The 111098-nt window shown below is 62.5% G+C and carries 115 protein-coding genes, 1 tRNA gene and 5 pseudogenes; 58 read left to right on the top strand and 63 right to left on the bottom strand.

The window, feature by feature from the left end; genetic code table 11:
• Nucleotides 1–263 precede the first annotated feature (263 nt).
• The 3 genes from AC0L16_RS06410 (at nt 264) to AC0L16_RS06400 (ending at nt 1548) form a co-directional block, all read left to right on the top strand.
• Nucleotides 264–515, top strand: a complete 252-nt coding sequence (locus tag AC0L16_RS06410) for a type II toxin-antitoxin system Phd/YefM family antitoxin (protein WP_473585124.1) — start codon at nt 264–266, stop codon at nt 513–515.
• Nucleotides 512–943, top strand: a complete 432-nt coding sequence (locus AC0L16_RS06405) for a PIN domain-containing protein (protein ID WP_473619669.1) — start codon at nt 512–514, stop codon at nt 941–943. The genes AC0L16_RS06410 and AC0L16_RS06405 overlap by 4 nt, the downstream gene beginning before the upstream one ends.
• A 302-nt stretch (nt 944–1245) precedes the next feature.
• Nucleotides 1246–1548: a DUF982 domain-containing protein gene (locus AC0L16_RS06400; protein WP_473619668.1), complete on the top strand. Its 303-nt coding sequence runs from the start codon at nt 1246–1248 to the stop codon at nt 1546–1548.
• Between the two features lie 79 nt (nt 1549–1627).
• Here AC0L16_RS06400 and AC0L16_RS06395 read toward each other — a convergent pair whose 3' ends face one another.
• Nucleotides 1628–2410 (bottom strand): response regulator, encoded by a 783-nt coding sequence (locus tag AC0L16_RS06395; RefSeq protein WP_473619667.1) that lies wholly within the window; start codon nt 2408–2410, stop codon nt 1628–1630.
• 123 nt (nt 2411–2533) lie between these two features.
• On the opposite strand from AC0L16_RS06395, the gene AC0L16_RS06390 reads away from it, so the two are divergent.
• From AC0L16_RS06390 to AC0L16_RS06360, 7 genes and pseudogenes are all read left to right on the top strand, one after another.
• Nucleotides 2534–3556: a cytochrome-c peroxidase gene (locus AC0L16_RS06390; RefSeq protein WP_473619666.1), complete on the top strand. Its 1023-nt coding sequence runs from the start codon at nt 2534–2536 to the stop codon at nt 3554–3556.
• Nucleotides 3553–4116, top strand: a pseudogene (locus tag AC0L16_RS06385) (DAHL domain-containing protein); the annotation flags it as partial. The gene AC0L16_RS06390 and the pseudogene AC0L16_RS06385, both read left to right, overlap by 4 nt.
• Complete coding sequence (locus AC0L16_RS06380) at nt 4101–4616, top strand: DAHL domain-containing protein (RefSeq protein WP_473619754.1); 516 nt, start codon at nt 4101–4103, stop codon at nt 4614–4616. The pseudogene AC0L16_RS06385 and the gene AC0L16_RS06380, both read left to right, overlap by 16 nt.
• A pseudogene (locus tag AC0L16_RS06375) lies at nt 4499–5555 on the top strand (ATP-binding protein); the annotation flags it as partial. The gene AC0L16_RS06380 and the pseudogene AC0L16_RS06375, both read left to right, overlap by 118 nt.
• A 9-nt stretch (nt 5556–5564) precedes the next feature.
• Nucleotides 5565–6056, top strand: coding sequence for a response regulator (locus AC0L16_RS06370; RefSeq protein WP_473619752.1), 492 nt, complete (start codon nt 5565–5567; stop codon nt 6054–6056).
• Between the two features lie 170 nt (nt 6057–6226).
• Nucleotides 6227–6733 (top strand): c-type cytochrome, encoded by a 507-nt coding sequence (locus tag AC0L16_RS06365; RefSeq protein WP_473619665.1) that lies wholly within the window; start codon nt 6227–6229, stop codon nt 6731–6733.
• A gap of 232 nt (nt 6734–6965) precedes the next feature.
• Nucleotides 6966–7838 carry a class I SAM-dependent methyltransferase gene (locus tag AC0L16_RS06360; protein ID WP_473619664.1) on the top strand — a complete coding sequence of 291 codons (873 nt, stop codon included), beginning with the start codon at nt 6966–6968 and terminating at the stop codon, nt 7836–7838.
• 32 nt (nt 7839–7870) lie between these two features.
• Here the strand turns inward: AC0L16_RS06360 and AC0L16_RS06355 are convergent, their stop codons facing one another.
• Complete coding sequence (locus AC0L16_RS06355) at nt 7871–8554, bottom strand: TetR/AcrR family transcriptional regulator (protein ID WP_473619751.1); 684 nt, start codon at nt 8552–8554, stop codon at nt 7871–7873.
• A gap of 130 nt (nt 8555–8684) precedes the next feature.
• Here AC0L16_RS06355 and AC0L16_RS06350 point away from each other — a divergent pair, with 130 nt between their 5' ends.
• From AC0L16_RS06350 to AC0L16_RS06340, 3 genes are read left to right on the top strand one after another with little or no spacing between them, the layout of a single operon-like run.
• Nucleotides 8685–9707, top strand: a complete 1023-nt coding sequence (locus AC0L16_RS06350) for an efflux RND transporter periplasmic adaptor subunit (RefSeq protein ID WP_473619663.1) — start codon at nt 8685–8687, stop codon at nt 9705–9707.
• Nucleotides 9708–9717: 10 nt separating this feature from the next.
• Nucleotides 9718–10959, top strand: a complete 1242-nt coding sequence (locus AC0L16_RS06345) for an ABC transporter permease (protein WP_473619662.1) — start codon at nt 9718–9720, stop codon at nt 10957–10959.
• Nucleotides 10956–11627 (top strand): ABC transporter ATP-binding protein, encoded by a 672-nt coding sequence (locus tag AC0L16_RS06340; RefSeq protein WP_473536601.1) that lies wholly within the window; start codon nt 10956–10958, stop codon nt 11625–11627. The genes AC0L16_RS06345 and AC0L16_RS06340 overlap by 4 nt, the downstream gene beginning before the upstream one ends.
• Before the next feature lie 69 nt (nt 11628–11696).
• Here the strand turns inward: AC0L16_RS06340 and otsB are convergent, their stop codons facing one another.
• The 4 genes from otsB to AC0L16_RS06320 all read right to left on the bottom strand — a co-directional run bounded on the left by otsB (nt 11697) and on the right by AC0L16_RS06320 (nt 17637).
• Entirely contained in the window at nt 11697–12458 is a 762-nt protein-coding gene (otsB, locus tag AC0L16_RS06335) for a trehalose-phosphatase (protein ID WP_473619661.1), read from the bottom strand.
• Nucleotides 12455–14215: an alpha,alpha-trehalose-phosphate synthase (UDP-forming) gene (locus tag AC0L16_RS06330; protein ID WP_473619660.1), complete on the bottom strand. Its 1761-nt coding sequence runs from the start codon at nt 14213–14215 to the stop codon at nt 12455–12457. The genes otsB and AC0L16_RS06330 overlap by 4 nt, the downstream gene beginning before the upstream one ends.
• 153 nt (nt 14216–14368) lie before the next feature.
• On the bottom strand, nt 14369–16531 hold the full coding sequence (locus tag AC0L16_RS06325; protein WP_473619658.1) for an amylo-alpha-1,6-glucosidase: 2163 nt from the start codon (nt 16529–16531) through the stop codon (nt 14369–14371).
• A gap of 44 nt (nt 16532–16575) precedes the next feature.
• Entirely contained in the window at nt 16576–17637 is a 1062-nt protein-coding gene (locus AC0L16_RS06320) for a glycosyltransferase family 4 protein (protein WP_473619657.1), read from the bottom strand.
• A 229-nt stretch (nt 17638–17866) separates the two neighbouring features.
• Between AC0L16_RS06320 and AC0L16_RS06315 the strand changes: the two genes are divergently transcribed.
• Entirely contained in the window at nt 17867–18169 is a 303-nt protein-coding gene (locus AC0L16_RS06315; RefSeq protein WP_473619656.1) for a DUF982 domain-containing protein, read from the top strand.
• A gap of 154 nt (nt 18170–18323) precedes the next feature.
• Here AC0L16_RS06315 and AC0L16_RS06310 read toward each other — a convergent pair whose 3' ends face one another.
• Complete coding sequence (locus tag AC0L16_RS06310; RefSeq protein WP_473619654.1) at nt 18324–19046, bottom strand: helix-turn-helix transcriptional regulator; 723 nt, start codon at nt 19044–19046, stop codon at nt 18324–18326.
• A 246-nt stretch (nt 19047–19292) separates the two neighbouring features.
• Here AC0L16_RS06310 and AC0L16_RS06305 point away from each other — a divergent pair, with 246 nt between their 5' ends.
• On the top strand, nt 19293–21041 hold the full coding sequence (locus AC0L16_RS06305; RefSeq protein ID WP_473619653.1) for a PAS domain S-box protein: 1749 nt from the start codon (nt 19293–19295) through the stop codon (nt 21039–21041).
• Nucleotides 21042–21103: 62 nt separating this feature from the next.
• On the opposite strand, the gene AC0L16_RS06300 is transcribed toward AC0L16_RS06305, so the two are convergent.
• Nucleotides 21104–21778 (bottom strand): LuxR C-terminal-related transcriptional regulator, encoded by a 675-nt coding sequence (locus AC0L16_RS06300; RefSeq protein WP_473619652.1) that lies wholly within the window; start codon nt 21776–21778, stop codon nt 21104–21106.
• 348 nt (nt 21779–22126) lie between these two features.
• Here AC0L16_RS06300 and AC0L16_RS06295 point away from each other — a divergent pair, with 348 nt between their 5' ends.
• Nucleotides 22127–22813, top strand: a complete 687-nt coding sequence (locus AC0L16_RS06295) for a N5-glutamine methyltransferase family protein (protein WP_473619650.1) — start codon at nt 22127–22129, stop codon at nt 22811–22813.
• A gap of 84 nt (nt 22814–22897) precedes the next feature.
• Here the strand turns inward: AC0L16_RS06295 and AC0L16_RS06290 are convergent, their stop codons facing one another.
• Both AC0L16_RS06290 and AC0L16_RS06285 read right to left on the bottom strand, forming a co-directional pair.
• Nucleotides 22898–23173 carry a hypothetical protein gene (locus AC0L16_RS06290; protein WP_473619649.1) on the bottom strand — a complete coding sequence of 92 codons (276 nt, stop codon included), beginning with the start codon at nt 23171–23173 and terminating at the stop codon, nt 22898–22900.
• A gap of 266 nt (nt 23174–23439) precedes the next feature.
• Entirely contained in the window at nt 23440–24297 is an 858-nt protein-coding gene (locus AC0L16_RS06285; protein WP_473619648.1) for a beta-keto acid cleavage family enzyme, read from the bottom strand.
• Between the two features lie 94 nt (nt 24298–24391).
• Here AC0L16_RS06285 and AC0L16_RS06280 point away from each other — a divergent pair, with 94 nt between their 5' ends.
• The gene (locus AC0L16_RS06280; RefSeq protein ID WP_473619647.1) at nt 24392–25714 is read left to right on the top strand and encodes an aspartate aminotransferase family protein; all 1323 of its coding nucleotides are present in this window, start codon (nt 24392–24394) and stop codon (nt 25712–25714) included.
• 10 nt (nt 25715–25724) lie between these two features.
• On the opposite strand, the gene AC0L16_RS06275 is transcribed toward AC0L16_RS06280, so the two are convergent.
• Complete coding sequence (locus AC0L16_RS06275) at nt 25725–26597, bottom strand: MurR/RpiR family transcriptional regulator (protein ID WP_473619646.1); 873 nt, start codon at nt 26595–26597, stop codon at nt 25725–25727.
• A 117-nt stretch (nt 26598–26714) separates the two neighbouring features.
• Here AC0L16_RS06275 and AC0L16_RS06270 point away from each other — a divergent pair, with 117 nt between their 5' ends.
• Together AC0L16_RS06270 and AC0L16_RS06265 are read left to right on the top strand one after the other, a co-directional pair.
• Nucleotides 26715–27698, top strand: a complete 984-nt coding sequence (locus tag AC0L16_RS06270; RefSeq protein WP_473619645.1) for a TAXI family TRAP transporter solute-binding subunit — start codon at nt 26715–26717, stop codon at nt 27696–27698.
• Nucleotides 27699–27769: 71 nt separating this feature from the next.
• Nucleotides 27770–30373 (top strand): TRAP transporter permease, encoded by a 2604-nt coding sequence (locus AC0L16_RS06265; protein WP_473619643.1) that lies wholly within the window; start codon nt 27770–27772, stop codon nt 30371–30373.
• Nucleotides 30374–30418: 45 nt separating this feature from the next.
• On the opposite strand, the gene AC0L16_RS06260 is transcribed toward AC0L16_RS06265, so the two are convergent.
• The 6 genes from AC0L16_RS06260 to AC0L16_RS06235 all read right to left on the bottom strand — a co-directional run bounded on the left by AC0L16_RS06260 (nt 30419) and on the right by AC0L16_RS06235 (nt 36132).
• Nucleotides 30419–31468, bottom strand: coding sequence for an L-idonate 5-dehydrogenase (locus tag AC0L16_RS06260; protein ID WP_473619642.1), 1050 nt, complete (start codon nt 31466–31468; stop codon nt 30419–30421).
• Nucleotides 31465–32871 carry a TRAP transporter large permease gene (locus tag AC0L16_RS06255; RefSeq protein ID WP_473619641.1) on the bottom strand — a complete coding sequence of 469 codons (1407 nt, stop codon included), beginning with the start codon at nt 32869–32871 and terminating at the stop codon, nt 31465–31467. The genes AC0L16_RS06260 and AC0L16_RS06255 overlap by 4 nt, the downstream gene beginning before the upstream one ends.
• A 3-nt stretch (nt 32872–32874) precedes the next feature.
• A complete protein-coding gene (locus AC0L16_RS06250; protein WP_091593869.1) occupies nt 32875–33447 on the bottom strand; it encodes a TRAP transporter small permease in 573 nt (190 codons plus the stop codon).
• Nucleotides 33448–33526: 79 nt separating this feature from the next.
• On the bottom strand, nt 33527–34501 hold the full coding sequence (locus AC0L16_RS06245; protein WP_287173702.1) for a sialic acid TRAP transporter substrate-binding protein SiaP: 975 nt from the start codon (nt 34499–34501) through the stop codon (nt 33527–33529).
• Between the two features lie 90 nt (nt 34502–34591).
• The gene (locus AC0L16_RS06240; RefSeq protein WP_473619750.1) at nt 34592–35311 is read right to left on the bottom strand and encodes a FadR/GntR family transcriptional regulator; all 720 of its coding nucleotides are present in this window, start codon (nt 35309–35311) and stop codon (nt 34592–34594) included.
• Nucleotides 35312–35583: 272 nt separating this feature from the next.
• On the bottom strand, nt 35584–36132 hold the full coding sequence (locus AC0L16_RS06235; protein WP_473619639.1) for a hypothetical protein: 549 nt from the start codon (nt 36130–36132) through the stop codon (nt 35584–35586).
• 56 nt (nt 36133–36188) lie between these two features.
• On the opposite strand from AC0L16_RS06235, the gene AC0L16_RS06230 reads away from it, so the two are divergent.
• From AC0L16_RS06230 to AC0L16_RS06195, 8 genes and pseudogenes are all read left to right on the top strand, one after another.
• The gene (locus AC0L16_RS06230) at nt 36189–36389 is read left to right on the top strand and encodes a hypothetical protein (protein WP_473619757.1); all 201 of its coding nucleotides are present in this window, start codon (nt 36189–36191) and stop codon (nt 36387–36389) included.
• The gene (locus tag AC0L16_RS06225) at nt 36390–36827 is read left to right on the top strand and encodes a YqaA family protein (RefSeq protein WP_473619637.1); all 438 of its coding nucleotides are present in this window, start codon (nt 36390–36392) and stop codon (nt 36825–36827) included.
• Between the two features lie 232 nt (nt 36828–37059).
• On the top strand, nt 37060–37221 hold the full coding sequence (locus tag AC0L16_RS06220; protein ID WP_473619636.1) for a hypothetical protein: 162 nt from the start codon (nt 37060–37062) through the stop codon (nt 37219–37221).
• 228 nt (nt 37222–37449) lie between these two features.
• Nucleotides 37450–39963, top strand: coding sequence for a heavy metal translocating P-type ATPase (locus AC0L16_RS06215; protein ID WP_473619635.1), 2514 nt, complete (start codon nt 37450–37452; stop codon nt 39961–39963).
• Between the two features lie 10 nt (nt 39964–39973).
• Nucleotides 39974–40372 carry a Cu(I)-responsive transcriptional regulator gene (gene cueR / locus AC0L16_RS06210; protein ID WP_473619634.1) on the top strand — a complete coding sequence of 133 codons (399 nt, stop codon included), beginning with the start codon at nt 39974–39976 and terminating at the stop codon, nt 40370–40372.
• Nucleotides 40369–40929, top strand: a complete 561-nt coding sequence (locus AC0L16_RS06205) for a cytochrome c (RefSeq protein ID WP_473619633.1) — start codon at nt 40369–40371, stop codon at nt 40927–40929. The genes cueR and AC0L16_RS06205 overlap by 4 nt, the downstream gene beginning before the upstream one ends.
• A 66-nt stretch (nt 40930–40995) precedes the next feature.
• The gene (locus AC0L16_RS06200; protein ID WP_473619632.1) at nt 40996–42996 is read left to right on the top strand and encodes a multicopper oxidase domain-containing protein; all 2001 of its coding nucleotides are present in this window, start codon (nt 40996–40998) and stop codon (nt 42994–42996) included.
• 26 nt (nt 42997–43022) lie between these two features.
• Nucleotides 43023–43460, top strand: a pseudogene (locus AC0L16_RS06195) (YqaA family protein).
• 330 nt (nt 43461–43790) lie between these two features.
• Here AC0L16_RS06195 and AC0L16_RS06190 read toward each other — a convergent pair.
• Nucleotides 43791–43958, bottom strand: a complete 168-nt coding sequence (locus tag AC0L16_RS06190) for a hypothetical protein (RefSeq protein ID WP_473619631.1) — start codon at nt 43956–43958, stop codon at nt 43791–43793.
• 110 nt (nt 43959–44068) lie between these two features.
• Here AC0L16_RS06190 and AC0L16_RS06185 point away from each other — a divergent pair, with 110 nt between their 5' ends.
• From AC0L16_RS06185 to AC0L16_RS06160, 6 genes are all read left to right on the top strand, one after another.
• A complete protein-coding gene (locus AC0L16_RS06185) occupies nt 44069–44302 on the top strand; it encodes a hypothetical protein (RefSeq protein WP_473619630.1) in 234 nt (77 codons plus the stop codon).
• On the top strand, nt 44299–45756 hold the full coding sequence (locus tag AC0L16_RS06180; RefSeq protein ID WP_473619629.1) for a TolC family protein: 1458 nt from the start codon (nt 44299–44301) through the stop codon (nt 45754–45756). The genes AC0L16_RS06185 and AC0L16_RS06180 overlap by 4 nt, the downstream gene beginning before the upstream one ends.
• A gap of 17 nt (nt 45757–45773) precedes the next feature.
• Nucleotides 45774–47132, top strand: coding sequence for a multicopper oxidase family protein (locus tag AC0L16_RS06175; RefSeq protein WP_473619628.1), 1359 nt, complete (start codon nt 45774–45776; stop codon nt 47130–47132).
• Nucleotides 47133–47175: 43 nt separating this feature from the next.
• On the top strand, nt 47176–47664 hold the full coding sequence (locus tag AC0L16_RS06170) for a cupredoxin domain-containing protein (protein WP_473619627.1): 489 nt from the start codon (nt 47176–47178) through the stop codon (nt 47662–47664).
• 26 nt (nt 47665–47690) lie between these two features.
• Complete coding sequence (locus tag AC0L16_RS06165) at nt 47691–47975, top strand: copper-binding protein (protein ID WP_473619625.1); 285 nt, start codon at nt 47691–47693, stop codon at nt 47973–47975.
• A 74-nt stretch (nt 47976–48049) separates the two neighbouring features.
• Nucleotides 48050–48403, top strand: a complete 354-nt coding sequence (locus AC0L16_RS06160; protein WP_473619624.1) for a hypothetical protein — start codon at nt 48050–48052, stop codon at nt 48401–48403.
• A 65-nt stretch (nt 48404–48468) separates the two neighbouring features.
• On the opposite strand, the gene AC0L16_RS06155 is transcribed toward AC0L16_RS06160, so the two are convergent.
• Nucleotides 48469–48831 (bottom strand): hypothetical protein, encoded by a 363-nt coding sequence (locus AC0L16_RS06155; RefSeq protein WP_473619622.1) that lies wholly within the window; start codon nt 48829–48831, stop codon nt 48469–48471.
• 13 nt (nt 48832–48844) lie between these two features.
• On the opposite strand from AC0L16_RS06155, the gene AC0L16_RS06150 reads away from it, so the two are divergent.
• Entirely contained in the window at nt 48845–49357 is a 513-nt protein-coding gene (locus AC0L16_RS06150) for an adenylate/guanylate cyclase domain-containing protein (RefSeq protein ID WP_473619621.1), read from the top strand.
• Between the two features lie 53 nt (nt 49358–49410).
• Here the strand turns inward: AC0L16_RS06150 and AC0L16_RS06145 are convergent, their stop codons facing one another.
• The 3 genes from AC0L16_RS06145 to AC0L16_RS06135 form a co-directional block, all read right to left on the bottom strand.
• Entirely contained in the window at nt 49411–49806 is a 396-nt protein-coding gene (locus AC0L16_RS06145) for a hypothetical protein (protein ID WP_473619620.1), read from the bottom strand.
• A 201-nt stretch (nt 49807–50007) separates the two neighbouring features.
• The gene (gene gntF, locus AC0L16_RS06140) at nt 50008–51405 is read right to left on the bottom strand and encodes a guanitoxin biosynthesis pre-guanitoxin forming N-methyltransferase GntF (RefSeq protein ID WP_473619619.1); all 1398 of its coding nucleotides are present in this window, start codon (nt 51403–51405) and stop codon (nt 50008–50010) included.
• The gene (locus tag AC0L16_RS06135) at nt 51398–51520 is read right to left on the bottom strand and encodes a hypothetical protein (protein ID WP_473619618.1); all 123 of its coding nucleotides are present in this window, start codon (nt 51518–51520) and stop codon (nt 51398–51400) included. The genes gntF and AC0L16_RS06135 overlap by 8 nt, the downstream gene beginning before the upstream one ends.
• A 165-nt stretch (nt 51521–51685) precedes the next feature.
• On the opposite strand from AC0L16_RS06135, the gene AC0L16_RS06130 reads away from it, so the two are divergent.
• The 3 genes and pseudogenes from AC0L16_RS06130 to AC0L16_RS06120 all read left to right on the top strand — a co-directional run.
• Nucleotides 51686–52420, top strand: coding sequence for a hypothetical protein (locus tag AC0L16_RS06130; RefSeq protein WP_473619617.1), 735 nt, complete (start codon nt 51686–51688; stop codon nt 52418–52420).
• A gap of 201 nt (nt 52421–52621) precedes the next feature.
• Nucleotides 52622–53059 (top strand): YqaA family protein, encoded by a 438-nt coding sequence (locus AC0L16_RS06125; protein WP_473619616.1) that lies wholly within the window; start codon nt 52622–52624, stop codon nt 53057–53059.
• A 223-nt stretch (nt 53060–53282) separates the two neighbouring features.
• Nucleotides 53283–53486: pseudogene (locus AC0L16_RS06120) on the top strand (BrnA antitoxin family protein); the annotation flags it as partial.
• Nucleotides 53487–53598: 112 nt separating this feature from the next.
• On the opposite strand, the gene AC0L16_RS06115 reads toward AC0L16_RS06120, so the two are convergent.
• Both AC0L16_RS06115 and AC0L16_RS06110 read right to left on the bottom strand, forming a co-directional pair.
• Nucleotides 53599–55080: an ATP-binding protein gene (locus AC0L16_RS06115; protein ID WP_473619615.1), complete on the bottom strand. Its 1482-nt coding sequence runs from the start codon at nt 55078–55080 to the stop codon at nt 53599–53601.
• Complete coding sequence (locus tag AC0L16_RS06110) at nt 55077–55796, bottom strand: response regulator (RefSeq protein WP_473619614.1); 720 nt, start codon at nt 55794–55796, stop codon at nt 55077–55079. Before AC0L16_RS06110 ends, AC0L16_RS06115 begins: the two co-directional genes overlap by 4 nt.
• Nucleotides 55797–56115: 319 nt before the next feature.
• Here AC0L16_RS06110 and AC0L16_RS06105 point away from each other — a divergent pair, with 319 nt between their 5' ends.
• The 4 genes from AC0L16_RS06105 to AC0L16_RS06090 all read left to right on the top strand — a co-directional run bounded on the left by AC0L16_RS06105 (nt 56116) and on the right by AC0L16_RS06090 (nt 61472).
• Complete coding sequence (locus tag AC0L16_RS06105; RefSeq protein ID WP_254026014.1) at nt 56116–56586, top strand: (2Fe-2S)-binding protein; 471 nt, start codon at nt 56116–56118, stop codon at nt 56584–56586.
• Between the two features lie 11 nt (nt 56587–56597).
• On the top strand, nt 56598–58772 hold the full coding sequence (locus AC0L16_RS06100) for a xanthine dehydrogenase family protein molybdopterin-binding subunit (protein WP_473619613.1): 2175 nt from the start codon (nt 56598–56600) through the stop codon (nt 58770–58772).
• 337 nt (nt 58773–59109) lie between these two features.
• A tRNA-Arg gene (locus AC0L16_RS06095) sits at nt 59110–59182 on the top strand.
• Between the two features lie 376 nt (nt 59183–59558).
• Nucleotides 59559–61472 carry a tetratricopeptide repeat protein gene (locus AC0L16_RS06090; protein ID WP_473619749.1) on the top strand — a complete coding sequence of 638 codons (1914 nt, stop codon included), beginning with the start codon at nt 59559–59561 and terminating at the stop codon, nt 61470–61472.
• Here AC0L16_RS06090 and AC0L16_RS06085 read toward each other — a convergent pair.
• Nucleotides 61469–61927, bottom strand: coding sequence for a YHS domain-containing (seleno)protein (locus tag AC0L16_RS06085; protein ID WP_473619612.1), 459 nt, complete (start codon nt 61925–61927; stop codon nt 61469–61471). The two genes, AC0L16_RS06090 and AC0L16_RS06085, sit on opposite strands and share 4 nt — an antisense overlap.
• 410 nt (nt 61928–62337) lie before the next feature.
• Here AC0L16_RS06085 and AC0L16_RS06080 point away from each other — a divergent pair, with 410 nt between their 5' ends.
• Nucleotides 62338–62805: a flavodoxin gene (locus tag AC0L16_RS06080; protein WP_473619611.1), complete on the top strand. Its 468-nt coding sequence runs from the start codon at nt 62338–62340 to the stop codon at nt 62803–62805.
• Here AC0L16_RS06080 and AC0L16_RS06075 read toward each other — a convergent pair.
• The gene (locus tag AC0L16_RS06075; RefSeq protein ID WP_473619610.1) at nt 62802–63473 is read right to left on the bottom strand and encodes a cupin domain-containing protein; all 672 of its coding nucleotides are present in this window, start codon (nt 63471–63473) and stop codon (nt 62802–62804) included. The genes AC0L16_RS06080 and AC0L16_RS06075 overlap by 4 nt on opposite strands.
• A gap of 147 nt (nt 63474–63620) precedes the next feature.
• Entirely contained in the window at nt 63621–63947 is a 327-nt protein-coding gene (locus tag AC0L16_RS06070) for a hypothetical protein (protein ID WP_473619608.1), read from the bottom strand.
• Nucleotides 63948–64419: 472 nt separating this feature from the next.
• On the opposite strand from AC0L16_RS06070, the pseudogene AC0L16_RS06065 reads away from it, so the two are divergent.
• Nucleotides 64420–64553, top strand: a pseudogene (locus tag AC0L16_RS06065) (sulfur oxidation c-type cytochrome SoxA); the annotation flags it as partial.
• Nucleotides 64554–64627: 74 nt separating this feature from the next.
• Here the strand turns inward: AC0L16_RS06065 and AC0L16_RS06060 are convergent.
• The 11 genes from AC0L16_RS06060 to AC0L16_RS06010 all read right to left on the bottom strand — a co-directional run bounded on the left by AC0L16_RS06060 (nt 64628) and on the right by AC0L16_RS06010 (nt 72757).
• Nucleotides 64628–64759 carry a hypothetical protein gene (locus AC0L16_RS06060; protein WP_023798499.1) on the bottom strand — a complete coding sequence of 44 codons (132 nt, stop codon included), beginning with the start codon at nt 64757–64759 and terminating at the stop codon, nt 64628–64630.
• 18 nt (nt 64760–64777) lie between these two features.
• Nucleotides 64778–64966: a cbb3-type cytochrome oxidase assembly protein CcoS gene (gene ccoS, locus AC0L16_RS06055; RefSeq protein ID WP_473619607.1), complete on the bottom strand. Its 189-nt coding sequence runs from the start codon at nt 64964–64966 to the stop codon at nt 64778–64780.
• Nucleotides 64963–67221, bottom strand: coding sequence for a heavy metal translocating P-type ATPase (locus tag AC0L16_RS06050; RefSeq protein WP_473619605.1), 2259 nt, complete (start codon nt 67219–67221; stop codon nt 64963–64965). Before AC0L16_RS06050 ends, ccoS begins: the two co-directional genes overlap by 4 nt.
• A gap of 3 nt (nt 67222–67224) precedes the next feature.
• Nucleotides 67225–68043, bottom strand: coding sequence for a DUF2189 domain-containing protein (locus AC0L16_RS06045; protein ID WP_473619604.1), 819 nt, complete (start codon nt 68041–68043; stop codon nt 67225–67227).
• Nucleotides 68044–68054: 11 nt separating this feature from the next.
• Nucleotides 68055–68249: a hypothetical protein gene (locus tag AC0L16_RS06040; RefSeq protein WP_473619603.1), complete on the bottom strand. Its 195-nt coding sequence runs from the start codon at nt 68247–68249 to the stop codon at nt 68055–68057.
• Nucleotides 68246–69127 (bottom strand): cytochrome-c oxidase, cbb3-type subunit III, encoded by an 882-nt coding sequence (gene ccoP / locus AC0L16_RS06035; RefSeq protein ID WP_473619601.1) that lies wholly within the window; start codon nt 69125–69127, stop codon nt 68246–68248. Before ccoP ends, AC0L16_RS06040 begins: the two co-directional genes overlap by 4 nt.
• Nucleotides 69118–69288 (bottom strand): cbb3-type cytochrome c oxidase subunit 3, encoded by a 171-nt coding sequence (locus AC0L16_RS06030; RefSeq protein ID WP_473619748.1) that lies wholly within the window; start codon nt 69286–69288, stop codon nt 69118–69120. Before AC0L16_RS06030 ends, ccoP begins: the two co-directional genes overlap by 10 nt.
• Nucleotides 69289–69302: 14 nt before the next feature.
• Complete coding sequence (gene ccoO, locus AC0L16_RS06025) at nt 69303–70055, bottom strand: cytochrome-c oxidase, cbb3-type subunit II (protein ID WP_473619600.1); 753 nt, start codon at nt 70053–70055, stop codon at nt 69303–69305.
• 3 nt (nt 70056–70058) lie between these two features.
• On the bottom strand, nt 70059–71621 hold the full coding sequence (gene ccoN / locus AC0L16_RS06020; protein ID WP_473619747.1) for a cytochrome-c oxidase, cbb3-type subunit I: 1563 nt from the start codon (nt 71619–71621) through the stop codon (nt 70059–70061).
• A 104-nt stretch (nt 71622–71725) separates the two neighbouring features.
• Nucleotides 71726–72181: an Rrf2 family transcriptional regulator gene (locus AC0L16_RS06015; protein WP_473619599.1), complete on the bottom strand. Its 456-nt coding sequence runs from the start codon at nt 72179–72181 to the stop codon at nt 71726–71728.
• A gap of 246 nt (nt 72182–72427) precedes the next feature.
• Entirely contained in the window at nt 72428–72757 is a 330-nt protein-coding gene (locus tag AC0L16_RS06010; protein ID WP_473619597.1) for a group III truncated hemoglobin, read from the bottom strand.
• Nucleotides 72758–72921: 164 nt separating this feature from the next.
• Between AC0L16_RS06010 and AC0L16_RS06005 the strand changes: the two genes are divergently transcribed.
• Nucleotides 72922–73185, top strand: a complete 264-nt coding sequence (locus AC0L16_RS06005) for a DUF1858 domain-containing protein (protein ID WP_473619596.1) — start codon at nt 72922–72924, stop codon at nt 73183–73185.
• A gap of 254 nt (nt 73186–73439) precedes the next feature.
• On the opposite strand, the gene AC0L16_RS06000 is transcribed toward AC0L16_RS06005, so the two are convergent.
• On the bottom strand, nt 73440–74147 hold the full coding sequence (locus AC0L16_RS06000; RefSeq protein WP_473619595.1) for a Crp/Fnr family transcriptional regulator: 708 nt from the start codon (nt 74145–74147) through the stop codon (nt 73440–73442).
• A gap of 155 nt (nt 74148–74302) precedes the next feature.
• On the opposite strand from AC0L16_RS06000, the gene AC0L16_RS05995 reads away from it, so the two are divergent.
• Nucleotides 74303–74746: a pseudoazurin gene (locus AC0L16_RS05995; protein ID WP_473619593.1), complete on the top strand. Its 444-nt coding sequence runs from the start codon at nt 74303–74305 to the stop codon at nt 74744–74746.
• 479 nt (nt 74747–75225) lie between these two features.
• Here AC0L16_RS05995 and AC0L16_RS05990 read toward each other — a convergent pair whose 3' ends face one another.
• Nucleotides 75226–75675, bottom strand: a complete 450-nt coding sequence (locus AC0L16_RS05990; protein WP_473619745.1) for a pyridoxamine 5'-phosphate oxidase family protein — start codon at nt 75673–75675, stop codon at nt 75226–75228.
• Between the two features lie 258 nt (nt 75676–75933).
• Between AC0L16_RS05990 and AC0L16_RS05985 the strand changes: the two genes are divergently transcribed.
• Nucleotides 75934–76560: a class I SAM-dependent methyltransferase gene (locus AC0L16_RS05985; RefSeq protein ID WP_473619592.1), complete on the top strand. Its 627-nt coding sequence runs from the start codon at nt 75934–75936 to the stop codon at nt 76558–76560.
• Nucleotides 76561–76784: 224 nt separating this feature from the next.
• Here AC0L16_RS05985 and AC0L16_RS05980 read toward each other — a convergent pair whose 3' ends face one another.
• From AC0L16_RS05980 to nirK, 10 genes are all read right to left on the bottom strand, one after another.
• Nucleotides 76785–77510 (bottom strand): NapC/NirT family cytochrome c, encoded by a 726-nt coding sequence (locus AC0L16_RS05980; protein WP_473619591.1) that lies wholly within the window; start codon nt 77508–77510, stop codon nt 76785–76787.
• Nucleotide 77511: 1 nt separating this feature from the next.
• Entirely contained in the window at nt 77512–78009 is a 498-nt protein-coding gene (locus AC0L16_RS05975; protein ID WP_473619589.1) for a nitrate reductase cytochrome c-type subunit, read from the bottom strand.
• Complete coding sequence (gene napA, locus AC0L16_RS05970; RefSeq protein WP_473619588.1) at nt 77982–80483, bottom strand: periplasmic nitrate reductase subunit alpha; 2502 nt, start codon at nt 80481–80483, stop codon at nt 77982–77984. The genes AC0L16_RS05975 and napA overlap by 28 nt, the downstream gene beginning before the upstream one ends.
• Complete coding sequence (locus AC0L16_RS05965) at nt 80480–80785, bottom strand: chaperone NapD (RefSeq protein WP_473619587.1); 306 nt, start codon at nt 80783–80785, stop codon at nt 80480–80482. Before AC0L16_RS05965 ends, napA begins: the two co-directional genes overlap by 4 nt.
• Nucleotides 80786–80789: 4 nt before the next feature.
• On the bottom strand, nt 80790–80987 hold the full coding sequence (napE, locus tag AC0L16_RS05960; RefSeq protein WP_023798480.1) for a periplasmic nitrate reductase, NapE protein: 198 nt from the start codon (nt 80985–80987) through the stop codon (nt 80790–80792).
• A 151-nt stretch (nt 80988–81138) separates the two neighbouring features.
• Nucleotides 81139–82380, bottom strand: a complete 1242-nt coding sequence (locus AC0L16_RS05955) for an NnrS family protein (RefSeq protein WP_473619585.1) — start codon at nt 82378–82380, stop codon at nt 81139–81141.
• Nucleotides 82380–82730 carry a hypothetical protein gene (locus tag AC0L16_RS05950; protein ID WP_473619584.1) on the bottom strand — a complete coding sequence of 117 codons (351 nt, stop codon included), beginning with the start codon at nt 82728–82730 and terminating at the stop codon, nt 82380–82382. The genes AC0L16_RS05955 and AC0L16_RS05950 overlap by 1 nt, the downstream gene beginning before the upstream one ends.
• A 136-nt stretch (nt 82731–82866) precedes the next feature.
• On the bottom strand, nt 82867–83211 hold the full coding sequence (locus AC0L16_RS05945) for a hypothetical protein (RefSeq protein WP_473619583.1): 345 nt from the start codon (nt 83209–83211) through the stop codon (nt 82867–82869).
• Between the two features lie 47 nt (nt 83212–83258).
• On the bottom strand, nt 83259–84146 hold the full coding sequence (locus AC0L16_RS05940) for an SUMF1/EgtB/PvdO family nonheme iron enzyme (RefSeq protein WP_473619581.1): 888 nt from the start codon (nt 84144–84146) through the stop codon (nt 83259–83261).
• A 63-nt stretch (nt 84147–84209) separates the two neighbouring features.
• On the bottom strand, nt 84210–85313 hold the full coding sequence (gene nirK, locus AC0L16_RS05935; protein WP_473619580.1) for a copper-containing nitrite reductase: 1104 nt from the start codon (nt 85311–85313) through the stop codon (nt 84210–84212).
• Between the two features lie 266 nt (nt 85314–85579).
• Here nirK and AC0L16_RS05930 point away from each other — a divergent pair, with 266 nt between their 5' ends.
• Together AC0L16_RS05930 and AC0L16_RS05925 are read left to right on the top strand one after the other, a co-directional pair.
• Nucleotides 85580–85858 carry a DUF1775 domain-containing protein gene (locus AC0L16_RS05930; RefSeq protein WP_473619579.1) on the top strand — a complete coding sequence of 93 codons (279 nt, stop codon included), beginning with the start codon at nt 85580–85582 and terminating at the stop codon, nt 85856–85858.
• 34 nt (nt 85859–85892) lie between these two features.
• Nucleotides 85893–86105, top strand: a complete 213-nt coding sequence (locus tag AC0L16_RS05925; protein ID WP_473619577.1) for a DUF1775 domain-containing protein — start codon at nt 85893–85895, stop codon at nt 86103–86105.
• A 51-nt stretch (nt 86106–86156) separates the two neighbouring features.
• Here the strand turns inward: AC0L16_RS05925 and AC0L16_RS05920 are convergent, their stop codons facing one another.
• The 8 genes from AC0L16_RS05920 to AC0L16_RS05885 all read right to left on the bottom strand — a co-directional run bounded on the left by AC0L16_RS05920 (nt 86157) and on the right by AC0L16_RS05885 (nt 93279).
• On the bottom strand, nt 86157–87941 hold the full coding sequence (locus AC0L16_RS05920) for a heavy metal translocating P-type ATPase (RefSeq protein WP_473619576.1): 1785 nt from the start codon (nt 87939–87941) through the stop codon (nt 86157–86159).
• A gap of 78 nt (nt 87942–88019) precedes the next feature.
• A complete protein-coding gene (locus tag AC0L16_RS05915; protein ID WP_473619574.1) occupies nt 88020–88196 on the bottom strand; it encodes a universal stress protein in 177 nt (58 codons plus the stop codon).
• 17 nt (nt 88197–88213) lie between these two features.
• Nucleotides 88214–88777, bottom strand: coding sequence for a hypothetical protein (locus AC0L16_RS05910; protein ID WP_473619573.1), 564 nt, complete (start codon nt 88775–88777; stop codon nt 88214–88216).
• Between the two features lie 118 nt (nt 88778–88895).
• Nucleotides 88896–89345, bottom strand: a complete 450-nt coding sequence (locus tag AC0L16_RS05905; RefSeq protein WP_473619572.1) for a universal stress protein — start codon at nt 89343–89345, stop codon at nt 88896–88898.
• 335 nt (nt 89346–89680) lie between these two features.
• Complete coding sequence (locus AC0L16_RS05900; protein WP_473619570.1) at nt 89681–90019, bottom strand: DUF779 domain-containing protein; 339 nt, start codon at nt 90017–90019, stop codon at nt 89681–89683.
• Nucleotides 90020–90077: 58 nt separating this feature from the next.
• Nucleotides 90078–91595, bottom strand: a complete 1518-nt coding sequence (gene adh, locus AC0L16_RS05895) for an aldehyde dehydrogenase (protein ID WP_473619569.1) — start codon at nt 91593–91595, stop codon at nt 90078–90080.
• Nucleotides 91596–91742: 147 nt separating this feature from the next.
• Nucleotides 91743–92711, bottom strand: coding sequence for a GAF domain-containing protein (locus AC0L16_RS05890; protein WP_473619568.1), 969 nt, complete (start codon nt 92709–92711; stop codon nt 91743–91745).
• Between the two features lie 142 nt (nt 92712–92853).
• Complete coding sequence (locus AC0L16_RS05885; RefSeq protein WP_473619567.1) at nt 92854–93279, bottom strand: hypothetical protein; 426 nt, start codon at nt 93277–93279, stop codon at nt 92854–92856.
• Between the two features lie 169 nt (nt 93280–93448).
• Here AC0L16_RS05885 and AC0L16_RS05880 point away from each other — a divergent pair, with 169 nt between their 5' ends.
• Nucleotides 93449–94177 carry a Crp/Fnr family transcriptional regulator gene (locus tag AC0L16_RS05880; RefSeq protein ID WP_473619744.1) on the top strand — a complete coding sequence of 243 codons (729 nt, stop codon included), beginning with the start codon at nt 93449–93451 and terminating at the stop codon, nt 94175–94177.
• A 103-nt stretch (nt 94178–94280) separates the two neighbouring features.
• Here the strand turns inward: AC0L16_RS05880 and AC0L16_RS05875 are convergent, their stop codons facing one another.
• The gene (locus tag AC0L16_RS05875) at nt 94281–95159 is read right to left on the bottom strand and encodes a GNAT family N-acetyltransferase (RefSeq protein ID WP_473619566.1); all 879 of its coding nucleotides are present in this window, start codon (nt 95157–95159) and stop codon (nt 94281–94283) included.
• A 265-nt stretch (nt 95160–95424) separates the two neighbouring features.
• On the opposite strand from AC0L16_RS05875, the gene argE reads away from it, so the two are divergent.
• The 5 genes from argE (at nt 95425) to AC0L16_RS05850 (ending at nt 100570) form a co-directional block, all read left to right on the top strand.
• A complete protein-coding gene (argE, locus tag AC0L16_RS05870; protein WP_473619564.1) occupies nt 95425–96549 on the top strand; it encodes an acetylornithine deacetylase in 1125 nt (374 codons plus the stop codon).
• 16 nt (nt 96550–96565) lie between these two features.
• Complete coding sequence (locus AC0L16_RS05865) at nt 96566–97489, top strand: 2-hydroxyacid dehydrogenase (RefSeq protein WP_473619563.1); 924 nt, start codon at nt 96566–96568, stop codon at nt 97487–97489.
• 15 nt (nt 97490–97504) lie between these two features.
• Nucleotides 97505–97861, top strand: coding sequence for a cupin domain-containing protein (locus tag AC0L16_RS05860; RefSeq protein ID WP_473619562.1), 357 nt, complete (start codon nt 97505–97507; stop codon nt 97859–97861).
• Nucleotides 97862–98028: 167 nt separating this feature from the next.
• Nucleotides 98029–99072 carry a tartrate dehydrogenase gene (locus tag AC0L16_RS05855; protein WP_473619560.1) on the top strand — a complete coding sequence of 348 codons (1044 nt, stop codon included), beginning with the start codon at nt 98029–98031 and terminating at the stop codon, nt 99070–99072.
• Nucleotides 99073–99091: 19 nt separating this feature from the next.
• Nucleotides 99092–100570 carry an NAD-dependent succinate-semialdehyde dehydrogenase gene (locus tag AC0L16_RS05850; RefSeq protein ID WP_473619558.1) on the top strand — a complete coding sequence of 493 codons (1479 nt, stop codon included), beginning with the start codon at nt 99092–99094 and terminating at the stop codon, nt 100568–100570.
• Between the two features lie 108 nt (nt 100571–100678).
• Here AC0L16_RS05850 and AC0L16_RS05845 read toward each other — a convergent pair whose 3' ends face one another.
• Nucleotides 100679–101368, bottom strand: a complete 690-nt coding sequence (locus tag AC0L16_RS05845; RefSeq protein WP_473619557.1) for a haloacid dehalogenase type II — start codon at nt 101366–101368, stop codon at nt 100679–100681.
• A gap of 320 nt (nt 101369–101688) precedes the next feature.
• Here AC0L16_RS05845 and AC0L16_RS05840 point away from each other — a divergent pair, with 320 nt between their 5' ends.
• A complete protein-coding gene (locus AC0L16_RS05840) occupies nt 101689–102531 on the top strand; it encodes a GNAT family N-acetyltransferase (protein WP_473619556.1) in 843 nt (280 codons plus the stop codon).
• Nucleotides 102532–102561: 30 nt separating this feature from the next.
• Nucleotides 102562–103938, top strand: a complete 1377-nt coding sequence (locus AC0L16_RS05835; RefSeq protein ID WP_473619555.1) for an aminotransferase class III-fold pyridoxal phosphate-dependent enzyme — start codon at nt 102562–102564, stop codon at nt 103936–103938.
• Nucleotides 103939–103978: 40 nt separating this feature from the next.
• Here the strand turns inward: AC0L16_RS05835 and AC0L16_RS05830 are convergent, their stop codons facing one another.
• The 3 genes from AC0L16_RS05830 to AC0L16_RS05820 form a co-directional block, all read right to left on the bottom strand.
• Nucleotides 103979–104455: an Lrp/AsnC family transcriptional regulator gene (locus AC0L16_RS05830; protein WP_473619554.1), complete on the bottom strand. Its 477-nt coding sequence runs from the start codon at nt 104453–104455 to the stop codon at nt 103979–103981.
• Between the two features lie 11 nt (nt 104456–104466).
• The gene (locus AC0L16_RS05825; RefSeq protein WP_473619552.1) at nt 104467–105540 is read right to left on the bottom strand and encodes a tartrate dehydrogenase; all 1074 of its coding nucleotides are present in this window, start codon (nt 105538–105540) and stop codon (nt 104467–104469) included.
• 83 nt (nt 105541–105623) lie between these two features.
• A complete protein-coding gene (locus AC0L16_RS05820) occupies nt 105624–106949 on the bottom strand; it encodes an NAD(P)/FAD-dependent oxidoreductase (RefSeq protein ID WP_473619551.1) in 1326 nt (441 codons plus the stop codon).
• A gap of 640 nt (nt 106950–107589) precedes the next feature.
• Between AC0L16_RS05820 and AC0L16_RS05815 the strand changes: the two genes are divergently transcribed.
• Together AC0L16_RS05815 and AC0L16_RS05810 are read left to right on the top strand one after the other, a co-directional pair.
• Nucleotides 107590–109254 (top strand): ABC transporter ATP-binding protein, encoded by a 1665-nt coding sequence (locus AC0L16_RS05815; RefSeq protein WP_473619550.1) that lies wholly within the window; start codon nt 107590–107592, stop codon nt 109252–109254.
• 38 nt (nt 109255–109292) lie between these two features.
• On the top strand, nt 109293–110963 hold the full coding sequence (locus AC0L16_RS05810; RefSeq protein WP_473619548.1) for a peptide ABC transporter substrate-binding protein: 1671 nt from the start codon (nt 109293–109295) through the stop codon (nt 110961–110963).
• The last annotated feature ends 135 nt before the right edge of the window (nt 110964–111098 follow it).

Below are 111098 nucleotides of genomic sequence, written 5' to 3'. Positions count from 1 at the left end.
GCGACTTCCTTCGAGACGTGATCGAAGTTTCATAATGTCTTTGGCTTGAATCCTTCCGGGAGCGTGGTTGCCTTTGCTGAATCCAATCTCCTGTGGGCACCTGTAGCAGCCCAATGAAGACCATGTTCCTTCAGATCCAGGCGCATGGCCTGTCCATCGAGATCGATCCGCAACACCCTGTGCTGGGCCTGTTCTCCGGGAAGTGTCCACTTGCAATCGACCGCTAGGTGTAGTTGCGTGCAACCACAATGGAGGCAACAGCAGTGAAACACATCAACATTCGCGAAGCCAAGGCCACTTTGACGGCACTCGTCGATGCGGCCGAGGCCGGCGAACCGATCACGATCACGAGGCACGGCAAACCAGTGGCAGCTATCGTTCCGATCGACGAAGCGAGGAAGATTTACCCCGAGAAGCCCAGCCTTGCGGAATACCTGCTGTCGTTCCCCGGTTGGCCCGAGGGCTTCGAACCGGAGCGCGACCGCACCCAGCAAAGCCGCGAGGTTAACCTTTGACCTCATACCTTTTCGATACCTCTGTGCTGTCGGCGACCGCGCCGGGAAAGCCTCCGCTGCCCCCGAATGCGGCAGCTTGGCTATTGCAGCAGACGGGCAACTTGTTTGTGCCTGCCTTTGCCCTCCACGAACTTCGGAGAGGCATCGCCAAGCTCGACTGCTCGGGAGCCACGGCGAAGGCTCAGACGCTAATGGCGTGGCTGCAGGGCATCATGACGGACTACGGCGCGGAAATCTTACCGATCGATGCGGCGGTGGCGTTGGAGGCAGGCCTCATGGAAGACGCCGCCACAGCCGCAGGGAGTCCAGGGCTGGCTGACATTCTCATCGCTGCGACCGCTAAAGCGAACTCCTTGACGCTCCTGACTGGGAACCTGAGACACTTCCAGCCCTTAGGAGTTCCCTGCCTCGATCCACTGACGCTTTGACGGAGAAGAGATCCCAAAGGGGTCTGCTGCGGCTAGCCAAATCCGGCTTCGCTACCGCCGATCTACACTACGCGGTGGGACACGACCCTCCGGCTCGGGATAATTGAAGTCCAGTGCGGCGGCGGGCAACGGTTCGTCGCACGCTTGTCACGTTTGGTGATTCGATTTCGGTCGAGTGATGTGACAGACTTCGTTTTTGGCCCGAGTTTTTTCATCATCGGGTTCTGTTTGCCGGAAACACATGGTCAGCAGTAAGTTCAAAAGGTTCGATCAGGCACATAACGATCGACCGGGAGGAAACAATGGATCGCCTGCAATTCTTTACGGCTGTGCGTATTTCGCGCGGGCAGGAAGGCCCTGCCGAAGAAGTTGATAGCGTAGCCGAAGCGATGGAGTTCTTGCGCAGATGGCCAGCCGGCCGGCGTGGGCCAGTCTACCAATGCGCAGTGAATTGCTGCTCCGCGGCTCTGGCGGGCCGGATGTCGGCAGAGGAAGCAAGGAAGGCTTTTACCGGCTTCGCCCGAATCACACGCTTGCTCGACGACGACATGGCGCTGCCGATAGGCGGCGGCAATGTTGATAGCGTGCATGCGCTGAGGCGATGAACGTTCCTGTTTGACCCCTGCCAGTAACTTTGACCCTGCCAAGAACGGGGCGTCGGCAAAGTCACAGCACCTCGAAAGGTCATAGCACCTCGACTGGGGCAGCGAAGACGTAACCAGCGCCCCGCTCGGTGACAATGAGTTTCGGCTCGCTCGGGCTGGCCTCGAGCTTGCGGCGCAGTCGCAATATCTGCACATCGATACTGCGGTCAAACACCTCTTCGTCGTGAATCCTGCTGGCAGCGAGAAGCTGCTCGCGGCTGAGGATCTGTTGCGGCGATTGCAGGAAGGCTGCCAGCAGGTTGAACTCGCCGGCGGTCAGCGGCGTCGCTTCGCCGGCGGGCGAGCTTAGGCGCCGCATCCGCATGTCGAGTTCCCAGCCGGCAAAGCGGTAGCGCTTGGGCTTCTTGCCAGGCGACTGCTGGCGCGTTGACCCCGATCGCCGCAGCACGGCGCGAACGCGCGCAAGCAGTTCCCTGAGGCTGAAGGGCTTGGTGATGTAGTCGTCAGCCCCGAGTTCCAGGCCGATGACGCGATCCACCTCGTCGCGCCTGTGGCCGGTGATGATGATGATGGGCGGCGCTTCCGGCGGACTGCCGAGTTGCCGCATGATTTCAAACCCGTCCTCATCGGCAAGCCGCATGTCGAGGAGCACCAGGTCTACCGGTCTTTCATTGAAGACGCGCGACATGGCCCGGCTGTCGGCAACAGCGCTGACCCTAAAATTCTCGCTCTCCAGGTAATTGGTGAGCATCTCGCGAATTTCGGGGTCGTCATCGACGACAAGAATATGCTTCGCCGCCGCTGCCTGCTCGATTGTGCCTTTCGACTGCTCTTCGTAGCGAGTGTTCTGTTCGGCTGACATCTCAGACCGTCCGCAGGTGGAACCCATGACCGAGCCGTTGCTTTATTAGACTTAGCGCTGATTATCGGCGATTTGTTGGTAAACACCGATAATCTTCGTGATCGGATACCACAGGCTCACTCGATGGCGTATGAGCAGATTGGTAAGGTTCGGGCGGGGCTTTTGGTTCCGCTTTGCCTGGCAGCGGCGGCACCGTTTGCGTTGGCCCTGGTCAATCAGCCGGCCCCTCCGATCGGCGAGCCGATTGCTCCGATGACGGGCACCGGTCCTTCCGACCAGGCGAAGATCGCGCTTGGCGAGAGCCTGTTCAACGATGTCCGGCTGTCGCATGACGATGTCATCGCCTGCAGCGGTTGCCACAGGCTCGGTCTCAGCGGCGACGACGGCAGGGCGCGTTCCACGGCGGCGGATGGCAGGCAGCTCGATTTCAACGCGCCGACCGTCTTCGGCGCGACACTCAATTTCCGGCTGAACTGGCGCGGCAATTTCCGCACTGTCGAGGAGCAGAACGAGGCAGTCCTGCTCGATGACAGGCTGATGAACACGAGTTGGGAAGAATTGCTGCCGAAACTGCGCTCCGACCCGGACTATTCGCGGCGATTCGTGACGCTCTACGGCGCGGCTCCCGGCCGGACGGATGTGCTCGACGCCCTGGCCATCTTTCAACGCTCGCTGATCACGCCCAACGCTCGTTTCGACCGCTATCTCAAGGGCGAGCGCGACGCCATCACGGCGGACGACGAGCATGGCTATCAATTGTTCAAGGCGTATGGCTGCATCGCTTGTCATCAGGGCGCCAATGTCGGCGGCAATCTGTTTCAGAAGTTCGGCATCTTTCGCAATCCCTTCGCCGGTCAGAAAATCGTGACCCAGGCCGATCTCGGCCGCTTCGCCATCACCGGCGTCGAGAGCGACCGCCATGTGTTCCGCGTTCCCAGCCTGCGCAATGTCGCGTTGACGGCGCCGTATTTCCACGACGGCCGTACCGCTTCGCTCGCAGACGCAGTGAAGATCATGGCGCGAAGCCAGCTCGGCCGGGAGCTCGACCAGCGCGATACCGATCTCATCGTCAAGTTCCTTGCGACGCTGACGGGCGAATATCGCGGCCGGCCGTTGACCAGCACAGCCGATCGTCTGCAGCAGTGAAGTCGCTACCCATCCTGGCGCCGGTCGTCGCCTGCCTGCTCATCGTCCTGACCTTCCTTCTGCTGCAGGGCGCGGCTCCTGATGCCGCGCGCCACGAACGCACGCTCGACGCTCTCAGGACTGTCATCCTCTATAACGCTGCCCTGCAGCGCGACGTGTTGCGGGCACGGGCAGGGCTGTTGCGCAGCTACGATCCGCTGGTGCGGTCGATCGAGAACCTGAATGAGGCGACGCGGACGCTGCCGGCTGCCAGCGATGTCGCAGGCGGCGAAGCACGGGCGGACATCGAGAGGCGGATTGCCGAGGTCATCGCCGCGGTTCGCGACGAGGAAACGCTCGTCGAGGCGTTCAAGTCGGACAACGCGCTGCTGCAGAATTCTTTGAACTATTTCAACTATATGAGCGGTCGGCTCACGAGCGAGGGCGACGGCCTTCGAGCGGTCGAGATCGGAGCTCTGATGATCGCCATGTCGCGGTTCATCAGCGATCCCCGGCCGGAGGCGGCAAGGGCAGTGACCGCCTCGCTTGACCGGCTGGCCAGGCCATCCGTCGATGCCGTGGCTCAAGCGATGTCGCCTCTCTTGTCTCCCACGGCCGACTTATCGTCACCAGGCTTCCGGCGGTCGACGATCTCGTCTCCCGCCTGCAGACTGCGCCAACGAGCGAACGGGCCCGCGCTCTGCAGGACCTGTATCTCGATGTGCATGGGCGCGCCGCGGCACGAGCTGCGCGGTTCCAGACGCTGCTCTACGTCGCGGCGCTGGTCCTCGTGGGCTATGTGGCCTACCTGTTCGCTCGCCTGCGCCAAAATGCGCGGATCCTGCGCGAGCGGCTGGAATTCGAGGGCTTGATCGCTTCGATCTCGACACAGTTCATCAATCTGCCGCGTGTGACCGCATCCGGGCCGGCATCAGCAAGGGCCTCGCGCGCTTGGTGGAACATGCCGGGCTCGACGGCGCCCAGATTTTCGTCAGCCGCACATATGATGCCGATCTTTCCGGCGGCTATTTCTATCGCCGTCCGAGCGGAAGCGCGACGGCCCGCCTGCCGAACGATTTGATCGAGCTGGCTTCACGCTGGACGCCCGCGGACCATGAACGGCAAGGCTGCATCGACGTCCCCCGCGTCGGCGAGCTTCCGGAGGGGCGGGAGAAGGCATGCCTGCAGGCGCATCAAATCCGATCGTGGCTCTGCATACCGATGTGCCATGCCGGCGAGCGGCTGGGTTTTCTGGCTCTAGATGGCGTAACGCACGAAAAGCATTGGACCGACGACAACATCGCGCTGCTGCGGACCGCCGCCGAGATCTTCGCCAATGCCATCGCGCGGCAACACAACGATCGGGAACGCGAGGCACTGCAGGCGCGGCTCAACCAATCGCAGCGGCTGGAAGCGATCGGAACGCTAGCCGGCGGCATAGCGCACGAGTTCAACAACATTCTCAGCGCCGTCCTCGGCTATGGCGAGATGGCGCTGGTGGTGCTGCTAAAGGAGTCCCGTGCGCGGCGCTACGTCCAGCAGATCATGAAGGCCGCCAGGCGGGCGCAGGACGTCACGGAGCAGATCCTTGCCTTCAGCCGTCGCCGCGAGCGGCAGCATCACGCGCTGCGGGTGCAGTCCGTGATTGCGGAGGCGGTCGATCTGCTGCGCGCCTCGCTCCCCGCCACGCTTTCAGTGGAGACGCATCTTGCAGCCGCGGATGCAGTGATGACGGGCGATCCGACCGAGCTTCAGCAGGTGGTGATGAATCTCGGCACCAACGCGGCGCAGGCGATGAACAGCCGCGGCGTATTGGAGATCGCTCTCGACATGACGGAGATCGTCGAGGCGCAGGCGCTGTCGCACGGCAACCTGCCTGCCGGCCGCTATATCCGCCTTGCCGTCAGGGACACCGGCAGCGGCATGGATCAGGCGACTCTTGAGCGCATCTTCGAGCCGTTCTTCACGAACCGGCCTCGGCCTGTCGACGGTGCACGGCATTGTCGCGGCACATCGGGGTGCGGTGGACGTGAAGAGCCAACTGGGCCAAGGCACGACCTTCGAGATCTATTTTCCTGAGATTGAACCCGCTTCAGCCCACGCGGATGAGAGCGAAGGCGAGGCCACCGAGGTTCCGGTCGAGTATGGCAATGGCGAGACGATCCTGGTTGTCGATGACGATACGCCGCTGATGCAACTTGCCGAGGAGATGCTCGCCGCGCTTGGTTACGAGCCGGTCGGGTTCGACCGCAGCCCTGCGGCTCTCAATGCCTTCCGTGCCGATCCGGGGCGCTTCAACCTGGTGCTGACGGACGAGGTCATGCCTGAGATGACCGGGGTCGAGCTCTCCGGCAAGTTGCATGAGATCCGGTCTGACCTGCCAATCGTCCTGATGACCGGTTACGGCCGCACGCTCCGATCGCGTCAACTGACGGCGGCCGGCATAAGCGAAGTCATCAAGAAGCCGCTGCTGTCGGCCTCTGTTGCACAATGCCTTGCCCGCCATCTGCATTCAGGCTGATCACGGTCGGCCGGGTCCGCGTTACAACCGTAACCAAAATTTCGCCTGGCTGAAATCAACCGGTAGCCGGGCCCTTCGATGTTCCAGTCCAGGCCCGGACCATGACCGCGAGAAGACCATGATTCCGAAAAGACCATGGCCCGAAAAGTGGAAACCGGTAGGAGAAGCTGATGACACGATGGGCTCTCATCGCAATTACCGCCCTTAGCCTGACCGGGCTGCTCGCCACCGTAACGCTCGACCCAAGCGAGACGGGTGCGGCGACGGCGACCGATTCAATTGAGCGCGGTCGATACCTGGTGAAAATCGGCGGCTGCAACGACTGCCACACGCCAAATTATCTGGAGAAGGCCGGCAACGTTCCCGAGGATCGATGGCTGATCGGAGACTCCCTTGGCTTCAATGGGCCGTGGGGAACGACCTACCCGACGAATCTTCGTCAGCTTTTGCGAACCATGGGCGAGGACGACTGGGTACAGGCAGCGCGTACAGTCGAGACGCGCCCCCCTATGCCGTGGTTCAACCTGCGTGCCATGACCGAGGCCGACCTGCGCGCCATCCACCGATATGTGCTTTCGCTGCCGGCAGACGATACGCCGGTTCCGGACTATGTGCCGCCCGGTCGTCCGCCGAAGACACCGCATATTGTGTTCGTCCCGCAGCCTCCGAAGACGTAGTCGCGTCCGAAGCCGAAGTCGCGTCCGAAGGCCCGGGGCAGGGTGTTCTCCGCCTGTACGGTACGTCAGACACGACCGCTGTTTCAGTCGTAACGCAAATGCCGATTCCTGAAATCACGGTGTAGCACTGATCGCCGATCGTGGCGGTCCACCCCGGGGCGGCCAGATGGCTGCTCGGCGATCAGGCAAATCGGGAGTCAAACCCAGATTAAATCGATCAGGGAGTCAGATAATGGACAATCTGCTTGCCCAATACGCGCCGAAGATCGACCGCGATCAGGGCGCCACGGATCCGCGTCCCTATGCCCTGGGCTACACGGAACGCGAATTCCAGCGCCTGGAACTGCAGGGAGCGCTCATTCACGACCTTACCGAGGATTTCCTGCGCAGCGCGGGAATAGGACCGGGCATGCGCGTGCTCGACATTGGCTGCGGCGTCGGCGACGTCTCCTTGCTGGCCGGGAGGCTGGTCGGGCCCTCGGGAAGAGTGCTCGGCGTGGATCGTTCGGCGGGGGCGGTAGATGTTGCCGAGCGGCGCGCCACCGAATCCGGCCAGTGTTACTGGACACGCTTTACCACCGGCGAGCTTGATACATTCTCGCCCGACGAGACTTTCGATGCGGTGATCGGCAGGCTCGTCCTGATGTATCTGCCCGATCCCGTCGCAGCCCTGCGCAGGCTTGTCGGATTTCTTCGGCCGGGCGGTCTCGTCGCCTTCCAGGAAATGGCGATGCCGCTCACCCGCAGTTTTCCTGAGGCGCCGCTGTTCAGCAAATGCCGCGGCTGGATAATCGAGACGTTCGAGGGGGCGGGTTTTGAGGTCGACATGGGTGGCAGGCTACCGATGGTCTTCGCCGGCGCAGGGCTGCCGGCGCCGCAGATGAATTCCGCCGGCCTCGCCGGTAGCGGGCCCGACTCGCCGATCTACGACTATATTGCCGAGACCTTGCGCAGCCTGCTGCCGATGGCCGAGGCCGTCGGCGCCGCGACCGCCGCCGAAGTGAAGGTCGATACGCTCGTCGAGCGACTGCGCAGCGAGGCTGTTGAACAGCAGATGTGCATCATGCTGCCGCCCCTTGTCGGCGCATGGGCAAAAACGGGATAACGAATCGCTGCGGGGTGGCCTGGCTCGGCGACTCACGGGCCTGCTTCGAGGAACGCCCGGGCAAACCCGGGTTGCGCCGCTTCTATCGTTCCATCGGGCAGCTTCAAAAGCCGATCGATTGCAATGCCGTAGAGCCGCAGCCGATCGTCGAGCAGCCGCGCCGCTTCGTCGATATTTCCCTGCTCGGCTTTCAGCAAGGCGCGGTGCATTACATCCCGAAAGATTAGCCGCAGCTGCAAAAACATCTCGGCAAAAGCTTCCGGATCGGGCACGTCAAAGATGCCTTCGGCGCTGCCTTTCCTGAGCAGGTCGGTGATTATCGGCATGGCCAATTCCCTGGCCGCTTGGTCGACCCGATGGAAGAGGGCAAGGTTCTCGGGCCGGAACAGGACGAAAAATGTCTTGCGCAATTGCGGGGCAAGCTCGACGTTCAGCCGCCGCGAGCCGGCAAACAGAGCATTGAGCCGGCCAAGCCCATCGAGTGAGGGATCGTCGAGCACGGGCTGCAACTCGGTGAAGCTATCGCGGGCGAGACGTGTGGCGAGCGCCTCCAGCAGCGCCTCTTTCGATGCGAAATAGTGGTAGAACGCGCCCTTCGACAGGCCGGCCTCGCGGATGATGTCGTTCACCGTGGTGTTGTCGTAGCCGCGCTCGAAGAAAAGCCGCTGGGCGCAGTCGAGGAGCTCGGCGGATCGTATCTCCGGCGACTTTATCACTCGGGGCAAATCGAACCTCACAAAGTACAGGTCGGTAAGAGGAGCACGAACCGGAGCTCTATGCAACTTTTATAGACCGACGGTCGGTCTAGTGCTATTGTCTGTCACCGCAGGACATTCGGATTCGATCATGAAGGAGAGTCTCTTGCGACGGATACGCTGGACGGCCAGCATCGTTGTTCTCGCGACCGCGGCTGCTTTCGGCGCCTGGTATCTGTGGCAACCGGCCAAGGTTTCGGTGGTGACGCCACAACGCGGCGACGCGGCGGAAATCGTTTACGCGAGTGGCTCCGTCGAGCCGCGAACCTGGGCCAAGGTAACTCCCGTGGTTCGCGAGAGGATCGTCGAGCAATGCAATTGCGAGGGGTCGAGGGTTGCACAAGGCGACGTGCTCGCCAGGCTCGACGACGGCGAGGCCCGGGCCGTGCTTGGCGAACTCGAAGCCCGTCAAGCGCTTGCCCAGGAAGAGCTCCGGCGGCTGACGGTGCTTGCCGAAAGGCGTGCGGCGAGCCAGCAGGCTCTCGATCGTGCACAGAGCGAGCTCGGCCAGATCGAGGCGCTGGTCGCCGGACAGAAGGCGCGACTTGAAACCTACGTGTTACGCGCGCCGAGCGCCGGCGTCGTGCTCAGGCAGGACGGCGAGGTGGGTGAGGTCGCCGAACTCGGCACGGTGTTATTCTGGGTCGGCGAGCCGAAGCCGCTCCTGGTGGTCGCCGAGGTCAACGAGGAGGACATACCCCGGGTCGAGGTCGGCCAGCGGGCGCTGCTTAAATCCGACGCGTTCCGCCAGCAGGACCTGGAAGCGGTGGTCGACAGCATCACACCCAAGGGCGATCCGGTGACGAAGACCTATCGCGTCCGTTTCCGCCTGCCGGACGATACGCCGCTTCGTATCGGCATGTCGACCGACGTGAACATCGTCATCCGCGTTTCGAAAAATGCGCTGTTGATCCCGTCCGTTGCTGTCGACGGGAATAAGGTGTTCGTCGCCGACGGCGACAAGGCCCGGCGACGTGAAATCCGAACCGGTATTCGCGGCACCAATGGCATCCAGGTTCTGTCGGGGCTCGATGAGAAGGCTCGCATCATCTCGCCCTATCCCGCCGACCTCGCCGACGGCGCGCGTGTGAGCATCACCGGCGCCCAGGAGTGATGACGCAACGATGCCGCTCATCTTCGACATCGCCCTCACGCACATTGCCGGCCGCGGTCGCCAGACGCTGGTTGCCGTGATCGGCGTTGCGGTCGGTGTCGGATTCTCGATTGCCATGGCGGCGCTGATGCAGGGTGGGCAGGACGATTTCGTCAGGCAGCTCGTCGACACGATGCCGCATGTCGACATCACCGACGAGCAGCGCACGGCCCGCCGTCAACCAGCCGAGGATGCCTTCGCGACTGTGGCGATTTCCGGGCTCAGGCCGCGCGACGATCGCCGCGGCATTATCAACCCGACCGCCGCGACCTCCTGGCTGGAGATCTGGATTCCCGGCCGGTTCGCGGTAAGCCTCAAAACGCAGGGTGTGATCCGTTTTTCCAGCCGCGAAGTCGGCGCGGCGATCATTGGCATCGAGCCGGAGCGCGAGTCCGGCGTGTCGCCGATTGTCGGAGACTTCGTCGAAGGCAGCTTTTCGGCGCTTGCCGCGGGCGGCAACAACGTGCTCATCGGCGACACGATGGCGAGCCGGCTCGGCGCAGGGTTCGGCGACACGATAACGGCGGTCTCCGCCGAGGGACTGACCCGCAACTTCAAGATCGCTGGCCTGTTCCACACCGGCACCACCGCGCGCGACGAAGGTGAGGCCTATGTGCTTCTGAAAAACGCGCAGATACTCTCGGCGCGTCCGAACGCCATCAGCGAGATCCGCATCAAGCTCGACGATCCTGACCGCGCTCCGGCGGTGGCGAAGCGTGCCGAGGCCGAACTGGGCTACAAGGCGGTGGCGTGGCAGGAGGCCAATGAATCGATCCTCGAAGCGCTCGTCGTACGCAACGTCATCATGTACACCGTTGTCGGCGCGATCATGCTGGTCGCTGGCTTCGGCATCTACAACATTATCTCCACCATCACGCACGAAAAGGCGCGCGACATCGCCATCATGAAGTCGCTTGGTTTCCCGGAGTCCGACATGCGCCGGCTCTTTCTGCTGGAAGGCGTCGCGATCGGCGCTGCCGGCTCCGTGCTCGGCGGGCTGCTCGGCGTCTCCATGACCTATGCGCTGTCGCTGGTGCGTTTCGAGATCGCCGCGACCGGCCAGGAGATGACCCGGCTGCCGATCGCCTGGAGCTTGATGCACTACGTCATCGCGTCGGCTTTCGCGCTGGGCTCGGCGGCAGTGGCTGGCTACCTGCCGGCGCGTCGTGCGGCGCGCCTGAACCCCGTCGAGATCATCAGAGGCGCGTCGTGAGCGCACTCATCGAGACCGAGAAACTCACCCGCGTGTTGCCCGAGACGGTTCCCGTCACGCTGGTCAAGGACATCACGCTGGCGATCAACGAAAGAGAATTCGTCGCCGTCACCGGTCCCTCCGGCTCCGGAAAATCGTCATTGCTCTATCTGCTCGGGCTGCTCGACCGGCCGACCGCCGGGACGTTGACAATTGGCGGCCGCGACGCCGAGCCGATGAATGAAAGGGAGCGCGCGCGGACCAGGCTTTCGATGCTGGGCTTCGTGTTCCAGTTTCACTTTCTGCTGCCGGAGTTCACGGCGCGCGAAAATGTCGAAATCCCAATGCGCAAGCTTGGCCGGCTGGCGCGGCCTCAGATGCGCGAACGGGCCGGTGAGCTGCTTTCATCCCTGGGGCTCGGCGAACATCTCGACAAGCGGCCTGACCAACTCTCTGGCGGCCAGCGTCAGCGCGTCGCGGTGGCACGCTCGCTCGCCAACGATCCGCCGCTTATCCTTGCCGATGAGCCGACGGGGAGCCTCGACAGCAAGAGTTCCGAGCAGGTCTTCGCAATCCTGGAGAATCTGGTGCGCGAGCGCGGCAAGACCGTCGTGGCCGTTACGCATGATCTCGACATGGCGGCGCGCATGGATCGCCGCATTCACATCGTGGACGGGAAGATCGGCTGAACCGGAACCAATCGGCATTCATCGGATCAGGCATGGCGCGAGCCTGTCTGATGATCGCCGGGATCGCGATCAGGACACCCGCGCCGCGCCGAAATTGGCCTCGAGCCAGGCTATTGCCTCGGTCACGTCGCCGAGAACATAGCTTGCAACCGTCGGCCCGCGCGGCTTCACGCGGATAGAGATGCCGTTGGCCTCGTTTATTGCCTCGAAACCGTTTTCGTCCGAGGTGTCATCTCCGAGGAAAACGGGCCGCCGGCCGGCAAAGGGCTGGATTTCCATGAAACGCCGGATGGCAGCTCCTTTGACGGCTTCCAGCGGCATGAGTTCAACGCCAGCGTTTCCCGCAATCACGCGGTACCCGGGCGGAAGCTGCGTCAATGCCTGCTCGACAAGCTGCGTTGCCCGGGCAAGCAGTTGCGGCGCCGCGCGGGTATGGATGGCCAGGACCGGCCCCTTGCGCTCGACGTAGACCTTGCCTCCACCGAGTTCGGCCTCAATCTCGTCGGCAAGAGCTGCGATATCCGCCGGAGCGTCGGCAATGTCGACTTGACCGCCCGCGTTCAACCGATGCTCGAGTCCGTACAGCCCTGCAACGCGCAGCTTCAGGGGATGAAACAATCTGTCCACGGCAGAGACCGAACGTCCGGTGATGAAGGCGAGGGCGCCGCCCAGCCTTCGCTCGATATTTCCGAGAAGCTGACGCAGTTCATCACCGACGAAGACAGCGTCGGGATGAGCGGCATGTTCCAGCAAGGTGCCGTCGATATCGAGAAAAAGCGCCCATTGCTCTTCCGGCAGGTCGGGGGCCAGCGGCAGTCGAAGGTCCGTCACGACGCCGCCTTTCGTGCCCGCTCGAAGATGGAAACGACGTTGTTGCTGTTGGATGGCCGCTCGCCGTTGCCAGTCACTCCGCGTTTGCGAAGGCGCGCTGCGTCCAGCAGCATGCTGCCGGCCCAGCGATAGACGTTATTGTCGCGGACCATCTCGCGCATCGGCCGCATGCGCTCGCGTTGCTCGTCCGGCGTCATCGTCAGCGCCTGCAGCAGCGCCTCGCTCATCATGGTCGCATCATAGGGGTTGACGATCAGTGCCTCTAGGAGTTCGCGCGAAGCGCCGGCAAAGGTGCTGAGCAGCAGCACGCCCTGTTCGTCGTCGCGCGCCGCGACGAATTCCTTGGCCACCAGGTTCATGCCGTCATGCAGGCTGGTGACCATGCATATGTCGGCGGCACGATAGATCTCGTAGACCTGCTCCTGCGAATGATGTTCGGCGAGCAGCAGGACGGGACTGTAGTTCTCGCCGCCATAGCGCTGGTTGAGCTCTTCGGCATCGCGATGGCATTCGTCACGAAGTTGCTTGTAGGCCGGCAATGTGCCTCGGCTGGGCGCCGCGACCTGCAGGAAAACCACTTTGCCTACCCATGTGGGATATCGCGTGAACAATTCGTCCAAGGCATGAAAGCGATCGGGAATGCCTTTGGTGTAGTCGAGGCGCTCGACGCCGACGCACAGTTTGACGTTCGCCGGCAGCCCGAATCTTTCGCGGACACGGGCACGGCATTCCTCGACAGCCGGCAATCTTGCCAGCAGTTCGGCCGGCCATTCTATGGAAATGGGGTAAGCGTGAACCAGCGTCGTTTGCCCGCCATAGGAGATCGCCGCATCCGCCCGTTCTATCCGGCTTTCCAGGATGCGATCGACGCTCTCGGTGAAATTATTGGCATGAAACTGCGTATGGAAGCCGATGATGGAGCTGCCGAGCAAACCTTCCAGGATCCGTTCACGCCATGGACAGATACTGTACACTTCCGAGTTGGGCCATGGGATATGCCAGAAAGTAATGATGATCGCCTCGGGCAGGCGCTCACGGATCATGCGCGGCAAGAGCGCGAAGTGGTAGTCCTGAACCAGCACGATCGGCCGCTCGTTGCGCGCTTCGGCAACCACCGTATCGGCGAACTTCCGGTTCACGGCCTCATAGACCTGCCAATCCGACGCGCGAAAAATCGGGCGGGTGAAGGCGATATGACAAAGCGGCCACAGACCTTCATTGGCGAAGCCTAGATAATAGGCCTGGTATTCTTCCTCGGTCAGCCAGACCCTGCGCAGCGTGTAGGACGGATTGCCAGGCGGCACCTCAACCCGATCGTTCTCGTCGACGGTGAGGCGGTCCGCTGTTCCGCCGCCATATGCAATCCAGGTGCCGGCACAGGCGCGGGTGATCGGCTCAAGTGCCGAAACCAGCCCGCTGGCCGGCACCAGGAGCTCGATGCCATCATCCCTAGTGTTGTGGATGTAGGGCTCGCGGTTGGATACGACGATCACCTGCGTCGCCGGCAGATCGTCGGCCAGGATCTTGCGCAACGTGTCGGGCGACCATGTGATCAGCGCTGCATCGGCCGAGTGGCCATTCTTTTCAAACTCCCGCAGCACCGTGCGAGCCGCTTCCGAAGCCAGGTCATCCCCTGCGGAGGATGCGGCCGCAGGTATGTGGCGCCGGTGGGATATCGAGAACACCAGGGCAACAGCGGAAAGGCCCAGGCTTGCAATGATTAGAACCCAGAGTACCTCTATGCCAAAGTCTGACATTGGAACAACGATCTTCTCCGGCCTGGTCGGTGGCCGTTTTGTTTGTTTTTCGAATTCGCAGCCGCCAATCAGCTGCCGTGCGTCGGAACGCTCAGACGGGCCATCGGTTCCGCTAAATGCAGCCCCGCAGTTGGTACCATGCGAAAAGCCAAACTAGGTCCGCACGACGAGCGGCACTAACCCCTCATGCCGTTCGGCGAGAAAGGCGACGACCCTGTCGCCGACACGCTGGAAAGTCAGATCCACCTTCCTGGCGCCAACGCCAAGATGCCTCAGCGTGAGCGTGTCGATACCAATCGGCAGCCTGGGACGGGTGACGTGGATTTCGCTGTCCCAGCCGTCGATCTCGAGGCCGAGGCAGGCCTGCATCAGCATGAAGGCAGACCCAGCCGACCAGGCCTGCGGCAGGCAGGCGACGGGATAGGCAATCGGCGCTTCGCCCGGCGCGCGGGTAAAGCCGCAGAACAGTTCGGGCAACCGCATGTTGAAATGGACAGCCGATTCGAAGGTGCTGCTCATCAGCCGGATCACGCTTTCACGCTCGCCAAAGCGTGCCAGACCGGCGCCGCACATGGCGGTGTCATGCGGCCAGATCGAGCCGTTGTGGTATGACATCGGGTTGAAGAACACAGCATCGTCAGCGAGCGTCCTCAGCCCCCAGCCCGAATGGAAGGATGCCGAAAGCAGCTGGTCGGCGACCATCTGCGCTCGTGCCGGCGCGGGGAGGCCGACATAGAGAAGGTGCCCGACATTAGACGTCCGCACCTTGCAGGGCTCGCCGGCGCCGTCGATCGCCAAGGCATAGAAGCCGAGATCGTCCAGCCAGAAATGGCGTTCCACAGCGGTGCGCATGGCCTCGGCGCTGCTCTCCCAATGATCGGTCCTGTCGAGCTCGCCGCGGCGACGGGCGAGCGCCGCCAACCCCCGGAACGCGGCAAAGGCATAGCCTTGCACCTCCACCAGGGCGATCGGTCCCTTGGGGGTTCGGCCGTCGGCATGGAAGACGGAATCGCTGCTGTCCTTCCATCCCTGGTTGGCGAGGCCGGACTCGGCGGCACGCTGATAGGTGACGAAGCCGGTCGGCCGCCTTGCCTCCTCGATCCATTCAGCCGCAGCGCAGAGCGACGGCCACAGGCTGTCGACGAACGCCATGTCACCGGTACGGTCCGCATAGGCGCAGGCGAGATGGATGTAGAGCGGCGTCGTGTCGACACCGCCATAGTAGCGGCCGAAGGGGAGCTCCCGCAGCGCCGCCATTTCGCCTTTGCGGGTCTCGTGCATGATCTTGCCTGGCTGCGAATCGCTGAACGGCGATGTCTCCGTCGCCTGGTGCTGCGCAAGGAACGCCAGCACGCCTCGCGTCAGGCCCGGGTTGAGCCACAGCATCTGCAAGGCGGAGATCACGCCGTCGCGGCCGAACGCCGTCGAAAACCAGGGGATGCCCGCATAGGGGTAGGGTCCGGTCGTAAGCTCGGTGGTCAGCAGCGCCACATCGGCGCGGGCGCGCTCGACCCAATCGTTGAAGACGCGCCCGGAACTGTGCACCGTGGCACCATGGCGGCGCTTGGCCCGCATGCCGAAGTGAGCCCGGGCCGCGGCGGCGCGGAAGCGATCGCGGTTCGGCGTTTCCGCCACTTCGGGACCGACTTCGACATACAGCACCTTGCTGCTGCGCCTCGTCATGGCAATCAGGAAGTCGGTTCGGTCGCCCGTCAGCTGGTCTGGGGCCTGGGAGAACGATATCGCAGACATCCGCGCCAGCCCATCCAACCCGTCGTAGCGAAGCAGCACGCAGGTCGCATCCGTCTTGGCAGCATGGGCCATGCCGCGCTTCAGCCTCGTCGACCCGCGCACTTCGAACATGTCGCGGAAATCGGCGGCAAAATGCAGCGAAACGCGGATCGTGGACTGTTCCTGGCTGTAGTTGGAAAGGGTGATGCGTTCAAACAGCCGGTCCTGCCAAAGCAGCCTGACGCGCTCGATATGGATCGCGCCTTGCGGAATGTCCCGGCCGCGGACGCTCTGCATCGGCAGATTGGTCAGGTTGGAGGTGAAGAGCACATTGTCCTGGCTGAGCGACGCACCGAGCAGCGATGTCTGCCGGTCGCCGACGGTCAGCCGGAATTCGGAAAGCACTCGCGTGTCGTCACGGAAGAAACCGTCGCCGGCGCCGCGGATATCGCCGTAGGCGTCGGACACGGCAAAACAATCGCCTTGCTTGAGGGCGAACAGCCGATGCGGCTCTCGATGTGCGGTGGCGTCCAGGGACGCAAGTGCTACCGCGGGATCAAGCTGGCGCTCGTCGAGTTGGGCCATTCTCTACATATCCCTCTCGTTTCGCCCCCCTGAGGTAATGCCGCTCACGACGCTCTTGCTTCGGCCGAGGCGCCGATCAGGCGCGCATAGGCGGAAAAATAGTCGCGGGTCATTCTTTTGGCAGAAAACCGCCTTTCGAAGACCGCTCGCACCCTCCGCCTGTCGAGCCGCAGCAACTCGGGCACCGAGGCAACCGCGCCTTGCATGGAATCCACGATAAAACCGGTCACGCCTCGATCGACGATTTCCGGCAAGGCGCCGGATTTCCAGCCGATCACCGGCGTGCCGCAGGCCATCGCTTCTATGACGGCAAGACCGAACGGTTCCGGCCAGTCGATCGGGAATACGAGGCCGGCCGCCTTGCCGAGGAATTCCGCCTTCTTGTCTTCGTCGATCTCGCCGATATAGTCGACACGATCACCATCGACCAGCGGCTCGACCATTTTGCGGAAATAAGCCCGGTCGTCGTCGCCGATCTTTGCAGCAAGCTTCAGTTTCAGCCCCGAGCGCAGCGCGATCTCGATGGCACGATCCGGACGCTTGTCGCGCGACATCCGGCCAAGGAAGGCGAGGTAGGGCTCCCCTGGGCTCGGCTCGAAAACCGGCTTGTAGAGTTCGGTCGGCAGCCCGTGGTGGATCGTCGCCAGCCAGTTGGCGTCGGCCAGCCCCGTCCTTTGGCTGCCGGACACGGAGATCATCGGAAAGCGCGGAAAACGCTCATAGGCCGGTGCCAGATCGACGTAGTCGAGCCTGCCATGCGGCGTCGTCACCGTCCGCTCATGCATGTGCTCGAAGAAGGAAAAATGCAGAAAGTGGCTGAGGTGGAAGTGAATGATATCAAATTCTTGAGCTCGTTTCCTCACCTCGGAAAGCATCGAAAGGTGCGCCGCTGTCTCGGATTTCAGCGGGCTTGGGTCAAGACGCAGCGCACGCTCGCGACACGGTATTAAATTTGCCGAGGTCCTTGTATCGCCACTGGCGAACAAAGTTACGTCATGGCCCAGTTCGACCAACCCTTCAGTCAGATAGGAGACAATGCGCTCCGTGCCTCCATAGAGCCGAGGCGGCACGGATTCGTGGAGCGGCGCCACATGGGCTATTTTCATAGGCTGGCATTTCCCTGAAAGATCATCGCTGATGTCGAAATGCGCCACTCCCCCGAACGTTCCGCAACGGCCAAGAAGTCGGGGGCAAGAAGTCGGGCGATGACCGGCGATTCACCCAGCCGGCCCGCTGCCATTTATCAAGGCAGTGGACGTTTTTCCGGGAACCAATTGGCTGGCCGTGTATTTAATAAGGTTCGATCGAACGCATCGCGATCGACGGGAGGAAAAAATGAATCGCCTGGAATTCTTTACGCCGGTGCGAATTTCGCGCGGGCACGGAGAACCGGTGGAAGAAATCGACAATGTCAGCGAAGCGATGACGTTTTTGCGCCACTGGCCGAAGGGTAGGCGCGGCCCGGTGTATCAATGCGCACTGAACTGCTGCGCTGCGGCACTGGCAGGTCAGATGTCTGCCGAGGAAGCAAGAAAGGCTTTTACGGGCTTTGCCCGGATCACCCGGCTCCTGGATGACGACATAGCGCTGCCGATACGCGGCGAAGAGATGGACAGCGCATACACGCCCCGGCGATAGACGCCAGCGCCCCCAGGTGCCAGTTTACCGACCAGCCCGGTTGGCGAGCAGAATCACCGCGACACAGCATCACCGCGACACCGGCGATCTGCGTCGCTGCGCAGGATGCCTGGGCGCGTGGATCCAGGCCGAGCCCAAAATTATGGCCCAAATTTCATGGCAGGACCGAAATGCGCCCCAGAAGAGCCACCAGTTCCGCCTGACGTCTCGTTTCGGTCTTGGCGAACAGCGAGGCAAGCTGTGAGCGGATGGTGGTGCGGCTGAGCCGCCAACTGCGGGCGATCTCCAACGGCGCATCGCCTTGGGCCAAACGCAGAGCCAGGTGCGTTTCCGCGGTCGTCAAGCCAAACATCCTTTGCAGCGTCTGAGGATTTGGCCCCGACCTGTTCACACGGCCAAGCAATGCCACGATGCTGGTTCCGTCGGGGGCGATAAGACCGTTTTCCTTCAGTACCACCGGCCTGTCACCTGTGCTGCGGATCACCACCCACGAAAGCGAGCCCGGCAGGAAAGGCGCCGGAACATTTGCGACCAGCCGTCTTAGGGCTGCCGAAAGCTCACTGGCTGTATCAGCCGCTTCGCCTTTGTGCTCCAGAGTGGGGCGCTCCGGCGTGGGGCGCTCCAGCGTGGTTAGAGCGGCCGCGTTCCATTCGATTACTTTTCTGTCGCGGTTTAGTACGAGATAACCACAGCCGAGGCGATCAAGCATGCCGGTGACGGATTCCAGGCTGCGTCTCTTTGGTTCGTCGCCCCCTGTCTCCGGCCGAGGATAAGCATATAAGGGCCGCGTCACCTGCGCGTCAGGGTTATACTTGGCTCCTGTCGTGATGTACCGGTCGCCCGCAACGGCATCACTGTATCTATCGATCGTAGTCATTTTCCAACCTCCCCAAAGGTCCATCAGCCCGCAATAACATGTCCGGGATTTACGAACAGTCTTCTTGCAGAGAGCTCGCAAAAAATGCGCTCCCTACTGTCTTGAAACTCGTTATATTCTGATGAGTTCTGCTCGCCCCTGCTTGATAAAATGCGCGCTGTCATAGTGGTATGGCAATCCCGCAGTCGGACTAGGTTGTACGTTTTTCGCTCTAGTCTCGACGGCCTAGTCAAAAGGTAGTAGTTTATGTCGATGAATTGGCAGTCGCGCAGGTCGGATTTGAACCCAACAGGCAGACTGCTAACTCACCTTGCCTCCGCATCGGTACTGGCTGCTACGCTGATATTTGAAACAAAGGCGTCAGCATACATCGGAGAAGGGTCGAGTTTCCTGGAATTCATTCCAGCTATTATTATCATTTCCTACCTTGAAGACCGTGGTCCTGCGCTTGCGGCGACGGTCCTGATGGTGGCCGCCGGCTTATGGACACGAAGCACCCTGCATGGTCAGATCTCCGGCGAAGATTGGGCGCGCGCCATTCTGCTTCTGATTTCCGGTGGCGTGATTGCCATGACATTCCACCGGCTGCGGCAGGACGTCCGTGAGCTGCTGGAGGTAGCAGAAGCCAGGCTCGCTGCCGTCGAAGCAACCGAAAGCCGCTATCGTTGGGCTTTCGAGCGCGCCGCCATGGGGTTCGCAAACACCAACGAGAAAGGTGAGCTGCTGCAATCCAACAGACGCCTCAGCGAGATGACAGGCTACGAGGAGGAGGAGCTTGCCCAATTGCAGCTGGAGACACTCGTTCATCCGGACGACCGTGATGCCTTGGCGCAATCGCTGGCTGGCCTGGGCAAAGACTCTGCTTCGTTCGCTTCGGAGGTGCGTCTGTTAAGAAAGAACGGTTCGGCATTCTGGGCGCGGCTGACGCTGTCTTTGTCCGTGCCCGATGGGGTTCTCTCAGAGACCATTTTCGTGGTGGTCGACGATATCTCGGGACGACGAGCCGTGCACGAAGCGCTTCGGGCTCAGAAGGAGTGGCTGGATCTCGCTTTGTCTGCTGGACGCCTGGCCACGTGGCGGATCGACCTTAAAGACGGCATCGTCACCGGTTCGGGCGCATTCTGGGACATTCTCGGACTGCCCCCGGCCGGCAGCCGCCGGCTGGAGGAACTGTCGGCCGTCGTTCATCCGGCGGACTGGCCAAAGCTGGCTGTATCGAGAAAGCTCGCATCGGTCACGAACTACGACGTCGAGATACGCGTCCGACGACCGGACGGACATATCCGCTGGGTTGCTCTGCGCGGAAGGGAAGAGAAATACGATGATCGTCTACAGCGGCTCGGCGTCGCCGCCGACCTGACCGAGCGACGGCAAACCACACTGCTGCGTGCCGCGGCCAAGAAGCGGGAGCGCATCATGCTCGAGCAACGCCACAGGTTCATCAACCTGTTCCCGGTGATCACGGCACTGGTGAACATGGTCAATGTTCCAGAGAACAATGTCGCCAGGTACAAGGAGACGCTCATCGACAGGATCCGTTCGCTCGAGGCAACGCATCTGCTCCTTTCGGGCAACAGCAGCGGGTCGGGGATGCTTCACGATCTCGTTGTCCAGGAGTTGCAACCGTATATGGAGACACGCGAAATATCTGTCAGCGGTCCCTCGGTTACGATGTCGGGAGGTGCCGCCGAGAGCTTTGCGATGATTGTTCACGAGCTTGCGACCAATTCCTTGAAACATGGAGCGCTTGGCGATTCAAAAGGCCGGGTCGAGGTAAATTGGACGTTCGCATCGGAAGGTGCGGGCGGTGACATCGTGTTCGATTGGGTGGAATCAGGGCGGCGGCGGCCTTCAAAAGTTGTCCGCCATGGTTTCGGTTCAATGATAATCGGAGTGGATGGGGCGCCGCTTGTCGGTCACTCTCCCAAGCTGGAAATGACGGATCACGGGCTGCGATATTCGCTGCGGCTGTCGCGCAAGGAAATCGGCCCTTGACGCCAGTGGGCCAAGATCGGACAGCGCCGCCCCTTGCGTATCAAAAGAACGTGGTGCTCTAATTAATTGATATCCCTCGTTAACCACGTCTTCAGCATAACGGCAGCCTCCGTCCGATTCCGCACCCCAAGCTCACGCAAAACCGCAGCGGCATGGATTTTCGTCGTCGCTTCGGCGATCTCCAGATCGCGCGCAATTTCCTTGTTCGAATACCCTTCCGCCATCAGCTTGAGGACCTCCTTCTGCCTCGAGGTCAGCCTGCCAAGATTGCCGGTGGTGGTACGTCGGTGCGGGACCTGCTCGGAGGGAGCAGGTGCGTGAGTTGTCTGCGCAGCACCGGGGCGCGACAGAAGTGCAGGGACGTAGATGCGGCCCGAGAGGATTTCGTTGACGGCCATAACGACCTCTTCGTCTCTTTGCGACTTTACGATATAGCCATGAAGTCCGATCGACAGAGCCGTGAGTATCTCCGAGCGTGAATCGTTCCCGGAAACAATGGCAAATCGCGTATCCGGATAAGCTGACAGAATGCCGCCGAGCACTTCCTGATTGAACAATCCGGGCATGTTCAAGTCCAGGATCGCAAGATCAACGGACGCCTGCTCGGCCAGCAGACTGAGCGCGGCGTCGAAACACGACGCCTCAAATATCTCCACACCTGGAATGCCTGCGCTCAGAGCCAAGCGCAGGCCACGACGATACAGGCCGTGATCGTCGGCGATGACGATTCGATACATTGAACTACCCCAACGAAACCTGAATGGATTGAACCGTCACGGGCCTTTGGAGTCGTGGCCAATCACTCGTCAATTCATCCAGTCAACGCCAGCGATGCCCCAACACCGCAAGCCCAGTTTGCTAATATAATCCTAAAAGGCAGGTAAGGCTCCTCTTTTTTTGAACACGTCGAATCATCCGTTCCTATCCTTCAGGACCATGTGCCAACGCCTCGAGACGATGCCGATAGCTCGCGATCGCCAATGCCCATAGCGAGGCGTGTTTTTCGATTGCCGATCGGGAACTTAGTGATTTAACTTCCACACAATTGTCGGGCACCGCGACCGACAAGACGGAAGGGGACTGTCGTGAGCGAAGAGATCAGTGTCGCCGAAGCCTACCGCAAAGGCCGCACCATCTTCATGGGGCTGGAGTTGCTCATCGCGCCCGGTGCGCTCGTTCCCCGGCCGGAGACGGAGTTGCTCGGCACGACAGCACTTGATGTTCTGCGGCGAATGAACCTGCCGGCGCCGCGGGTTGTCGACATGTGCTGCGGGGCCGGCAATCTGGCCTGCGCCATCGCGCATTACGCCCCTGCCGCGCAGGTCTGGGCGAGCGATCTCACCGATGGATGCGTCGCGGTCGCGCGCCGCAACGTCGCCCATCACGACATGGCAGATCGCGTGTCGGTGCTGAGGGGTGACTTGTTCAGTGCTTTCTCGAGCCTGGAACTCGACAGCACGATCGACGTGATCGTCTGCAACCCGCCTTACATTTCGGAAAAGCGGCTCGAGGGCGACCGCGCGCATCTGACCGAGTTCGAGCCGCGTGAAGCGTTTGCAGCCGGCCCCTACGGCCTGAGCATCCATATGCGGGTGATCAAGGACGCGCCGCGCTACTTGCGGCGCGGAGGCATGCTGCTCTTCGAGGTCGGTCTCGGCCAGGATCGGCAGGTCATGCGTTTGCTGGAGCGCTCAAAGTCCTTCGAGGGGATCCGGGCGGTCACGAACGAAGCCGGCGAGGGAAGGGTGGTTGTGGGACATACCACGCCGTGAGCGTCAGCCATGCCGCAACTGCCGGCTCAATTTCGCGGTGTTCACGGTTCTGGCGCGCTGCAGCAAAAAGCAAAAAAGTGGCGCTTACTCGCGTCTTTGATCAGCTTTTTGGGCTTTTCTTGATTTATTCGGTGCTATTACAAGCCCGCTGGTGTCTGAGTTTGCGTCGGAGACAAAGCTGTATGCAAAGATGTGTCCCCGGTTCTCGTCGGTTACTCGAATCCAATCCTTTTCCCACGTTCGGAGCGTAACATGTCGATCTGTCGACATGGCGGCGGCTTTGAAAGGGCTCGGCGCGTTGATGACACGCACCGTAATCACTTCATCGCCCTCCATTTGTTCGACGAGGTACGTCTGCATAAGGCCTCCCCAGCACCCATTGCAACCTAAACGTAAGCCCAAGAGTTCGGTTGCAGCGTAGCAAAGACATTTTCGACAAATGTGACGAACCGACGTGGCCTCTGCCCGGCCGGTCCGAGAAGGGCGGCTACGGCTCAGTAAATACGGAGGTTCGGCATATGAAACCTTGCCCCGGGCTGGTAGCCCAGCCGCTTACCGATCGTTTACGTCTCGGATATTGCCGGAGCGTTTGATGAGAAGGAAGCCTCAAGGCGTGCGGGCGAGGATTAGCCCTGGATCGACCAGGCGGCGCGCAGATCGTTGGCTTGGGCGATCCTGACGCCACAAGCAGTCAGAGCGCCTTTGGTTACTGTTACGAGCGCGGCATTGTCCTTGGCAGTTGTGCCGTCGGCCAGAGTAAAATTGTTCTCGAAGCCGACGCGGGCATGACCGCCCAGCAGCGCGCCGGCCGTGACGCAGGCGGTTTCGTGCCGACCGAAGGCACAGACCATCCAGTGCGCGAAGCGCGGGCGGTCCTGCGCAAGGAAGGGAAGCAGATCGGCCGGTCGCGAAACCTGTCCCGGGGTGTAGCGGCCGAGCACATAGAGCACCGGGATGTCGTCGAAAGGCACCAGCCCGCGCTGCTGCATGGCGGCCAGGGCCGACGCCTCTTCGGGCGCGTAAAGGATGATCTGAGGGGCGATCCGCTCGCGCTTCAACCACGACAGGAACTGCGCGAAAGCGGTCTCATGGGCAGGGTCCGGCACCAGTTCGCGCAGCGCCAGCGAAACCGCCTCGGGGCGGGCAGCGCGCACCACCGCCATCTGCTCGGCCGGCTGGTAGCGGCCGATCGCTTCGCTGGTGATCTGGATGATCAGCCGCTCGCCTACCGCATCACGTAGCGCTTTCGTCGTCTCGCGATAAGCGTGCGCGTCGAGCAAATGGCCGCCGTCGCGGTCGCGGACATGCGTATGGATCATGGCGGCGCCCGCCTCGAGGCAGGCGGCGGCGGTCCGGGCCAGTTCCCAGGGGCCGATCGGCAGGGCAGGGTGGTCTTGCTTGCCACGCCGTCCACCATTCGGCGCAACGGCGATTGCCGTCGGTGCGATAAGTCCGGGGCCGGTGGCGTCCCTGTCGACGGTCATAGGCTCAGTCCAACTGTTTCAGTATTGCACAGTATGTAACATATGTTGCATGATAGGTTCGCTGCAAATCGCGCCATCGTCAATCGGGGAAGGCATGACACACATCCTGCATCGCCAGATTCATGCGAGCCTGCCCGTCGCGGCTGGCGGCAAGGGCATCGAACTCTTCGACCGCGATGGCCGCGCCTATATCGACGCGTCAGGCGGCGCGGCGGTTTCCTGCCTCGGCCACGGTCATCCCGAGGTGACGGCCGCGCTCCACGCGCAGGCCGACAAGCTCGCCTATGCCCACACCAGCTTCTTCACCAACGAGCCGGCCGAGACATTGGCCGACAAGCTCGTCGCCGGCGCGCCACAAGGTATCAGCCACGCCTACTTCGTGTCCGGCGGCTCCGAGGCGGTGGAGGCGGCGCTCAAGATGGCACGGCAGTTTTTCGTCGAGATCGGCAGGCCAGAGCGGCGAAACGTCATTGCCCGCCGACAGAGCTATCACGGCAACACGCTCGGCGCTCTCGCTGCCGGGGGTAACGAGTGGCGCCGCGCCCAATTCCGCCCGTTGCTGATCGACACGCATCATATCGACCCATGCTATGCCTACCGCTTCCAGGAAGTCGGTGAGAGCGAGGCGGCCTACGGCCTGCGCGCCGCCAAGGCGCTCGAGGATAAAATTCTCGAACTCGGTCCGGACACCGTCATGGCCTTCGTCGCGGAACCTGTCGTCGGCGCGACAGCAGGAGCGGTGTCCGCAGTTCCCGGCTATTTCAGGCGTGTCCGTGAAATCTGCGACCGCTACGGTGTGCTCCTCATCCTCGATGAGGTGATGTGCGGCATGGGCCGCACCGGCACGCTGCACGCCTGCGAGCAGGACGGCGTCGCGCCCGACCTGATGACGATCGCCAAAGGGCTCGGTGGCGGCTACCAACCCATCGGTGCGGTGCTGCTTTCGCGCCGCATCTTCGATGCTTTCGCCGAAGGCTCCGGCTTCTTCCAGCACGGCCACACCTATATGTGCCATCCGATGGCCTGCGCGGCGGCGCTCGCCGTCCAGGAGGTGATCGCTCGCGACGATCTGCTTGCCAATGTCCGGGCGATGGGAGCGCATCTTTCGCGGCGACTGGGCGAACGGTTCGGCAACCATGCCCATATCGGCGACATTCGCGGGCGCGGCCTTTTTATGGGTGTAGAGCTGGTCGAGGATCGCTCTACCAAGGCGCCCTTCGAACCGAAGCGGAAGCTCAATGCGAGGATCAAGCGCGAGGCGATGGCGCGCGGCCTGCTGGTCTATCCCGCAGGGGGCACGATCGACGGCGTGCGCGGCGATCATGTGCTGCTGGCGCCGCCCTTCATCATAGACGCCGCGGCAATCGACGCGGTTGTCGAACGGCTCGGCGACGCGATAGACGCTGCGGTGGCATAGCCAGCGGCCTTCATTCCGGCAGATAGGCGCCGAACGCCTGTAACTCCAATTCCGTCTCCCTGACGCGAGCCGCCGCGGCCGGCCCGCTGCGCGCCAGCATCGTTGCGGCCAGCGCTTCCACGATAGCCATAGCTGCGGCTACCGATGGGAAGAAGGACGGGCTGTCGGTTGAGAATCGCAAGACAACCTTCGCATGCCGCGCGATCGGAGCGGCCATGCTGTCGACGATCGCGACAATCGGAACGCTGTGTCGTTGCGCAGCCTCCACCACCGGCCCGAGTTCACGCGAATAGGGCGAAAAGCCGATCGCGACCACCGCTTCCTTCTTTCCAAGCGCTGCAAGTTCCGCCTCGATCGCACCGCCGTCGCCGCCGAGCAGCGTGATCTCGCGCCGAAACATCCGGCAGAGATAGACGAGCGCGTGGGCGGGCGCGCGGCAGCTTCGGAACCCGGCGACACGTATGCGCTGAGCCTTCTCCAGTATCGCGCAGGCCTTTGCGATTTCTTCGCTGCCGTTGACCGCTTCGGCCGCCGCCAGATTGGTCGCCGTCGTCCTCAGCGATTCGGCGAAGATCGCCTCCGACCGGCGTCGGACAAGCGCATCGGCCCTTGCCGCGAAAGGCGCCTTGCCGGAGCGCAGCCGGTCCTCGAACGGCTTGCGCAGCGCCGCCCAGTCGCCGAAGCCCAGCCGCCGCGCCAGTCGCACGAAGGTCGTCGGTGTCACCTCTGATCGCGAGGCCAGCACCCGCATGGAAACCAGCGCCACCTCGTCGGGATGATCGACCAGGAAACGCGCCGCCTTGCGCAGTTCCGAGCTCAATTCGGGGAGTTCGGTCAGTATGCGCGCCAAAAGCGCGTCGAAACCCATCTCCCGCGTATTCATTGTAACAACCATTTCTCTTGATTGATAAAGCGCAACAATCGTAGCATGCATCGACGTGCCTTGACACCAAAACACCGGACGGCCGCGACGGCACGCAAAGTACCAAGGGAGAACCAGATGAAACATGCCCGGACTGCACGCCTCGGAGCGCAGATCGCCGCTTTGTCGGCGGCGCTGCTGTTTTCGGCCAGCGCAATGGCGCAGCAGAATTTCGTTACCATCGGGACCGGTGGCGTCACCGGCGTCTACTATGCCGCCGGCGGCGCTATCTGCCGTTTGCTCAACAAGGATCGCAAGACACACGGCATCCGCTGCTCGGTCGAATCGACTGGCGGATCGGCATTCAACGTGAACACGATCAAGGAAGGCGAACTCGACTTCGGCATGGCCCAGTCGGACGTCCAGTACAACGCCTACAAGGGGCTGGAATCGTTCAAGGACGGAGGCCCCCATACCAACCTGCGCGCGGTTTTCTCGATCCATCCAGAGCCGTTCACGGTGCTGGCGCATCCCAATGCCGGCGTGACGAAATTCGAGGATTTTAAGGGCAAGCGTTTCAACGTCGGCAATCCCGGTTCCGGGACGCGCGCCTCCATGGAGCGTCTGCTCGGTGCGATGGGCTGGACGTTGGCCGACTTTTCGCTCGCATCGGAGCTGAAGGCTGACGAGCACGGGCCGGCGCTCTGCGACGGCAAGATCGACGGGTTCTTCTACGGCGTCGGCCACCCTTCAGCGAACATCCAGGATCCGACAACCACCTGCGGCGCCAAGCTGGTACCGTTGACTGGAGAGGTCGTGGACAAGCTGGTCGCCGAGAATCCGTACTACGCCAAGGCGATCATTCCGGGCGGACTCTACGCCAACAATCCAGACGATACCGGGACTTTCGGTGTGCTCGCCACGCTGGTCACTTCGGCCAAGGTTCCCGATGAGAGCGTCTACCAACTGACCAGGGCGGTGTTCGAGAATTTCGACGAGTTCAAGTCGCTGCACCCGGCCTTCGCCAAGCTCGATCCCGCCAAGATGGTTGCGGAAGGAAATTCTGCGCCGCTGCATCCGGGCGCTGAAAAATACTTCAAGGAGAAGGGCTGGTTGAAGTAGGCTTCGTGACCTGACGACGGTCCGGCGGGTCAGTTGATCCGCCGGGGCCATCCGCAACAGGAGACGACGTCATGAGCGAAGTGAAGGCACAACCGGCCGGCGTCGATCTCGAAGAGCTCGAACAACTCGTCGCGGAGGCCGACACGGGTGGCCGGCATCCGGCTGGAACGGTCGGGCGCATTCTACTCTGGGTTGCAGTCGCGTGGTCGCTTTTCCAGCTCTGGTACGCTTCGCCTTTGCCGTTCGTGTTCGGCTTCGGCATCCTCAATGACACGGAAGCGCGCGCCATCCATCTTGGCTTTGCGCTGTTCTTGACCTTCCTCGCCTATCCGGCGCTGAGATCCTCGCCCCGCGATCACGTGCCGCTGCTCGACTGGGTGCTGGCCGTGGTCGGCGGATTTGCCGGCGCCTACCTCTTTCTCTTTTACGTCGTGCTTTCCGGACGGCCGGGCCAGCCGACCACACTCGATCTGGTGACCGGCACCGTTGGCATCCTGTTGCTGCTCGAGGCGACGCGCCGTGCGCTCGGCCTGCCGATGGTGGTCGTGGCCTGTACCTTCATCTTCTACACCTTTGCCGGCCAGTACATGCCGGACGTGATTCAGCATCGCGGCGCATCACTCACCAAGTTTCTCAACCATCAATGGCTGACAACCGAAGGCGTCTTCGGCATTGCACTTGGCGTGTCGACGAGCTTCGTCTTTCTCTTCGTCCTGTTCGGCACGCTTCTGGAAAAGGCAGGCGCCGGCAACTGGATGATGCAGATCTCCATCGCGCTGCTCGGCCATCTGCGCGGCGGCCCGGCGAAAGTCGCGGTAGTCTCATCGGCCCTCAACGGCGTTGTGTCCGGCTCATCCGTCTCCAACGTGGTTTCAGGCGGCATCTTCACCATCCCGCTGATGAAGCGCACCGGCCTTTCCGGCGTCAAGGCGGGCGCCATCGAGGCTTCAGCCTCGATCAACGGCCAGATCATGCCGCCGGTCATGGGCGCGGCCGCCTTCCTGATGGTCGAATATGTCGGCATTCCCTATTCGGAGATCGTCAAGCACGCGCTGCTGCCGGCGGTCTTCTCCTATATCGCGCTGCTCTACATGGTTCATCTCGAAGCGATAAAGATGGGCCTGAAGACGATCCCGCAGCGTCCGACGCCGGCAAGAGAACGGATGCTGCGGATGGGACTGGGACTGTCGGGCAGCGTTCTCGCCGTCTGTATCGTCTATTACGGCATTATTGCTATCCAGGCTGTCTCCGGTGGGGCCGCGCCGCCGCTGCTGGCGCTCGCCGGCGTCGCTCTCTACGTCGCCTCGGTCTGGTATTCCTCGCGCTATCCGGACCTCGCACTCGACGATCCGAACGCGCCAATCCTGGAACTGCCGCGCGCCTGGGACGTCACGCGGACCGGGCTCGATTTCCTCATCCCGATCGCGGTGCTTCTGTGGTGCCTGATGGTCGAGCAGATGTCGCCCGGCCTTTCGGCGTTCTGGGCGACCGTTTCAATCCTCGCTATCGTCGCCACCCGCAAGCCGCTGATGGCGCTGTTCCGCAAAGAAAATCTCGCCGCCTCGGTGCGGGCTGCCTGGGAGGATCTGATCGACGGGCTGGCGCTCGGCGCCCGCAACATGATCGGCATCGGTATCGCCACGGCCACCGCCGGCATCGTCGTCGGCACGATCACGCTGACCGGTCTCGGCCTGATGATGACGGAACTCGTCGAGTTCATCTCCGGCGGCAATGTCATCCTGATGCTGATCCTGATCGCCGCGATCAGCCTGGTGCTCGGCATGGGCATCCCGACCACCGCAAACTACATCCTGGTCGCAACGCTGATGGCGCCGGTCGTGGTCGATCTCGGCGCCCAGGCCGGATTGCCGATCCCGCTGATCGCGGTCCACCTGTTTGTCTTCTACTTCGGCATCATGGCTGACATCACCCCGCCCGTCGGGCTGGCGGCGTTCGCGGCGGCGGCGATTTCCAAGGAAGATCCGATCGCCACCGGTTTCCAGGGCGCGCTCTATTCGCTGCGCACGGCGATCCTGCCGTTCGTCTTCATCTTCAATCCGGCGATGCTGCTGATCGGAGTCGACACCTGGCCGCAGACGATCTGGGTGGCGACGGTCTCGTTGATCGCCATCCTGCTGTTTTCGGCGGCGACCATGAACTGGTTCGTGACCAAAAGCCGGCTTTGGGAAAGTGCGGCGCTGCTGCTCATCTGCTTCACGCTGTTTCGGCCGGACTGGTGGCTCAACCAGGTGTCGCCGCCTTACGAGGAGTTGCCGGCGAGCGAGTTCCTGTCGGCGGTGGCGCAGACGCCGGCCGATGGCCGCATCAATTTCGTCGTCGAGGGTGTCGACCTCATGGGCGAAGATGTGCGCAAGACGGTCAACGTGCCGCTCGGCGAACCGGGCGAGCCGCTGGAGCGGCTGCGCGGCATCGGACTTACCATCACGCAAGCGGGCGACGCGCTGATGATCAGCAATGTCGATTTCGGATCCTACGCCAAGCGCATCGGGCTGGATGTCGGATATGACGTGGCGGCGGTGCTCAGAAAGGCCGACCAGCCCTCGAGCCTCATTCCGATCGGCCTGGCGCTGGCCGCGACCGCCGCCGTCGCCGGGCTGCAGTTCGCGCGGGCGCGCAAGCAGGCCGACAGGAAGGAAACCGGGCCGGCGCGCTGAGTCTGGAGTGGTTGCTACAGCTGGGGAGGCTCCGGGAAAAACTCCTCAGTCGGCGGTCAGCACCACCTTGAGGCTCTGCGAGCGGTCGGCGGCCAGGGCAAACGCATCGCGGGCCGCGGAGAGGGGGCGTTCGGCGGTCACCAGCTTCAGGACATCGATGTCCCCGCTGACGATGAGCTCGACCGCCTCGTTGAATTCTGCGCCGAAACGAAACGTGCCGTTCAGATTGATTTCCTTGGTCATCACCGCATTGGCGGCCACGGGGATCTGACCACCCGGAAGATTGCCGACCTGAACGACCGTGCCGCCGCGCCGGACGCTGGCGATCGCCGCTGCGAGACCGGCTGCCGTGCCCGAAATCTCGAACGCGACATCGATCGCCTTGTCGGCGGCGAGCGCCTTGAGCTCGTCGTCGCCGCCGAACAGGTTGATCGTCCTGTTCGCTCCAAGTTTGCTGGCGAAGGCGAGCGGCGGCGTGGCTATGTCGGCGACGGTGAGCTCGCCACATCCCTTGAGCCTGGCGGCGAGCATGGTCAGGAGCCCGATGGGGCCGGCGCCGATCAGGATGACGTTGCGGCCGGCGATGTCGCCGGCCCGTGTCACAGCATGCAGGCTGACAGCAAGCGGTTCGGCGAGTGCCGCCGCCTGGTAGGCGACAGCAGGCGGGACTTTGATGCATTGTGCCGGCGTGGCGTCGAACAGGCTGGCAAAACCGCCTTGCATGTGCGGCGTTTTCGACGCCGAGCCCATGAAATAGATGTTCTCGCAGAGATTGGCGCGGCCCTCCGCGCATCGCGCGCATTGTCCGCACCAGCGCGACGGGTTGACCGCCACGCGATCACCGACGACAAGCCCGGGCGCGTCCGCGCTGATTTCGACGATCTCTCCGGCGACTTCATGGCCGAGCACGAGCGGCGATGTGACGACAAAATCGCCGGTCCGCGCGTGGCGGAAATAGTGCAGGTCGGAACCGCAGATGCCGCCGGCGCCGAAGCGCACGCGCACCATCCCCGGCGCGAGGGGGCCGAGCGGGTGCTCGACGACGCGCAGATCTTCGGGGCCGAACAGTGTCGCGGCGATTGCACTGTCGATCAACGGATCAGCCCCAATTGCGTCGGCAGCCACAGCGAGATGGCGGGGATGAAGGTGATCAGGATCAGCGCGACGATCAACGGCACGAGCCAGGGCAGAATTGCCATGGTCGTACGCTCGACCGACAGCTTGGCGACCCGCGAGAGGACGAACAGCACCATGCCGAGCGGCGGATGGAGCAGACCGATCATCAGATTGAGCGTCATGATCAGACCGAAATGCACCGGATCGATGCCGTAGAGAACCACGATCGGCAGGAGGATCGGCACAAGGATCGTGATGGCGGCGATCGTGTCGAGAAAACAACCGACCACCAGCATCAGGATGTTGACCAGGATCAGGAACACCCATTTGTTTTCGGTCAGCGATGTGATGAAGACCGAGAACAGCTGCGCTGCCTGGCTGACCGTGAGCAACCAGGCGAAGATCGACGCTGCGGTGACGATGAAAAGGACCGACGCTGTCGTCTCGATCGTGTCGAAACTGGCCTTGGCGAGGGCTGAGAGTGTCATCGTCCGATAACGCACGAGCCCGAGAAACAACGACCAGATGACGGCGGCCATGGCAGCTTCGGTCGGCGTGAACCAGCCCATGGTCATGCCGCCGATCAGGATGATCGGCGTCATCAGCGCCATCACGGCGGAGAAATCGAAATACCAGTCGCAGGCGATCAGGATGACGAGCACAATGCCAACGGCAATGTTGAGCGACAGCCCCGTCTGAACAAGGACATAAACGGCGAGCGGAAAGCAGCACACGACGGCGACCTCGATCGAGGCGGCGGCGAGCCGGTTCAATTTGAACGGCGTGTCCGACCCCCAGCCCCGGCGGTGGGCGAAGATCGCGACCGTCACCATCATCAGCGCCGTCATAACGACGCCGGGCAGGATGCCGGCCATGAACAGCGCGCCGATCGAGACGTTGGCCATCATGCCGTAGATGACGAAGGGCAGCGATGGCGGGAAGATCGGGCCGAGCGTCGAGGAGGCGGCGGTGACGCCGACCGCCGCCTCCACGGGATAACCATGGTCGCGCATGGCCTTGATCTCGATGGTGCCGATGCCGGCGGCGTCGGCAAGGGCTGCGCCCGACATGCCGGCGAAGACCACCGATCCGATGATGTTCACCTGCGCGAGGCCGCCCTTCATCCAGCCGACAAGCGCCAGCGCGAAGGAATAGATCCGCCCGGTGACACCGGCGATGTTCATGAGGTTGCCGGCGAAGATGAAGAACGGCACGGCAAGCAGCGGAAAGCTCTCGACACCGGCGATCATGCGCTGCGCGGCGATGATGTCGGGCGCCACGCCATAGAAGACGAGATAGAGCAGCGACGACACCGCCATCGACACAGCGACAGGCACGCCGACCAGCATCAGGACGAGAAAGGCTCCGATCAGAAGCAGCATGGCCTATTCCCCCAATCCGTCGAACGCGGCGGGGCGCTCGAGCGCCGAGTAGCCGCGGCGAATGTTGCCGATGAAGACCTGGATGGCGCGCAGCATCATCAGCACGAAACCGGCGAAGACGGCGTAGAAGACGACGTTGCGCGGCAGGTTGATGGTGACCATCCGCTCGCGGTGGACGATCCCGACATAGCGCCAGAGGAGCCAGGACATGTAGGCGAAGAAGCAAATGGTAATCACATTGACCGCGAGCGCCAGGTAGCGCCCCGCCCCAGCGGGGAGATAGTGATAGAGCACGTCGACGTGGATGTGGCGCGTGGTGCGCGTGCACATCACCGAGCCCAGGAAGACCACGACGACGAGGCAGTTGATCGCGATCTCCTCGGTCCAGGCAAAACTGTTGTTCATGACGTAGCGCGTGAAGAACTGCAGAAACACGCAGAACGACATGCCCCAGAACACGGCGAGCGTGACCCAGTCCTCCACCGCGTATCGCGACAGATCGATGGGCGGCGCTTCTTCCTCGAAGGCATGCGCCAGTTCTTCTGGGGTAACCTGGGTGTGGACCTCTTGGGTCATCGGCAAGCTCCGGGCACTGTTGGACAGCGGGCTCGACAGACCCGACGCGCTTGTCGCGCCGGGCCCGGATCGATGCGGGTTACTTGACCGCGCGAATAGCCTCCCAGTCCTCCTTGCGGTAGCCGAACTCCTCGAACGTCACCTTCTCCATCACGTTCTTTTCGAAATCGGCGCGATCGACTTCGGTGACGGTGAGACCGCGCTCCTTGAAGGTTTCAACCAGGGCTTTCTCGCGATCGACGATGATCTTGGTCGCTCGCGCGGCGGCTTCCTGCATCACCTCGGTAAAGATCGCCTTGTCCTCGTCCGACAATTGCGACCAGCGCGATTGCGACACGAGCGTGTTGAGATGATCGACGATGTGCCCGGTCAGGATAATGTGCTTTTGCACTTCGTAGAACTTCTTGGCGTCGATCGTCGTCAGCGGGTTTTCCTGCGCTTCCACAGTGCCCTGCTGCAAGGCGAGATAGACCTCAGCGAAGGCGATCGGCGCGGTGTTGGCGCCGCAGGCGCGCGGCATGGCGAGATAGGCCGGCACATCAGGCACGCGGATCTTCAGGCCCTGCATGTCGGCGCATTTCTCGATGGGCCGGTTAGAGGTTGTGTGACGCGTGCCGTAGTAGGTGGTCGCGGTGATGTGATGGCCGGACGCCTCTTCGTAGCCGCCGGTCAACTCCTTGTATTTGTCGCTCTTGGTGTAAGCGAGCAGGTGATCGGCGTCGCGGAAAGTGAACGGGAAGTAGGTGACGCCGATCGGCGGGTATTCGCGGGCGGCGAAGCTCGATCCGGAGATGATGATGTCGACCGTGCCGAGGGTCAGCCCCTGGTTGATGTCGGCCTCCTTGCCGAGTTGCGAGGCCGGGAAGACGTCGATGGTGTAGCGGCCGTCGGTGCGCTTCTTGATCTCTTCCGCCGCCCACACGGACTCGGTGTGGAAGGGTTCGGACGTTTCGTAGACGTGGGCCCATTTCAGCGCGGTTTGTGCAGAGGCCGAAGCCATGGGCAGAGCGATTGCAGCGATCGTGCCTAGCAGAACGGCGTATTTCCTCAACATCGTATTCCTCCCTGTGATTGGATTTGACGGTGCCGACAGGATCCTCCCGGTCGGCTAACTAAGACCTTTTTAGTTTAAGCATCCGATGCTCTATTCCGCGACCTCCCTGGCCGAGGATTTCTCACCGAAATTGCGTGAGAATCTCAGTTGCGACTGACGCAGATGTTCCTGCATCGCGGCCTTGGCCCGTTCGGGCTCGCGCGCCGCGATCGCGTCGCGCACCGCGCGATGCTCCTCCGCGGCGGCCCGCCAGGACTCCCTGTTCTCGAAATAGCTCGACAGGCGTTCGAAATATGGATTCATGCGCTGGTCGAAAAGCTCGCCGATGCAGCGCACCAGCACTGCGTTTCCGAGAATGCCCGCCACCATCGTATGGAACTCGCGGTCGAGCGCGATCGTCGTCCTGGTCGGGTGAGGTATGTCCTCCATGCGGCGCAGCACGTCGTCCATATGTTCGATGTCGATCGGCCGAACCTGGAGGGCGGCTTCGGCGGCGATCGCCCCTTCGATGAACTCGCGTGCCCGCAACAGCTCGAACGGGCCTTCATCCATTTCTGCCGTCAAAATTTCGGCACGCGGTGGTTCGGTGACGTAGATGCCGGAACCGACGCGAATGCGTATGCGCCCCTCGACCTCGAGCGCGATCAGCGCTTCACGAACGGTCGGGCGGGAGATACCAAGCTGATCGGCCAGCTCGCGCTCGGTCGGCAGCCGATCGCCGACTGCGAACTCGCCCGCATCGATCAGCCGCCTGAGCTGATCGGCGATCTGTCGGTAAAGTCGACGCGGTTCAACGGCCTGGATCGGCATTGTTACCCACTTCAACGGAATCATCTGGCTGATCCCGGATTGGTAAATTGGTCTGACCTATTGATCGAAACCTGCCGCGAAAAAGGCAAGGAGTCAAGCAGCAGAGAACGCCCATGGAACCCATTCTCCGTGAACTGGCGTTTTTTTCGGCGCGGGAGGTCATCGATCGGCCCGGCTTCCATCGGCTTTAGCAAGAGGGATAGATCCAGCACCACGGACATCAATTCTTCAGCTCGCACTTCTCGATAAAGGAAGTGCCTGTCGCCTTGGGGTCATCGTCCTATTCTCAAGACCACCTTTCGCCCATCGGAAAGGATTCCCGTTCCTGTGCCAGTTGGAGGTTGTCTGCTGGTCAGCGAGAACACGAATCGGGTTGAGAGGTGCCCGCAAGCCATCGTTCCTTCTCCACGCGAAAAGGCAAGGTTGATGGTAGTTGTCCCTCGGCATTCGACCCCGGTATTGGTCTGCCCGCGAATAGTTCCGCGCCGTGTGATGCTGTTGACGGCAGCCTTCCCGGAAAAGGAGAGCGTCCCATCAATAGTCTGACCGGAGACTGGTGCCGTGATGATGAGCGGGTTTTGCGCCTGCGCGTAGCCGACGCCCCAAGCAATCAGCATTATCGCTAAGATTCGCCAGAAAGTACGGTGCATTTGGACGGTTCCTGTTGAGAACGCTGCAGTGCAGACTGCGAGACGGTCATGCTCGGCCTTGCCTGCCAGTCGGTCGTGTCCCACCGCGTGGTGTAGGTCGGCGGTAGCGAAGCCGCTCGCGAGCGCGCCCTCAACAGCGCTGTAGCGAGCGAGCGGCGTAGCGGCGGTCATCGATGTTCTTCGGTAGGGTTGGGTTGCTGACACCACCTGATTCGAAGGAACCACCAATGACCAGCGACATGATGAACCTGCGCACGCTCGTAGAGAAGACCCCCGACGCCGATATTCTGCGCGAGATGATCGGCTTTGCCGCCGAGCCGCTGATGGAGCTGGTAGCGGCCCTGCTATGTCGAAGGGAAGGGCGGTGGCGGACTGATGGTCGTAATCGATGTGCAACCCTGAAGCCCGCTCCGCAAGGCGAAACGTAGATGGATATCCTTGCCATCTACGGCGGCCTGTTTGCTATTGCCTTCGCCGCGGCGACCATCCTTCCGGCGCAGTCGGAGGCCGCCCTTGCCGGGCTCCTCGCCAGCGGTTCCTTCTCGCCCACAATGCTGGTTGTTGTCGCCAGTCTGGGCAACATCCTTGGTTCGGCGGTGAACTGGGGTCTTGGCCGAGGGCTCGAACGCTTCCGGGACAGGCCCTGGTTTCCGCTGCGCCCCGCGAGGCTCAACCGCGCCACGATCTGGTATCGCCGTTATGGAAAATGGTCGCTCCTGCTAAGCTGGATGCCGATCATCGGCGATCCCTTGACTGTGGTCGCCGGGGTTTTGCGCGAGCCGCTATGGAGCTTTGCCGTAATCGTCGCCGTCGCGAAAGTTTCGCGTTATGTGGTTGTCGCCGGAGCGGTGCTAGGTCTGATGTGAAATCGAAATGCAGACGTCGCAGCAGGTAATTGCCCTCACCTTTGGTTGCACGGCAACAAAGCGTCCGCATGAAGAATGCACCTCTTCGAACACGGCAACCGGACTCCGCGCCGACCGACAAATCCAATGGCTGCCGCCGAAGCCGCATTCAAGCCTGCCAAGAAGCCGGCCGCACCGGCTCGCGAAACCGCAGCTGTATGATAAACGCCGTCTCGACAGGGCACATAGGGTCGTGGCTGAATCACGCCTCTATGCCAAAGTTGCGCAATGGAAGAACCCGCTTGTCGTCCCGCTACGCAACTTGCTGGTAAAGAGCATACCGGAGCGTTTCATGGACCGGCAGCTCGAGGCGGTTCTCGATATAGATTTCGAGCCTGTCAGGGCCGCCGCCTAGCGCCGGCGACTAAACGCACACCAATCGTCCAATTTTTCTTGTCGGCGGCATAGTGGCCAAGGCCCTGGCGGGCGGGTGAAGGGGCGCCCATCTCATCCTGCGGCAGCCATAGGGGGACGCGCTGGCCATATCGCGGCGGAAGTAAGCGATGATTTTGCAGAAAGCCACTTGACCTTCCAGTAACTGGAAACTGTAGGCGGTAGGGAGTTGCCCATTTAGGAGTGCGCCATGACCGACCGTCACGATGACGCCACCCACACCGACGTATCGCATGGCCCGTGCTGTTCCTCGCACGCGTCCGCTACCTCAATCGTCGTCATCCGCGATCCGGTCTGCGGTATGACGGTCGATCCGGCCGCCGGAAAGCCTTCGGCGACCTTCGGCGGCCACAACTATCATTTCTGTTCGGAAGGCTGCAGGACGAAATTGATGAAGGAGCCGGAAGCCTTTCTCAAGGCGACCGATCCAGTTTGCGGCATGACCGTCGAGCGCGCCACAGCGAAGCACTTCGCGCGCCACGAAGGCAAGGGTTTCTACTTCTGCTCGGCCGGCTGCAAGGGCAAGTTCGAGGCCGACCCCGGCAAATTTCTGAGCGGCCAGCCAGCGTCGGAGCCGATGCCGAAGGGCACGCAATACACCTGCCCCATGCATCCAGAAATCGTCCGCGACAAGCCGGGCTCCTGCCCGATCTGCGGCATGGCGCTGGAACCGATGGGCGTGCCGACTGGCGACGAGGGTCCTAATCCGGAACTCGTCGATTTTACCCGTCGACTCTGGGTAAGTGCCGTCCTGTCGGTCCCGCTGCTTCTGATCACCATGGGACCGATGCTCGGCCTGCCGTTCCGCGACTGGCTCGGCGAGCGGCCGGCAGCCTGGACCGAGTTGGCGCTGGCGACCCCAGTGGTGCTCTGGGCGGCGATCCCCTTCTTCCATCGTGGCTGGGGGTCGATCGTCAATCGCAGTCCAAACATGTGGACGCTGATCTCGATCGGCGTCGGCACGGCTTATGTCTACAGCGTCGTGGCGACGTTGTTTCCGGATGTCTTTCCGCACCAGTTCCGCAGCCACGGCGGCACGGTTCCGGTCTATTTCGAGGCGGCCGCGGTGATCGTCGCGCTGGTCTTTCTCGGCCAGGTGCTCGAACTGAAGGCAAGGGAGCGCACCGGCTCGGCGATCCGCGCGCTTCTCGACCTCGCGCCGAAGACGGCCAGGCGGATTGCGGCGGACGGGTCGGAGACCGATGTGCCGCTGGACGAGGTGAATGCCGGCGAGAGGCTACGTGTGCGGCCCGGCGACAGCGTGCCGGTCGACGGCACCGTGCTCGAGGGCCGCTCCTCGGTCGATGAATCGATGCTGAGCGGCGAACCCGTCCCCGTTGAGAAGACAAAAGGCGACCCGGTTACCGGCGGCACGCTCAACAAGAACGGAACGCTCGTCATCCGCGCCGAGAAGGTCGGCGCCGATACGATGCTGTCGCGCATCGTCGAAATGGTCGCCAAGGCGCAGCGCTCGCGCCCGCCCATCCAGGGGCTCGCCGACCGGGTCTCCTATTATTTCGTGCCGACCGTGGTTCTGGTCGCCATCGCCGCCTTCATCGTCTGGGCGGTTATCGGCCCGCAGCCGAGCATGGTCTTCGCCATCGTGTCGGCCGTCTCGGTGCTGATTATCGCCTGTCCCTGCGCACTCGGGCTGGCGACGCCGATGTCGATCATGACGGCCACGGGGCGCGGCGCGCAGGCCGGCGTGCTGATCAAGGAGGCGGAAGCGCTGGAACGCTTGGCCAAGGTCGATACGCTGATCGTCGACAAGACCGGCACGCTTACCGAGGGCAGGCCGAGGCTGACGGATGTCGTCGGGCTCGACGGTTTTCCTGAGACCGAACTGCTCGGCCTTGCCGCCAGTCTGGAAAAGGGTTCGGAGCATCCGCTGGCCGAGGCGATCGTCGAGGGCGCGCGGGAGCGCGGCACAGAAATCGGCGAGGCCGGCGACTTCGAGGCCGTCACCGGCAAGGGAGTCCGAGGGGCCGTCAAGGGCCGCGCTGTCGCGCTCGGCAACGCGCTGCTTATGGACGATCTGGGCATCGGCCTGGAGGTGGCGAAGGAGCGTGCAGATGCGCTGCGGTCCGACGGCAAGACCGTGATGTTCGTTGCGACCGACGGCAGGCTTGCCGGTTTCGTCGCCGTTGCCGATCCGATCAAGGCGACAACGGTGGAAGCGATCCGCGCGCTGCACGACAGCGGGCTCAGGATCATCATGGCGACGGGCGACAACGAGCGCACCGCGAAAGCGGTGGCGGCGAAGCTCGGCATCGACGAAGTCAGGGCCGATATGCTGCCCGAAAGCAAGAAGACACTGATCGATGAGCTGCATGCCAAAGGCGCAGGCGTCGCGATGGCCGGCGACGGCGTCAACGACGCGCCCGCCTTGGCGGCGGCCGATGTCGGCATCGCCATGGGGACCGGCGCCGACGTGGCGGTGGAGAGCGCCGGCATCACTTTGGTCAAGGGCGACCTCAACGGCATCGTCCGGGCGCGGCGGCTGTCGCAGGCGACGATCCGCAATATCAAGCAGAATCTGTTTTTCGCCTTCGTCTACAACGCGCTCGGCGTGCCGATAGCGGCAGGTATTCTCTACCCGATCTTCGGCACGCTGCTGTCGCCGATGATCGCGGCAGCGGCAATGAGCCTTTCGTCAGTGTCCGTGATCGGCAACGCGCTACGACTTCGTTCTTTGAAGCTTTGAGGGTTAGATCATGAACATAGGTACCGCTGCAGAACAGTCCGGCCTGCCGCCAAAGACCATCCGATACTACGAAGACATCGGTCTTCTTAGGCCCGATCGTGCCGACAACGGGTACAGGGATTATTCGATGGCCGACGTGCATCGCCTGCGCTTCCTGCAGCGGTCGCGAAGCCTTGGCTTCTCTGTGGAGGAATGCCGACAACTCCTTTCGCTCTACGGCGACAAGGAGCGCGAGAGCGCGGATGTGAAGGCCATGGCGAAAGCCAAGCTCGCCGAAATCGACCGGAAACTTGCGGAACTCGCCGGACTGCGGGACATGCTCCGGCATCTGGCCGACCATTGCAACGGCGATGACCGACCTGCTTGCCCGATCATCGACGGGCTTGCTGGACACGGCACGGTTCGGTGAGGCGCGTCCCCATCATTGCAGCAGTCCTTGTCATCGCCGGGATCGCCGCCGGGACGGCGCTCCCGAAGACAGCCGTCGCCCCAGTCGTCGCCGAGCGCCAAGCGTCGATGAAGGCGATGGCGAGCGCCGCCAAGACCATCTCCGAAATTTTTGCCGGCAAGGTGGCCTACGATGCCGCAGCCTTCAAGGCGGCAACCGAAACCATTCGCCGCCGGTCCGGAAGTGCCATGGTAGACGCATTTCCAGCGGACTCGCTTGGTGAACCCTCGGCCGCTAAGGCGGATATCGGTCAGTCCCAAGAAGAATTCGCCGCGCTCGCTCGCCATCTCGAAAGCCTGGCAGCGGCGCTGTCAGATGCGGCTGACGATGCGCCCGATGGCATTACGGAAGCCATGAGGATGAAACCCGGAATTGCGATGGGCAGCAGCCTGCTCGGAAAACGGGCTGGCGGCGCGGCCGATTCCGATCCTTCGAAGATCCCAGCCGAACACGTATTCCATCTGATGCTGCAGAACTGCACGAACTGCCACGCCAAGTTCAGAGAGAAACCGCAGTAGGCAAGGCATCGACTTCACCCGATGCCGGACTAGGTGACATTGACGACAATCGACAGGAATCCTGCAATGTTCGTACAGCCCGTCGACTACTTCCTTGCAGTCTGGTTCGTTCTTGCGGGCCTCAGCACGGCTTACGTCGCGTGGGATCAGTTCCGCAACAACCCCGAACCCGTGGTGATGAAATGGGGTTTCATCCTGGTCACGCTCTATATGGGGCCGCTGGGGCTGTTGATCTACGTGCTGGCCGACAAGGAGCCTCGGCCAGGCGAACATGAGGCGTTCACCAAACCGCTCTGGAAGCAAGGCGTCGGCTCGACGATCCACTGCGTCGCCGGAGACGCCACCGGCATCATCCTCGCTGCGGCAATCACCGCCGCTCTCGGGCTGCCGATGTGGATCGATCTCATTGTCGAGTACGTTGCCGGTTTCGCATTTGGCCTGTTCATCTTCCAGTCGCTGTTCATGAAATCGATGATGGGCGGCACCTACTGGGAGAATGTCCGCAAGAGCTTCATGCCGGAATTCATCAGCATGAATTTCATGATGGCGGGCATGGCGCCGATCATGAGCTTCCTGATGATGGGCAGCGACATGCGGGCCATGGAACCGACCGAGCTCCTGTTCTGGGGCGTGATGTCGTTCGGCGTGATCGTTGGCTTCATCACCGCATATCCCGCCAACGTATGGATGGTGGCCCGTGGCCTGAAGCACGGGCTTATGACCGAACGCGAACCGGAGTTCGACAAGGCAAGGGAAGGCAAGCGCGAGCACGCACATGGCGGCGCGGAAGCCGGAATCGCGAGGCACCACGCTCATACACGCCTCGACGAACACGCCAACCCCGGACATGGCGGCCCGGGCGGCAATCCTGGGGCTGGCCGTCATGGATCCGGCCATGGCTCTCCCATGTCGATGGGCGGAGGCGGGTCGCATGGTTCGCATGGCGGTCACGGGATGGAATCGGATGCAACCGTGCCGCAACTCACGGCCTTCGGCGGCGTGTCCGTACTCGCGCTGGCGTTCGGCATGATCGCTCCGGCCAATTGGGTGAACCTCACCCTCAGCGCGCGAGACGTCGGCGGCGCCATCATGCCGCCCGGCATGATCATGGACCGCGACACGCCGGCTGCAGCGATGCTGGACAAGGCCGCCGTGCATCCTCGCCTGATCACGGCCAGCCATGGCCTGGAAGTTCGCGGCGACCGGGAACTGGAAGCTAGGATGCAGAACGGGGTAAAGGTGTTCGACCTGGAAACCTCGGTCATCCGCTGGGCGATCCTGCCGGACGTGAAAGTCGACGCCTATGCGATCAACGGTCAGGTTCCCGGCCCGCGGCTGCATATCCGGCAAGGCGACCGGGTGCGCATCAATGTGACGAATCGGCTGCCGGAGAGCACGACCCTGCACTGGCACGGGTTGATCCTGCCGAACGAAATGGATGGCCCGGCCGAGATCACGCAGGAGCCGATCCCGCCCGGCGGCAGCTACCGATATGAATTCACGGCGGGCCAATCGGGGACCTACTTCTATCACTCGCATGACCATGTCGATCGCCAGCAAGCGCTCGGTCTCTACGGCGCACTCATCATCGATCCCGCCAATCCCCAGGACGAGATTGCCGCAGACCACGACTATGTTATTCAGCTTCAGGAATGGCTGATGCGGGAGGGCCTGACTTTTCCGTCGATGCCGATGGATGGCGGGCAGCCGAATTATTTCACCATCAACGGCCGCGCCTATCCGTCAACGGACACGATCAGGATGAAGGTCGGCGAAACTCTGAAAGTGCGCTTCATCGGCACCAATAATGGGTTTATCCACCCGATGCACATCCACGGCGGTCCATTCGAAGTTGTCGCCCGCGATGGCGAGACTATCCCGGAGTCGGCACGATTCCTTGCCGATACGGTCAACGTTGGACCAGGGCAACGCTACGATGTCGTCTGGCAGGCACGTCGGCCCGGAAAATGGCTGATCCACTGCCATATCGGGCATCATACGACCAACAACAATGTTGAAGAGAAGGGCGGTGGCGGACTGATGGTCGTGATCGATGTGCAACCCTGAAGCCCGCTCCTCAAGGCGAAACGTAGATGGATATCTTGGCCATCTACGGCGGCCTGTTTGCCGTTGCCTTCGCTGCGGCGACAATCCTTCCGGCGCAGTCGGAGGCTGCCCTTGCAGGGCTCCTCGCCATTGGTTCCTCCTCGCCCGCGATGCTGGTTGTTGTCGCTAGCCTAGGCAACGTCCTGGGTTCTGCGGTGAACTGAGGTCTTGGTCGAGCGATCGAACGCTTTCGGGACAAGACCTGGTTTCCGCTGCGTCCCACGGCGCTCGACCGCGCCACGGGTTGGTATCGATGCTATGGAAGATGGTCTCTCTTGTTCAGTTGGGTACCGGTCATCGGCGATCCGCTGACCGTGGTCGCGGGGGTGTTGCGCGAGCCTCTGTGGAGCTTCGTCGCGATCGTCGCCGTCGCGAAGGTTGCGCGCTATCTGGCTGTCGCCGGAACGGTGCTGAATCTGATGTAACCGACCATGCAGCGACAGTAACATGCCGTTGCGTTCACTTTTGGTTGCACTGCAGCAAAATGGGCGCAGGGTGCCTTGACAAATCAGCCGAACAATTGTCCGAAGGGGAGGATGAGGAATCTTGGCCGAATCTCGACTGCTGGACTGGCACCGCTCCGGGCGGTGCTGGCGGTCGTGTTCCTGGTCATGTCGGCTCTTCAGCCTGGTCTGTTCGCCACTGCGAACGCTACGGGTTTTCACAGCGACGCGGGGATGAATCTCCCTGCCGAAGACCACTCCCACGAAATGGGGGGTCACGACCACGGCGCCGCTGTCGACGACTCGGACATGTCAGAGCACGATCACGGTACCAAGAATTCCAGCGAGAAAAGCTGCGAAGTCCATTGCGCGCCGGCCAATGCCGTGCCGGTCGATTGTCCCGACCTGGAGCGCGTTGTCTCCCGCTGCTTTGCGGCCGTTGTTACCGAAGTCTCGGCAGGCGGCGAGTACACCGCCCATATAAGACCTCCCAGACCCCTGAGCTGACGCGCCTCTCTGGGGCGTTCGCGCGCAGCGTTCGGAATCCGTTCCGGCGCGGCCAAACGCATACGTCAAGCTTCAGGTCCACAATGAAAATCGCAAATCTCGCGATGCTCGCATCGCTGTTCGTTGCCGGATGCGCGGCAACCACGCCGCCGGACATCCTTCCGGCCTTCAGTCCGGCCGATCCCGTGATGGGCATCCGCGATACGCACTACCACCCGGTCATCGTCGACTATCACCACCGGGAGCCTGTCGATCCGCAGAATTGGCGGCGTCTCAATGAGGAGCGCTCCCCTTCGAAGCCGGGAGCCGGATCATGAAGCGCCGGTTCCTGACCATGGCTACGGTCCTAGCCATGCCGCTGATCGCTGCCGGATGCGCGACCAACGGGGCCCTTGAGGGTATTTCCGACCCCATGGCCGGCTTCACGACAGTCGCGGCGCGCGCCGAATCCGTAACCGGCAAGAAAACGGTGTGGGTGCAGTCCAGCGAGGAGGCGAGGGGGGTCTCAGAGCGCGTGAAAAGGCTCGTTCAGAAGAAGACGATCGGTCCAGACGTCGCGGTGCAGGTCGCCCTGCTCAACAACAAGGGCCTGCAGGCCGCCTACGCCGACATCGGCCTGTCGGCGGCCGATGTCTGGCAAGAAGGGATGCTCGTCAATCCTACGATCTCGGTGGGCATGATTGGTGTCGATCCAGTGAAAACGATCGAAGGGGCGGTGGTCAGCAACATCCTTGCGCTGGCGACCCGTGAACGCCGCGTCGTAGTCGCGGATGCGCGGTTCCGTCAGGCGCAGCTTCGGGCCGCCGAAGAAACGCTCCGGCTGGCCGCCGATACGCGGCGGGCCTGGATCAATGCTGTATCGGCCTGGGAAAGCGTTTCCTACTTGAATCAGGCGCAGGCCGCCGCCGACGTTGCTTCGGAACTCGCTCAGAAACTTGGCGAGACCGGCGCTTTCACAAAGACCGGCCAGGCCCGCGAACACGTCTTCTATGCGGAAGTCGTCGGCCAGGCGGCGGAGGCGCGTCTCGCTGCTCGGACCGCCAAGGAGGATCTCACCCGCCTGATGGGCCTTTGGGGACCCGACGTCGATTATTCTGTCCCGAACGCGCTTCCAGGGTTGCCTAAAGGCGCCAAGGCCAAGCGCGCGATCGAGGTGGAGGCGCTAAGAAATCGCGTCGACCTTGAGATCGCGAAGCTTGAGCTGGAGGCGCTGGCGAAATCCTATGGTCTGACCGAGGCGACGCGCTACGTCACCGACCTCGAACTTCTTACCGGCGTGGAAGTGGAGCGCGAGGAGTCGGAGGAAGGCGGAACCGAGACGAGTACTGCACCCATCCTGGAACTCGAGTTTGTCATCCCGATTTTCGATACCGGCAAGGCACGCATGCGAAAGGCCGAGCTTGCCTATATGCAAGCTGCCAATCGGATGGCGGAAAAGGCGGTCAACGTCCGATCCGAGGCGCGGTCCGCCTATGACTCCTACCGTTCGACCTACGACATCGCTCGGCACTATCGGGGCAGTGTCGTGCCGCTACGCACAAAGATCGAGGCGGAGTCGGTCCTCACCTACAACGGCATGATCACCAACACGTTCGAGCTACTCGCGGACACCCGCGCGAAAATCAGCTCGATCATGCTTTCCCTCAACGCCAAGCGCAATTTCTGGCTGGCTGACGTCAATCTCGGGACCGCCATCCACGGCGGCGGCGGGAGCTCGCCCGAAGGCGGCGACGCACCGGCCGCAGCCGAAGCGGGCGCTGAAGGCCACTGAACTCAAGGAGACGAGAAATGCTTTCAAGACGTCAGTTGCTAGGCGCGGGAGCCCTGCTCGCCGGCGCCACTGCATGGACCAAAACCTCGGCGATGGGCCTGCCGGACGCAGCCGTTATGGAGTCCCCGGAAATGCAGCCGCCGATCTTCCCGACGAGCGGACCTGACTACCAGCCGGTCGTGACGCTCAACGGCTGGACCCTTCCGCATCGCATGAATAACGGCGTGAAGGAATTTCACCTTGTCGCCGAGCCGGTCGAGCGGGAGCTGGCGCCCGGATCTACTGCGTATTTGTGGGGCTACAACGGTCAATCTCCCGGTCCGACGATCGAGGCGGTCGAAGGCGACCGCGTGCGCATCTTCGTGACCAACAAGCTTCCCGAGCACACCACCATCCACTGGCACGGCATGATCCTGCCAAACGGCATGGATGGCGTGACCGGTCTTACTCAGCCCGGAATCCCGCCGAGCAAGACCTTCGTCTACGAGTTCGACCTCGTGAAGAGCGGGACCTTCATGTACCACCCGCACGCCGACGAAATGGTCCAGATGGCCATGGGCATGATGGGTTTCTTCGTCATTCATCCCAAAGACCCGAAATTCATGCGCGTGGATCGCGATTTCGTGTTCCTGCTGAACGCTTTCGACATCGAACCGGGGTCGTACGTCCCACGCATCGTGGAAATGACGGACTTCAATCTCTGGGCCTGGAACAGCCGCATCTTTCCGGGGATCAGCCATCTTCCAGTGGCGAAAAACGATCGGGTCAGGGTCCGCGTGGGCAACCTGACCATGACCAATCATCCGATCCACATGCATGGCTACGACTTCGAGGTGACCTGTACTGATGGCGGCTGGGTCCGGCCGGAGGCCCGGTGGCCGGAGGTGTCGATCGACATCCCCGTCGGCGCCATGCGGGCATATGAGTTCGAAGCCAAATATGAGGGCGACTGGGCAATCCATTGCCATAAGTCGCACCACACAATGAACGCCATGGGCCACGACGTGCCCACATACATCGGCGTCGACAACTCGAAGGTCACCGACAAGATCCGCCGGGTCCAGCCCGAATACATGGCCATGGGTGACCGCGGCATGGCCGACATGGGCGAGATGGAGATGCCGCTTCCCGACAACACGATCCCGATGATGACCGGCTGGGGCCAATTCGGCGCCATCGAGATGGGCGGCATGTTCTCAGTCGTGAAGGTTCGCGAGGGCCTCGCCTCGAACGATTACGCCGATCCGGGCTGGTACCAGCATCCGGAGGGAACCGTGGCTTACGAATGGAAGGGGGATGTCCCCGCTCCGACGAAATCAGGCGACGCAAAAACGATGGCCCCGGCGGCGCGCGGCGGTCACGGCAAACAGGGATGAGAAACCGAAACCCCGCAACCTCAACAATGAGAGAAAGTGCAGCATGAAACATATTATCGCAGCGGCCGTTTTGATGGCGGTCAGTTCGGGAACAGCTCTTGCCGGTGGAACCCACGCCGGAGGCCATGGCGACAAGGCCGCCACAATGGCGATCGGCAGCCTTGGCGAGGCTGGCAAGGCAAAGCGGACCGTCAACATCTCGATGTCGGAGAATGACGACGGGAAAATGTTGTTCCAACCGGCCGTGCTCAAGGTGAAGAAGGGCGAGACCGTTCGCCTGAAGTTCGTCAACAAAGGCCAGGTCGACCACGAATTCGTCATGGATGTCCGTGAAGGGATCATGGAGCACAAGGCGCTGATGGAGAAATTCCCCGAGATGGAGCACGCCGATCCCAACTCGATCCGCCTGGCGCCCGGCGCCAGAGGCGAGATCATCTGGACGTTCGCCAACGCCGGCGAATTCGGCTTCGCCTGCCTGATCCCGGGTCACTACGATTCCGGCATGAAGGGCGACATCACCGTCGCCCACTAACCCCCAAAATTGCAAAGGAAGCAGTCATGAAGATATTGATAAGAGCATTCTCGGCACTCGCGCTCGCGCTCGCCATCGGCGGGAACGCGCTGGCGCAGGAATACGTGAAAGGCGAAGTCGTCAAGGTCGACGCCAAGCAGAAAAAGCTGACGATCAAACATGAGCCGCTGACGAATCTCGACATGCCCGCGATGACGATGGTGTTCGTCGTCGCGGAGGACGGCATGATCGAGAAGGTCAAAGCGGGTCAAGCAATCGAGTTTGCAGCCGACCGCGTCAACGGGCGCATGACTGTGATAGCGATCAAGTAAATGCATGCCATCCGCCGCGGGCTGTGTGCAACGGCCCGCGGCTTGCTTGCCAGCATTCCACAGACTGCTCGAGAATGAACGTGCTGCCTTACATTCACACCGCCAACGTCAGGCAGCTGTTCATTAATTTGAACGAGATCGCCAGAAAGCTTCGCCGCGACCTGCGTATTCGCTTCATATCCCTTCGAATGGTGGCTGTATTTGCAGCAGTCGCAATCACCATTATCGGTAGCGCTGGCCGCGACTCGATAATCTACGCAGCCATAGCGGCAATCTACTTAATCGTCGTCACGTTCTTGACGGGGATGTTTCTGGCTTCCCGCTTGACGCGGCCGCTCACCTGCTTCGCAGTGCTGGATGCGATCTTCGTAGCTTGTGTGTTGTACGAGCACATACTCGGTACCCGATCACCAACGATCATGGCTTGACCACTGCAGGCCTGGTTATCCCGTTTATCCTTCTGAGCCATATCGGGATGAACCTGAGCGGTCGCCTAATCATCATCTTCTCGGCGATAGTCCTGACGGCCTGGGTGACAATGCTTGGGTTGATGGCTTTCCGTCACGAGATTGGCAAGCCTGGGACGTTCCTCGACGCGTTCTTCGACCTTGATCTCGGTCTGGCATTGAGCTTCGGGTTTGCCGCGATCTCGACCTGCCTTCTGGCGGTGGATCACAGCCAAACCCGCAGAAGGGCACTGAAGATAGATCGGTGGCGGCATAATCTGGCGCGTTTTTTCTCTCCTCTCGTGGTCGCGCACCTGCAGGAGGCGGGTAACGCCCTTGATTTGAAGCGGCGTCCCGCCGCGGGTCGCAGGTACAATACTTGCGTTTGGCGGATCGGTCGACAAGTTCATCGGCGATGGCGTCATGGCGGTGTTTGGCCAGCCGACCGCTGCAGAGGACGACGCCGAGCGAGCTCTGGCCTGCGCGGTGGAACTGATTGCGCTCTTGAACGAATGGAAGCCGCTTAGCGACCCCGATGGGTCGGTCTTTCAGGTAGGCATAGGCCTTCACTACGGGACCATCATCGGCGGGGTGCTCGAGAGCGGTTACCATGACGAATTCACTGTCATCGGCGACGCTGTCAACGTCGCGGAGCGACTGGAATCGCTGACCAAGGAGTTCGGCGCTTCGCTCGTCGTCTCTTCGGCGCTGTTGACGCAGACGCAAAAAGGCACCCTGACAGGGCCCTGGATATGGAAGAACGCGGTTGCGTTGAGCGGCCGCCGATTCCCGATAGACCTGGCCTATCTTCCTCGTGAAAAGTATCTTGCCTCGACCGATGCAGGCGCCGTCCGGATATCCGGAAATCGGCAATGGCGCGGCGAGAAACCTTCGGGCACGGCAGCATCCGTCCGGCAACCCGAGTCACCAAGTTGACGGCGGGCCTGAACGGAACCGCGCCCCTGGCTGGCGCTGATTCATCGAAGGTTTCACGACGAAGGTACAGCGCAGAACGCTGTCCAGAGATCTTGCTTCCAATCCCTGCGTTGCGGGTCGCGCAGGGCAGCACCTACCGGGTAGTTGCGCGTGCCAATGCTGACATAGGCCTGTGCCGCGCACCGTATCCTTGCATGGTGGCTTCCGCGATCCACATATTTGATCGCACCTTTCGCGTCGGTCTCGACCAGATCGATAGCCACCTCAAAGTCATACTCTTTCTCATGAAAGACAGTATCGTTCACGACGCTAAGCTGGACCGACGTCGTATCAGGAAAATGAGCAGTGTAGAAGATCAGTTGCTCCGCCGCCGTCAAGGGCGTAGCCAGCAACACGCCGGCAACAAATGCAATGACGCGCATTTCGTCCTCGCAGCAGAGAACGCCCATGGGAACCATTCTCCGTGACTTTCTTGGAAACGACGGATCGGCCATGGCTGGAGGGCAACTCTTGATCTTCCCGCAGCCGGAAGAGGGCATAGCGTTAGTTTCCCGCTAAACAACGCCAAGGGAGATCAAGCCGAGAATACGAAGCAGATAGACGGATATTGTAATGACCTTCGCGACCTAAAAAGGACGACTACAGCTCGCTTAACAGTGACAGTCTCCACCCGCCGCCCTCTCCGGTAATTGCGGAGACTTTCGTCCAGAGCGGACTTGCCCGCCGGTCGACGAGCAAGCGGCATCATTTGTCGGCGTTGGTCTTCGACGATGGCCGGCCGCGAGAATGATGCTTGAATAGCCGTGTTGAGCGCATTCCGGCACATGCACAGTTCTGATCGTCAATGCCCCTTCCGGAAAACAGTTCCGTAGCATCCTTTCCAAGTCGGCCGCGTCGAGCATGGGGCTTGGGAACGCCCTGCCGCCCACGAGGTAGCTGTGCGTCTTGCCGAGAGCGGCAACAAGAAGCGTCCCGCCAGGCCGCACCAATTCAATGATCCGCCTCATGTAGAGTTGCCACTCTTCGAGATCGGCCGTGGCCGAATCTGCGCAGTAGGCGCTCAGAACGGTCGTATAGAGCCGTTGCGCATCCGCCAGCGGCCTATCGTTACGAATATCGACCTCCAGCAGGGTCGTGATCCTGGCGCGCGTAAGGCGTTCACGATCAAGAATATCTTCCCAGGTGGGGTCCGCGATGCCCTCGCATTGAAGAGTGTAGCTGGCGAAAGGCTTCCAGTCGTGCGCACCTTCGTCTTGTTCGACCCAGCGGGAGATTTCGTCGAGATTGCATCGAAGATAGTCCCCGAGATGAATTTCGGAGACCCGTGTCGTAATCGGGAAGACGTGGTGAAGCGTCGGACCGACACCGAAAACGAGCACCGATTCACCTGCTGGTATCCGTTGCGCGGCCTCAGAAAAAAAGGCGATCGTTTGTTGCTCATCGACTTCGACGGCGCTGTAATAGTCGGCGAGGTATTCCGCTGGGGACCATGCATTTTCGAACGACGTGTAGGGTACTGCCTTTTGAAGAAGCACGCGGGTCGACCAGCCGAGTCCGTATTCATAAGCCGCCGCACCGGCATTGGCGCCGGCTAGGAAAACCAGTGCCTCTTCTCCGGAGACAGCGTCGCTGGCGAGGGCTAGACCGAAAGCGCCGATGTAGTAGGGCGTTTCTTTGGCAAGTTCGAAGACGACGTATCCTGCTGCGCTCAGAAACCGGCGAATGCCGACGCGCATGGTTCTGCGCCCTGTGAGATCATAGGCCAATTTGGATAGAATACTGCTGCTGGTTCCCGTCGTTTCCAGCAGCCGCCAGTTCGCAGCCAGGCTGGACGAAAGCCCGCACGCCCAAAGTACGTATGAGGCGCCCAGCACGATGGCGGCAGCGTGGATGCCTATGCCGGAAAGCTGGCCGGACGCTACGAGCAACACCCCCGCAGCAGTGGCGACCGTGTCGAGCGCGTAGGTCGAAACCGCGTTCGCGACGATCGTCGCCGACCACTTCTTGATCCGCGTGGCCGAGCGGAACGTTTCGGCGAGATCAGCCACCGGCGGAGCTGCCGGCGCACGTGCCAGTATGGTGTGCAAGGTCGGTGATGGTGACGGTCACGCTGCCGGCAGGATAACTTTCCAGAGCATTCGCAAAATCGTTGAAGAAAGACATGTCGACCTCCTTAAAGGGGTGCATTGCTTGCTGCCGCCCACGGCCATTGCCGAGATTCAGCGCCTTCGTGATTAATACGTACGGTATGTATCTACACTATGCTTGCCAAAGTTCCGCCTGTCAAGTTAAGGAAACGTACCGTACGCACGTATCAAAGAGGCAAGAATGGAAACCGTGGAAGTGATCAACGGACGCTCACCCCTGTCAAAGGCAGATGCGCGTAAACGATACGTCGAAATCGGTGAACTCGTCGTTCTGAAGCAAATCCAGGACGATTCCGCAAAGCTGGACGATCGCGCGATAGCGATCGGCCCATTTGCGCGACTTGATGCCAGTGCGGCCGCCGCGCACGATGGCAAGACGCGCGGCGCTGTTACCAATCTGTTTGGCAGTCAGGCCGCCTATCAGACGGAGACGATGGCGTTGGCGCTCAGTGCGATCGCCTGGATCGAGCAAATCGAGTATCCATCGCCGGATGACTTCGACACTCCTGACGAATGGGTTGACGCGTTTTTTTCCGGCCAGTCGGACCGCGGTCCGCAGCACGGCGCGGAGCCAACCGTAAACTATGCTTTCTTGTGGGCGCTATGGCTGAGCACCGTGCCATATGGGCTATGGAGCGAGGAGATATCCCGAACGGGTCTTGCAGAATACCGCCAATGGGTAGCTCAACTCAAGGACGTCTTCGCCGACGCCCTCGATCATTTTGACTTGGCGGTGGGGGAGGGGATGACCGTTCTGGATCTGGCGAGCGCGGCCGCAAGTCTGATCGAGGGTATATGGCTCAACCAGTGTTTGACCGTGAACCACCCGAGCGACCCGTCGGAACCCGTCTCTGCGGCGCTGCGGCGCTCTGGGCGGATGCTATGGCGCGGCGCGACCGGACCTCGCGCCGATTGAAAATCGAGCCGCTCAAATGAGCCTATCCCTGCCGCAGCCGACCAGGGCAACGCTACGATGTCGTCTGGCAGGCACGTCGGCCCGGAAAATGGCTGATCCATCGCCATACGACCACAACAATGTCGAAGGGAAGGGCGGTGGCGGACTGATGGTCGTAATCGATGTGCAACCCTGAAGCCCGCTCCGCAAGGCGAAACGTAGATGGATATCCTTGCCATCTACGGCGGCCTGTTTGCTATTGCCTTCGCCGCGGCGACCATCCTTCCGGCGCAGTCGGAGGCCGCCCTTGCCGGGCTCCTCGCCAGCGGTTCCTTCTCGCCCACAATGCTGGTTGTTGTCGCCAGTCTGGGCAACATCCTTGGTTCGGCGGTGAACTGGGGTCTTGGCCGAGGGCTCGAACGCTTCCGGGACAGGCCCTGGTTTCCGCTGCGCCCCGCGAGGCTCAACCGCGCCACGATCTGGTATCGCCGTTATGGAAAATGGTCGCTCCTGCTAAGCTGGATGCCGATCATCGGCGATCCCTTGACTGTGGTCGCCGGGGTTTTGCGCGAGCCGCTATGGAGCTTTGTCGCAATCGTCGCCCTGGCGAAAGTTTCGCGTTATGTGGTTGTCGCCGGAGCGGTGCTAGGTCTGATGTGAAATTTGGCAGCGCAGAAGACCAGTTGCACCGCCGCCATCGAGGGCGTAGCCACCAACACGCCGGAAAATAGTGCAATGGCGTGCATTTCCTGCTCCCGGGGAGGCGAGACCATTGCCTCTCGCCCCGACATTCGATTCACTGTTCCAGGCAGTGGACCGAGGCATTCAGATGCGGTTTGCGTTGCATGTCTCATCCTTTCGTTATCTCGAGTCAGGACCATCAATGGCAAATCCTCCGCGCCGACCGACAAATCCAATGGCTGCCGCCGAAGCCGCCTTCAAACCTGCCAGGAAGCCGAGCGCACCGGTTCGCGAAACCGCAGCTGCTCCAAATGTCAGAGAGCTTGTTTCAATCAGGATTGATCGAGCTGTCCTGGATTATTTCCAGGGTGACGGACCGGGCTGGCAGGACCGTATTAACGACGCTTGCGGGCCATGGTCGAGAAGCGGATCGCCGCCGAGGACGACCGTTCTGACGAGGTTACCTAACGGAAATGTGAGCGCCTGGCGCGATCGCGGGATGGGTTGGGTGGCTTCTCTCAGGCCGGCAATGATCGCAGTCCGGTCGGAGGGCTCGTCTCAGGCACAGGCGCCGGGGCAAGCTGCTTGGCCATGTCGATGAGCGGCAGCCTGATGACCGCGCGAAGGCCGTTGCTCCGGTTTTCCAGCACGATGTCGCCGCCATGGTGGCGGGCGATGGCGCGGGCAATTGACAGGCCGAGCCCGACGCCGCCGGTCTCCCGGTTGCGTGACTGCTCCAGGCGGAAGAAGGGCGCGAACACCTGTTCCATGTCGCCTGGCGGAATGCCGGGCCCGGCGTCCTCGATCACAATGTCCAGGCTGTCGCTACGCCTGACCAGGCTTACCTTGGCCTGCTCGCCGTAGCGAATGGCATTTTCGACGAGGTTGCGGATAGCCCGGCGCAGCGAGTCCGGCCGGCAGCGGTACAGCACCTTTGGCCCGTCGCTGACGGTGATGTTTTGGCCAAGATCCGCAAGATCGTCGCAGAGGCTGCCGACCAGCGCCGAAAGATCGACGGTTCGCGTCTCCTCCACCGCGGCGTCCTCGCGCGCGAAGGCGAGCGCTGCTTCCGTCATCGTCTGGATTTCCTCGATGGTCTTCAGCATCTTTTCCTGCAGATCGTGATCCTGGACGAACTCGGCGCGCAGCCGAAGCGAGGTCAGCGGCGTGCGCAGGTCGTGGCTGATCGCCGCCAGCATGCGCGTGCGGTCCTCGACGAAGCGCTGCAGGCGCTCCTGCATGCGGTTGAACGCCTCGGCGGTCTGGCGGATGTCGTCCGGCCCGGATTCCGGCAGCCGCGGCACGGCCTCGCCGCGGCCGAACAGTTCGGCGGCATTGGCGAGCCGTCGCAGCGGACGCGCGATTGCCTGCGCCCCGAAAATCGCTATGGCGGACAGGATGAGTGCGGTGAGCGCCAGCGATATCGCCGATTGCGTCGTCCAGAAGGCGCTGGGCATCACCTTGGCGTAGGCGGCGTTCAGCCAGGTGCTGTCGTCGAGGCGGACGGAAAGTCCCATGCCGTTTGGGGCGCCGTCCAGATAAAGGAACTTGGCAGGTCGGGTGAACGGGCTGCCACTGCCCGACAGGTCCAGCATGCGCGGCGGCACCGAAGGGTCGGCGGCAGCGACCGCGTTCGAGGCCTGCCCGTTCATGTAGGCGGCATATTTGGCGGCAATGCCGGGCAGCGGCTTGGCGAGTTGCGTCAGCGCCTCCTGTTGCCAGGCGAGGGGATTGCTCGGCCCGTCGTGCGAGGTCCAGAAGCGCGTATAGGCCGTGCCGCTGACGTTGAGGATGTCGGGTCGAAGCGAGGGCGGCGTCGTGTCCAGCAAAATGGCAAGCGACGACGTGCGGCTGACGAACTCGCCCTTGGCCGCCGCCTGCAGGGCTTGTCCGCGCTCGTCCCACGAGATCAGGAAGGTGATCGCCTGCGACAGGCCGAGCGCAAGCAGCACCAGCATGAGGAAGCGGGCCGCCAGGCTGCGTCTCCACAACAGCATCATGCCTGGGCCACCTCGGCGGTGAAGCAGTAGCCGCCGCCCCAGTGCGTCTTGATCAGCATCGGATTCTTCGGGTCCGCCTCGATCTTCTTGCGCAGCCGGCTCACCTGGTTGTCGACGGCCCGGTCGAAACCGTCGGCCGAGCGCCCGACGGTGAGGTCGAGCAACTGATCCCGGCTGAGCACGATCCCGACATGCTCGATAAAGGCGGTGAGAAGGCGGAATTCGGCCGTGCTGAGCGCGACCGCCACGCCGTCGGGCCCGACCAGCTCGCGGCGGCCGACATTCAGCGTCCAGCGGTCGAAGCGCAGCGCATTCGATTTGAGCCGACCGCGCTGCGGCGGCAGGCTGTGGACGCGCCTGAGCACGGCCTTGATCCGCGCCAGCAATTCCCGCGGATTGAACGGCTTGGTCAGGTAGTCGTCGGCCCCGATCTCGAGGCCGACGATCCGGTCGACCTCCTCGGCCATGGCGGTAAGGAAGATGATCGGAACGTCGACCGTGCCGCGCACGTGCCGGCAGGCGGCAATGCCGTCCTCGCCTGGCATCATGACGTCGAGGACGATAAGATCGGGCAGGCTGCGGTCGAGCAGCCGCTTGAGCGCGGCCGTGCTGTCGGCGACGCTGACGCGATAACCCTGCTGGGTGAGGTATTTCCCGACGAGGTCGCGGATGTCCCTGTGGTCGTCGACGACCGCGATGTGCTGCGCCACTTCCATGCAATGCTCCAAGCCGCCGCTGAATAGTCGGCCAGTATCAACGATATCTAGTTTGCGTCTACACGGATGATCACCTTCCGCACCATCGCGGCAATCGCGCAGGGCATCAACAAAACGTGAGAAGTGTAACGAAGTGTATCAGAGCGCTGCGCCTGCGACAGCTTGCGATGAACTGCCGGTGTTCGGGACAAGGTTCTGCGACAGCTTCCGCCTAACTTGGCCTCGTCGCTAGCCCGGACTTCCGGTCTTTGCCGCCAGGCCATGCCGGGCGGCATCCGGACGGCAGTCCTCGCCAGCCTTTGATCGAAAGGATTGCACAATGGCCAGATTGATCATCAACGGCACGCCACGTGACATCGAGGTCGATCCGGACACGCCGCTGCTGTGGGTGATCCGCGAGCAGATCGGGCTTACCGGAACGAAATACGGTTGCGGCGTTGCCGCCTGCGGCGCCTGCACCATCCATATAGACGGCGTCGCCACGCGCTCCTGCGCGCTTCCGGTGAGCGCTGTCGAGCCCGACCAGCAAATCACCACCATCGAGGGGCTTTCGCCGGACAGCTCGCATCCGGTCCAGCAGGCCTGGCTGGCGCTCGACGTGCCGCAATGCGGCTACTGCCAGGCCGGCATGATCATGGCTGCGGCGGGTCTGCTCATGCAGAACCCGAACCCCGCGGACGAGGACATCAACGCCGAGATCACCAACATCTGCCGCTGCGGCACCTACAACCGGGTGCGCGCTGCGATCAAGCTCGCCGCCAAAGCCGGCGAAGCCACGCAACGCGGTTGAGGAGAACAGTCATGAACGCCACAATTTCCCTCTCCCGCCGCAGCTTCATCATCGGCGTGGCCGCCACGGCCGGCGGCTTGTCCCTCGGATTCAACGTGCCGTTCATCAAGCCGGCACTCGCCGAGGGCAGCGAGGCGGCGCCGGAGATCAATGCCTGGGTGGTGATCAGGCCCGACGATACGGTGGTCATCCGCATCGCCCGCTCCGAGATGGGGCAGGGGACGCTGACCGGCCTGGCGCAACTCGTCGCCGAGGAGCTGAACTGCGACTGGTCCAAGGTCACCACCGAATACCCGTCGCCGGCCCAGAACCTGGCGCGCGACCGCGTGTGGGGCAATTTCTCGACCGGCGGCAGCCGCGGCATCCGCGAGTCGCACGAGTATGTGCGCATTGGCGGCGTCGTTGCGCGCGAGATGCTGATTGCCGCCGCGGCCGCCGAATGGGGCGTGCCGGCCAGCGAATGCACGGCAAGGATGGGCATGGTCACGCATGCAGCATCGGATCGCGCCACCTTTTATGGACAGCTGGCTGCCGCTGCCGCGAAAATGACGCCGCCCGCCAATGTCACGCTCAAGGACCCGAAGGACTGGACCATAGCCGGCAAGCCGCTGCCGCGGCTCGACACGGCCGACAAGCTCAACGGCAGCCAGGTCTACGGCGCCGATCTCAAGCTGCCGAACATGCTCAACGCGGCGATCCGGGCCTGCCCGTATTTTGGCGGCAAGGTGGCGAGTTTCGACGCGGCGGCGGTCGCGGGCATGCCGGGCGTGCGCACCGTTGTTCAGGTCGACGAGACCGCCGTTGCGGTGGTCGCCGACACGTGGTGGCGGGCGAAGACCGCTCTCGATGCCTTGCCGATCGTCTGGGACGAAGGCCCCAACAGGCAGGTCACCAGCGCCTCGATCGCGGCGATGCTCGAAGAAGGGCTCGCCGCAAATGACGCTTTCATTGGCGCCAGGCAAGGTGACGCCGGTGCTGTCCTGTCCGCCGCCGGCCGGACGGTCACGGCGACCTATGCCTTCCCCTACCAGAACCACGCGACCATGGAGCCGATGAACGCGACGGCGCTCTACACGCCTGAGCGCTGCGAGGTATGGGTACCGACCCAGAATGGCGAGGCGAGCTTGGCTGCAGCGGCCGAGGCCGCCGGCCTGCCGGTGCAGCAATGCGAGGTACACAAGATCCATCTCGGCGGTGGCTTCGGCCGGCGCGGCAACTTCCAGGACTATGTGCGCCAGGCGGTCAGCATTGCCAGGCAGGTGCCGGGGACGCCGGTAAAGCTGATGTGGTCGCGCGAGGAGGATATGCTGCACGGCGCCTATCACCCGACCACCCGATGCCGGCTGACGGGCGCGCTCGACGCGGACGGCAACCTGACCGCTCTGCACATGCGCATATCCGGCCAGTCGATCCTTGCCGCAGTGCGGCCGCAGGGCATGCAGAACGGCATGGACCCGGTGGTCTTCCAGGGGCTCGTTCTCAGCGGCACGGAAGGCACGCTGGGCTATACGGTGGACAATCTGCTTGTCGACCATGCCATGCGCAACCCGCCGATCCCGCCAGGTTTTTGGCGTGGCGTCAACCTCAACCAGAACGCGCTCTACGTCGAGTGTTTCATGGACGAACTCGCCCATGCGGCCGGCGTCGACCCGCTCGCCTTCCGCCGCAAGCTGATGGCCAAGCATCCAAAACATCTCGCCGTGCTGGAGGCGGTCGCCGAACGGATCGGCTGGGACACCCCGCCCGCGGCCGGCGTTCACCGCGGCCTGGCGCAGATCATGGGTTTTGGCAGCTATGTGGCGGCGGCAGCGGAGGTTTCGGTCACCGATGGGCAGCTCAGGATGCATCGCATCGTGGCGGCCACCGATCCGGGTCATGTCGTCAACCCGGCACAGGTGGAGCGGCAGGTCGAGGGCTCTTTCGTCTATGGCCTTTCCGCCTGCATCTACGGCGAATGCACCGTCAATGGCGGCCGCATGGAGCAGGAAAACTTCGACAGCTACGAGGTCCTGCGGATGGCCGAAATGCCTGAGGTGGAGACGATCATCCTGCCGTCCGGCGGCTTCTGGGGCGGGGTCGGCGAGCCGACCATCGCAGTCGCCGCGCCGGCCGTCCTCAATGCGATCTTCGCCGCCACCGGAAAACGCATCCGCACGCTGCCGCTGAAGAACCATGACCTCGCATGATATGAGGCGCGCGAAAAAACAAACAGTTAGAGAGCGATGTGCACACGCCGTGCACACGGCTGTTTCGTCGAAACACCGCGCCAAGGCGGCCTTTCCCCCAGAACACTTGAAAAGCATCGCACGTACGGCACCGAACCTGCCTATCGAAAGTTGGGTGGTCGCGTGGTCTATGCCGTCGCAGATCTGCAAAGAATGGGCCGACAGGGGGTTGAAGTCATCGACCTTGATCCGGGCCTCGGCCGCGTTATCCGGCCAAGCCTATAGGTCGAGTGAAGTCCAGGAGGGGATAGCTTGAGCAACCTGCGGGTGGAGCATGACACTGCACTCGCACGAGCCCGCGCTCGACATCGAGGGCGAGAACTGCCCTCCGAAGGCAGCGATCGTGAGTTCGAATCTCGCCGGGTGCGCCAATCGGGATGTACATTCCAAAATCGTGTAGCGCGACGTCCGGTTTTGACCGTGGCTGTGTGAAAACTCCGCGAGATCGGATGTGTGGGATGATTTTCCCAAGATCGATCACGTTGACGGCACCAAAGGACGTCATGTCTCTGATCGCCTATCATTCTACCGGTTCGTTGCGCTGTCGCGTTTTCACACTGCAAAGACCCATTCCAGACCTCCCGGTGCATGCACAGCAAAGGGCCTTGCGGCGATACAATGCGTCCGACTTCTGCTACGGTGCATTCCTCGGGCATAAGTGGTCTTAAAGAACGCCGTCGTGGATCGCAAGCTTGCTGCCATTCTTGCTGCCGATGTGGTGGGCTACTCCGCGCTGGGAGAGTCGGATTGTCAACCGAGCATGTAGAGCGGCGACTTACGGCCATTCTAGCGGCCGACATCGCCGGCTACAGCCGGCTGATGGGCAACGACGAGGAAGGCACGCTCGCCCAGCTGAAGGTGCATCGGCGTGCTCTGGTCGACCGAAAGATCAACGAACACCGCGGGCGGATTGTCAAGACCACCGGCGATGGGATGCTGGTCGAGTTCGCGAGTGTGGTCGAGGCCGTGCGCTGCGCCGTCGAGATCCAGCGCGGCATGGCGGAACGCAATGTCGCGACGCCGACAGGACAACGTATCGAGTTCCGCGTCGGCATCAATGTCGGCGACATCATCATCGAGCGTGACGACATTTTCGGGGACGGCGTCAACGTTGCGGCTCGCTTGGAAGGGCTCGCTGAGCCTGGCGGCATCTGTGTCTCCGGCCGAGTACAAGAAGACACGCAAGGCAAGCTCGACATTGCCTTTGAGGATATCGGCGAACAGAAGCTCAAGAATATCGCTCGGCCGGTGCGGGCCTTTCGCGTACGGCTCGACGCCACGGCCGCTCCGGCGCCCGCCGGCTGGCGCCGGGGATTGTACGCTGCTCTGGCACTGATGATTTTGCTTGCTGGAGGCGCGGTGTGGACCAGTCTTGGCTCTGAGTGGAAATTTCTCACCATTCTGCGCTCTGGCGATCAACCCATAGAAAGTGCTGAAGTCGGCACGAAACCCGCGATCGCCATTCTCCCGTTCCTGAACCAAAGCGACGATTCGGCTCGTGAGTATTTCGCGGATGGATTGACGCAGGATATCATCAATGCACTGGGTCGGTTCTCCGCGCTGACCGTGATGTCGTGGAACGCTGTCCTCCCCTACAAAGTAAAGCCAGCAAGCCCGGAGGAGATCGGCCGCGGACTCGCCGTCAGCTATCTGGTCGAAGGCAGCGTCCGCCAGACCGGCGATCGGGTGCTAGTCGTCACGCAACTCGTCGACACGAGGCAGGGACGGGTGCTTTGGTCTGGACGCTTCGAGGAGGCGCTGGCGGACGTGTTTGCGCTGCAGGACAACATTGTCACTGACATTGTCAGAGTCCTGGCGATTCGCGTGACGCAGATCGAACAAAATCGCGTGTTCACAAAGCCAACCGAAAATCTCGCAGCCTATGATTACGTGCTGCGCGCCAGGCCGGCATTGCAGCGCCCGACGCATGCAAACAATGTAGAGGCGCGCGCCCTGCTCAAACGCGCCATCGAGCTTGACCCCAACTACGCTGCTGCCTATGCGGCACTTGCCGAAACCTATCATTTAGCGAGCTCGATGGGCTGGGCGGAATCGCCAGCCGCGTTCCTGAGCCGTGCCGAGGAACTGGCAACCAAGGCGCTGAGACTTGATGATTCCGACGTGCGCGCGCGCATCACTCTCGGCCACATCCACCTCTTTCATCAGAGATACAACCAGGCAGAGGCAGAGATCGAGCGTGCCATTGCGATCAATCCGAACGATGCCCACGGCCTCGCCGGGCGCGGCACCATCCTGTTGTGGCTGGGGCACACGGATGAGGCGATCGAAGCCTTGGAGCAGGCGCAGCGCATCGACCCCGATCTCAATGCGATCGATCGCTTTGCGCTGAGCCTGGCCTACTATCTGGGACGACGGTATGACGCGGCGATCGAACAGGCGGAACTCAATCTTCGAACAACTGCAGGAGCGAACTTCAGCCGTGTCCTACTGGCGGCCGCCTATGCACAAGACAACCGAGCGGATGACGCGGCGCGTGTCGTGACGATGATACGCCGTATCGACCCAACCTTCGACCCGAAGGAGTTCGGAAACAAGCTTCTAAACTCTAGCGATCTCGAACATCTGCGCGACGGATTCCGCAAGGCCCGCCTCTACCCCGTCACAGGCGACCCGCCACCGGCCGAGAGAATGAACCGCTAATGTCCTTGAAGTAGCGCGCGGTTCTGGTTGGCCTTCGCGATGTTCGCAGCAAGGTCCTGCTGGAAGAGCGCGGGTCCCATCGGGGCTGGCTTGCCGAAAATATAAAGCTTGCCGTCGCTGATCAGCCAGTTCTCCGGGTTGGCCTCGTCGAGTTCGCCCAGGGCCAGCGCCATTGCACAATAATTTCCGAACTCTGGCGCGTAGCGAACAGGATCGGCCTTGAAAAGCTCGCGATTCTCGGCGCTCGCGAAGAGGTAGCGGTGCTCGTCCCATTCGTACTCGATCTCCGGCAACCCGCGCGTGGGGCTTCCGATGGTGAAATAGGCGACCGGGTCATAACCCTTGATCGCGAGCGGGACTGCTTCCGTGGCAAAAGAGGGCATCGAGGTCGCAAACAGGGCGGCTGCGACCGCCAAAACGAGGCTAATGGCATTTCGACGAGAGACATTGTGCATGGCGAATTCCCCTGTGATTTGCCCTTCCCGGGCCGCGAACAGCCCGCCTCCGCGGCAAACGATGCCGTCGCGTCATTCCGTTCGGGGGGACTGATTATGGCTCTTGTAGCGCTCGGCCGCAACGTGTTTCGAGATTTTCGGAGTTCGAGTGTGGTGAGGGCCGGCGCCCATTGCAGGGGTGCCGGGCTCCATCATTCGTCTGCTTATGGCGCAAGGCCTGGCGGTGGCCGCGATCGAGATCAGAGGCGCACGCCTTCCTGACGCCGTGCTGGTCTATTCGGGCGTAGAAGCGCTCCGAAAGGCTGATCGTCATGGCTAGCCGTGACAGGAGACCTCGGTGACATTGACTACCTTCATCTCGCGCCGGCAGGCCCTGCAACGCTGCGTCCGGTCGCAGCGCCACGGTCCTGGTGGCCTACTTTACCCGGACCGGCAACACGCGCCTGATCGCCACCCAGGTTGCCCGCGCGCTCGACGCAACCCTATTTCAGATCGTACCGGCGGCCGGCTATCCGGAAGACTACGAGGCACAGGTCGCGCAGGCAGAGGACGAACGGCAGCGGGGTTACGAGCCGCCGCTGCAGGCGACGATGCCGGATCTGAACTCGTATGAGACTGTGTTTCTCGGCTTTCCGATCTGGGGAATGACCGCGCCTTCCGTCATACGCTCGTTCCTGTCGCAGCACGACCTGTCGGGCAAGACGCGGGTGCCGTTCATCACGCATGGCGGCTATGGGCTCGGCAACAGCCTGGCCGTAATCGCCGAACATGCACCAGGTGCCCGTCTGATCAATGGGTTTTCCAAACAATGCGACCAGGAGCGCGAGACGCTTCGAGAGGTCACTCGGTGGCTCGCGAGCGTCGAGATAGGCCGTTAGCCTGAGTTGTACACCCCTAGCTCGTGCGTTCTGTGCTGTTCGTCTTCGATCGATCTGCGCCTACTTCCGGTCTTCCTCCAATTTTGCAGAAGCGGGCCTTTGCTCCCATAGACGGGATCCTTGCGTGGACGACCTACCTTCTGGATCGTCGCGAGCGCGCGATCATGCTCCTGGGCAGTCGTGCATTCGTCATAGGTCCCAAACGGAGGATAGGCGCCGACCACTAGAAAATCGTCGGATGCCGAAAGGCATTGGTGCCCGGTGCCAGCCGGAAGAACCGCGACGTCGCCGGCCTTCAGGGACAGGGTTCGGCCCTTTTTGCCTCCAAACCGGACTTTGGCCGTCCCGGCTGCAACCCCGAGCACCTCATGTATTCGCGAATGGTAGTGAACGTAGTCGTAGATGCCATTCCGCCAGTTGTCCCCCCATCCATTGACCTCGAAAAGCTCCTCCAAGACGGCTGCGGGATCAAATTTTTCTGGCAGCCTCACGGCGCCGCGATAGACGACAAGCGGCCAAAACGGATGATTGGGTACCAGGCCATCATCCTTGAACCAAAACTCATTTGCTTTTCGCTGCCTGACAAGATCGGTTGCTTCTTGCCTGCCCGGTGCTGCGAAACCGGTAACCTGCTCGACGGCTTTCTTGGTACTCTGCAGAATGCTCATGATGTAGCCTTGCATTGCTGGTTGTCGGAAGACGAGCCTTCATGCCGATTCAACCGGCTACATGCCGGTCGGTTCCGTCCCTATCTCTGCCTTCGAGGTCACTCGACTGGATGAAGCGGCCGGCGATGCTGCAGAATGCAGATGCGGCTACCCGCCATGCGCCGGGCCAGAGTTGCCTCTCGGTAACGATTCCGCCTGCGATTTCGGCAAGAGGAACACCGCCCATGGCGCCACCGCGGTCACAACCAGCCAGACCAGTGCGAGCTGGGTAGAACTTTCGTCCGGCACTACCACAAGCTTGATCGTCCCCTGGATCACGGCATGCAGAAACGCACCCGGCCAGATCGAATTCTCCGTCCGCTCGAAGATCGCGGCCAACGGGAAGGTCAGCGACAACGCCACCCCCAGTGACACTGCCGCGAGGATCGGTTCCATCGTCCAGAACATCGCGAGATGGACGAGAACGAACGGCACCGCCGCGATTCAGCCGCCCTCCAGAAGGTCCGCCCCTCACGCAGGTGTCGGAAGAGGAACCCCCGAAACACTGTCTCTTCGGCGATCCCGCCCTGTGCAAAGATGCCGAACGCGAGCCGCCACCAGCCATCGCGCAGCGAGAGCGGTAGCCCCGCGATCGCCCAATAGATTGGGATCAGTGCGATCAAGACGACGCTGCCGATCACTGTGAACCAAGTTGCTCCGCTTCGCGGCGCACCGAGGCCTAGCGCCAGCGCCGCCTCGCGCGGCACCTTCCGCGCCACTATGTACTCAACAATGAAGGCCGCAACGATCGTTAGCGCCCCGACAATGAGCCCCCATTCGCCCCGAAAACTCCGGAGCGACCACGCTGACCTGTCGAGGACGAGATAGAGAGCCAGCAATCCGGCAAAGATGAGAACCAGCCTCACCGCCGCTCCTCCTTATAACCGCAGCCTCTGAGAAAGAGGTCGGCGGCCGTCTGTTCCAGAGCCGCATCGGACAACTCGAGCTCTCCCGCGCCTCCTGCCACGACGACAATTGGGGCAAACGGCTCGGCGGCAGGCGCATCCGACCGGCTATCCGCTCTTCCGACTGGAGTGGCAGACGGGCCCGCGGCCTTCTGGTCGAGACGCCGGCCGTGCGGCCGTGATGCCGGGCTGTAGCCGGTCGTTCCCTGCCTAGAACAAAGCGGCTATCACCGCGATCAGGGCGACTGCAAGCGCGACAAGGCTTGGAACCATCACCGCAACGCCGGACACGGTCGCCAGCCCGGCAATCCAGTCAAATTTCCTGTCGGCAGTTTCGCCCATTGTCGCTTCCCTTAGAGATCAACGCCTGTTTGGCGATGGCTGTTCCAGATCCGGCAACGGGTTGTCGGCCGCCTCGTTGAGAAGCACCCGCTCCGCTGCTCCGTCCAAGTCCTCGAGCTGGCCGCTTTTCATCGACCAGAGGAAGGCGAGAAGCCCAACCAGGCCCATGCCGAGTGCTACGGGGACCAGCCAGGCGAGCAGGCTCATGCAGCCTCCGCGAGATGGGTGGTCGTCACGCCACCTTGTATTCCTTGCGGATCCCGGCTCGGACCCGAAAGACGAAGCGCATTGGCAACCACCAGGATGGATGATGTGGACATCGCCACAGCCGCGACCAGCGGCGTAACGTGGCCTGTGACCGCGAGCGGGAGGGCGAGCGCATTGTAAAGGATGGAGAGCCCAATGTTCTGGGTGATGAGCTGCTTGGCTTTGCGGGCAATGGTGATCGCTTTCGGAACGCTGTCCAGGCTGGAGCCCAGGAACACGAGATCGGCCGCGTTGCGCCCGACGTCGGCAGCTGAGGAGGGCGCCATCGACACGTGAGCCGTTCCCAATGCGGGCGCGTCGTTGAGGCCGTCACCGACCATCAGTACCTTGCGTCCCTCCGCGCGCAGGACTTCCAACCGCGCGACTTTGTCGCGAGGAAGCATCCCGGCAGTGGCTGCTGCTACGCCGAGCATGCCTCCCACCTTCCTTACCTCCGTTTCCACGTCTCCGGACAGGATCTCGACGCCGAGACCGAGACTGCGCAGGCGCTTTGTAGCGGCGGCGGCTCCGAGACGGAGGCTGTCGGAAATCCGGAACGCGCCGAGGACGCGGCCGTCAGCCGACAACCAGGCTTCGGCCGAGGCGGAACCGGCAGTGGAGCGGGCGTCGACCCAGGATCTGCGGCCGAGCCTGTAAACGCGGCCGCCGACCGTGCCTTCGATGCCGTTTCCGGGCTCCTCCCGAAGATGCTCGACGGTAGCCTGCCCGGCCGGACGCAGCGCGGCCACCGCTCGCGAGGCAGGATGCCGAGAGAACCGAGCAAGCGCGGAGGCCGCTTCGATCTCGTCGTCCGGCACGGTGCAAGACGCCACTTTTGTCAGACCTGAGGTGAGCGTACCCGTCTTATCCAGTGCGACGTGATCGACTTCGGCCAACCGTTCCAAAGCCGCGCCGTCCTTGATGGTCACACCGAGAGCGAAGAGACGCCGCGCAGCGACGGCCTGGACCATCGGCACGGCCAGGCCCAACGCGCATGGGCAGGTGATGATGAGGACGGCGATCGCCACCGTCAGTGATCCGTGCAGGTCTCCAGTGGCGCTCATCCACCCTGCAAAGGTGGCGAAGGCAAGCAGATGGACCACCGGCGAATAAAGCGAGGCGGCCCGGTCGGCGATGCGCCGGTAACGCGCGCGGCCGCCTTCGGCAGCCTCCATCAACCTCATCATGTCAGCAAGGAAGGACTCTTTCTGAGGTCGGTCGACACGCAACGTCAGCGGCCCGTCGAAGTTGAGCGATCCCGACAGCACGCTGGCCCCTGGTCGGACCGACTCCGGGGCGGACTCGCCCGTCACAACCGACAGGTCGAGCGAGGCGTTTCCGGAAATTACGGTGCCATCGGCCGGCACGCGCTCTCCGGCGAGGACAAGGACGGTCTCGCCGCTGCGGATAGCGGAGACGTCGCGATATTCGCGTTCGCCATCAGGCGTGAGCACCGTGGCGCCTCGCGGCATCATCCGCGCCAGCGACCTGACCGCTTGGCGAGCGCGTCCGCGCATCGCCTGGTCCACAGCGCGTCCAGCCAGCAGGAAGAACAGCAAGGATGTCACCGCATCGAAGTAAGCATGGGCTCCGCCCGTCACCGTATCGTATGCGCTGAGGCCGAATGCGAGCAGCACACCGACGCTGATCGGCACATCCATGTTCGTCCGGCCGCCGCGCAGGGCGCTCCACGCGGAAGCGAAGAAAATCCGGCCCGAATAGGCCAGCGTCGGCAACGCGAGGGCCGTGGAGATCAGGTGGAATGCGTGCCTCGTGCCGGCGTCCGCTCCCGACCAGACCGAGACGGAAAGAAGCATGATATTCATGGCGGCGAAGCCGGCAACGGCGGTGGCGCGCAGCAAGCGGCCCATCTCCGGATCGCCGTCTCCGTTCCCAGGCTCGGCGAGTGTTGCTTCGTAACCGGCTTTTCGAAGCGTTTCGATCATCGGCGGCACGGCGCCGTCCCGCCGCCACTTCACCACGACACGTCTTGCGGTCAGGTTCACCCGCGCGGAAACGATGCCCTCGACTTGGCTGAGCAAGCCTTCGATCGCGCCGATGCAGCCTGCGCAATGCACCTGCGGGACGGAAAAGTCCGTCTGGATTGTACCATCGCCGAGATCGCGGCTCGCAAAGACCACCTCTTGCGGGACGATCTCGCGCAGCCCGGGCCCAATCATCAGGGCCGCCTCGGTTCCCGGCGCGCAGCAGCTCATCGATCAGGCCTCCGGCCGGGCCATTGCCCGGTAGGCGTGCCATGTCGCGTGTCCGAGCAGCGGGAAGATGACGATCATGGCGATAAGGCCGGTGGCGACGCAGATGCCGAAAAGCACGAGCACCATGGCACCCCAGGCGATCATCGGCGGCAGGTTGTTCCACACCAGCTTCATGCTCGTGGCCATCGCGGTCAGAGCATCGACGCGCCGGTCAAGCAGCATCGGCACCGAAAAGACGCTGATCGCGAATGCAAAAGATGCGAACAGACCACCGATCGCCGTTCCTATGATCAACATCGCCCATCCATATGGCGTGCCAATCAGTATCCCGATCACATTGTCGAGGCCCGGAAATGCCGTCACGCCAAAAAACAGCGCCCACAGGAGAACCGCCGCCCGCATCCAGAGCAGCATCAGGAGACAGAGAAGCAGGCCCGTGAAGAAGATTTGCGCGCCCGCTCTCGGTCGCACGTGAAGCATCGAAGCAAGCCCGATTTCGCGGCCTTCGCCGATCGCGCGGCTCTTCTCGTAAAGCCCGATCGCCAGGAACGGCGCGACGATCAGGAAGCCGGCAAGCGATGGGAACAGGATATAGTCGCGACCGAACTCGACGAGGGTCCACACGAACGCGGTCGAAAGCACGAAAACGCCGACACCGTAAGCGAGGCTGGAGGCCGGGCGGGTCCAGAAATCGCGCCAGCCCGCAGCGAGCCAACGCAATCCTTCCAGGACGGGAAGGTGGCGTTGAAGCTTGGGATCCCGGGTCTCCCCGATGCCGGATGTCTCGCTCAGCAGCCAGTAGGATTCGTCGGCCTCGCCCATGACTTTCTCCTTCAGCAGGCTGACTTGGCGGCCCGATAACCGCCGCCGTCGCCGGTATCCTTCACGTGCGCCACGCAGTCCGGCTGCGATTGGAACGCCACGTAGACAAAATGCGCGTTGGCGCCCGCGAAGAGCAGTAGCCCCGCCGGGACCAGCAACCAGAGGATCCATCCGCGGGGAAGGCGAGTGCTTCTGCGGGTGGTCATGGCTGGCGCGTCCCCAGATCATGGACAAAAAGAGCAAGTGTCCGAATTTCCGCGGTGGTCAGCCGCTCGTCCCAGGTCGGCATGTGGCCCTGCCGTCCTCCGTGGACGGAGGCGATGATGGTGTCCATGCTTCCGCCGTAGATCCAGTACGCGTCGGTCAGGTTCGGCGCTCCGACCTCGCGATTGCCTTGCGCGTTCTCGCCATGACAGGCCGCGCATGTCGTCACGAAGACTTCCTTGCCGGCGTTGATGCGGCCGAGGTTCTGCGGTGTCGAGGTGTCGGGATTTGTCAGCGAGTAGACATAGGCGGCAACGTCGCGCACCTGGTTCCGGTCGAGCATTTCGTCGCGGCCGAAAGCAGGCATCTGCCCGATACGGCTTTCGGGATGGACGGTGTTGATGCCGACGCGCATCGTCTGCTCGATCAACTGGGGACCGCCGCCCCACAGCCAGTCGTCGTCCGTGAGGTCGGGATAATTCGCGCGGCCCTTGCCGTCGCGTCCGTGGCAGGCGGCGCAGTTGTCGCCGAACAGCTGCTGCCCGGTATGACGGACGGTCTGCATCAGAGCTTCGTCCGCCATGATGGCGTCGTAAGGTTCGGATTCGAGCCGGGCCGTCCAGGCGGCGCGCTCGCGCTGGCCTTCCATCACCCGTGCTTCAACCGTCGTCCGCTGATCAACGCCCAGAAGCCCTTTCGTGTAGGTCGTCCCCAACGGCCATGCCGGCACAAGGAACCACCATGCGAGCGCCCAGATATGCGTGACGATCAGGAACATCAGGACCCCGCGCGGGACCGGCGTGTCCAATTCCTTGATGCCGTTCCACTCGTGGCCAGTCGTTTCGCGGCCAGTAGCGGGATCGCGTTCGCTTACTGCCATGGCTTGTCGTCCCGATCGAGGATGCTGGTCTTGGCCCTGTCGAAACGTTTTCGGTTGGACGGCCAGAAGGCGTAGACGACGACACAGAGGAAGAAGCCCATCAGGTAGAAAAGGCCCCAGCTCTTGGAGAAGGCAACGAGCGTGTCGTGGTCGAAATCCATCATCGGTCTTCCCGTCAGCTTTCCGGGTCCGGCTTCTTTTCCGGCGCCGCCGTATCCTCGTACGCGGCTCCTGTCAGCCTGCCCAGCACCTGCAGGTAAGCCACTAACGCGTCCATCTCGGTGACGTGTGTGGTGACGCCATCGAATGCGCTCACCTGGGTCTTGTCACCATACCGCTCAGTCACCCCGCTCGCGAAATCGGTGTCCGGCGTCGCCTGCCCGTAGGCGTCGCGGGCAGCGTTTTCCATCATCGCCTCGGTATAGGGCACGCCGAGCGCGCGCTGGGCAGCCAGATGCAGCGGCAGGTCGTCCGTCTTGAGAGTGGTACGGGCAAGCCAGGCGTAGGCAGGCATGTTCGATTCCGGCACGACGTCGCGTGGATTCGTCAGATGTGCGACATGCCAGAAATCCGAATATTTGCCGCCGACGCGCGCAAGGTCGGGTCCGGTCCGCTTGGACCCCCAGAGCATCGGCCGATCGTACCGGGATTCCACGGCGAGCGAATAGGGGCCGTAGCGCTCGACCTCGTCGCGCAAAGTCCGAATCATCTGACTGTGACAGGCGTAGCAGCCTTCGCGGACGTAGATGTTCCGTCCGGCCAGTTCGAGAGGCGTGTAGACGCGCATGTCGGGCGCCTGTTCGACGGTTTCGTCGATGGTGAACAGGGGAGCAATCTCGACGATGCCGCCAACGCTGGCCGCAGCTATTATTCCAAGTACGAAGAGGATCGCGGACCGCTCGAGCTTGCGGTGGAAGAGTTCAGGCATCCCTCATTCTCCCGGTACCGCGGCGGGGATGACGGGTGCGTCGGTCTCACGGGCTGCCGCGAGCGGCACCATACGGACCGTCATCCAGATGTTGTAGCAGCCGACCAGTGCGCCCAGCAGGAACAAAAGTCCGCCGAAGGCGCGGGCGATATAGTATGGATACATCGCCACCAGTGAATCGACGAACGAATAGGCGAGAGCGCCTTCCTCGGTATAGGTTCGCCACATCAGCCCCTGGATGATGCCGGAGTTCCACATCGCGAAGACGTAGATCAGCGTTCCGGCAATCGCGAGCCAGAAATGGACCTCGACGAGCGCTGCCGAATACATCCGCTCGCGTTTCCAGAGCGCCGGGACGAGCGTGTAGACGGAGCCGAAGGTGATGAGCGCGACCCACCCCAAGGCTCCGGCATGGACGTGGCCGACTGTCCAATCAGTGTAGTGCGAGAGAGAGTTCACCGGTCTGATCGCCATGAACGAACCCTCGAAGGTGGAGAGCCCATAGAAGACTGCCGCGGCCATCATGAATCGCAGGGTCGCATCGTCTCGGACCCGGTGCCAGGCGCCGTTGAGAGTCAGCAGCGCGTTACCCGCGGATGCCCACGAAGGCACGAGAAGCATCACGGAAAAGGTCATGCCGAGCGTTTGCACCCAGTGGGGGAGCGCAGTGTAGTGCAGGTGGTGGGAACCCGCCCACATGTAGAAGAAGGTGATGCCCCAGAAGCTCAGGATCGAGAGACGGTAGGAGAAGATCGGTCGCTGCGCCCGGACCGGCAGGTAGTAGTAGAGCATGCCGAGAAAACCTGCGGTGAGGAAGAACGCAACCGCGTTGTGGCCATACCACCACTGCACCATCGCGTCCTGCACGCCCGGCCAGATCGTGTAGCTCTTGGCGTGCCCCCAGGACACTGGCAGAGCGAGGTTGTTGACGATGTGCAGGATGGCCACGACCAGGATAAAGGCCATGAAGTACCAGTTGGCGACGTAGATGTGCGGCTCTTTGCGACGCGCGATCGTGGCGATGTAAAGAATGAAGTAGGTCACCCAGACGATCACCAGCCACAAGTCGGCGTACCACTCGGCTTCCGCGTACTCCTTCGACTGGGTGGTACCGAGCAGATATCCGGAAATGGCCAGAACACAGAACAGGTTGAAGCCGAGAAGCACGAACCAAGGACTTATCTGGCCGGCCAACCGCGCCCGAGACGTGCGCTGCACGACGTGGAAAGAGGTCGCAATCAGCGCGTTGCCGCCGAACCCGAAGATGACGCCGGACGTATGCGTTGGCCGCAGCCGCCCGAAGCTGGACCAGGCCGCGTCGAAGGCGAGGTCTGGCCAGGCGAGCTGCGCGGCCACCCACACGCCCATGAACATGCCGAAGACGGCCCAGGCCATCGACAGCACGATCCCGACCTTGATGGGATCGTCGTAGTACGAGACTGCTCGGTCTTCGGTCGGTTCGGGGCCGTAGAGCGACGACATGATGCGGTAGATAACGACGCCCGCGAAAAGCATGACGATGACGCCGTGCACACCGAGAGTGTCCGAGCGTCCGAGGGCCGCCATGGCGAGTCCCGCGAGCGCCACCGCCACCGCGATGATCAAGGCGTACTGCCGTTCAGAGGATTTGAGGTTCGATATCATGCATTCCCTCCAGGTACGGCATTCGCTCAGGCAACTTCCCCAGAAACTCTATGCATTTCAAGCAACTTAGCCAGTTCGGATCTGTTTGCGGCTATGTCAGCCAGAGTATAGCCATCGAAGACAGCGAGAAACGCCTCCAGCGCCTTGACGACGACGCCCTCGAGCCGGCAGGCAGGAGATATGACGCAAAGGCCGCCATCCCTGCGCATACACTCCATCAGAGAGAAGTCGTCTTCCATGTGTCGCACGACCTCACCCAAGTTGATGTCCTCCGGCCGCCGGGCGAGCGCTATGCCGCCGGTGCGCCCCCGAGCCGTGGTCAGGTAACCCAGTCGCCCGAGCCTGAAAGCCACTTTCAGGAGGTGATTGCGTGATATCCCGTATGCCGCGGCCACGTCGGTCACTCGGCACGGTCTTTCCCGGTGGACCGCCAGGTAGATCAGCATCCTGAGCGCATAGTCCGTCTGAAAGGTGAGACGCATCAAGCGGATTCCTGGTTTTCATCGGAGAACGAACCCATCCTACACGAAAATGCGACGTCAGCGCGAGCATGCCCGCCCAAAACGCCGCTACGAAAGTTGTCTCGGCGGGAAAAGTCTGCCCTTCCGCGTTTGTCATCCCGCCGCCCCCGCGGTCGGGCGCTCAACCCGGAAAAACATGGCGAGTTTCAGGCTCCGCGTGATCCTTTCGGCGCGGTCGACGAACACTTCGGCTACCTCAGGCGGGCATCACTCTTCGACGGTTTTGCGGAAAAGACCGAGCCATACGTCGAAATCCTCCTCGCGCACCTGCTTCAGCTTAAGGTGCGCAGGCACGGGGCGGCCGCTGTAGGCGCCATTCTTCAGAATGACCGAGCACCAGAAGTCGGTCATCTTCTCCAGATGCGGTTCCCAGTCGCCGTGGATTTCCGCAGCGAAGATGGGTCCGAGGCGAGCATCCGACCTGACGCAGACATAGAAATCGCGGACAAGCGCGCCGATGAACCCGCGGTCGACCAACGGGTGGGACAGCGGCATTTCCGCCTGCGGCCGGGCGTGATCGTAAACAGTAGAAATCATCGCAGCACACAAAGTGGTATCGCGTCTGCTACTTTTAGGTGCCTGACTTCCGCACGGCAAGCGCGGAGTTCGTCCCAGCCCGCTCGTTCCGCCATTTGTTTGCGCCTGCGCAAAGTTCCGGGCGAGGCGGACGGTTTAGATGGCCTTCTTTGGAGACGACTATCGTGAACCAACCTGAAACCATCGATCCCGATATGACGGTCGACGAGATCATGCGGCGATGGCCGGCAACCATAAGGGTCATGATCCGCAACAGAATGCTCTGCATCGGCTGTCCGATCGGAATCTTCCATACGGTCGCCGACGCATGCCACGCCCATCGGGTCGACCTGGAATCCTTCTCCCAGGAACTTCTCAAGGCGATAAGCAGCGATCCGTTTGCGAACGCGCCGTCGGCCTTCCTCGGTGACGGCGTCGCGGCGCTTTGAACCGCATGCGGCACGCTCCACCCGGAGAGGCAGTTGGCAAAATAGCGGATCTGTCACCGAGATCATTGGAATTCCAAATTATGGCTGATGTCGATTACCGCTCGCTGCTGAATGCGTCTTGATCCAGATCAAAGTTTGCAGGACGCGACCGGAGTTGGCCAACATTAACCTGGCCCTTTTTCGAAGAAGCCGGCTTTCGCCGCGACTCGACGGAGGGAACGCGCCCGTTTCCTGCCTGCGACGTGACGGCGGCGCTATGCAGCCGGCCCCTTGCGCCTGTTCTCAGACACCAGCATGAGCGCATGCGGGTCAGTCACGGTGACCTTCTGGCGCCCGCTCCGTACAATACCCTGGGCTTCCCAGGCGCTGAGCAGCCTGCTGACTGTATGGAGCGTCGTTCCGGTTATCTCCGCGATGTCCTGACGAGTGATTGGAAAGTCGATCTCGATCCCTTCTGGCGTCTTTCGTCCGGACTGGCTGACGATACGCAGCAACGCGTGGGCGATGCGCTGCTCGACCTGCTGGGTCGACATCTCCATGACCTGCGCCTGGGTTTCCTGGAGGCGGGAACCGATCGTGCGGTAGGCACTGGCCCCGAACGCTGGGAAACGCGATTGCAGTTCTGCCCACGCGGAATTGGGCCAGGCGAGGATGACGCAATCAACCGCCGCGACCGCGGACGCCGGATAGGTCGTCCTGCCCATGGCGATGGCGATGCCGAAGAGTTCACCCTCGGTGATGTATCGCGCGATCACCTGATGCCCTTCGGGCGAGGTGCGGACGACGCGGATATGACCCGACAGGAGCAGGAAGAAGGACGTGGCCTCCTCCCCTTGTCCGAAAACCTCCGAATCCTTGGGAAAGCGGGAGGACCGCGCCCGCGAGAGAATAGCATCGAGGTCTTTGCCGTCGAGGTCGGCAAACGCGGGCAATCCCGAAATCAGGGACCTGTCGAGAGGCATTGTCTTCGCTTCCAGTCTGGGGCGCTGCTCCTGTGGGGCGCTGCTCCTGTTCGATTTCTAGCGGGTATTTGCGCCAGCGCAAACTGCCTGTTGGCGTCACGCACTATAGAGCCATCAACGGCATTGGAGCCGCATACCAGGAAAGGACCAAGAAAATGAACAAGCTCATCGCAGGGCTGGCGCTAGGCGCGGCCATCGCGATCGTAGGCGCGGCTGGCGCGGCCGAAATTGAGGTCACGATGCTGAACAAGGGCGAGAAGGGTGCGATGGTGTTCCAACCCGACTTCGTCAGCGCCGCCCCCGGCGACACCATTCGCTTCGTGCCGACCGACAAGGGCCACAACGTGGAAACGATCAAAGGCATGCTCCCGGAAGGCGCCGAAGCCTTCAAGAGCAAATTCAACGAGGTCTTCACGGTAACGCTCGATAAGGAAGGCGTCTACGGCGTCAAGTGTGCGCCGCACTATGGAATGGGCATGGTCGCCCTGATCGAGGTGGGCCAGCCGGTCAACCTCGACGCAGCGAAGGCCGTCAAGCAAACGGGCAAGGCCAAAGCCGTGTTCGCCGAACTCTTCGGCCAAGCCGTGGCGGCCAAGTAGCGCGGGGCCGACAGACGCGAAATGGCGCGGACGGCGGGGGCCGCGTCAAGGAGGCGGAAGTGACGGACCGAGCGGACAGGCAGGCTTGGCGCCAAGGCGCGCCGAACCACGATCCCGCGATCTGGGAGGAAACGTCGCGGCGATATGACCGCTGCCACCCGGGCCACAGCTTCGCCGACCTCGTCCGCCGGTCTTCCTTTTCCAAGGAGGACCGGCGGCTCTTGGAGAACCGGCTGGGAGCCGGAGACCGCGCCAAGCCCCGTTCCTGATCCCCAGGCCTCGTTCTTGATTCCTTGCAAAGGCCTGCCTAATCTTCCGCGAAGCTTCGTGGCAGCTGCCACGCGGGATGACGCTGCTTGTCGCGATCATGACGGTGCGTCTGGCGCCAACCCCACTGCGCGGCCGTCAGGAAAGCGTTCGCCCTGCTGGTCGAGTAGCTCCTGTGACGCTCGAAGTCGACGCGCATCCGCCGCTCTGCCTCATTTCTCATGGGCCTCGCGCCCGGACATCCGCTCGACATGGATTCGAAAGAAGACGTGCGAAGGATGGTCGACGTGCGGTGCAATGACGGGCTTCAACGCGCCGGGTTCCCACCAGTTGGCGTGCTGGCTGAGCAGAGACCAGGCTCGGTCGCGCTCTCGTTTGATGCCAATGCTGTCGGGCAACTCCTCGAAGCGGCCTTCGGCGACGACGCTCTTCCAAGAACGGGCCTCACCTTTTTCTTCGACCAGAAGCGCCACTTGAGGGTTGCCCCGCATGATGTCCAGCTTTCGGCCCGGCATAGTGAAGGAATAGGTGCATCTATCGTCGTAGGCGTAGTAGATTGGCACAAGGTAGGGCTGGTTACCGGACGAGCAGGCGAGCCGCGCGAGCCGGTTCTCAGAAATCAGGGCGGTGCATTGGGCGAGGGATAGTTGTCGAATAATCATGGTGGAACTCCTCATCGAAGTCTCACAATGGGCGCGTCGCACACAATCGTCGTTGTCTCAGATCAATGTCCCTCGGTGACAACTTCCGACCAAACGTCGCTTCGAAGTGGCTGCCCGGTAGTGTCTCAGATCGCATTTCTGTTATGGCTGGGAAGCAAATCGCCCGTGATGTCACCAACTGCCGAAAGTATAAGGGGCGCAACGGGCTGATGGGCCTCTCGCTCATCGGGCCTCTTGTCTTGAAGGAGGAGCGCCAGGATGAGCACCGACCGGGATACCGTGCGGTCCTATGATGCGGTCGCGGCGGAGTACGCTGCCGAGGCCGCGGCGATGCCCGAATGGGTCGCGACCGAGATCGATGCGTTCGTGACCGGGCTGGGTGGCTCTGGCAGGGTGCTGGAGATCGGAAGCGGTGGCGGGCGAGATGCACTTGAGCTTGAGAAGCGGGGGATCAGCGTCCGGCGCACCGACATTTCGAAGGGTTTCGTCGAACTGCTTCGCGAGAGTGGCTTCGAGGCCGACCTGTTGGACCCGCTGACCGAAGACCTGGCCGACCCGCAGCGTCCCGGCACACCGTACGACGGGATCTGGGCCTGTGCCTGCCTGATTCACGTCGCGCGCGAGGATTTCGGCACGGTGCTTGGACGGCTTGCCGAGGCGACCCGGCCCGGTGGCCGACTGCACGCCTCGGTTAGAGAGGGCGATGGCGAGGATGTGTCCACACACGGCAGCGCTGCAGCGCCTCGGCGCTACGTCGAGACGTATTGGCGCGAGTCTGCCCTGCGGTCCGCACTCACGGACGCCGGCTGGATCGTCAGCGAGGTACGTCGGTGCATCGGAAAGCCCGAAGATCGGTGGCTGAGCGTCCGGGCGAGTCGAGCGTGACGCATACAGAGTTCTAGCCCGGATGGAGGCGGTGTACCACGTCCGGATGTGGCACCAAGCGGGGCAGATCGAACTTCCGGTTCGGTCGAGAGCCGAACTTCCAACTGAGACACTGCCGACTGCCCAGGTCGGATGGACAAGCCTTCGCCCAGCGGCAACCGGCTCTCAGGTTGCCTCCATTTTGCCGATTGATTTGAGCGGCCTGGCCCGCCGCCGGCGCCCGATCATCTGGAAGGCGCGCCGTCGTCCAAGCTCCACATCATTCCATGCGGGGACCGCGCAGTCCTTTCCAGGCGATCGAATACAGAAGCCGCCGGCAGTTCCTCTCCCTCGAGTTCGGGGGCGACTTTCCAGCCTGGATCGACGCCTTCCATGTTCGGCAGCTCGTGGGCAATGCCTTTGTGGCAGTCGATGCAGGTGGCCTCGCCAGACAGGAGGTAGCGTGTGTGGATCGTTGCCGCGCGTTCGGTTTGCTTGGATAAGTCCATCGCCACCGAGGAATGACAGTTGCGGCATTCGAGACTGTCGTTCGCTTTCAGTCGGGCCCATTCGTGCTCAGCCAGTTCACGCCTGTATTCGAGGAACTTCCTGCGGGTGTTGATGGTGCCGAAGATCTTGGCCCAGACCTCTTTGGAAGCCTGCATTTTCCTGGCGATCTTGTCGGTCCATTCGTGCGGGACGTGACAGTCCGGGCACGAGGCCCTCACTCCTGAACGGTTCGAGAAGTGGACGGTGCGCGTGAGCTCCTCGTAAACGTTCGTCTCCATCTCATGGCAGGAGATGCAAAACTGCTCGGTGTTGGTCAGTTCCAGGGCGGTGTTGAATGCACCCCAGAACATCACGCCGCCGACAAAGCCGCCGAGCGTCAGGAAGCCCAGGCTGAGCGTCGCGGCGGGCGTCGCCAATATGCGCCAGGCCCATAAGGCGGCGGCCTTGAGCCGTGACCACATGCTACTGATCTCCCGCGTGGCCGACGCCCAGCTTGCTCATGTCGGTGAACGTGTTGCCGACGAGCGGCGCGGTGTCGGCCTGCGGCACATGGCAGGCTGTACAGAAGTACCGCCGCGGGGAGACGTCGGCGAGCATCTGGCCCTCGCGGGTGGTATAGTGCGTGACGCTGATCATCGGTGCGCCCGACCCTTGGGTGAACTCGCGCTTGTGGCACGACAGGCAGCGGTTCGTGTTGACGGAAAGTTGATAGCCTTCGATCGAGTGCGGGATGACGGGCGGTTGGTCGGGATAGGCGCGCATCTTTCTGATATCGTCGACTGTCCACTTAGGCGTCGGATCAGCCGGAAGTTCGTCCATGGGCTGCGCTGCCCCGGTGAGCGGCGGGACGATCTCGGCCGACATCTGCGCCAACGCGGCCGTGCCAATGGCGAACAGCCCTCCGGCGACAAGTGCGACGCGCGCGCGGCGCGTCAGACGGGCATGACCTTGACCGCGCATTTCTTGAAATCCGTCTGCTTGGAGATGGGATCGGTGGCGTCGAGCGTAACCTTGTTGATGAGCTTGCTGGCGTCGAACCAGGGCACGAACACCACGCCGCGCGGCATGCGGTTACGGCCCCGGGTTTCGACCCTGAGCCTGATCTCGCCACGCCGCGAAACGACCCGGACCTCGGCTCCCTGGTTGATGCCGCGTCGTCGCGCGTCGTCAGCGTTCATGAAGCAGACCGCGCCAGGGAACGCCTTGTAGAGCTCCGGCACCCGCATCGTCATCGATCCGGAGTGCCAATGCTCCAGCACGCGTCCGGTTACCAGCCAGACGTCGTATTCCTCGTCAGGGGATTCTGCCGGAGGCTCGTAAGGCACGGCGAGGATCACTGCCTTGCCGTCTGGCCTGCCATAGAATTTTACGCCTTCGCCCGGCTTCACATAGGGATCGAGGCCTTCGCGATAGCGCCACTTAGTCTCCTTGCCGTCGACGACTGGCCAGCGCAGGCCACGCACCTCGTGGTAGACGTCATAGGGCGCGAGATCATGGCCATGACCGCGGCCGAATTCGGCATACTCCTCGAACAAGCCCTTCTGCAGGTAGAAGCCGAATTCGCGCGATTCTCTGTTTTCATACTCGGCGTCGAGTTCTCCTAATGGGAAGCGGTCGACCGTGCCATTCCTGAACAGCACGTCGAAAAGAGTCTTGCCCTTGTAGTCAGGATTGGCATTCAGGAGGTCGGCCGGCCAGACGTCTTCGGTGGTGAAACGTTTCGAGAATTCGACCAACTGCCAAAGATCGGAGCGCGCCTCGCCGGGCGCATCCACCAATTGGTGCCAGACATGAGTGCGGCGCTCGGCATTGCCGTATGCTCCTTCCTTTTCCACCCACATCGCCGCCGGCAGGATCACGTCCGCCGAGAGCGCGGTAACGGTCGGATAGGCATCGGACACGACAATGAAGTTGTCAGGGTTGCGGTAGCCCGGATAAGTCTCGTTCGAGTTGTTCGGTGCGGCCTGAACGTTGTTGTTGACCTGGACCCAGTAGAAGTTGAGCTTGCCGTCCTTCAGCATGCGGTCTTGCTGGACCGCATGGAAGCCGGGCTTCTCCGGCAGCAGGCCGTGCGGCAGACGCCATATCTCCTCGGCGTGCTTTCGGTGCTCGGGGTTGGTCACAACCATGTCGGCGGGGAGGCGGTGGGCGAAGGTGCCGACCTCGCGCGCGGTGCCGCAGGCCGACGGTTGGCCGGTGAGTGAAAACGGGCTGTTGCCAGGCTCCGAGATTTTGCCGGTCAACAGGTGGATGTTGTAGACCATCTGGTTGGCCCACACGCCGCGGACGTGCTGGTTGAAGCCCATGGTCCACAGCGACATCACCTTCACGTCGGGGTTGGCATAGAGCTCCGCCAGTTCCTCGAGGAATTCGGGCTCGACACCAGACAGTTCCGAGACCATCTCGAGCGTGTAGTCCGAGACCATTGTCTTGAATGCGTCGAAGTCGATTGGCTCCGTTTTTCCGGGATCCGCCGCACCCTTGGCAGCCATCTCTACCGGATTGTCGGGCCGCAGCCCGTAGCCGATGTCGGTGGCCCCGCTCATGAACACGGTGTGGTCGCGCACGAACGTTTCGTTGACCCGCCCGGACTGGATGATGTGGTTGGCGATGTAATTCAGGATCGCCAGATCCGTGCCCGGCTTGAACACAATCGGGATGTCGGCAAGGTCCATCGACCGATGCGTGAAGGTCGACAGCACCGCGCAGCGCACATGGGGATGGCCGAGCCGGCGGTCCGCCACCCGTGTCCACAGGATTGGGTGCATCTCGGCCATGTTCGAGCCCCACAGCACGAAGGCGTCGGCGTGCTCGAAATCGTCGTAGCAGCCCATCGGCTCGTCCATGCCGAATGTGCGCATGAAGGCGACGGCGGCCGAGGCCATGCAATGTCGGGCGTTGGGATCGAGATTGTTCGAACGGAAGCCGGCGCGCATCAGCTTGGTTGCGGCGTAACCCTCGAAGATGGTCCATTGGCCGGAGCCGAACATGCCGACCGCTTCGGGACCTTTCTCCCGGAGTACGGCCTTGCACTTCTGCGCCATGAGGTCGAGGGCCTCGTCCCAGGAGACGGGCTCGAACTCGCCGTCCTTGTCGTAGACGCCGCCGCGCTTGCGCATCAGCGGCGTTGTCAGGCGATCCTCGCCATACATGATCTTGGAGAGAAAATAGCCCTTGACGCAGTTCAGGCCGCGGTTGACCTCGGCCTGCATGTCACCATGTGTCGCGACAACACGTCCGTCTTTCACGCCGACCATGACGCCGCACCCGGTGCCGCAGAAGCGGCAGGGAGCCTTGGACCACTTGATCTCCAGTGCTTCGACGCCACCGGGAACGGGCTGCGCCGCGGCCGGCAGAACGATCCCGGCCGACGCTGCCGCGAGCGACGCCGCGTGCGCCTTCAGCAGATCACGACGGTTGATGGATGACGTCATTTGCCTTCGTCCTCCCGTCCCTCGATATGCTCGAAGACCATGTTGGCGGCGATCACGCCGTCCATCATCGAGATAGTGGTCAAGGTCTCGCCGAGCATGCCGCTGCTTGGACCCTCGATCGTGACGACGATCCGGCTGCCTTCGCCGGCGTGAATCTCCACGCCAGGCATTTCCGCAAGTCGCCTGCTCACTTCTTCCCGTCGCGCGGGTAGCGCGACGACGACGGCGCTCGAAATATGATGCCGAGGCTGAAATCCACCCTTGAGAAGGGATCTGCGGGTGATAGCAGGATTTTCGCGCATTGCTTCACCCTCCCGGAGGGCCGGGCGGCCCGAACACGATCTGATACATCCAGACAAGGAAGCCGTAGCCGCCGACGACGCCGACGGCGACGATGGGCCAGATGCCGAAAGCGAGTGCGAGGAACGCCAGCAGCTCTCGTCGCCTCGTCTTCGAACGCGAAGGTCCGGGGTCGGAAAGGGCCTGGGGGCTGTCCTGGGTCATGACCACTCCATGTGCCTTGGACTTGGCCAGATACTGTGAAGCGTCAGACCGCTGAACAGGCTATCTCCTTAAGTGGCTTTTTCAATACCTTTTTTCTGACGCTCAAACGTTCTCGAACAATGCCAGCCGAAGGCTCGGAATATTCGCCATCTCAAGCGCTGGCCCTGCGCCCCCACAGGATAGGCGCATAGCGAATGGCGAACAGCAGGAAGGCGGCACTCCACAGCGCACCGCCGCAGATGAGTAAATGCGCGTACCAGTCTCCCGCCATCGGCGCCGCGACCCGCAGGACAGCTCCCGTTGTAACCGCTATGTAGGCTGCGAGCACGGTCCGGTCCGCGACGATCTCCCGTCCAGTGTGGCCGAGGCTGGCGCGGGTCATGACGGCGAGCGTCATCGTGCCGATCGCGCCGGCTGTCAGCGCGTGCCGGGCGGCGCTTTCTGGTACCCCTGAAAACAACACGGAGCCACCGAGCAGCAATAGTGCGAAGCCGAGCCAGGCATAGCCGATATGGAGGATCAGCACGATTGGCTCGCGCGTGGTGTGCTGGCCTTGCCAGCGCGCCAGACGCGCGGCCAGAAGCACACCGGAGAGACCGAGCATGCCTCCTGCGGCAGGGGAATCCGGAACGGCCACCCAGGCAGCCGCGCCAACGGCAGTCGTCGCCAGCGCCGCCTTGTCAAGGACGCCGAAGCTTGCTGGAAGGCGCGTCCCGCCATTCTTGACAAGCCAGTTCCGGGTGAAACTTGGGACGATGCGGCCACCGATAAGGGCAAGCAGCATAGCGATCGCACCCAGTGCCAGCCGCACGCCGAGGTCATGCGAAACGAACCCGAGATTGGCTGCGTGGTCCAGTGCGTTGGCCAGCCCGAACAGTGTGATCATGACAGCCACGGGCGCGTTCTTCCAGTTGCGCCCTGCCACCACCTCGCGCCAGACCGCGAAGCCAAGCATGACCGGGAGCGAAATATCAACGACGAAGGCCGCGACGGGGCCGGGGGCGGCGGCACAAGCCATGCGCCCGGCCAGCCACAGTGTCACCAGGCCCGCGAGGGGCCAGCCGCTCAGCGGCAATCGGCCCGTCCAGTTCGGGATTGCGGTGAGCACGAAGCCGGCCAGGACGGCCTGCAGGTAGCCGAACAGCATTTCGTGGGCGTGCCAGTGCAGGCCGGGGAAGGGGCCGGGCAAAGCATGTCCGGAGAAATAGATCCAAAGCCAGGCCGGGATCGCCGCACCGGCGTGGAGCGCGGCGAGGAAGAAGAACGGCCTGAATCCATACTGGAGGATCGGCGGCATGGAGGACACCCGTCCCCGGCCGTCACGGGAAACGTCGCCGGACTTGCGCAGCGAGCGCAGCACGGACCTGTCGGTTGGCGTGGCAACGGCGGACATCAGCTGTTTCCTCCGCCTGCCGCCTGTCTTGCGGCCTTCACCCCGAACGCCGCGAATTCAGAGACGTCTTGAAACAGATCCGCGATCTCGTGGAACGCGGAGCGATCAGGCTCGTCGGGCATGAGTTCGTCCAGTTCCCCGAGAAGCGCGAGGACGAGCACGATGGCGTCCCGCATCCTTCTGGCGTCCGCGAGCCCGCCAGCGCGCCGGACCAGATCGTCTTCCGAGCCGACAGGATCCAGCATGCTGTTCGCGGCCTCGGCGCATTGGCGGTCGAGCGCTGCGCCGGCTACTCCCTGACGAACGCGTTCGACCAGCGACGGCCGCGTCAGGGATTCGATCGGGAGCATCGGTCGTAGCGCAGTATCGGTTACCATCGGTGTAGTCTCCTTAAAGCCCCGATCAGTCTGCGAGCAGTGTTAGGCAGCCCTGATGATCAGTGATTGGCCGCTCAAAATGTCGGGCAGATGGGGCGACGGCGTTTCTTCACTCTTCAATCGCCTTCCTGGCCGCACTCTCTCCAAGCGCCGCGATCTCGGAGATCTCGCGGAATATCTCTGCGATGTCGTTCGCGACGGCCGGCTTGGGCTCGCGAGGCGCCAACTCGAATACTTCATCGAGAAGCGCCAATGCGACGTCGATCGCGTCGCGCATCCGCTTCGCGTCAGCGAAGTTTTTGGCGGGACCCTGCGCATGATCCACAACCGTCCCCGTTCGATCGGGCTCGGCGTCGGTGACTTCAACGGCAACACCGTCACGCCCCACCTCGGCGAGGCGGCGCAGCAACTCAGCGGCAAAGGAACTTTCGCCCCTGTTGGCAAGTTCCAGCAATCGCGACGAGGCTGCCGCAAGCATTCTCGATGCGTCCGATTTCTGTGTCACGATTCGGAACTTTCGCTGGAGAAGAGCGTGCTGATCCAGCATGCAGGCCCGCAAAAGGGCTCATCGCGAACAAGCCGAAATCCCAGATTCTCCGGCGGCGTGCCGACGGCGCATCCGCCACTCCTGCCGTCGCGGACGAAATTGGACATGTAGGCCCGATGCCGTCCTTCGAGCACGTGCACGCCGCAGTTCTCGACGATGGTCTCGGGCTGGCCGCTCCTGGCATCGAGCGTGACGCGGCTGTAGCAGCTCGAAGTCCATTCCCAGACGTTGCCGCCGAAATCCTCGACGCCGAGAGTGTTGACGCCGTAGTGGCCGCCGGGCTTCGGCTCCGGATCCGCGGGGCGCCTGGCCGCGGCTTCCTCCTTGTATCGCCGTATCCAGCGCACCGCGGGATTTTGGCGATCGTCCGCCGTTGCGGAGAAGGATTCGCCACCAAAACGTTCGCCGGCCGCCGCGGCTGCCTCGAGCGCGGTCGGGAGCCGCCAGGATTCGCCAGTGGCCTCAGAATACCAGCGAGCATATGCGTCGGCGTCCGTCCAGTTGACCCCGGTGACCGGAACGTCTGCCTGAGAAGCGCGCGCGTCGGCCGCCATGCAGGCGCCTGCGGCAACGCAGAGATCGTACTCGGCGAGGCTGACCTGCCGCGTCATAATCCGGAAGCCGGCGACCATCATAGGCTTGGCGGGAGCCGCTGCAGGAACACCGCCTGACAGGAATTCGCCCGGTGCCGGAAAGTCCACGATCCTTTCCCCGATCTCGACGGTTGCCGCGACCGGAACTGACCGTTGGTGTTCCAGCGGCGCATGCAATCCGACGGCGAGCGCCGGCACGGCAAGCGCGGCGACGGCGCCGAAAGCTGCTTCCAGCATGGTGACGGGCATCGAAATTCTCCATGGGAAACGCGGCCCGGATCCCCTCTTGGTCCGGGCCGCCAGCCTGATCGGTCAGTGGGTCGGGATCGGTCCGGGAGCCTCGACCTGCTTCATCAGATCGTCGCTCCATTCGCCCTCGACCACGAAGTGGGCCGTCGCACCGAGCTCGACCGCTTCGATCAGGTTGTGGTTGACGTAGGCGTAGACGCCCGGCTGGAGGAAGGTGTAGAGCGCGGCACCGGCCGATCCGCCGCGGATGAACCAGGTCTCCAGGTCCTTGGCGGGCGGGTTGGCGAACTTGCCCTCTTCCCAGACGTAGTCGCCGTGGCCGCCGATCAGGTGGGGCCTTGTGTCCCGGTTGGCCTGCGAGTGGACGATCAGCACCGTCTCGCCAACCTTCGCCTTCATCGCGTTGTCGCCCGTCAGGGCGCCCTTGGTGCCGTTGAAGACGACATGGGACGGGACGAGACGTTTCATCACCTCCAGCGTGTCGGCGTAGCTGTCGCCGTGGCTCTCGTAGGTCTTGAAGTTGCCGTCCTCGTCGCGCGGCACGTAGAAGTCGTTCTCGCCGATGTAGAAGACCTTGTCGTAGGTGAGCAGCTCGCCCTTCTCGTTCTTCAGGCCGTCGCGGGGCAGGACCATGATCGTCCCGCTCATGCCGGACACGACGTGCCACGGGATCATCGCTCCCTCGGGCGCGCAGTGGTAGACGAAGGTTCCGCTGCGGGTTGCCTTGAAACGCAGCTTCACCTGTTCCCCGGGATTGATGAGCGTCAGGGCTCCGCCGCCGAGCGCGCCGGTGGCGGCGTGGAAGTCGATGTTGTGGGGCATCGAGTTGCTGCCGGGGTTGACCAGGTTCAACTCGACGTAATCGCCTTCATGGACGACCATCATCGGGCCGGGGATCGAGCCGTTGAAGGTCATGCCCTGCAGCACGGTGCCTTCGTCATCGATAGTGACGGGCTTTTCCTCGATGGTCATCGTGAACTCGACTACCTTCGGACCGCTCTTCGCCACCTGTTCGTGCGGGTGCACGAAGGGCGGTGCGACGAGCGTGACCTGCTCGCGCGGCAGCGCGGCGATCTCGGTCTCGTTCGCGAAAGCGGTTATCGAAGGCATCGCGGCCAGCATGGCGGCGGCCGCTGCTCCCATCAGTGCCTGGCGACGCGTGAGCATTTCGGTTCTCCTTGTGATCCATCGTTGTCGATGAGCGACTTCTACGCCCGCCATGGCAGAGGAGTTTGTCCTGGAACAAACTCCCGATGGATTTTCCGGGGGAGCGACCTGTAGGAGTATCTGCGGAGTTTGTTGCAGCGCAAATAGCTGACGGCCAACGCGGCTATGCAGTGGCTCCATAAGCGGGCGGAACAACCCGTCGCGCAACTCGAGCGTCATTCGACCTGGAGAGGTCATTCGACCTGGAGAAAAAAGGAGACAGTCAGATGTACAGGCCTCTTATAATTGCGGCGGTTACTGCGATCGTGGCCGGACCGGCCCATGCGCATGTTTCGTTCGAAAACGCCCAGGCTGCCGTCGGCACGACCTACAAGGCGGTTCTAAGGATTCCGCACGGTTGCGACGGCATGGCCACGGACGAGGTCCGGGTCCGGATCCCGGAAGGCGTGATCGCGGTCAAGCCGATGCCCAAGGCCGGATGGACGATCGAAAAGACGGTGACGGGGTACAAGGCAGAGCACGATCTGCAGGGCAAGAAAGGCTGAAGGCGTTACCGAGCTATCTTGGAGCGGCGGAAGCGTGGCGGACGACGAGTGCGATGAGTTCGTTTTCAGGGCGACTCTCGACGCAAGCCTCCCGGCGGGCGTAACGATCTATCTTCCGGTGATCCAGGTCTGCGGCACGGACAGGGCAGAATGGACCCAGGCTCCGGCCGAGGGCCAGACAGCTCATGACTTGGAGCGACCGGCGCCCGGTCTGGAACTGCTTCACGGCGAACACGCGGGACACTGAAACGCCTGAACGCGGGAAATCTGGGGCCGAGTGGCTCAGGAGTCCGGAACATCACCGGAGGGCACGCAGGGCGTTGAGGATCACCGCTACGTCTATGCCCTCCTGCACGAGTGCGCCAGCCACAGGCGGGAGATAGCCGAGCGCAGCCACAGCCATCCCGACGACGGAGAGGCCGAGGCCGGCGACCACGCTTTGCATTGCGATTTGGCGGGTCCGATGCGCGACCTCTACCGCGGACGCCAGGCTGTCGATGCGGTCGACGAGAATGACGACTCCGGCGCTTTCCGACGAGGCGGCGGAGCCGCGCGCGCCCAACGCCACGCCCACGTCGGCGCTCGCCAGCGCGGGAGCGTCATTCACGCCGTCTCCAGCCATGAGCACGGGAGCGCGCATGCGTTCCCTGGTCACGACTTCGACCTTCTGCGCCGGATCCAGTTCGCCATCCGCCTTGGCTATCCCGAGCCGGGCAGCCACGGCGTCGACCACATCCTGGCGATCGCCGGAGGCGATCACGACGCGGTCGATCCCAGCCTTCTCCAGCGCCCGGAGCATGGCGGGCGCCTCCGGCCTGATCGCGTCTGCCATGGCGATGATCCCGGCCAGGACGCCGTCTACGCCGACGGCCACCACGGCGCTTCCCCAGGGAAGACCTTCCCGCAACCCATAGGGATCGCCCTGCGTGATCGCGTCCCTGACGAAGCGGCTGCCGCCGATAACCAGCCTGCGTCTTTCGACAATCCCTTTGATTCCGGTTCCGGCGACCTCGCTGACGTCCGTCGGCGCAGAGAGCGGGAGCCCCTTCCGGCGTGCGTCCGCCACCAGCGCCGCTGCCGTGACGTGGCCGGACGCCTGGTCGAGCGAGGCTGCGAGCCGCAGGACCTCGTCAGGTAACCAGGTCCCGACGGTGCGTACGTCGACCACCTCGGCTTGGCCGAACGTCAGGGTTCCGGTTTTGTCGAGGATGACCGTCTTGACCTTCGCAAGGGTCTCGAGAGCCCCGCCGTCCTTGACGAGGACGCCGAGCTTCGCGGCGCGCGACATGCCGGAGATGATGGCGACGGGCAGGGCGAGGATGAGCGGGCACGGCGTTGCGACCACCAACACAGCCAGCACTCTGACAGGGTCGCCGGAGATGGCCCAGGCAGTTCCTGCCGCCAAGACCGTCAGCAGCAGGAACCAGACCGCGTAGCGATCCGCCGCACGCACGCTGGGAGGCTTGCCTTCCTGTGCCTTGGTTACAAGCCGGACGATGTTGGCGTAGGTGCTTTCGGCCGCGGGTCTGTCCGCAAGGAGATCGAAGGCATCGCCAGCATTGGTTGCTCCGCTCAGGACTTCGTCACCCAGCAACTTCGTGCGTGGCAGGCTCTCTCCGGTCAAGGCGGACTCGTCCAGGACGGCAGAAGGTGACGCAAGGCTGCCGTCGACGGGGATCACTTCGCCGCGGCGAACGAGGAGCCGGTCGCCTGGAACGATAGCCTGGATGAGGACTTCGTCGAGCCCGTCATTGCCGTACCGCATGGCGCTGTGGGCCACGCGACCGAGTAGGGCGGTCATCTCCCTGCGTGCGCGGCCGGCCGCATAGCCTTCGAGAAACTGGCCCCCCGCGTACATCAGCGCGACGACGTTGCCCGCTAGCATCTCGCCGAACGCGAGCGCGGCCGACATCGATAGCGCGGCGACCAGGTCAAGCCCGACTTCGCCCCGCGACAGACTGCGGACGATCTCGACGGCGAGGGCCGCCAGCACCAACGCGGTCGCGACGGCCCACGGCCAGGGATGCCAGCCTGCGCCGGACGCCCATCCAGTAATGCCGACCATGAGTCCGCTGAGCGCCACGCCGAGGAGCACTCCTCTCAACGAGAGAATCGGCCACCGCGCATCAGGCAAGGTAAGCATCCATCATCAGCAGGGCGGTCAATGCGAAAGCAGCACTGGCATCCTCAGGTCCGCTAAGACGCCTTCGGTCGCGCCGCCGAGAACGAAATCCCTGAGCCGTGAGTGACCGTAGCCCCCCATCACCAGCAGATCCGAACCTAGGCCGGCAGCGTGGCGCTGCAGGGTTTCTGCAATCGGGCAGTCCTCCGCGCGCACTGTCGAGAAGGTGGCTTTCAGCCGGCTTCGCGCAGACTTCCCGCGAGCCGCTCCCCCGCATCTGCCTCGTCGATTGACTTTTCGTCTGTGACGGTGACAACCTTGATCTCCACGGCGCGCTCCAGAACAAACCTGGCGTCTGACACGGCGCGGGCTGCGACGCGCGTGCCATCCCATGCGATCGACACCCGGCTAAAACTGGCGGGCGGCGCCTGATCGGGCAGAAGGATCGTCGGGCGGCCGGAGCTGAAGACAACGGCCTCCGCCAAAGCGCGGATACCGGGGTTGTCGGAGTTCCACCCGACAAGCGCCATGTCGAAATAGCGGGCATGGCGAGCGGCCGCCTCGCCAAGCAGCGCGACCTGCGTCCTCTCCACGGAAGTCGTCAGATTCAGGCTTCTGGCTTCCGCCTCAACCCTGGCCGCGGCCAGCAGTTCCGCGCCGTTGCTCGCGCTGAGTTTCTCGGCGTTGCGGATCATTTCCGGCAGATTCATGAGCATGCGGGAGAACGCGTTCGAAACCTCTGGAATGTCAGCTTCTAGCGCCAGCGCGTGGAGGTCCGCGCCAAGCAGATCCGTCACCGCCGCAGCGTTGGCTACGACTGCCGTCGTGTGGGGTTCCGGATAGGTGAGTAGGGGCACAAGAGCGCGAAGCTTCATTCGATGTAGTCCTCCAGGACAGGAATTTCCTCCATCCCGCTCAGCGTACGAGGAGCACTGGAACGGGGCTATGGGCTAGCACTTCCGAGGTCTGGCTGCCCAGCAGCAGGCGCCCGAGGCCGCGCCGGCCGTGCGAGGCCATGACGATCAGGCTGCATTCTTGGGCCTTCGCCGCCTCGACGATGGCTTCCGCTGGCCTCGCGTCGGGCACGTGCAGCACGTCCGCGCTGACGCCGATCCTGGCGGCCGATTCCCGCACCGTCGCCAGGAGTTTCTCCGCAGCCTTCTTCTGCCCCTCTTCATACCCCGAGATATCCCCGGGAAGCGGGACCCAGCCGCCGCCGGCCGCGCTCGCATGGAAGGGGAGAGGCTCGGTGACTGTGATGACGGTCACCTTCGCGTCGAGGCTCTTGGCAAGCGAAAGCCCATGGTCGACGCCCCTCTGCGCGACATCGGAGCCGTCCGTCGAAATCAGGATGTGCTTGTACATTGCCTTCTTGTCCTCTGTTGCCTGTTCCGCCCAAGGAACGCTCGCGCTTGGCGCGTCCAGTCCACAGACACGCCGGGACGAGGCCTTGGCTTGAACTCTACCTTTGGGCCTTCTTTTCAGCTTGATCGAGATCAAAGCCTAATCTGCGTCGGCAAGCGATGGTTTCAAGAATCACGTTTCTCGCTATCGAGGCTAGCCGTCAGATAGGCGTTGTATCGATCGCCGGGCCGCAGCGCCCATAGGCACCGTTTCGCTGGGAGGGCAGTTCCTCCGAATCGTTGACCACCTGCGCGAAATATCGGCGCGCCAGATAGACGTCCGCTGGTTGCTCGAAATCAGATTTCCACCTGGCACACCGTGGACCGCGTCAGGAACCGTCTCTCGCGGCCGTTATCGAGTGAGAACATGCCACCGCGTCCGGGCACAACATCGATGACGAGGTTCGTGTGCTTCCACGCGTCGTATTGCGCCGCGCCGATGTAAAACGGCGCGCCGCCGATCTCGCCGAGCAATACGTCGCTGTCCCCCAGAGCGAAATCACCTAGGGGGTAGCACATCGGCGAGGAACCGTCGCAGCAGCCGCCCGACTGGTGGAACAGCACCGGCCCATGCTCGGCGATGATCATCGCCAGGAGCTCCAGCGCCGCCGGCGTGGCGCTCACCTTGTCGTGCATTCCATCCTCCCTCCGGAAAGCGAAGCGCGGGACTGTCCCGCGCCCCGTGAGGCAGTCCTTAGAAGAAGCCGAGCTTCTTCGGGCTGTAGCTGACCAGCATGTTCTTGGTCTGCTGGTAGTGGTCGAGCATCATCTTGTGGGTCTCGCGGCCGATGCCGGACTGCTTGTAGCCGCCAAACGCCGCGTGCGCCGGGTAGGCGTGGTAGCAGTTGGTCCAGACGCGGCCCGCCTGGATCGCCCGGCCGAAGCGGTAGAGCCGGTTGGCGTCGCGGCTCCAGATGCCGGCGCCGAGGCCGTAGAGCGTGTCGTTGGCGATCGACAACGCCTCGTCGTCGTCCTTGAAGGTGGTGACCGAAACCACCGGCCCGAAGATCTCCTCCTGGAAGATGCGCATCTTGTTGTGGCCCTTGAACACCGTCGGCTTGACGTAATAGCCGCCGGCGAGATCGCCCGGCAGCTCGTTGCGCGCGCCGCCGGTGAGCACTTCGGCGCCTTCCTGCTTGCCGATGTCGATGTAGGACAGGATCTTCTCGAGCTGCTCGGACGAGGCCTGCGCGCCGATCATCGTCGCCGGATCCAGCGGATCGCCCTGGACGATCGCCTCGACGCGCTTCAGCGCCCGCTCCATGAAGCGGTCGTAGATCTTTTCGTGGATCAGCGCCCGGCTCGGGCAGGTACAAACCTCGCCCTGGTTGAGTGCGAACATGACGAAACCCTCGATCGCCTTGTCGAAGAAATCGTCGTCCTCGGCGGTGACGTCCTGGAAGAAGATGTTGGGCGACTTGCCGCCCAGTTCGAGCGTTACCGGGATCAGGTTTTGGCTGGCGTACTGCATGATCAGCCGGCCAGTGGTCGTCTCGCCGGTGAAGGCGATCTTGGCGATCCGGTTCGAGGAGGCAAGCGGCTTGCCTGCCTCGAGGCCGAAGCCGTTGACGATGTTGAGCACGCCCGGCGGCAGCAGGTCGCCGATGAGGTCCGCCCAGAGCATGATCGCCGCCGGGGTCTGCTCTGCGGGTTTCAGAACCACGCAGTTGCCGGCCGCGATCGCGGGGGCCAGTTTCCATACCGCCATGAGCAGCGGGAAGTTCCACGGGATGATCTGGCCGACGACGCCCAACGGTTCGTGGAAGTGATAGGCAACGGTGTCGTGGTCGATCTCGGAGAGGCTGCCCTCCTGGGCGCGAATCGCGCCGGCGAAGTAGCGGAAGTGATCGATGGCCAGCGGCAGATCGGCGGCGGTCGTCTCACGGATCGGCTTGCCATTGTCCCAGGTCTCGGCGCGCGCGAGGAGATCGAGGTTCTCCTCCATGCGATCAGCAATGCGATTGAGAATCAAAGCGCGCTCGGCCGGGCTGGTGCGGCCCCATGCGTCCTTGGCCGCATGGGCCGCGTCGAGCGCGGCCTCGATGTCCTTTGAGTCGGAACGGGCGACTTCACAGAGAAGCTGACCGTTTACCGGCGAGAAGTTCTCGAAATACTTGCCGGAAAGCGGCTCGGTCCATTTGCCGCCAATGAAATTGCCGTAACGCTTGTCGAAGGGCGCCTTGACGGAGCGTGAGAATTCAACCTTGTTCATGATGTACCTCCCGAAACAACGCCGCGGGATGCGGCGCTTCGGCGGAAAGACTTGCCGCATCTGCCGGCTCGCTGTCACCATGGTGAGAACAGTGGACCCGCAGGACGTGTCGCAGAACTGCGACAGTCATGCCGGGATTCGAAAAGATCAGTGTGATCTATGGAGATCGAGGCGGTTGAGCTTCCGGTGGAGCGTCGCACGGCTGATCCCAAGCGCCGCGGCCGCGGCCGAGACATTTCCATCTGTCCGCGCCAGCACCCGTTGCAGAGCACCGCGCTCCGCCTCGGCGAGGACTTCGGTGACCTTCCTCGCCCCGCCAAGCAGATCGGCCGCGGGGATCGGCTTCCGAAGGCTTTTTTGCGTGATTCCCAGCGCCAATCGCGCCAAGCGGGTCGCGCCGACCACAAGGTCGTCCGCATCGACCGCGACCAGTCCGCCCGAACCTTTGTCGGTTATTGGCGCGAGCAGAATGCGCGCCTTCGGGAATGCCAACTTGAAGTTCTCCGCCTCGATCCGTCGTGCGGCGTCGACCACAGCCACCGAAATAAGATTGGCGAAAGCTTCGGTTAGATCTGCCCGGCAGGAAGACACGTCGAGGGCGGCGACGAGGTCTCCCTCGTGATCGTAGATGGGCGCGGTGATGCAGCTCAGCGCTGTGTTGCGCGTGTGAAAATGCTGGTCGCGATGGATCGTCAGCACGCGCTGCTCGACAAGACAGGTGCCGATGCCGTTGGTGCCCTCGCTCTCCTCGTTCCAGACTGAGCCTGTCCACAACCCCCAGGAGTGAAACGTCTCGTCATCCGCAGGTGCACCGCGTCGTTCGACCGGCACGCCCTCACAGTCGGCGAGAAGCACGCAGCATCCAACACCTCCCACCGCCAGGTAGAGTCTGTCGAGGCTTGATTGGGCAGCTCGGATCAGCGGTTCGATCCGTTGCCTGGCGTCGATAAATTCGGCCTCGGTCAGGTAACGCGGCGGTTTGGGATCGGTTGGATCGAGCTTATGCAAATTGGACGAGCGTCGCCATGAAGCGACCAGCGCCGATTTCGCCGCGGCATCCGAAATGATTGCGGCCTGTATGCGATCGGCATGATGACCGGGTAGAACCTCGCCCATGCTATCCTCCCAAATCCCGACTCTTTCCTTTCAGTTCCTGGATCAGGTGCGTGTTACGTCGGGGTTGCGTTGGCAGCGCCTATCTCCGCATCGATCGAACCTCTGTCAATTGCCCAGAAGAAGCAGACGCCTCCCGCGTCCCTCAAACGGCTGCGGAATGTCGGGCGCTTCCGCGTACGTGATATTGGTCGAAACGGGCTGCGATTGTACGGACGAACGGGCGGCCGTCAACGGTGACGGCGAACCGTTCGCCGTCGAACGACGTGAAACCGTCCGCGTCGTCGCGCCGGAGATCTAAGACGATTTCCGCTATTGTATCGACGCGCTGGCCAAAGGTCCCGCGGAGTTCCTTCAACGAAAACCCGAAACCGCACATCAGGCTTTCTATCACGGAAGCCCTGACGCGGTCCTCCTCCGTCAGCTCAACCCCGCGGGCCGAGGGATCCAACGCACCTAGCCAGGACGAGTAGGATGCAGGGTCGACCCCCGCGTGGAAATGTGGTGCGGTCGGATAGCTGGTGTAGCGCGGAACGGGCGCCGAATGCCGTTCGATGGTTGCTTGATCCATTGCGGGCTCCTTGCGCCAGCGTTATCCGGCAACGGCCGGAGCTCTCTTGACATGGATCAAACGTGCGGACGAGTTTCTGGATCGGCTGCGGCTGCGGCAATACGCGAACCTTGGCGTGCACGCCACGCTGGCATTCGGCGCCGGAGCGTCCGATATTCCCGACAACGCCATGAACACGAACCGCAAGGACATACACAACTCCGACATTCCTGTGCTTTGCCGGAGCTGCGAGGCCCGGCACAAGGGAATGTGCGGCGTGCTCGATTCGGCCGAGCTTGTTGCGCTTTCTCGTCACACTCGCCTGGCCCGGCACTCCGCCGGAGAGGAACTCGCCGCGGAGGGCATGCCCGTCGAGTCCTATGCGAATGTAATGCGTGGCGTAATCAAGCTGACGAAGGTGCTGGAAGACGGCCGCCAGCAGATCGTCGGGCTGCAGTTCGCCCCGGATTTCCTCGGGCGACTTTTCGCGCCTGACAGTGCCGCAACTGCCGAAGCTGCGTCCGACGTCGATCTCTGCCGCGTGTCGAAAAGCGCTCTGGAACGGATGATCGCGGGGAATCCCAAGCTGGAGCGTCGATTAATGGAGCAGACGCTCAGGGAACTCGATGAAGCCCGCGAATGGATGGTCACGCTGGGGCGGAAGACAGCTGCCGAGAAGGTCGCCAGCTTCCTTTATCTCATCGCCACGCACCTCGATCCCTCGGCGGACAGCGAACAGAAGGGCCGCAAGTTTATTCTGCCTCTCACGCGCGGTGACGTTGCCGATTTCCTCGGGCTGACGATCGAGACCGTCTCGCGGCAGTTGTCCAGGCTCCGCGCGGAGAAAGTCATTGCAATCAGCGCAGTGACCCAGGTCGATGTGCCCGATCTCGAGCGGCTCAGGAAGCGTTGTGGCTGAACGGATGGACCAGCGCCAGAAGCGGAACGAGCATTTCCTGTTCGAACGCCACGTGTTGCGCAACGCGGAACCCGCACCTCTGCCGCTTGACGGGTGCTTGCATTCAGCTCCAGGCGTGGCTGGCCAATCCATAGACCCAAGGTCCGTTGCTTTCCCGGTTCAGGAAGCGGCGGCCTTTGGACATCGTCGTCACGGTCTCGGCAATGCCGAGGCCACTCTGCTGCAGAAGCTCGGCAAACACGCCATCCTTCTCGCGCGTATCGACGCGGGCGAATCGACCTGCCAGCTTCTTCAGATGGACGGCTGTGAGATGGACCGCGTCCTGGTCGTTTCGGGCTATTGTGGGTCCAATCACATGGCCGCGCCCGAACTCGCGACACATGGAATAGCCAACGACCACGCCGCCACGACTCAAAGTGGCGATCGAGGCATCCTCCGAGAGCAACGCAAGTAGCCTCGCGCGGTTCGTCCCGAATGCGCGCGCGTCCAGCTCGGTGATCTCGCCAAGTCGGCCGCTGGGCAGCTCAATCAGTTCACCATCCAAAACCGGCAATGGCGGTAGTGTTTGTGGGACCTGTCCCTGGCGCATGTAGACGATCGCCTCGTTCGTGAAGCCGAGCGACACATACAGAGGATAGGCGGCGTGGGTTGCATTCAGGGCCAGATTGCGATCCCCGCACTGCTCGAGGATCTGTTCCATGAGCCATCGGCCACCTCCCTGCGCCTGTGCGCGAGGCGTCGTGATCACCAGGCCAATGGTGGCAAAATCGTCCCCTTGGGGAAACCACATCGCGCTCCCGAAGACGCGCCCAATTCCGTCAACGGCGACGATGCCGTGGCCGGCGCGGCGCAACAAATCCCAATCCTTGGGACGATGCGGCCAGCGGACCGAAATCGATAGTGCATGCAGCAGATCAACGTCGACATCATTGATGTCCCGCGCGACCAGTTCAAAGGATTTCAGGCGTACTGATCTCTGCATCTCAGTCGATCCGCTCCTTCAACGTAAGCCCCAAGTCCTTCAACAAATGCCAAAAGGCACGCGGTGTTAATCCTGGCGCCGATAGCCATGTTTGCGACAGGCCTCATTTGCCGCAGCATTACAGGGGAAAGCCAGCAGGTTTCGCTGGTTCGAGGCGTTTTTTCGCAATCTTCAGCCAAAGTACGACGCGATTCGGCAGGGAACACTGCTGCGCAGCGATAGGCTGGTCGCACCCGGTGATAGTGTGCAAGCAGAGCGGACCGCCATGAACGTGGAAGAAATCCTCGCGACCCTGATTGCATTTCCCTCCGTTGTGGGCGCGCCAAACGGCGAGATCGTCGATTGGATCCGCGACTACTGTCAGGCAGCCGGAGCCGAAGTGACGGTTCTCCCCGGTCCCGAGGGCGACCGGTCCAACCTGTTCGTCACTGTCGGCCCGCGTGCCGGTCAGGGCTATATCATCTCCGGACATATGGATGTCGTGCCGGCCGGCGAGCCGGAATGGAGCTCGGATCCGTTCGTCCTGCGTCGCGAGGGCGGCAGGCTTTACGGCCGTGGCACCACCGACATGAAGGGCTTTCTCGCCTGCGCATTGGCCGCGCTGCCAGGACTTGCGGCAATGAACCTGCGGCAGCCAGTCCATCTCGCATTCTCCTACGATGAAGAGGCGGGGTGCCGTGGCGCGCCGCATCTCTTGGCTGCGTTGCCGAGCCTATGCGAGAGGCCGCTTGGCGCGATTGTCGGCGAGCCCAGCCGGATGCAGCCTGTGCGCGCGCACAAGGGCAAGGCCGCCGCGCGGCTCGAGGTGATCGGGCGATCCGGCCATTCGTCACGCCCCGATCTCGGCCTCAATGCCGTGCACGCCATGGCCGGCGTCATCACGCACGCCGTGGCCTACGGCCAATCCCTCGCCGGCGGGCCGCTCGATCAAAATTTCGAGCCCCCATATTCTTCCTTGCAGGTGGGCGTCATCGCCGGTGGACAAGCCGTCAACATCATCGCTGGCCACTGCACAGCCGATATCGAGGTGCGTGCCGTGCCGGGCGTTTCCCCAGCATCCCTGCTTGAGCCGGTCAAAGCCCGGCTTTTCGATCTGCGCGACGGCGGCTTCGAGGTGGCTTGGCACGAATTGAGTTCCTATCCCGCCCTTGCGCCGGCGGAGGGGAGCAAGCTGGCGGCCGTTCTGACCGAGCTGACGGGGCAGGAGCCGCTCACGGCGGTGAGCTACGGCACGGAGGCCGGGCTTTATCAGCAGGCCGGCATCGATGCGATCATTTGCGGCCCCGGCGACATTTCCCGCGCGCATCGTCCCAATGAATACATCGAGATCGATGAACTTGCTGCCTGCCAGAGCATGATCGAGGATCTCGGCGCGCGTCTCGCGGCCTGAGGGAAGGGCAGCTTCCATGGCATTTCTTTTCAATTCCGATACGGCGCGTGCTGCGGTGTTCCGCGAGATTTTTGCGCGCGAACTCCCGGATCTTGAATTCTTCCATTCCGGCGAGGAGTTGGAGCCGGACAAGGTGCGCTATCTCATCACCTGGACGGTGCCGGACGACATCTCGCGCTACCGCAATCTGGAAGTGCTTTTTTCGATCGGAGCCGGCGTCGACCAGTTCAAGCAGGACGTGGTGCCAAGCCATGTGAAGCTTGTGCGCATGGTCGAGGACGGCATCATCCGCATGATGCAGGAATACGTCGCGCTTGGCGTGTTGGCGCTCCACCGGGAGATGCCCGCCTATCTCGAGCAGCAGAAAAGGTGCCTCTGGCAGCCGATTGCCGCTCGACAGGCGGCCGAGCGCCGGGTCGGTTTTCTTGGTCTTGGCATGCTGGCGCAGGCGGCAATCGAGCGCCTGAAGCCGTTCCAGTTTCCGCTTGCCGGCTGGAGCCGCAGCGAAAGGCGGATAGAGGGCGTCGCCTGTTTTCACGGCGCCGATCAGTTGCCCCGCTTTCTGAAGCAGACGGACATTCTCGTCTGCCTGCTACCGCTGACGCAGGAAACCAGCGGAATTCTCGATGCAAAGCTCTTCTCCTTGCTACCAGCCGGGGCGCGGCTGCTGCATGTCGGCAGGGGTCCGCAACTCGACCAGGCGGCGCTGATCGACGCGCTCGATAGCGGTCACGTATCCGCGGCGGTGCTTGATGTCACAGATCCGGAACCGCTCCCGGAAGAGCATCCGCTGTGGTCGCATCCGAAGGTGATGATAACGCCGCACATTGCCTCGGTGACGCAACCGCATACGGCGGCGCAAGCCGCCGTCGACAACGTCCGGCGCCACCGCGCCGGCGAAGAACTGATCGGCCTCGTCGATCGGACACTCGGCTACTAACCAGGGAAACCTCACATGTCACTGCTGACCACGATCGACACAAATCCCGCCTTCACGCCGAAGGAGGCATTGCCGCTGCCGGAGCGGCTCATTTCCGGCACTCCATCGTTCAAGACCTGGGCGCAGGATGCCTCGAAAGGTGAGAAGGTTCTGACCGGCGTTTGGGAAGCCACCCCCGGCGAGACGCATTCGATCAAGGGCACCACCTACGAGTTCTGCCATATCCTTTCGGGCCTCATCGAAATCGAGGAGAAGGGCGGCGAGACCAAGACTTACCGCGCCGGCGACAGTTTCGTGATGAAGCCGGGTTTCGTCGGCGTCTGGCGCACGGTCGAGACCGTGCGCAAGATCTACGTCTGCGTTTGCGACTGAGTTCAGTGCCCAAGGTCCGGCCGAGTAGAGCACGCGGCGGTTCCGAAACAATCGACTTTCCAAGTCCGGCCCGACGCGATTCGACGCTGTCGGGCCGCTCATCCTCGACGAAAAATGCGGCGCGCGGTCCGCTATGGTTCCGATAGTGCGAATGAGGACCTCGATCGATGAAGACCTATGACATAGCGCTCATCCCCGGCGACGGCATTGGCAGGGACGTGACCGGGGCGGCATGGCAGGTGATGCAGGCGGCGGCCAAACGGGGCGGTTTCGCCCTTGACGGCACACGCTTCCCATGGTCGTGCGCCTACTACCTGGAAACCGGCGCAATGATGCCGCCAGATGGCATCGAGACCCTTCGAAAATTCGATGCGATCTATCTCGGCGCTGTCGGCTGGCCCGCGGAAGTGCCCGACTCAGTATCGCTTCACGGACTGCTCCTGCCGATCCGGAAAGGGTTCACGCAGTACGCCAACATACGGCCGCACAGGCTGTTGCCGGGCGTTCAGGGTCCCCTTCGCTCCGAGGGGTTCGACATCCTGTGCATCCGCGAGAATACGGAAGGCGAATATTCCGGCGCCGGCGGGCGCGTTCATTCCGGCACGGCCAATGAGGTGGCGATTGAGACGGCAATCTTCACGCGTGCGGGTGTCGAACGGATCATGCGTTTCGGTTTCGAACAGGCGCGGGCGCGCCGCAAGAAGCTCGCATCCGTCACCAAGTCCAACGCACAGAAGCATTCCATGGTTTTCTGGGATGAGGTTACGCGTGAGGTGGCTAAGGACTATGCCGACATCGAAGTCTCGCACTACCACATCGACGCCATTGCCGCCCGCATGGTGCTGGCGCCGGATAGCCTCGACGTGATCGTCGCCTCGAACCTGTTTGGCGACATCCTCACCGATATTGGAGCGGCCATTCAGGGCGGGCTGGGTTACGCCGCCTCCGCCAATATCAATCCGGATCGCAGCGCGCCTTCCATGTTCGAGCCGGTCCACGGCTCGGCGCCCGACATCGCGCATCTCGGTGTCGCCAATCCGATCGCCGCGATCTGGTCGGGTGCGATGATGCTCGAGCATCTGGGCGAGGGGCATGCTGCGGCAGAAGTGATGTCGGCGATCGAGTCCGTAACCGCGCAGGGAATAGGCACGATCGCGGGCAAGGACCGGACTGAAACAATCACGCAAGCCGTGCTTGCGGCATTGAGCTGAAAGGGCAGAGGAAAAGACCATGAATGCGATAACGAAGATTGGCACGTTTGATGACGCGGACCTGTTGCGCCAGCAGGCGTTGATTGGCGGCGTGTGGCGGGAAGCGGATACAAAGGCCGTCGTCGATGTCACCAATCCTGCCACCCTGAATGTTCTTGGCAGCGTTCCCGACATGGGCGGCGACGAGACCAGGGCCGCTATCGCTGCTGCGGCCGAGGCATTCAAAAGCTGGAAGAAGACGACCCATGCCGAGCGTGCCGGACTGCTGGAGCGCTGGCACGACCTCATTCGCCAGCACGAACAGGATTTGGCGCTTCTGCTGACGCTGGAACAGGGCAAGCCGCTTGCCGAGGCGTCGGCGGAAATCCGTTACGGCGCATCTTTCGTGAAATGGTTTGCCGAAGAGGCGCGCCGGATCGGTGGCTCGACCATTCCGTCACCCACCGCCGATCGCCGCATTCTGGTTCTCAAGGAAGCAGTCGGCGTCTGTGCCGTCATCACTCCGTGGAATTTCCCCAATGCGATGATCACGCGCAAGGTGGCGCCCGCCCTTGCCGCCGGCTGCACGGTGGTGATCAAGCCGTCGGAGTTCACACCGTTTTCGGCGCTCGCGCTCGGCGTCCTGGCGGAGCGGGCGGGCATCCCGGCAGGCGTTATCAACATCGTGACCGGCATGCCGGGCGAGATCGGCAAAGAGCTGATGGCCAACGAAACGGTGCGCAAGATCTCGTTCACCGGTTCGACCCGCGTCGGTGCGCTGCTCATGCGTGGCGCGGCCGATAGCATCAAGCGGCTGAGCCTGGAGCTTGGCGGCAACGCGCCCTTCATCGTCTTTGACGACGCCGATCTGGATAACGCAGTTGAAGGGGTGATCGTATCCAAGTTCCGCAATGGCGGTCAAACCTGCGTTTGCGCGAACCGGATTCTCGTGCAGGAAGGCGTTTACGACGCATTCGCCGAAAAGCTGAGCCAGCGCGTCACGCGGATGAAGGTTGGCGCGGGGACCGACGAGGGCACTGAGATCGGCCCGATGATCAACGCGGCCGCGATCGACAAGATCGAGCGTCACATTGCGGATGCGAAGACGAAAGGCGCGCAGATCCTCGCCCAAAGCGAGGCAGTGCCCGACGGCAGGCAATATGCACGGCCCGTCGTCCTGGGGGAGGCCACTACCGACATGCTCCTGGCATCGGAAGAGACCTTCGGTCCGGTGGCGCCGCTTTTTCGCTTCGAGACGGAGGAAGAGGCCATCACGATCGCGAACGGTACGCCGTTCGGCCTTGCTGCCTACTTCTACACCGACAACCTCAAGCGGTCATGGCGTGTCGCCGAGGCGCTGGAGTTCGGTATGGTCGGGCTCAATACCGGCCTGATCTCGACCGAGGTCGCTCCATTCGGCGGTGTCAAGCAGTCGGGGCTGGGGCGCGAAGGATCGCAGCTCGGCATCGAGGAATATCTCGAGGTCAAGACGCTCCACGTCGGCGGGTTGAACCAGTAGGCTTTGCCGGAGTCGCAACAGCGGCACCAGAATCAGAAAGGGGCGGTCGAAACCGCCCCTTTCTCATTTCGATACTTCGGATGGCGCGATGCCGGAGGCCCGCCAGCCTCATGCAACTTCCCGAACGGGCTCCAGGCCGACCGCGGCGGCCAGCCCGCCGATATCCTTGATCTCGGTATATTCGTAGAAGGGGTTTGCAGGCTCGTGTCCGCGGTTCACCCAGACCTTGCTCTTGATGCCGAGATCGTAGGCGGTCATCAGATCGTAGCGGAATGAGGAGGAGACATGAGTGATGTCCTCAGGGCCGCAGCCGAGCTTGTCGAGCATGTATTCAAAGCCCTTCATCAGCGGCTTATAGGCGCCAACCTCTTCGGCTGTGATGACGGTGTGAAAGGGCGCGCCGAGCTTTTCCACATTCGACATGATCAGGCTGTTCATGGAGTTGGACAGGATCACCAGTGGGATTTCCTTGGCCACTCTGGACAGGCCAGCCGGGACGTCGGGGTGCGGACCCCAGGTCGGCACTTCGTCATAGATGCGTTGGGCGTCTTCGGGTTTGAACTGGATACCGATGCGCTTGCAGCTGCGTTCGATGGAATTCTGCACCACCTCGAGAAAGGGTTTCCATGGCCCCAGCACCTCGTCAAGGCGATAGCCTCTAAAAGCCTCGACGAAGCTGGCCATTGCCTCTGGGGAGAGGCGCTCGCCGTAGACGCACCGCGCCGCGCCGGCCATATCGAAATTGGTGAGCGTACCGTAGCAGTCGAAGGTGATGTATTTCGGTCTGAACGTCGACATGGCGACAATCCTCCTATTTTTCTCGGCACAGCGTGCCTGTACCACAATCACGATAGTCGGAGATCTGGAAGACTAACGGCCGCATTCGCCGCGACCTGAAGCAGATCGTTTCGTATTGCATCGCCGGTTTGGCAGAGAGTTGCGCCAGGTGTCGTTTCGAGCTTTGGGAGCAGCGCGGCCTGTCGGCCATGCTTCGGCAGAAGATGCGGCGCGAGCGGCGAAGGATAGTGAAAACGCGTCGCGCATGGCTGCCGGTCGGGAGGAACTGCTGTCTTTGATGGTCTACCGTTAGCACCTGAAGACGAAGGCCGGAATTCATCATGACCACACGACAGATCATCCTTGAAGAGATGACACCGGGGCACCTGGAAGGTGCTGTCGAGTTGTCTCGCCAAGTTAAATGGCCGCATCGTCGCGAGGATTGGGAACTGGCCCAGTCGGTCAGCCGAGGGATCGTCGCTCTGGAAGAAGAACGCGTGGTGGCGACCATCATGATGACCCCCTACGGCGACGATGCCGCCGCCATCAACATGGTGATCGTCGATGCGGCCATGCGCGGCCGCGGACTCGGCCGAAAGATGATGGAAGAGGCGCTGGCCAAGGCGGGTGAGCGCACCTGTTGCCTGACGGCGACACGGGAAGGCCTGCCGCTCTATGAGAAGCTGGGCTTCGTCACGACTGGCGAGATCGTGCAGCATCAGGGCGAGGCGTTGGCAGTTTCGGCGCCGGCTCGTGTATCCTGGGCAGAGAGCGGCGATCTTGCCCGCATCGAGGTGCTGGATCGCGAGGCATTTGGCCATGACCGTTCGGCGCTGATGAAGCGGCTTTTCGAGCGCGCGAAGTTCGCTGTCATTCGCGATGAAGGCGATGCCCAGGCCTTTTCCGCCATCCGGCCATTCGGCCGGGGGCTGGTCATCGGGCCGGTGGTGGCGAGAAACGGTGCCGAGGCCAAGGCCCTGATCGACTTTCTGCTCGCCCATCATCAGGGCAAGTTCGTCCGTGTCGATACCGACGTTTCAACGGATCTTGCTGACTGGCTCACCGGGCGCGGCCTCGCGCACGTTGGCGGTGGGATCACGATGCGACGCTCCATGGTCACGCACAAGGAAAGCAAGCCCGCGCATCACCGCACATATGCGTTGGTCAGTCAGGCGCTCGGTTAAATCAGGCACTCGGTTGAATCGGAGGAAGAAATGCTGGCAAATTCACTGATCGAACTCGATCGCGCACATCTGGTTCACCCGTTTTCGTGCTATCGGAGCCACGAGGAGACGGGCGTGCGGGTGCTCAAATCCGCCAAGGGCGCAACGGTGACCGATGCAAGCGGGAAAACCCTGCTCGACGGATTCGCCGGTCTATGGTGTGTAAACATCGGATACGGCCAGGAAAGTGTCGTTGAAGCAGCCGCCAAGCAGCTGAGAGAGCTTCCCTATGCGACGGGATATTTCGGGCTGGGATCCGAGCCTGCCATTCGCCTTGCTGCCAGGCTTGCCGCACTGGCGCCCGGCGAATTGAACCATGTCTATTTCACGCTTGGCGGCTCCGACGCTATCGACAGCACGATCCGCTTCATTCGCTATTACTACCATGCCAAGGGCACGCCGCAAAAGGACCAGTTCATCTCGGTCGAGCATGGCTACCATGGCTCCTCGACGGCAGGGTCAGGTCTGACCGCGATCCCGGCTTTCCATGCGGGTTTCGGCGTGCCTTACGACTGGCAGCACAAGATTCCCTCGCACTACGCATATCGCAATCCGGTCGGTTCCGACCCGCAGGCGATCATCGATGCATCGGTCGCGGCCCTGCGGGCCAAGATCGCGGAACTCGGCGCGGGCCGCGTTGCGGCCTTCTACGCCGAACCCATCCAGGGTTCGGGCGGTGTCCTCGTTCCACCGACAGGTTGGCTGAAGGCTCTGCACGCCGTGTGCAAGGAACACGACATCCTGTTCGTTGTCGACGAAGTCATCACTGCCTTTGGCCGTACCGGCCCCCTCTTCGCCTGTGAGGAAGACGAGGTCGTGCCGGATCTCATGACCACGGCGAAGGGACTGACCTCGGGCTATGTGCCGATGGGCGCCGTCTTCATCTCGGACCATGTGTACAATACGATCGCGGACGGAGCTGGCAAAGCGCCTGTCGGCCATGGCTATACCTATTCGGCCCACCCCGTGAGCGCGGCAGTCGGGCTCGAATGCCTGCGTCTCTACGAAGACAGCTTGCTCGAGAACGGGCGCAAGGCTGGCAAGCGCTTGATGGCAGGCCTTCGCTCGCTCGCCGACCACCCGCTGGTTGGCGACATTCGCGGTCGTGGAATGCTGGCAGCAATCGAGTTGGTCACCGACAAGGAGCGCAAGACGCCGCTGCCGGCGGCGGCCGATCCGGGGCGCCGCATCTTCGAGCGCGCGTGGGCGAACGGCCTTGTCATCCGCGCCTTCAACAGCGGCATTCTCGGCTTTGCGCCGCCGCTCTGCTGCACTGATGACGATATTGATGGAATCCTCGAACGCACCCGGATGACCCTGGATCAAACCCTCGAGGACCAGGATGTGCGGTCGGCGATGAAGGGATGATCGTCCAGACTGCCGCCGCATGCGCGCGGCAGCCGCTTCCTCAGCTGTCGAATATGGCGTCGAGAGGCAAATGGGATTTGACGATCGGTGACTTCAGCACGACGAAGCTGAAATATTTGTCGATTCCGATATCCAGTTCGATCATGCGCTCCATGATCGTCTGGTACTCGCTGATGCCCGCTGTGACAAACTTCACGAGATAGTCGTAACCGCCTGAAACCAGGTGGCATTCGATAACAGAATCGACTTTCTGAATTGCGGTGAGAAATCTCGCGAAGTCGTTCTGCTGGTGGTGCTTGAGCGTGACTTCGGTGAAGATCGTCAGAGTCTGCCCGAGCTTGGACACATCGATCTGGGCGGAATAGCCGGTGATGAAGCCTTCCGCCTGAAGCTTCTTCACCCGCATCAGGCAAGGGCTCGGTGAAAGATTCACCAGGTCGGCGAGTTCGACATTCGTGACCCGGCCGTTCTTTTGCAGTTGGGATAGGATCTTGATGTCGATCTTGTCGAGCTTCATTTTCAAACCTGTCAAACGTTCGAACCGCGGATCGTCCGGCAGACGGCGTCCGTCACCTCCTGCGTAGTCGCTGTCCCTCCCACGTCCGGCGTCAGTACGCCTTCACGTGCCACCATTTCCACAGCACTCATCAACCGGGCGGAAGCTGCGCTTTCGCCCAGATGTTCGAGCATCTGGGCAGCGGTCCAGAAGGTGGCGATCGGGTTGGCAATACCCTTGCCGGCGATGTCGAATGCCGAGCCGTGAATTGGCTCGAACATCGAGGGATAGCGCCGCTCGGGGTCAATATTGGCGGTCGGTGCAACGCCGAGACTGCCTGCGAGGGCGCCTGCGAGGTCCGACAATATGTCGGCGTGAAGATTGGTGGCGACGATGGTATCGAGGCTCCGAGGTTTCAACGTCATACGCACGGTCATAGCATCGACCAGCATCTTGTCCCAGGCGATGTCCGGGAATTCCGGCGCCACCTCGGCTGCGATTTCGTCCCACATTACCATGCCGTGACGCTGCGCGTTGGATTTTGTAACGACTGTCAGGAGCTTTCGCGGCCGTGACTGCGCCAGCCGGAATGCATAGCGCATGATGCGGGTGACGCCGACGCGCGTGAAGATCGCGACCTCGGTTCCGACCTCCTCGGGGAGGCCGCGATGGGCTCGGCCGCCGTGGCCCGAATACTCGCCCTCGGAATTCTCCCGCACGATCACCCAATCCAGGTCGCCAGGGCCAACGCCCGCCAGCGGCGAAGCAATACCGGGCAAGATCCTGGTCGGCCGCACGTTGGCGTATTGATCAAAGCCTTGGCAAATCGGCAGCCGGAGCCCCCAGAGCGTGATGTCGTCAGGCACATCGGGCGCGCCTACCGCGCCAAAGAAGATGGCGTCGAAGCGCTTCAGTTGCGCCACCCCATCTTCGGGCATCATCCGACCATGGGCCTTGTAATAGTCCGAGCCCCAGTCGAAGTGCTGGATGCGCAGCTTGAAGTCGCCGCAGCGCTGCTGCAGCGCCTCAAGCGCCTGGAGACCGGCGGCAATGACCTCTGGGCCGATCCCGTCGGCAGGAATGGCGGCAATCTCATATTCGCGCATCGTCATTTTCCCTGTTTTCAGTGCTGGCTGCATCGCAGCCTCGATCTCATGTGCGACCGATTGCAGCTTGGCAAACGGTCTTCTCAGAATTCAGCGACCTTGCCCCACGCAGCTGACTTCAGACGCTCGGGCCCATAAGGACGCGGATCGACGATCGGCTCGCTGCCGGTGATCGTATCGGCGATCATATGTCCAGCGCCGGGCCCAATCCCGAAGCCGTGGCCGCTGAATCCCGCGGCGAGAATGAAGCCCGGAATCCCCTCCACTTCACCGATTGCCGGGACGCCATCGGGCGTGCTGTCGACATAGCCCGCCCAAGCGTGAGAAATCGCCGCCCGCTGGAACTCAGGCAGCAATTCGCAGGCTCTTTGATAGGTCAGCCGAATCTGCCTCGTGTCCGGCTTCGGGTCGAGAATCCGATTCCGTTCCATTGGTGTGACGTCGTCGAGGGCCCATTTCCCCAGGCTTTCATGACCTTGACGCCAGCCCTCGAACGCTCCCGGGGCCAGACTGCGCCAGCGGCGGGCGAACATGGGCAAGAACTCGCGGCTGAACCTGAGCTGCTGCGGCGTTGGATCGACTCGCGCCCGCCCGCTGATCGCCAGCGCGTAGCCACCGTTGCTGCGCCGCGTCAGCGAGACGCGCGCGGTATGCAGGGCATCCGGCAGGCCTTCTGCCCCCGGCGCTACGGCTAGAATGGATTGACGCACAGCAGCTTGCGGGAAACGAATACCAAGCTGGTTGCAGAAGGAGGAAGCCCACGCGCCTCCGGCCATGACCACGGTCGTTGTCCGGATGGTTCCCGCTTCTGCAACGACGCCGCTGACCCGGCCGGCGCTCAACTCCAGCCCGCGCGCCGCGCAATTCTGATGTACCGTTCCGCCGGCCGCCATGATGCCGCGCGCGGCGACGGGCACCGCCTTTGAAGGATCCGCCGTTCCGTCAGTTGGCGAGAACACCCCGCCTTTCCATTTGCGGCCGGTCGCCTTGCCCCGTTCGGTGGCTTCTTCCGCGCTCAGCACATCCGTCGTGACGCCAACCGTCCTTGCGAAATCGCGCCACTTTGCCCAGCCTGCCAACTCGTTTTCGTCCTGCGAGAGATAGAGCAGGCCGCAGCGGCGGAAGCCGGTGTCCTCGCCGGTCTCCTGCGCCACTTTTTCCCATAGATCGAGGCTCCTGGTTGCCATCGGCAACTCGCGTGCGTCACGGTTCTGCTGACGGCACCAGCCCCAGTTGCGGCTGGACTGTTCGGCGGCAACGCGCCCCTTCTCCAGCAGGGCAACGCTGACGCCGCTGCGTGCGAGATAATATGCCGTGAACACGCCCACCACGCCGGCGCCGATGACGACGACGTCCGCGTCGCGAGGCAGGGATGGGCTGGAATCGATGTGCATGAGCGGCGCGGGCATGGATGGGACTCCGGTAAATTTGAAACATCCTAACCTGCGGCCCGCAGAGGCAGGCTGCGGAGTTCATGCCTGGACGGAATTTCCTGCGGTTTGCTGCCCATGGAACAGGCAATTGTTGCCGAAAAAGCGCTCGCTGGCGCCCAACCTCGCAGGGGCAAGCAAGGAGTACGCTTCATCCAGTCGCGTGATCTGCGGCATGGGCTTTTCGGGACGCGGCGCGCAGTGACGCAAGGCCTGTCGCGCACAAATTAGCGGAAGAAGGACCTGGTTGTCTGATCCCGGTTCTGCGCCGGAGCGGGAGCAGAGTGAAATGCCGAACCTGACGTTCTTTTCAGAAGTTCCTGCCGCCCGAGGGCCAAATTTCGACGACTATGCGGATACAGAACAGTCAAACTGGCTGAAAGAACGGAGCAACCCTTCCATATAGCGGGCAAGCTCCAAGGGAACAGTATCCGGTACACGGACCGAATTTCATCAAGGGAGCCGCCAGGATGAGCAGAATCAGTCTCTCGCAGCCTCAGCGCTCGATGCGCCGAGATGGCCAGACGACGGACGCTATAGTGAGGCGCTTCTGCTCAAAGCGCGATGATAAGGTCCGCAACAGCGTGGACCCGCTCGGTTCAAACGGGAGATGATCGCAATGGTCGCAACCATCCAGCCTGTAGCCCCCCACGATGTGGCGCTTTCGGTGCGCGACCTCACGGTGAATTTGCCAAAAGGCATGGAACGGACCCATGCCGTCGAGAACATCTCCTTTGATCTGAAACGCGGCCAGATTCTGTGCGTCATTGGCGAGTCTGGATCCGGCAAGTCGGTCACCGCCAACGCCATCATGGGGCTACTGCCCAATGTGATCCGCGTCTCCTCGGGCGCCATTCACCTCGATGGGATGAACATCATAGGCATGCCGCAGGACAAGCTGCGCAGCCTGCGCGGCCGAGTGGTGTCGATGATCTTCCAGGATCCGCTGTCGGCGCTCAATCCGTTGATGACCGTGGGTGCACAGATCGACGAGGTCATGGCGGCGCATGGCGTCGGCACTCCGAAATCCCGTCGCGGCCGCGCTATCGAACTGCTGACCGAGGTGGGACTGCCGGACCCGGCACTTATGTACCACCAGTATCCGTTCCGCCTCTCCGGCGGGCAGCGGCAGCGGGTGATGATCGCCATGGCGCTGGCGCTCGAGCCGACGATCCTGATCGCGGATGAACCGACGACCGCGCTCGACGTGACCACCCAGGCGCAGATTCTGGAGCTGATCCGCGAGATTCAGCGACGCAAGGGAATGAGCGTCATGTTCATCACCCATGACTTCGGGGTGGTGGCCGAGATCGCCGACAGCGTCGTGGTGATGGAGAAGGGCCACATCGTCGAGCAGGGTAGCGCTCAACAGGTCCTGAAGTCGCCTGGCCATCCCTACACAAGGCGCCTTATCGCAGCCGTCCCGCACCTGACTGGTGAGGACCGCGTTCCTCTGGAGACGGCGGACAAAGCGCCGATCCTGAAGGTCGAAGGCCTGATGAAGACCTACCGCAGCGGCAGTTCCCTGTTCAGCGCGCAGCGCGTCGTGCCCGCGGTCAACGAGGTCTCGTTCGATCTGGCGCCCGGGCGCACGCTGGGCGTTGTGGGCGAAAGCGGTTCCGGCAAATCGTCGCTTGGTCGGCTTTTGATCAAGCTGCTGGACAGCGACGGCGGCGGGATTCTGTTCGAGGGCCGCGACATCGCCAAGCTTTCCGAAGCCGAATTCCGCCCGCTGCGGCCGCGGGTCCAGATGATCTTCCAGGATCCCTTCGCCTCGCTCAACCCGCGCTCGACGATCGGCCACATCCTGACCGTTGGCCCAGTCGCGCATGGGACGCCCTATGCCCAGGCGCGTGAAGAGGCGAAGGCGCTGCTGGCCCATGTCGGGCTCGATACCGGCGCCTTTGATCGCTTTCCGCATGAATTCTCCGGTGGGCAGCGCCAGCGCATCGGCATCGCCCGGGCACTGATGTTCAAGCCGAAGCTGCTGATCGCCGACGAAGCGGTGTCGGCGCTCGACGTGTCGATCCAGGCCCAGATCCTGCAGCTGCTCGACCAGATCCAGCGGGAAACCGGCGTGTCGATGATCTTCATCACCCACGACCTGCGCGTCGCCAGCCAGATCTGCGACGAAATCGCGGTGATGCAGAAAGGGCGGATCGTCGAACGCGGTCCTCCCTCGCAAATCTTCCTCGACCCGCAATCAGCCTACACACGTGAGCTGGTGGCGGCGATTCCTGGAGAGCAGCCGGGATCTACCCGTCCGGTTGCAGCAAATGGGTAAGAGCCACGGCGGATACCGCCAGAACAAGGGGAATTCCAATGACTGAACGCTCAAACACCAAATCAAACTACTCGCGACGCGATGCACTGCGGTTGATGGCGATAGGCGGCGCTGCAGGCCTCATTGCGCCCAATCTGTTGGGCAAACCCGCCTTCGCCCAGAAGCCTCCAGCGAGCCCAACCGGCCGCGTCGTCGTCGGATTTTCGCAGGAACCCACCGTCTTCAATCCACTGATGCCGCATACCGAGTGCGACGACGCTGTGCATTTCTCGGTGTTTGATGCACTCGTTCGCATGGACCCTAAGGGTGTTCTTCAGCCCAATCTCGTTGTCGAAGTGCCCAGCCAGAAAAACGGCGGCATTTCAGAGGACGGACTTGTGTGGCGCATCCGCCTGCGTGATGACGTCCGCTGGCACGACGGCGAGCCTTTCACTGCCGATGACGTGAAATTCACTCTCGAGCTCATCACCAATCCGAAATTCCGGGCGTGGCGCACGGCCGGTCATTCCCTGGTGCGCGATATCAAGGTGGTCTCGCCGACCGAGCTCACCTGGCGGATGGAGGAGGCTTTCGCCCCCTATTTGTCGTTTCTCGCCGAAACCTTCATGGTTCCCAAGCACATCCTCGAAAAAGAGGCCGACCCCAACGCCGCCGCCTTCAATCAGGCGCCTGTCGGCACTGGCGCATTCAAATGGGCGAAGCGCACTGCCGGCGACCATATCGAACTCGTCGCGAACGCGGATTATGCCGGGGAGGGTCCCTATTTGGAGCGGCTCGTCTTCAAATACATCCCCGACATGACAGTGCTCTATACCCAGTTCAAGAGCGGCGACATCGATCTTGTCGACCAGGCATTCATAACCGCCGACCACTACGCGGAAGCCAGCCAACTGTCGGATCGGGTGGTCATGTTGGAGCGCGGGTCATCGGTCGAGTCGATCTATCTCAATCTTGAGAAGCCGCAATTCAAGGATCCGGCGGTCCGCCAGGCGCTCTACGCCGCAATCGACAGGAAAGCGATCCTCGAAGCACTTTATTACGGGGTCCACACCCCTACCGAGACGTTCATGCCGCAGAATTCCTACTACTACAATCCGAACCTGCCGGCGCAGGAGTTCAACATCGAGCGCGCGGGCCAGATCCTCGACGAGGCCGGCTGGGTGCCCGGAGCCGATGGAATACGGGCGAAGGATGGGGTGCGTCTGTCGTTCGCCAACTCCACCACTTCCGGCAACCATTTGCGCGAGCAGACGCAGCAGTTCCTGCAGCAGACATTCGCCGAGATCGGAGTCGAGATGACCATCTCGAACCTGCCGGCCGCCGTCATGTGGGGCGATTTCTGGCTCAAATCGCAGTTCGAGTCAGCCATCTCCGGTGTAACCAATCTCATCGCGGGCGACCCCGACGTTTTCAACCGCCTGCATACCAAGGCGATCGTCGCCAAGGGCGGAAAGGGCTCGAACACAGGCCAATACTCCAACCCGGAGGTCGATGCGCTGCTCGAGAAGGGCGCCCGCACCTTCGATCGGGAACAGCGGCGCGCCATCTATCTGCGCGTGCAGGAAATCGTCCGTCAGGATCTGCCGTTCCTGCCTCTATTTGCCTACACCAACGTGTTCGGCTGCAAGGAAGGGCTGGAGGGTTTCCAGGCAAATTCCAACACCCGCGTCGCATCCTGGCATGCCGCCGGATGGTATTGGAAGGCCTGACATCCATACGCCGCGGGCGCCCCCCCGGGGGGGGGCGGGGAAAACGCGGGGGGTGTATAAGGGGGATTGAATGGGGGGGGGCAGGGGAAACACCGCGCGCCACCCCCCCAAACGCGGCCCAGAGTGGGGGGGAGA

It is taken from the genome of Mesorhizobium sp. WSM4848, assembly GCF_055811375.1.
Note: the sequence above shows the minus strand (reverse complement) of the source record. Positions and strands in the feature narration are given on the sequence as shown.

Excerpts from the sequence above, each read along its gene's own strand:
- AC0L16_RS06400 (WP_473619668.1), top strand. The coding sequence starts at position 1,246 with ATGGATCGCCTGCAATTCTTTACGGCTGTGCGTATTTCGCGCGGGCAG.
- AC0L16_RS06395 (WP_473619667.1), bottom strand. The coding sequence starts at position 2,410 with ATGTCAGCCGAACAGAACACTCGCTACGAAGAGCAGTCGAAAGGCACA.
- AC0L16_RS06390 (WP_473619666.1), top strand. The coding sequence starts at position 2,534 with ATGGCGTATGAGCAGATTGGTAAGGTTCGGGCGGGGCTTTTGGTTCCG.
- AC0L16_RS06365 (WP_473619665.1), top strand. The coding sequence starts at position 6,227 with ATGACACGATGGGCTCTCATCGCAATTACCGCCCTTAGCCTGACCGGG.
- AC0L16_RS06360 (WP_473619664.1), top strand. The coding sequence starts at position 6,966 with ATGGACAATCTGCTTGCCCAATACGCGCCGAAGATCGACCGCGATCAG.
- AC0L16_RS06350 (WP_473619663.1), top strand. The coding sequence starts at position 8,685 with ATGAAGGAGAGTCTCTTGCGACGGATACGCTGGACGGCCAGCATCGTT.
- AC0L16_RS06345 (WP_473619662.1), top strand. The coding sequence starts at position 9,718 with ATGCCGCTCATCTTCGACATCGCCCTCACGCACATTGCCGGCCGCGGT.
- AC0L16_RS06330 (WP_473619660.1), bottom strand. The coding sequence starts at position 14,215 with ATGTCAGACTTTGGCATAGAGGTACTCTGGGTTCTAATCATTGCAAGC.
- AC0L16_RS06325 (WP_473619658.1), bottom strand. The coding sequence starts at position 16,531 with ATGGCCCAACTCGACGAGCGCCAGCTTGATCCCGCGGTAGCACTTGCG.
- AC0L16_RS06320 (WP_473619657.1), bottom strand. The coding sequence starts at position 17,637 with ATGAAAATAGCCCATGTGGCGCCGCTCCACGAATCCGTGCCGCCTCGG.
- AC0L16_RS06315 (WP_473619656.1), top strand. The coding sequence starts at position 17,867 with ATGAATCGCCTGGAATTCTTTACGCCGGTGCGAATTTCGCGCGGGCAC.
- AC0L16_RS06310 (WP_473619654.1), bottom strand. The coding sequence starts at position 19,046 with ATGACTACGATCGATAGATACAGTGATGCCGTTGCGGGCGACCGGTAC.
- AC0L16_RS06305 (WP_473619653.1), top strand. The coding sequence starts at position 19,293 with ATGTCGATGAATTGGCAGTCGCGCAGGTCGGATTTGAACCCAACAGGC.
- AC0L16_RS06300 (WP_473619652.1), bottom strand. The coding sequence starts at position 21,778 with ATGTATCGAATCGTCATCGCCGACGATCACGGCCTGTATCGTCGTGGC.
- AC0L16_RS06290 (WP_473619649.1), bottom strand. The coding sequence starts at position 23,173 with ATGCAGACGTACCTCGTCGAACAAATGGAGGGCGATGAAGTGATTACG.
- AC0L16_RS06285 (WP_473619648.1), bottom strand. The coding sequence starts at position 24,297 with ATGACCGTCGACAGGGACGCCACCGGCCCCGGACTTATCGCACCGACG.
- AC0L16_RS06280 (WP_473619647.1), top strand. The coding sequence starts at position 24,392 with ATGACACACATCCTGCATCGCCAGATTCATGCGAGCCTGCCCGTCGCG.
- AC0L16_RS06275 (WP_473619646.1), bottom strand. The coding sequence starts at position 26,597 with ATGAATACGCGGGAGATGGGTTTCGACGCGCTTTTGGCGCGCATACTG.
- AC0L16_RS06270 (WP_473619645.1), top strand. The coding sequence starts at position 26,715 with ATGAAACATGCCCGGACTGCACGCCTCGGAGCGCAGATCGCCGCTTTG.
- AC0L16_RS06265 (WP_473619643.1), top strand. The coding sequence starts at position 27,770 with ATGAGCGAAGTGAAGGCACAACCGGCCGGCGTCGATCTCGAAGAGCTC.
- AC0L16_RS06255 (WP_473619641.1), bottom strand. The coding sequence starts at position 32,871 with ATGCTGCTTCTGATCGGAGCCTTTCTCGTCCTGATGCTGGTCGGCGTG.
- AC0L16_RS06250 (WP_091593869.1), bottom strand. The coding sequence starts at position 33,447 with ATGACCCAAGAGGTCCACACCCAGGTTACCCCAGAAGAACTGGCGCAT.
- AC0L16_RS06245 (WP_287173702.1), bottom strand. The coding sequence starts at position 34,501 with ATGTTGAGGAAATACGCCGTTCTGCTAGGCACGATCGCTGCAATCGCT.
- AC0L16_RS06240 (WP_473619750.1), bottom strand. The coding sequence starts at position 35,311 with ATGCCGATCCAGGCCGTTGAACCGCGTCGACTTTACCGACAGATCGCC.
- AC0L16_RS06235 (WP_473619639.1), bottom strand. The coding sequence starts at position 36,132 with ATGACCGCCGCTACGCCGCTCGCTCGCTACAGCGCTGTTGAGGGCGCG.
- AC0L16_RS06230 (WP_473619757.1), top strand. The coding sequence starts at position 36,189 with ATGACCAGCGACATGATGAACCTGCGCACGCTCGTAGAGAAGACCCCC.
- AC0L16_RS06225 (WP_473619637.1), top strand. The coding sequence starts at position 36,390 with ATGGATATCCTTGCCATCTACGGCGGCCTGTTTGCTATTGCCTTCGCC.
- AC0L16_RS06215 (WP_473619635.1), top strand. The coding sequence starts at position 37,450 with ATGACCGACCGTCACGATGACGCCACCCACACCGACGTATCGCATGGC.
- cueR (WP_473619634.1), top strand. The coding sequence starts at position 39,974 with ATGAACATAGGTACCGCTGCAGAACAGTCCGGCCTGCCGCCAAAGACC.
- AC0L16_RS06200 (WP_473619632.1), top strand. The coding sequence starts at position 40,996 with ATGTTCGTACAGCCCGTCGACTACTTCCTTGCAGTCTGGTTCGTTCTT.
- AC0L16_RS06190 (WP_473619631.1), bottom strand. The coding sequence starts at position 43,958 with ATGGGCGGTGTACTCGCCGCCTGCCGAGACTTCGGTAACAACGGCCGC.
- AC0L16_RS06185 (WP_473619630.1), top strand. The coding sequence starts at position 44,069 with ATGAAAATCGCAAATCTCGCGATGCTCGCATCGCTGTTCGTTGCCGGA.
- AC0L16_RS06180 (WP_473619629.1), top strand. The coding sequence starts at position 44,299 with ATGAAGCGCCGGTTCCTGACCATGGCTACGGTCCTAGCCATGCCGCTG.
- AC0L16_RS06175 (WP_473619628.1), top strand. The coding sequence starts at position 45,774 with ATGCTTTCAAGACGTCAGTTGCTAGGCGCGGGAGCCCTGCTCGCCGGC.
- AC0L16_RS06170 (WP_473619627.1), top strand. The coding sequence starts at position 47,176 with ATGAAACATATTATCGCAGCGGCCGTTTTGATGGCGGTCAGTTCGGGA.
- AC0L16_RS06165 (WP_473619625.1), top strand. The coding sequence starts at position 47,691 with ATGAAGATATTGATAAGAGCATTCTCGGCACTCGCGCTCGCGCTCGCC.
- AC0L16_RS06160 (WP_473619624.1), top strand. The coding sequence starts at position 48,050 with ATGAACGTGCTGCCTTACATTCACACCGCCAACGTCAGGCAGCTGTTC.
- AC0L16_RS06155 (WP_473619622.1), bottom strand. The coding sequence starts at position 48,831 with ATGAACTTGTCGACCGATCCGCCAAACGCAAGTATTGTACCTGCGACC.
- AC0L16_RS06150 (WP_473619621.1), top strand. The coding sequence starts at position 48,845 with ATGGCGGTGTTTGGCCAGCCGACCGCTGCAGAGGACGACGCCGAGCGA.
- AC0L16_RS06145 (WP_473619620.1), bottom strand. The coding sequence starts at position 49,806 with ATGGGCGTTCTCTGCTGCGAGGACGAAATGCGCGTCATTGCATTTGTT.
- AC0L16_RS06135 (WP_473619618.1), bottom strand. The coding sequence starts at position 51,520 with ATGTCTTTCTTCAACGATTTTGCGAATGCTCTGGAAAGTTATCCTGCC.
- AC0L16_RS06130 (WP_473619617.1), top strand. The coding sequence starts at position 51,686 with ATGGAAACCGTGGAAGTGATCAACGGACGCTCACCCCTGTCAAAGGCA.
- AC0L16_RS06125 (WP_473619616.1), top strand. The coding sequence starts at position 52,622 with ATGGATATCCTTGCCATCTACGGCGGCCTGTTTGCTATTGCCTTCGCC.
- AC0L16_RS06115 (WP_473619615.1), bottom strand. The coding sequence starts at position 55,080 with ATGATGCTGTTGTGGAGACGCAGCCTGGCGGCCCGCTTCCTCATGCTG.
- AC0L16_RS06110 (WP_473619614.1), bottom strand. The coding sequence starts at position 55,796 with ATGGAAGTGGCGCAGCACATCGCGGTCGTCGACGACCACAGGGACATC.
- AC0L16_RS06105 (WP_254026014.1), top strand. The coding sequence starts at position 56,116 with ATGGCCAGATTGATCATCAACGGCACGCCACGTGACATCGAGGTCGAT.
- AC0L16_RS06100 (WP_473619613.1), top strand. The coding sequence starts at position 56,598 with ATGAACGCCACAATTTCCCTCTCCCGCCGCAGCTTCATCATCGGCGTG.
- AC0L16_RS06085 (WP_473619612.1), bottom strand. The coding sequence starts at position 61,927 with ATGCACAATGTCTCTCGTCGAAATGCCATTAGCCTCGTTTTGGCGGTC.
- AC0L16_RS06075 (WP_473619610.1), bottom strand. The coding sequence starts at position 63,473 with ATGAGCATTCTGCAGAGTACCAAGAAAGCCGTCGAGCAGGTTACCGGT.
- AC0L16_RS06060 (WP_023798499.1), bottom strand. The coding sequence starts at position 64,759 with ATGGGCGAAACTGCCGACAGGAAATTTGACTGGATTGCCGGGCTGGCG.
- ccoS (WP_473619607.1), bottom strand. The coding sequence starts at position 64,966 with ATGAGCCTGCTCGCCTGGCTGGTCCCCGTAGCACTCGGCATGGGCCTG.
- AC0L16_RS06050 (WP_473619605.1), bottom strand. The coding sequence starts at position 67,221 with ATGAGCTGCTGCGCGCCGGGAACCGAGGCGGCCCTGATGATTGGGCCC.
- AC0L16_RS06045 (WP_473619604.1), bottom strand. The coding sequence starts at position 68,043 with ATGGGCGAGGCCGACGAATCCTACTGGCTGCTGAGCGAGACATCCGGC.
- AC0L16_RS06040 (WP_473619603.1), bottom strand. The coding sequence starts at position 68,249 with ATGACCACCCGCAGAAGCACTCGCCTTCCCCGCGGATGGATCCTCTGG.
- ccoP (WP_473619601.1), bottom strand. The coding sequence starts at position 69,127 with ATGGCAGTAAGCGAACGCGATCCCGCTACTGGCCGCGAAACGACTGGC.
- AC0L16_RS06030 (WP_473619748.1), bottom strand. The coding sequence starts at position 69,288 with ATGGATTTCGACCACGACACGCTCGTTGCCTTCTCCAAGAGCTGGGGC.
- ccoO (WP_473619600.1), bottom strand. The coding sequence starts at position 70,055 with ATGCCTGAACTCTTCCACCGCAAGCTCGAGCGGTCCGCGATCCTCTTC.
- ccoN (WP_473619747.1), bottom strand. The coding sequence starts at position 71,621 with ATGGCGGCCCTCGGACGCTCGGACACTCTCGGTGTGCACGGCGTCATC.
- AC0L16_RS06015 (WP_473619599.1), bottom strand. The coding sequence starts at position 72,181 with ATGCGTCTCACCTTTCAGACGGACTATGCGCTCAGGATGCTGATCTAC.
- AC0L16_RS06010 (WP_473619597.1), bottom strand. The coding sequence starts at position 72,757 with ATGATTTCTACTGTTTACGATCACGCCCGGCCGCAGGCGGAAATGCCG.
- AC0L16_RS06000 (WP_473619595.1), bottom strand. The coding sequence starts at position 74,147 with ATGCCTCTCGACAGGTCCCTGATTTCGGGATTGCCCGCGTTTGCCGAC.
- AC0L16_RS05995 (WP_473619593.1), top strand. The coding sequence starts at position 74,303 with ATGAACAAGCTCATCGCAGGGCTGGCGCTAGGCGCGGCCATCGCGATC.
- AC0L16_RS05990 (WP_473619745.1), bottom strand. The coding sequence starts at position 75,675 with ATGATTATTCGACAACTATCCCTCGCCCAATGCACCGCCCTGATTTCT.
- AC0L16_RS05985 (WP_473619592.1), top strand. The coding sequence starts at position 75,934 with ATGAGCACCGACCGGGATACCGTGCGGTCCTATGATGCGGTCGCGGCG.
- AC0L16_RS05980 (WP_473619591.1), bottom strand. The coding sequence starts at position 77,510 with ATGTGGTCACGGCTCAAGGCCGCCGCCTTATGGGCCTGGCGCATATTG.
- AC0L16_RS05975 (WP_473619589.1), bottom strand. The coding sequence starts at position 78,009 with ATGCGCGGTCAAGGTCATGCCCGTCTGACGCGCCGCGCGCGCGTCGCA.
- napA (WP_473619588.1), bottom strand. The coding sequence starts at position 80,483 with ATGACGTCATCCATCAACCGTCGTGATCTGCTGAAGGCGCACGCGGCG.
- AC0L16_RS05965 (WP_473619587.1), bottom strand. The coding sequence starts at position 80,785 with ATGCGCGAAAATCCTGCTATCACCCGCAGATCCCTTCTCAAGGGTGGA.
- napE (WP_023798480.1), bottom strand. The coding sequence starts at position 80,987 with ATGACCCAGGACAGCCCCCAGGCCCTTTCCGACCCCGGACCTTCGCGT.
- AC0L16_RS05955 (WP_473619585.1), bottom strand. The coding sequence starts at position 82,380 with ATGTCCGCCGTTGCCACGCCAACCGACAGGTCCGTGCTGCGCTCGCTG.
- AC0L16_RS05950 (WP_473619584.1), bottom strand. The coding sequence starts at position 82,730 with ATGCTCCCGATCGAATCCCTGACGCGGCCGTCGCTGGTCGAACGCGTT.
- AC0L16_RS05940 (WP_473619581.1), bottom strand. The coding sequence starts at position 84,146 with ATGCCCGTCACCATGCTGGAAGCAGCTTTCGGCGCCGTCGCCGCGCTT.
- nirK (WP_473619580.1), bottom strand. The coding sequence starts at position 85,313 with ATGCTCACGCGTCGCCAGGCACTGATGGGAGCAGCGGCCGCCGCCATG.
- AC0L16_RS05930 (WP_473619579.1), top strand. The coding sequence starts at position 85,580 with ATGTACAGGCCTCTTATAATTGCGGCGGTTACTGCGATCGTGGCCGGA.
- AC0L16_RS05905 (WP_473619572.1), bottom strand. The coding sequence starts at position 89,345 with ATGTACAAGCACATCCTGATTTCGACGGACGGCTCCGATGTCGCGCAG.
- AC0L16_RS05900 (WP_473619570.1), bottom strand. The coding sequence starts at position 90,019 with ATGCACGACAAGGTGAGCGCCACGCCGGCGGCGCTGGAGCTCCTGGCG.
- adh (WP_473619569.1), bottom strand. The coding sequence starts at position 91,595 with ATGAACAAGGTTGAATTCTCACGCTCCGTCAAGGCGCCCTTCGACAAG.
- AC0L16_RS05890 (WP_473619568.1), bottom strand. The coding sequence starts at position 92,711 with ATGGGCGAGGTTCTACCCGGTCATCATGCCGATCGCATACAGGCCGCA.
- AC0L16_RS05885 (WP_473619567.1), bottom strand. The coding sequence starts at position 93,279 with ATGGATCAAGCAACCATCGAACGGCATTCGGCGCCCGTTCCGCGCTAC.
- AC0L16_RS05880 (WP_473619744.1), top strand. The coding sequence starts at position 93,449 with ATGAACACGAACCGCAAGGACATACACAACTCCGACATTCCTGTGCTT.
- AC0L16_RS05875 (WP_473619566.1), bottom strand. The coding sequence starts at position 95,159 with ATGCAGAGATCAGTACGCCTGAAATCCTTTGAACTGGTCGCGCGGGAC.
- argE (WP_473619564.1), top strand. The coding sequence starts at position 95,425 with ATGAACGTGGAAGAAATCCTCGCGACCCTGATTGCATTTCCCTCCGTT.
- AC0L16_RS05865 (WP_473619563.1), top strand. The coding sequence starts at position 96,566 with ATGGCATTTCTTTTCAATTCCGATACGGCGCGTGCTGCGGTGTTCCGC.
- AC0L16_RS05860 (WP_473619562.1), top strand. The coding sequence starts at position 97,505 with ATGTCACTGCTGACCACGATCGACACAAATCCCGCCTTCACGCCGAAG.
- AC0L16_RS05855 (WP_473619560.1), top strand. The coding sequence starts at position 98,029 with ATGAAGACCTATGACATAGCGCTCATCCCCGGCGACGGCATTGGCAGG.
- AC0L16_RS05850 (WP_473619558.1), top strand. The coding sequence starts at position 99,092 with ATGAATGCGATAACGAAGATTGGCACGTTTGATGACGCGGACCTGTTG.
- AC0L16_RS05845 (WP_473619557.1), bottom strand. The coding sequence starts at position 101,368 with ATGTCGACGTTCAGACCGAAATACATCACCTTCGACTGCTACGGTACG.
- AC0L16_RS05840 (WP_473619556.1), top strand. The coding sequence starts at position 101,689 with ATGACCACACGACAGATCATCCTTGAAGAGATGACACCGGGGCACCTG.
- AC0L16_RS05835 (WP_473619555.1), top strand. The coding sequence starts at position 102,562 with ATGCTGGCAAATTCACTGATCGAACTCGATCGCGCACATCTGGTTCAC.
- AC0L16_RS05830 (WP_473619554.1), bottom strand. The coding sequence starts at position 104,455 with ATGAAGCTCGACAAGATCGACATCAAGATCCTATCCCAACTGCAAAAG.
- AC0L16_RS05825 (WP_473619552.1), bottom strand. The coding sequence starts at position 105,540 with ATGCGCGAATATGAGATTGCCGCCATTCCTGCCGACGGGATCGGCCCA.
- AC0L16_RS05820 (WP_473619551.1), bottom strand. The coding sequence starts at position 106,949 with ATGCCCGCGCCGCTCATGCACATCGATTCCAGCCCATCCCTGCCTCGC.
- AC0L16_RS05815 (WP_473619550.1), top strand. The coding sequence starts at position 107,590 with ATGGTCGCAACCATCCAGCCTGTAGCCCCCCACGATGTGGCGCTTTCG.
- AC0L16_RS05810 (WP_473619548.1), top strand. The coding sequence starts at position 109,293 with ATGACTGAACGCTCAAACACCAAATCAAACTACTCGCGACGCGATGCA.